Annotated in this window: 100 protein-coding genes and 4 tRNA genes (2 of these 104 running past the window's edge); 55 read left to right on the top strand and 49 right to left on the bottom strand. The window is 71.1% G+C overall.

Annotated features, from left to right (window positions below; translation table 11 throughout):
- From M503_RS0100735 to fdxA, 3 genes are all read left to right on the top strand, one after another.
- A protein-coding gene (locus M503_RS0100735; RefSeq protein ID WP_051414059.1) for an SMP-30/gluconolactonase/LRE family protein crosses the window boundary here: on the top strand, positions 1-500 show its 3' portion. The gene continues 418 nt to the left of window position 1, outside the view; the window shows 500 of its 918 coding nt (coding positions 419-918); its start codon lies beyond the left edge, outside the window; its stop codon occupies positions 498-500.
- Entirely contained in the window at positions 497-1,396 is a 900-nt protein-coding gene (locus M503_RS0100730; RefSeq protein ID WP_028918558.1) for a 2-dehydro-3-deoxygalactonokinase, read from the top strand. Before M503_RS0100735 ends, M503_RS0100730 begins: the two co-directional genes overlap by 4 nt.
- Positions 1,397-1,467: 71 nt before the next feature.
- Positions 1,468-1,791, top strand: coding sequence for a ferredoxin FdxA (gene fdxA, locus M503_RS0100725; protein ID WP_024868157.1), 324 nt, complete (start codon positions 1,468-1,470; stop codon positions 1,789-1,791).
- Positions 1,792-1,885: 94 nt separating this feature from the next.
- Here the strand turns inward: fdxA and M503_RS0100720 are convergent, their stop codons facing one another.
- A complete protein-coding gene (locus tag M503_RS0100720; RefSeq protein WP_028918557.1) occupies positions 1,886-2,404 on the bottom strand; it encodes a hypothetical protein in 519 nt (172 codons plus the stop codon).
- Between the two features lie 23 nt (positions 2,405-2,427).
- Entirely contained in the window at positions 2,428-3,339 is a 912-nt protein-coding gene (gene dapA / locus M503_RS0100715) for a 4-hydroxy-tetrahydrodipicolinate synthase (protein ID WP_028918556.1), read from the bottom strand.
- A gap of 147 nt (positions 3,340-3,486) precedes the next feature.
- On the opposite strand from dapA, the gene M503_RS0100710 reads away from it, so the two are divergent.
- The 11 genes from M503_RS0100710 (at position 3,487) to M503_RS0100660 (ending at position 11,680) form a co-directional block, all read left to right on the top strand.
- Complete coding sequence (locus M503_RS0100710) at positions 3,487-4,062, top strand: glycine cleavage system protein R (RefSeq protein WP_156924692.1); 576 nt, start codon at positions 3,487-3,489, stop codon at positions 4,060-4,062.
- A 15-nt stretch (positions 4,063-4,077) separates the two neighbouring features.
- Positions 4,078-4,200 (top strand): hypothetical protein, encoded by a 123-nt coding sequence (locus M503_RS17875; protein WP_269319381.1) that lies wholly within the window; start codon positions 4,078-4,080, stop codon positions 4,198-4,200.
- A complete protein-coding gene (locus M503_RS0100700) occupies positions 4,197-4,673 on the top strand; it encodes a peroxiredoxin (protein WP_028918555.1) in 477 nt (158 codons plus the stop codon). Before M503_RS17875 ends, M503_RS0100700 begins: the two co-directional genes overlap by 4 nt.
- 124 nt (positions 4,674-4,797) lie before the next feature.
- The gene (locus M503_RS0100695; protein ID WP_024868152.1) at positions 4,798-6,198 is read left to right on the top strand and encodes a PhoH family protein; all 1,401 of its coding nucleotides are present in this window, start codon (positions 4,798-4,800) and stop codon (positions 6,196-6,198) included.
- A 235-nt stretch (positions 6,199-6,433) separates the two neighbouring features.
- Positions 6,434-6,688 (top strand): helix-turn-helix domain-containing protein, encoded by a 255-nt coding sequence (locus M503_RS0100690; RefSeq protein ID WP_024868151.1) that lies wholly within the window; start codon positions 6,434-6,436, stop codon positions 6,686-6,688.
- 2 nt (positions 6,689-6,690) lie between these two features.
- A complete protein-coding gene (locus tag M503_RS15340) occupies positions 6,691-7,410 on the top strand; it encodes a YoaK family protein (RefSeq protein WP_051414058.1) in 720 nt (239 codons plus the stop codon).
- Between the two features lie 15 nt (positions 7,411-7,425).
- Positions 7,426-9,150 carry a SulP family inorganic anion transporter gene (locus M503_RS0100680; RefSeq protein WP_051414056.1) on the top strand — a complete coding sequence of 575 codons (1,725 nt, stop codon included), beginning with the start codon at positions 7,426-7,428 and terminating at the stop codon, positions 9,148-9,150.
- A gap of 4 nt (positions 9,151-9,154) precedes the next feature.
- Positions 9,155-9,976 carry a bifunctional hydroxymethylpyrimidine kinase/phosphomethylpyrimidine kinase gene (gene thiD, locus M503_RS0100675; RefSeq protein ID WP_028918552.1) on the top strand — a complete coding sequence of 274 codons (822 nt, stop codon included), beginning with the start codon at positions 9,155-9,157 and terminating at the stop codon, positions 9,974-9,976.
- Positions 9,973-10,842, top strand: coding sequence for an alpha/beta hydrolase family protein (locus tag M503_RS15335; RefSeq protein ID WP_051414053.1), 870 nt, complete (start codon positions 9,973-9,975; stop codon positions 10,840-10,842). The genes thiD and M503_RS15335 overlap by 4 nt, the downstream gene beginning before the upstream one ends.
- Before the next feature lie 40 nt (positions 10,843-10,882).
- Positions 10,883-10,959 (top strand) — tRNA-Arg (locus M503_RS0100665).
- Positions 10,960-11,164: 205 nt separating this feature from the next.
- On the top strand, positions 11,165-11,680 hold the full coding sequence (locus M503_RS0100660) for a DUF1643 domain-containing protein (RefSeq protein ID WP_028918551.1): 516 nt from the start codon (positions 11,165-11,167) through the stop codon (positions 11,678-11,680).
- Positions 11,681-11,850: 170 nt separating this feature from the next.
- Here the strand turns inward: M503_RS0100660 and M503_RS0100655 are convergent.
- From M503_RS0100655 to lexA, 7 genes are all read right to left on the bottom strand, one after another.
- Positions 11,851-11,943 (bottom strand) — tRNA-Ser (locus tag M503_RS0100655).
- 82 nt (positions 11,944-12,025) lie between these two features.
- On the bottom strand, positions 12,026-12,229 hold the full coding sequence (gene csrA, locus M503_RS0100650; protein ID WP_024868146.1) for a carbon storage regulator CsrA: 204 nt from the start codon (positions 12,227-12,229) through the stop codon (positions 12,026-12,028).
- Positions 12,230-12,389: 160 nt separating this feature from the next.
- On the bottom strand, positions 12,390-15,038 hold the full coding sequence (gene alaS, locus M503_RS0100645) for an alanine--tRNA ligase (RefSeq protein WP_028918550.1): 2,649 nt from the start codon (positions 15,036-15,038) through the stop codon (positions 12,390-12,392).
- Between the two features lie 178 nt (positions 15,039-15,216).
- The gene (gene recX / locus M503_RS0100640) at positions 15,217-15,693 is read right to left on the bottom strand and encodes a recombination regulator RecX (RefSeq protein ID WP_037060056.1); all 477 of its coding nucleotides are present in this window, start codon (positions 15,691-15,693) and stop codon (positions 15,217-15,219) included.
- Positions 15,694-15,724: 31 nt separating this feature from the next.
- The gene (locus M503_RS15330) at positions 15,725-16,102 is read right to left on the bottom strand and encodes a TfoX/Sxy family protein (RefSeq protein WP_037060054.1); all 378 of its coding nucleotides are present in this window, start codon (positions 16,100-16,102) and stop codon (positions 15,725-15,727) included.
- A gap of 135 nt (positions 16,103-16,237) precedes the next feature.
- Complete coding sequence (recA, locus tag M503_RS0100630) at positions 16,238-17,269, bottom strand: recombinase RecA (protein WP_024868142.1); 1,032 nt, start codon at positions 17,267-17,269, stop codon at positions 16,238-16,240.
- 171 nt (positions 17,270-17,440) lie between these two features.
- The gene (lexA, locus tag M503_RS0100625; protein ID WP_028918548.1) at positions 17,441-18,094 is read right to left on the bottom strand and encodes a transcriptional repressor LexA; all 654 of its coding nucleotides are present in this window, start codon (positions 18,092-18,094) and stop codon (positions 17,441-17,443) included.
- Positions 18,095-18,196: 102 nt separating this feature from the next.
- Here lexA and M503_RS17245 point away from each other — a divergent pair, with 102 nt between their 5' ends.
- The 3 genes from M503_RS17245 to M503_RS0100610 are packed head-to-tail and all read left to right on the top strand — an operon-like array spanning position 18,197 to position 19,171.
- Positions 18,197-18,358 carry a hypothetical protein gene (locus M503_RS17245; protein WP_155951933.1) on the top strand — a complete coding sequence of 54 codons (162 nt, stop codon included), beginning with the start codon at positions 18,197-18,199 and terminating at the stop codon, positions 18,356-18,358.
- A 55-nt stretch (positions 18,359-18,413) separates the two neighbouring features.
- Positions 18,414-18,962 (top strand): hypothetical protein, encoded by a 549-nt coding sequence (locus tag M503_RS0100615; RefSeq protein ID WP_028918547.1) that lies wholly within the window; start codon positions 18,414-18,416, stop codon positions 18,960-18,962.
- A complete protein-coding gene (locus tag M503_RS0100610; RefSeq protein ID WP_024868138.1) occupies positions 18,962-19,171 on the top strand; it encodes a helix-turn-helix domain-containing protein in 210 nt (69 codons plus the stop codon). Before M503_RS0100615 ends, M503_RS0100610 begins: the two co-directional genes overlap by 1 nt.
- A gap of 83 nt (positions 19,172-19,254) precedes the next feature.
- On the opposite strand, the gene ubiB is transcribed toward M503_RS0100610, so the two are convergent.
- From ubiB to M503_RS0100585, 5 genes are all read right to left on the bottom strand, one after another.
- The gene (ubiB, locus tag M503_RS0100605) at positions 19,255-20,937 is read right to left on the bottom strand and encodes a 2-polyprenylphenol 6-hydroxylase (RefSeq protein ID WP_028918546.1); all 1,683 of its coding nucleotides are present in this window, start codon (positions 20,935-20,937) and stop codon (positions 19,255-19,257) included.
- Positions 20,938-20,974: 37 nt separating this feature from the next.
- Positions 20,975-21,472, bottom strand: a complete 498-nt coding sequence (locus tag M503_RS0100600) for a CinA family protein (RefSeq protein WP_028918545.1) — start codon at positions 21,470-21,472, stop codon at positions 20,975-20,977.
- A gap of 116 nt (positions 21,473-21,588) precedes the next feature.
- Positions 21,589-24,225 carry a TonB-dependent receptor gene (locus M503_RS0100595; RefSeq protein ID WP_037060053.1) on the bottom strand — a complete coding sequence of 879 codons (2,637 nt, stop codon included), beginning with the start codon at positions 24,223-24,225 and terminating at the stop codon, positions 21,589-21,591.
- Between the two features lie 197 nt (positions 24,226-24,422).
- Positions 24,423-25,433 (bottom strand): cation diffusion facilitator family transporter, encoded by a 1,011-nt coding sequence (locus M503_RS0100590; protein WP_081720893.1) that lies wholly within the window; start codon positions 25,431-25,433, stop codon positions 24,423-24,425.
- A gap of 8 nt (positions 25,434-25,441) precedes the next feature.
- Complete coding sequence (locus M503_RS0100585) at positions 25,442-25,954, bottom strand: hypothetical protein (protein WP_028918542.1); 513 nt, start codon at positions 25,952-25,954, stop codon at positions 25,442-25,444.
- Positions 25,955-26,308: 354 nt separating this feature from the next.
- Here M503_RS0100585 and M503_RS17240 point away from each other — a divergent pair, with 354 nt between their 5' ends.
- From M503_RS17240 to mutS, 3 genes are all read left to right on the top strand, one after another.
- Positions 26,309-29,044 (top strand): protein kinase domain-containing protein, encoded by a 2,736-nt coding sequence (locus tag M503_RS17240; protein ID WP_051414051.1) that lies wholly within the window; start codon positions 26,309-26,311, stop codon positions 29,042-29,044.
- 252 nt (positions 29,045-29,296) lie between these two features.
- Positions 29,297-30,751: a diguanylate cyclase gene (locus M503_RS0100575; protein WP_081720886.1), complete on the top strand. Its 1,455-nt coding sequence runs from the start codon at positions 29,297-29,299 to the stop codon at positions 30,749-30,751.
- 50 nt (positions 30,752-30,801) lie between these two features.
- Entirely contained in the window at positions 30,802-33,399 is a 2,598-nt protein-coding gene (gene mutS, locus M503_RS0100570) for a DNA mismatch repair protein MutS (RefSeq protein ID WP_028918540.1), read from the top strand.
- Between the two features lie 285 nt (positions 33,400-33,684).
- Here mutS and M503_RS0100565 read toward each other — a convergent pair whose 3' ends face one another.
- The 3 genes from M503_RS0100565 to M503_RS0100555 form a co-directional block, all read right to left on the bottom strand.
- Positions 33,685-34,089 (bottom strand): GFA family protein, encoded by a 405-nt coding sequence (locus M503_RS0100565; protein WP_028918539.1) that lies wholly within the window; start codon positions 34,087-34,089, stop codon positions 33,685-33,687.
- Positions 34,090-34,092: 3 nt separating this feature from the next.
- Positions 34,093-34,734 carry a glutathione S-transferase family protein gene (locus M503_RS0100560; RefSeq protein ID WP_028918538.1) on the bottom strand — a complete coding sequence of 214 codons (642 nt, stop codon included), beginning with the start codon at positions 34,732-34,734 and terminating at the stop codon, positions 34,093-34,095.
- A 252-nt stretch (positions 34,735-34,986) separates the two neighbouring features.
- A complete protein-coding gene (locus tag M503_RS0100555; RefSeq protein ID WP_028918537.1) occupies positions 34,987-35,688 on the bottom strand; it encodes a helix-turn-helix transcriptional regulator in 702 nt (233 codons plus the stop codon).
- A gap of 125 nt (positions 35,689-35,813) precedes the next feature.
- On the opposite strand from M503_RS0100555, the gene M503_RS0100550 reads away from it, so the two are divergent.
- From M503_RS0100550 to M503_RS0100540, 3 genes are all read left to right on the top strand, one after another.
- The gene (locus tag M503_RS0100550; RefSeq protein WP_028918536.1) at positions 35,814-36,887 is read left to right on the top strand and encodes a cytochrome-c peroxidase; all 1,074 of its coding nucleotides are present in this window, start codon (positions 35,814-35,816) and stop codon (positions 36,885-36,887) included.
- 395 nt (positions 36,888-37,282) lie between these two features.
- Positions 37,283-39,508, top strand: coding sequence for a catalase/peroxidase HPI (gene katG, locus M503_RS0100545; RefSeq protein WP_028918535.1), 2,226 nt, complete (start codon positions 37,283-37,285; stop codon positions 39,506-39,508).
- A 374-nt stretch (positions 39,509-39,882) separates the two neighbouring features.
- Positions 39,883-40,491 (top strand): DUF937 domain-containing protein, encoded by a 609-nt coding sequence (locus tag M503_RS0100540; RefSeq protein ID WP_024868124.1) that lies wholly within the window; start codon positions 39,883-39,885, stop codon positions 40,489-40,491.
- A 184-nt stretch (positions 40,492-40,675) separates the two neighbouring features.
- Here the strand turns inward: M503_RS0100540 and M503_RS0100535 are convergent, their stop codons facing one another.
- The 6 genes from M503_RS0100535 to rpsP all read right to left on the bottom strand — a co-directional run bounded on the left by M503_RS0100535 (position 40,676) and on the right by rpsP (position 43,925).
- Positions 40,676-41,080: an RNA-binding S4 domain-containing protein gene (locus M503_RS0100535; RefSeq protein WP_024868123.1), complete on the bottom strand. Its 405-nt coding sequence runs from the start codon at positions 41,078-41,080 to the stop codon at positions 40,676-40,678.
- Positions 41,073-41,399 carry a hypothetical protein gene (locus M503_RS0100530; protein WP_155951932.1) on the bottom strand — a complete coding sequence of 109 codons (327 nt, stop codon included), beginning with the start codon at positions 41,397-41,399 and terminating at the stop codon, positions 41,073-41,075. Before M503_RS0100530 ends, M503_RS0100535 begins: the two co-directional genes overlap by 8 nt.
- Before the next feature lie 185 nt (positions 41,400-41,584).
- Positions 41,585-41,980 carry a 50S ribosomal protein L19 gene (gene rplS / locus M503_RS0100525; RefSeq protein WP_024868121.1) on the bottom strand — a complete coding sequence of 132 codons (396 nt, stop codon included), beginning with the start codon at positions 41,978-41,980 and terminating at the stop codon, positions 41,585-41,587.
- Positions 41,981-42,179: 199 nt separating this feature from the next.
- Positions 42,180-42,953 (bottom strand): tRNA (guanosine(37)-N1)-methyltransferase TrmD, encoded by a 774-nt coding sequence (gene trmD, locus M503_RS0100520; protein WP_028918533.1) that lies wholly within the window; start codon positions 42,951-42,953, stop codon positions 42,180-42,182.
- A 130-nt stretch (positions 42,954-43,083) separates the two neighbouring features.
- Positions 43,084-43,623: a ribosome maturation factor RimM gene (gene rimM / locus M503_RS0100515; RefSeq protein ID WP_051414050.1), complete on the bottom strand. Its 540-nt coding sequence runs from the start codon at positions 43,621-43,623 to the stop codon at positions 43,084-43,086.
- Between the two features lie 41 nt (positions 43,624-43,664).
- Entirely contained in the window at positions 43,665-43,925 is a 261-nt protein-coding gene (gene rpsP / locus M503_RS0100510; RefSeq protein ID WP_028916204.1) for a 30S ribosomal protein S16, read from the bottom strand.
- Positions 43,926-44,379: 454 nt separating this feature from the next.
- Here rpsP and M503_RS0100505 point away from each other — a divergent pair, with 454 nt between their 5' ends.
- The 3 genes from M503_RS0100505 to M503_RS0100495 are packed head-to-tail and all read left to right on the top strand — an operon-like array spanning position 44,380 to position 51,795.
- Positions 44,380-45,588 carry an MdtA/MuxA family multidrug efflux RND transporter periplasmic adaptor subunit gene (locus M503_RS0100505; protein ID WP_028918531.1) on the top strand — a complete coding sequence of 403 codons (1,209 nt, stop codon included), beginning with the start codon at positions 44,380-44,382 and terminating at the stop codon, positions 45,586-45,588.
- Entirely contained in the window at positions 45,585-48,689 is a 3,105-nt protein-coding gene (locus tag M503_RS0100500; RefSeq protein ID WP_028918530.1) for a multidrug efflux RND transporter permease subunit, read from the top strand. The genes M503_RS0100505 and M503_RS0100500 overlap by 4 nt, the downstream gene beginning before the upstream one ends.
- Positions 48,673-51,795: an efflux RND transporter permease subunit gene (locus M503_RS0100495; protein ID WP_269319380.1), complete on the top strand. Its 3,123-nt coding sequence runs from the start codon at positions 48,673-48,675 to the stop codon at positions 51,793-51,795. Before M503_RS0100500 ends, M503_RS0100495 begins: the two co-directional genes overlap by 17 nt.
- Before the next feature lie 205 nt (positions 51,796-52,000).
- Here M503_RS0100495 and M503_RS0100490 read toward each other — a convergent pair whose 3' ends face one another.
- Together M503_RS0100490 and ffh are read right to left on the bottom strand one after the other, a co-directional pair.
- Positions 52,001-52,834 carry an aminotransferase class IV gene (locus M503_RS0100490; RefSeq protein WP_028918528.1) on the bottom strand — a complete coding sequence of 278 codons (834 nt, stop codon included), beginning with the start codon at positions 52,832-52,834 and terminating at the stop codon, positions 52,001-52,003.
- Between the two features lie 139 nt (positions 52,835-52,973).
- Entirely contained in the window at positions 52,974-54,359 is a 1,386-nt protein-coding gene (ffh, locus tag M503_RS0100485) for a signal recognition particle protein (protein ID WP_028918527.1), read from the bottom strand.
- A 258-nt stretch (positions 54,360-54,617) separates the two neighbouring features.
- Between ffh and M503_RS0100480 the strand changes: the two genes are divergently transcribed.
- From M503_RS0100480 to M503_RS0100445, 8 genes are all read left to right on the top strand, one after another.
- On the top strand, positions 54,618-55,070 hold the full coding sequence (locus tag M503_RS0100480; protein WP_028916209.1) for a MarR family winged helix-turn-helix transcriptional regulator: 453 nt from the start codon (positions 54,618-54,620) through the stop codon (positions 55,068-55,070).
- Between the two features lie 2 nt (positions 55,071-55,072).
- Positions 55,073-56,554, top strand: coding sequence for an efflux transporter outer membrane subunit (locus M503_RS0100475; protein WP_028918526.1), 1,482 nt, complete (start codon positions 55,073-55,075; stop codon positions 56,552-56,554).
- A gap of 14 nt (positions 56,555-56,568) precedes the next feature.
- Positions 56,569-57,762, top strand: a complete 1,194-nt coding sequence (locus M503_RS0100470) for an efflux RND transporter periplasmic adaptor subunit (RefSeq protein ID WP_028918525.1) — start codon at positions 56,569-56,571, stop codon at positions 57,760-57,762.
- A gap of 19 nt (positions 57,763-57,781) precedes the next feature.
- Positions 57,782-59,374 carry a DHA2 family efflux MFS transporter permease subunit gene (locus M503_RS0100465; RefSeq protein WP_028918524.1) on the top strand — a complete coding sequence of 531 codons (1,593 nt, stop codon included), beginning with the start codon at positions 57,782-57,784 and terminating at the stop codon, positions 59,372-59,374.
- A gap of 177 nt (positions 59,375-59,551) precedes the next feature.
- Positions 59,552-60,340: a cytochrome C assembly family protein gene (locus M503_RS0100460; protein WP_028918523.1), complete on the top strand. Its 789-nt coding sequence runs from the start codon at positions 59,552-59,554 to the stop codon at positions 60,338-60,340.
- Positions 60,341-60,355: 15 nt separating this feature from the next.
- Positions 60,356-62,080 carry a ShlB/FhaC/HecB family hemolysin secretion/activation protein gene (locus M503_RS0100455; protein WP_051414088.1) on the top strand — a complete coding sequence of 575 codons (1,725 nt, stop codon included), beginning with the start codon at positions 60,356-60,358 and terminating at the stop codon, positions 62,078-62,080.
- A gap of 22 nt (positions 62,081-62,102) precedes the next feature.
- Positions 62,103-63,020: a filamentous hemagglutinin N-terminal domain-containing protein gene (locus M503_RS15320; protein WP_051414049.1), complete on the top strand. Its 918-nt coding sequence runs from the start codon at positions 62,103-62,105 to the stop codon at positions 63,018-63,020.
- Positions 63,021-63,218: 198 nt separating this feature from the next.
- Positions 63,219-64,439 (top strand): S41 family peptidase, encoded by a 1,221-nt coding sequence (locus tag M503_RS0100445; protein ID WP_081720885.1) that lies wholly within the window; start codon positions 63,219-63,221, stop codon positions 64,437-64,439.
- 14 nt (positions 64,440-64,453) lie between these two features.
- Here the strand turns inward: M503_RS0100445 and radA are convergent, their stop codons facing one another.
- Complete coding sequence (gene radA / locus M503_RS0100440) at positions 64,454-65,854, bottom strand: DNA repair protein RadA (RefSeq protein ID WP_024868104.1); 1,401 nt, start codon at positions 65,852-65,854, stop codon at positions 64,454-64,456.
- 113 nt (positions 65,855-65,967) lie between these two features.
- Positions 65,968-66,043: transfer RNA gene (locus M503_RS0100435), tRNA-Thr, on the bottom strand.
- A gap of 169 nt (positions 66,044-66,212) precedes the next feature.
- Here M503_RS0100435 and M503_RS0100430 point away from each other — a divergent pair.
- Entirely contained in the window at positions 66,213-68,537 is a 2,325-nt protein-coding gene (locus M503_RS0100430; RefSeq protein WP_028928057.1) for a DUF3772 domain-containing protein, read from the top strand.
- Positions 68,538-68,562: 25 nt separating this feature from the next.
- On the opposite strand, the gene ispH is transcribed toward M503_RS0100430, so the two are convergent.
- From ispH to murJ, 5 genes are all read right to left on the bottom strand, one after another.
- Positions 68,563-69,513, bottom strand: a complete 951-nt coding sequence (ispH, locus tag M503_RS0100425) for a 4-hydroxy-3-methylbut-2-enyl diphosphate reductase (protein WP_028918519.1) — start codon at positions 69,511-69,513, stop codon at positions 68,563-68,565.
- Between the two features lie 52 nt (positions 69,514-69,565).
- Positions 69,566-70,072, bottom strand: a complete 507-nt coding sequence (lspA, locus tag M503_RS0100420) for a signal peptidase II (RefSeq protein WP_028918518.1) — start codon at positions 70,070-70,072, stop codon at positions 69,566-69,568.
- Positions 70,072-72,918 (bottom strand): isoleucine--tRNA ligase, encoded by a 2,847-nt coding sequence (gene ileS / locus M503_RS0100415; RefSeq protein WP_028918517.1) that lies wholly within the window; start codon positions 72,916-72,918, stop codon positions 70,072-70,074. Before ileS ends, lspA begins: the two co-directional genes overlap by 1 nt.
- Positions 72,919-72,922: 4 nt before the next feature.
- Entirely contained in the window at positions 72,923-73,906 is a 984-nt protein-coding gene (locus tag M503_RS15315) for a bifunctional riboflavin kinase/FAD synthetase (RefSeq protein ID WP_051414048.1), read from the bottom strand.
- A gap of 138 nt (positions 73,907-74,044) precedes the next feature.
- Positions 74,045-75,589, bottom strand: a complete 1,545-nt coding sequence (murJ, locus tag M503_RS0100405; RefSeq protein ID WP_428992206.1) for a murein biosynthesis integral membrane protein MurJ — start codon at positions 75,587-75,589, stop codon at positions 74,045-74,047.
- 146 nt (positions 75,590-75,735) lie between these two features.
- Here murJ and rpsT point away from each other — a divergent pair, with 146 nt between their 5' ends.
- Positions 75,736-76,005, top strand: coding sequence for a 30S ribosomal protein S20 (rpsT, locus tag M503_RS0100400; protein WP_024868097.1), 270 nt, complete (start codon positions 75,736-75,738; stop codon positions 76,003-76,005).
- 109 nt (positions 76,006-76,114) lie between these two features.
- Here the strand turns inward: rpsT and cgtA are convergent, their stop codons facing one another.
- The 3 genes from cgtA to rplU form a co-directional block, all read right to left on the bottom strand.
- Positions 76,115-77,173, bottom strand: coding sequence for an Obg family GTPase CgtA (cgtA, locus tag M503_RS0100395; RefSeq protein WP_028918515.1), 1,059 nt, complete (start codon positions 77,171-77,173; stop codon positions 76,115-76,117).
- Positions 77,174-77,340: 167 nt separating this feature from the next.
- Complete coding sequence (rpmA, locus tag M503_RS0100390) at positions 77,341-77,601, bottom strand: 50S ribosomal protein L27 (protein ID WP_024868095.1); 261 nt, start codon at positions 77,599-77,601, stop codon at positions 77,341-77,343.
- A 19-nt stretch (positions 77,602-77,620) separates the two neighbouring features.
- Positions 77,621-77,929, bottom strand: coding sequence for a 50S ribosomal protein L21 (gene rplU, locus M503_RS0100385; RefSeq protein WP_024868094.1), 309 nt, complete (start codon positions 77,927-77,929; stop codon positions 77,621-77,623).
- Positions 77,930-78,469: 540 nt separating this feature from the next.
- Between rplU and uvrA the strand changes: the two genes are divergently transcribed.
- The 3 genes from uvrA to M503_RS17235 all read left to right on the top strand — a co-directional run bounded on the left by uvrA (position 78,470) and on the right by M503_RS17235 (position 82,221).
- On the top strand, positions 78,470-81,394 hold the full coding sequence (gene uvrA, locus M503_RS0100380) for an excinuclease ABC subunit UvrA (RefSeq protein ID WP_051414047.1): 2,925 nt from the start codon (positions 78,470-78,472) through the stop codon (positions 81,392-81,394).
- Positions 81,391-81,816, top strand: a complete 426-nt coding sequence (locus tag M503_RS0100375) for an acyl-CoA thioesterase (protein WP_028918513.1) — start codon at positions 81,391-81,393, stop codon at positions 81,814-81,816. Before uvrA ends, M503_RS0100375 begins: the two co-directional genes overlap by 4 nt.
- Before the next feature lie 240 nt (positions 81,817-82,056).
- Positions 82,057-82,221, top strand: coding sequence for a hypothetical protein (locus M503_RS17235; protein ID WP_155951931.1), 165 nt, complete (start codon positions 82,057-82,059; stop codon positions 82,219-82,221).
- Between the two features lie 40 nt (positions 82,222-82,261).
- Here M503_RS17235 and M503_RS0100365 read toward each other — a convergent pair whose 3' ends face one another.
- Both M503_RS0100365 and M503_RS0100360 read right to left on the bottom strand, forming a co-directional pair.
- Complete coding sequence (locus tag M503_RS0100365) at positions 82,262-83,173, bottom strand: universal stress protein (protein ID WP_037060050.1); 912 nt, start codon at positions 83,171-83,173, stop codon at positions 82,262-82,264.
- Between the two features lie 103 nt (positions 83,174-83,276).
- Complete coding sequence (locus M503_RS0100360; RefSeq protein WP_028918511.1) at positions 83,277-83,747, bottom strand: copper chaperone PCu(A)C; 471 nt, start codon at positions 83,745-83,747, stop codon at positions 83,277-83,279.
- Between the two features lie 43 nt (positions 83,748-83,790).
- On the opposite strand from M503_RS0100360, the gene M503_RS0100355 reads away from it, so the two are divergent.
- Positions 83,791-84,570, top strand: a complete 780-nt coding sequence (locus M503_RS0100355; RefSeq protein ID WP_028918510.1) for an enoyl-CoA hydratase/isomerase family protein — start codon at positions 83,791-83,793, stop codon at positions 84,568-84,570.
- Positions 84,571-84,618: 48 nt separating this feature from the next.
- Here the strand turns inward: M503_RS0100355 and M503_RS0100350 are convergent, their stop codons facing one another.
- The 3 genes from M503_RS0100350 to M503_RS0100340 all read right to left on the bottom strand — a co-directional run bounded on the left by M503_RS0100350 (position 84,619) and on the right by M503_RS0100340 (position 87,129).
- A complete protein-coding gene (locus M503_RS0100350) occupies positions 84,619-85,491 on the bottom strand; it encodes a sulfurtransferase (RefSeq protein ID WP_028918509.1) in 873 nt (290 codons plus the stop codon).
- Positions 85,488-86,261 (bottom strand): CoA pyrophosphatase, encoded by a 774-nt coding sequence (locus M503_RS0100345; protein WP_231472280.1) that lies wholly within the window; start codon positions 86,259-86,261, stop codon positions 85,488-85,490. The genes M503_RS0100350 and M503_RS0100345 overlap by 4 nt, the downstream gene beginning before the upstream one ends.
- A 166-nt stretch (positions 86,262-86,427) precedes the next feature.
- Positions 86,428-87,129: an FKBP-type peptidyl-prolyl cis-trans isomerase N-terminal domain-containing protein gene (locus M503_RS0100340; RefSeq protein ID WP_024868084.1), complete on the bottom strand. Its 702-nt coding sequence runs from the start codon at positions 87,127-87,129 to the stop codon at positions 86,428-86,430.
- 163 nt (positions 87,130-87,292) lie between these two features.
- On the opposite strand from M503_RS0100340, the gene M503_RS0100335 reads away from it, so the two are divergent.
- The 3 genes from M503_RS0100335 (at position 87,293) to nth (ending at position 89,256) form a co-directional block, all read left to right on the top strand.
- Positions 87,293-88,075, top strand: a complete 783-nt coding sequence (locus M503_RS0100335; protein WP_028918508.1) for an enoyl-CoA hydratase/isomerase family protein — start codon at positions 87,293-87,295, stop codon at positions 88,073-88,075.
- A gap of 3 nt (positions 88,076-88,078) precedes the next feature.
- A complete protein-coding gene (locus M503_RS0100330; RefSeq protein ID WP_197017159.1) occupies positions 88,079-88,462 on the top strand; it encodes a hypothetical protein in 384 nt (127 codons plus the stop codon).
- Between the two features lie 146 nt (positions 88,463-88,608).
- Positions 88,609-89,256, top strand: coding sequence for an endonuclease III (nth, locus tag M503_RS0100325; RefSeq protein WP_051414086.1), 648 nt, complete (start codon positions 88,609-88,611; stop codon positions 89,254-89,256).
- Between the two features lie 74 nt (positions 89,257-89,330).
- On the opposite strand, the gene M503_RS0100320 is transcribed toward nth, so the two are convergent.
- The 5 genes from M503_RS0100320 to M503_RS15310 form a co-directional block, all read right to left on the bottom strand.
- Positions 89,331-90,938 carry a M28 family metallopeptidase gene (locus tag M503_RS0100320; RefSeq protein WP_028918505.1) on the bottom strand — a complete coding sequence of 536 codons (1,608 nt, stop codon included), beginning with the start codon at positions 90,936-90,938 and terminating at the stop codon, positions 89,331-89,333.
- Positions 90,939-91,193: 255 nt separating this feature from the next.
- Positions 91,194-94,277, bottom strand: coding sequence for an efflux RND transporter permease subunit (locus tag M503_RS0100315; protein ID WP_028918504.1), 3,084 nt, complete (start codon positions 94,275-94,277; stop codon positions 91,194-91,196).
- Complete coding sequence (locus tag M503_RS0100310; protein ID WP_028918503.1) at positions 94,274-95,362, bottom strand: efflux RND transporter periplasmic adaptor subunit; 1,089 nt, start codon at positions 95,360-95,362, stop codon at positions 94,274-94,276. The genes M503_RS0100315 and M503_RS0100310 overlap by 4 nt, the downstream gene beginning before the upstream one ends.
- Positions 95,363-95,504: 142 nt before the next feature.
- The gene (locus M503_RS0100305) at positions 95,505-96,149 is read right to left on the bottom strand and encodes a TetR/AcrR family transcriptional regulator C-terminal domain-containing protein (RefSeq protein WP_028918502.1); all 645 of its coding nucleotides are present in this window, start codon (positions 96,147-96,149) and stop codon (positions 95,505-95,507) included.
- A gap of 300 nt (positions 96,150-96,449) precedes the next feature.
- The gene (locus M503_RS15310) at positions 96,450-97,745 is read right to left on the bottom strand and encodes an OprO/OprP family phosphate-selective porin (RefSeq protein ID WP_051414046.1); all 1,296 of its coding nucleotides are present in this window, start codon (positions 97,743-97,745) and stop codon (positions 96,450-96,452) included.
- 307 nt (positions 97,746-98,052) lie between these two features.
- Here M503_RS15310 and pstS (M503_RS0100295) point away from each other — a divergent pair, with 307 nt between their 5' ends.
- The 10 genes from pstS (M503_RS0100295) to rnt all read left to right on the top strand — a co-directional run bounded on the left by pstS (M503_RS0100295) (position 98,053) and on the right by rnt (position 106,757).
- Complete coding sequence (gene pstS, locus M503_RS0100295; RefSeq protein ID WP_028918501.1) at positions 98,053-99,075, top strand: phosphate ABC transporter substrate-binding protein PstS; 1,023 nt, start codon at positions 98,053-98,055, stop codon at positions 99,073-99,075.
- Positions 99,076-99,267: 192 nt separating this feature from the next.
- The gene (pstS, locus tag M503_RS0100290; protein WP_028918500.1) at positions 99,268-100,365 is read left to right on the top strand and encodes a phosphate ABC transporter substrate-binding protein PstS; all 1,098 of its coding nucleotides are present in this window, start codon (positions 99,268-99,270) and stop codon (positions 100,363-100,365) included.
- Between the two features lie 91 nt (positions 100,366-100,456).
- On the top strand, positions 100,457-101,428 hold the full coding sequence (pstC, locus tag M503_RS0100285; RefSeq protein WP_028918499.1) for a phosphate ABC transporter permease subunit PstC: 972 nt from the start codon (positions 100,457-100,459) through the stop codon (positions 101,426-101,428).
- Positions 101,428-102,315, top strand: coding sequence for a phosphate ABC transporter permease PstA (gene pstA / locus M503_RS0100280; protein ID WP_028918498.1), 888 nt, complete (start codon positions 101,428-101,430; stop codon positions 102,313-102,315). Before pstC ends, pstA begins: the two co-directional genes overlap by 1 nt.
- Before the next feature lie 19 nt (positions 102,316-102,334).
- Positions 102,335-103,165, top strand: a complete 831-nt coding sequence (gene pstB, locus M503_RS0100275) for a phosphate ABC transporter ATP-binding protein PstB (RefSeq protein WP_028918497.1) — start codon at positions 102,335-102,337, stop codon at positions 103,163-103,165.
- A complete protein-coding gene (gene phoU / locus M503_RS0100270; protein ID WP_028918496.1) occupies positions 103,165-103,881 on the top strand; it encodes a phosphate signaling complex protein PhoU in 717 nt (238 codons plus the stop codon). Before pstB ends, phoU begins: the two co-directional genes overlap by 1 nt.
- 108 nt (positions 103,882-103,989) lie before the next feature.
- Positions 103,990-104,394, top strand: a complete 405-nt coding sequence (locus M503_RS17870; RefSeq protein ID WP_037060044.1) for an HvfA family oxazolone/thioamide-modified RiPP metallophore — start codon at positions 103,990-103,992, stop codon at positions 104,392-104,394.
- Positions 104,395-104,417: 23 nt separating this feature from the next.
- Positions 104,418-105,275 carry an HvfB family MNIO-type RiPP peptide maturase gene (locus tag M503_RS0100260; protein ID WP_028918495.1) on the top strand — a complete coding sequence of 286 codons (858 nt, stop codon included), beginning with the start codon at positions 104,418-104,420 and terminating at the stop codon, positions 105,273-105,275.
- On the top strand, positions 105,268-106,020 hold the full coding sequence (locus M503_RS0100255; RefSeq protein ID WP_028918494.1) for an HvfC family RiPP maturation protein: 753 nt from the start codon (positions 105,268-105,270) through the stop codon (positions 106,018-106,020). Before M503_RS0100260 ends, M503_RS0100255 begins: the two co-directional genes overlap by 8 nt.
- A gap of 140 nt (positions 106,021-106,160) precedes the next feature.
- The gene (gene rnt / locus M503_RS0100250) at positions 106,161-106,757 is read left to right on the top strand and encodes a ribonuclease T (RefSeq protein WP_028916246.1); all 597 of its coding nucleotides are present in this window, start codon (positions 106,161-106,163) and stop codon (positions 106,755-106,757) included.
- A gap of 15 nt (positions 106,758-106,772) precedes the next feature.
- Here rnt and M503_RS0100245 read toward each other — a convergent pair whose 3' ends face one another.
- The 4 genes from M503_RS0100245 to rnr all read right to left on the bottom strand — a co-directional run bounded on the left by M503_RS0100245 (position 106,773) and on the right by rnr (position 113,471).
- Positions 106,773-109,805, bottom strand: a complete 3,033-nt coding sequence (locus M503_RS0100245) for a ligand-binding sensor domain-containing diguanylate cyclase (protein WP_028918493.1) — start codon at positions 109,803-109,805, stop codon at positions 106,773-106,775.
- A gap of 31 nt (positions 109,806-109,836) precedes the next feature.
- Complete coding sequence (rlmB, locus tag M503_RS0100240) at positions 109,837-110,583, bottom strand: 23S rRNA (guanosine(2251)-2'-O)-methyltransferase RlmB (protein ID WP_028918492.1); 747 nt, start codon at positions 110,581-110,583, stop codon at positions 109,837-109,839.
- A gap of 64 nt (positions 110,584-110,647) precedes the next feature.
- Complete coding sequence (locus tag M503_RS0100235; protein ID WP_028918491.1) at positions 110,648-111,136, bottom strand: GFA family protein; 489 nt, start codon at positions 111,134-111,136, stop codon at positions 110,648-110,650.
- A 1-nt stretch (position 111,137) separates the two neighbouring features.
- Positions 111,138-113,471, bottom strand: a complete 2,334-nt coding sequence (gene rnr / locus M503_RS0100230; RefSeq protein ID WP_428992205.1) for a ribonuclease R — start codon at positions 113,469-113,471, stop codon at positions 111,138-111,140.
- Positions 113,472-113,710: 239 nt separating this feature from the next.
- Between rnr and M503_RS0100225 the strand changes: the two genes are divergently transcribed.
- Both M503_RS0100225 and M503_RS0100220 read left to right on the top strand, forming a co-directional pair.
- Positions 113,711-113,795, top strand: a tRNA-Leu gene (locus tag M503_RS0100225).
- Between the two features lie 138 nt (positions 113,796-113,933).
- Positions 113,934-114,012 carry the 5' end (the start) of an SLC13 family permease gene (locus M503_RS0100220; RefSeq protein ID WP_028918489.1) on the top strand. 1,742 nt of this gene lie beyond the right edge of the window, so 79 of the gene's 1,821 nt are visible here — the first part of the coding sequence; the start codon lies at positions 113,934-113,936; its stop codon lies beyond the right edge, outside the window.

Raw genomic sequence — 114,012 nt, 5'->3', positions numbered from 1 at the left:
ACCAGTACTCGGCGCGCCACGGCCTGCGCGTGCTGCCGTTGCCGCGCAGCGCGATCCCGAACTCGATCTGCTTCTCGCCCGACGGCCGCACCCTGTACTGGTGCGATTCCATGCAGCCGCTGATCCTGGCCTGCGACTACGACCCCGACGCCGCGCAGGTCGGCCCTTCGCGCGAGTTCGCCCGTGTCGACCTGGAAGGCGCCTCGCCCGACGGCTCCTGCATCGACGCCGAGGGCGCGCTGTGGAACGCGCAATGGGGCGGCGCGCGCGTGGTCCGTTACCGCGCCGATGGCAGCGTCGACCGCGTCGTGCCGATGCCGGTGCCGCAGCCGTCGTGCTGCGCGATCGGTGGCGAGGCGATGGACATGCTCTACGTGATCACCTCGCCGCAAGGGCTGGACCCCAGCGCGCGCGCGGCGGCGCCGGAATCCGGCAGCCTGTACGCGGTACCGCTCGGGCGCCGCCTGGGCCTGGCGGAAAGCCGGGTGGTGCTGCCGTGATCGCGGTCGACTGGGGCGGCAGCAGCCTGCGTGCGTACCGCCTGGCCGACGATGGACGCGTGCTGGAGCGCCGCCGCAGCGACGAAGGCGCACTGTCCTGCCAGGGCCGCTTCGGCCGCGTGCTCGCCGGCCTGGTCGACGGCTGGGACGATCCGCTGGTGGTGATGGCCGGCATGGTCGGCGCGCGCGGCGGCTGGATCGAAGTCCCGTACGTGCGCTGCCCGGCCGACGTCGGCGCGCTGGCCGCGGGAATGCTGCACCTGGACGGTTCCGCCGAGGCGCCGGGCCTGGCCGGCCGCGCGCTGTGGTGCGTGCCGGGCATGGCCGACCGCACCACCGCCGCCGGCGACGTGATGCGCGGCGAGGAGACCCAGGTCGTCGGCCTGGAGCCGGTGCTGGGCCCGGGCACGCACACGGTCTGCCTGCCGGGCACGCACAGCAAATGGGTGCAGGTGCGCGACGGCGCGATCGTGCGCCTGTCCACCGCGATGACCGGCGAGCTCTACGCGCTGCTGCGCGCGCACAGCATCCTCGGCCGCAGCATGGCCACCGGCGAGCCGCCGCTGGACCAGGCCGCGTTCGACGCCGGCCTGGCCTGCAGCGCCGATCCGGCCGGCGGCCTGCTGCACGACCTGTTCGGCGTGCGTACCGCCTTCCTGTTCAACCGTTTCCCGGCACCCGCCCTGCCCTCGTACCTGTCCGGCCTGCTGGTCGGCCACGAGCTGCAGGCGGCGCTGGCCGGACTGCCCGCGCCGGTGCACCTGGTCGGCAACGCGGCGCTGGTGGAGCGCTACGCGCACGCGCTGCAGGCACGCGGGGTCGAGGTGCTGCGCCATCCGGAAGAGCTCGCGGCGGCGGGCATCCACCGCCTGGCGCGGGCCCGCGGCCTGGCCTGATTGTCCCGGCAGGCACGGCAGGCGGCGGCTGGCTTAGAATATGCAGCCTGTTCCTGCCGCAACACACCGCCATGCCCTTCGTCGTCACCGAGAACTGCATCAAGTGCAAGTACACCGACTGCGTGGAGGTGTGCCCGGTCGACTGTTTCCATGAAGGCCCGAACTTCCTGGTGATCGACCCGGACGAGTGCATCGACTGCACCCTGTGCGAACCGGAATGCCCGGCCAAGGCCATCTATCCGGAAGACGACGTGCCGGCCGGCCAGGAGGCCTTCGTGGCGCTCAACGCCGAACTGTCCCGCGCCTGGCCGGTGATCACCGTGCGCAAGGAACCGTTGCCCGACGCCGCCGAGTGGGACGGCAAGCCGGGCAAGCTGCCGCTGCTGGAACGCTGAACCTGCGCGCGCCCCGTGCGCGACGCCTCCGTTCGACGGATACGAAAAAGGCGCCCCAGCGGGCGCCTTTTCCATTTGCTGCCTGGCGGCTGGATCAGCGCGCCAGCGCCGCCTGCACCGAGGTGATCGCCTTGAGCGCCGCCGGCGAAGTGGCCTGCACGCCGCGCGGATCGACCGCCGACACATAGGCGCCGTTCTGCACCGCGACCACGCGCACGAGGAAGTCGGTGCCTTCGTAGCTGACGTCGTAGGTACCCAGCAGCTGCGCGCGGCTGGAAATGGTCAGGCCTTCGATGCCTTCCAGCGCGGTGCCGACGCGGGCGAACACCTCGTCGCGGGTGCCTTCGACGGTGAAGCCGCTCGGCGAGGCCGCCGGCGCGGCGCCCGGCACCTGCTGCGCGGCCTGGCCAGCGGCCGGCGGCAGCGCCATCGCGCCGGAGGTGTCGGGGAGGTTCAGGTCCGGCGGCACTTCCAGCGGACGCGCTTCGGGGCTGAGCGCGTAGTCGCCCTTCGGCCCCTTGCGGAACCAGGAGCAGCCGCCCAGCGACGCGACCACGGTGAAGGCCAGGAGCACGCCCGCGGAGGCGCGGACAAGGCGGGAATACTGGGACATCGGCATAGCTCTCCGTTGATGGGTCAGGCCGCGAGCGGTTCGCGGCCGTGGTGTGCTTCGAGTTCGCGTACCAGCGCCACGATACGCGCGGCCTGCTCGTGGTGCTGCGCCGACAGCGGCAGCAGCGGCAGGCGCGGGCCATGGCCGTAGCCGAGGCGCTGCAGCAGCGCCTTGACCGGGGTCGGGTTCGGCTCGACGCCGCAGAATGCATGCAGCGGCGCAAGGCGCGCATCCCACGCCAGCGCGGCATTGGCGGCATCGCCGGCGCGGGCCAGGTCGCACAGGTGGCGGTAGGCCGACGGGGCGACGTTGGAGCCGACCGACACCAGGCCGTCCATGCCGGCCAGCATCGAGCGCGCGGCGCTGGCGTCGTCTCCGCCAAGCACGGCGAATCCCGGCGCGCGCAGCGCGACCAGCGCCTCGACCCGCGCCGGATCGGCCACCGCTTCCTTGATGCCGACGATGTTGCCGTGCGCGGCCAGCCCGGCCACGGTTTCCGGCAGCAGGTCCGAACCGGTGCGGCCGGGGACGTTGTAGAGCACCACCGGCAGTCCGCCCTGGTCGGCGACGGCGCGGAAGTGCGCCAGCATGCCGGCCTGGGTCGGGCGCACGTACGGCGGCACCACCACCAGCGCGGCATCGGCGCCGGCGGCCGCGGCGCGGCGGGTCCGGGCGACGGTGTGCGCGGTGCCCTGCTGCCCGGTGCCGGCCAGCACCGGCACCCGTCCGGCGACGGTTTCCACCGCCACCTGCAGCAGGGTGTCGTATTCGTCATCCGAGAGCATCGCCGCCTCGCCCGTGGAACCGGCCACGACCAGGCCCTGGACGCCGGCGGCCAGCTGCCATTCCAGCAGCCGGCGCCAGGCATCGAGGTCGGGCGCGCCGGACACCTCGAACGGGGTCGCAAGCGCGGTGATCAGGCCGGTGGGGTGCAAAGCGTTCCGCTCTGGTTTCGGCGGCTGGCGCGTGGCGCGGGCCGCTTTTCGGGAGCCCGATCATACTTGCGGCCCGAAAGCACGGGCAAGTATGCTGCCCACGAGGCACAGGCCCTCCGCGGCCCGCCATTCAGCCTAAGCAACACAATGCCGGAAGCCGACTTGACCGACACCCCGCCCCGGCCCTCGCCGAACGAGAACCACCTCCTGATCAACGCCTACACGACGCATCCGGAGTCGCCGCTGCTGGCGGTGACGCGGCGCATCGCCGACAGCGGCTGCAACCTCGTCGACGCGCGCCTGGCCACGGTCGGCCGCGACGTGTCGATGACGGCGCTGGCCACCGGTTCGTGGGACGCGGTGGCGAAGCTGGAAACCATGCTCGGCCGCCTCGAACGCGAGGAAGGCCTCAAGCTCAACTGGTACCGCACCGCCGCCAAGCAGGTGCAATCCAACCTGCTGCCCTACATCGTCGAGGTGGTGGCGGCGGACAAGCCGGGCATCCTGTTCCAGCTGGCGGACTTCTTCGACCGCCAGGGCATCACCATCGAGAACCTGCAGAGCACCCGCTACCGCGCCATGCAGACCGGCGCGGAGATGTTCTCGGCGCAGGTGACCATCGGCGTGCCGGCGAACATGCACATCGCCGCGCTGCGCGACGATTTCCTCGAGTTCTGCGACCACCTGAACCTCGACGCCATCATGGACCCGATGAAGTTCTGACCGCAGGAGGCCTCGTTGGAATTCGTCCTGTTCTTCATCGCCCTTGCACTCTTCGCGGCCCAGCAGAAGGAAGTGGCCAGCCTGAAGAAGCGGGTGGACGCCCTGGAGGCGGAACGCCGGGAGGCCGGCAACGCATGAGTACCGCCAGGCTCGACCGCGCCACGCTCAAGCTGCCGCTGGCCCTGTCCGGCGGCCGCACCGCCACCCTCGCCGACTACAAGGGCCGCTGGCTGGTGCTGTACTTCTACCCGAAGGACAGCACGCCCGGCTGCACCACCGAGGGCCTGGACTTCAACGCGCTGCTGCCGCAGTTCGAGGAACTCGGCGCCGATGTGCTGGGCGTGTCGCGCGACTCGGTTAAGTCGCACGACAACTTCTGCGCGAAGCAGGGCTTCCGGTTCCCGCTGGTCAGCGACGCCGACGAGGCGCTGTGCCGCGCCTTCGACGTGATCCACGAGAAGAACATGTACGGGCGCAAGGTGCTGGGCGTGGTCCGCAGCACCTTCCTGATTTCTCCCGACGGGCGCATCGCCCGCGAATGGCGCGGGGTCAAGGTTCCCGGCCATGCCCAGGCCGTGCTCGACGCACTGAAGGCCGAAGCCACGCAGTGACCGCCAACGCCGCCACTTCCCGCCGTCGTCCTGCCCCGCAGGCCGCGACGGCGCGCCCCTGTCCGGCCTCCGTGCGCAACGCGCACGCCGTGCCCGCCGCCGCCCCTCCCACCAGGAAGCCACGATGACCCGAGGCAAGCGCATCTACGTGCTGGATACCAACGTGCTGATGCACGATCCCACCGCGCTGTTCAAGTTCGAGGAGCACGACATCTACCTGCCGATGCAGGTCATCGAGGAACTCGACAACGCCAAGAAAGGCACGTCCGAGGCGAGCCGCAACGCGCGCCAGGTCAGCCGTTTCCTCAACGAGCTGGTCGAAGCCTCCGGCCTGGAGCGGATGGCCGACGGCATCCCGCTGCAGCAGCCCCAGGGCGTGCAGCTGCGCGGGCGGCAGAGCGGCGGCGTGCTGCGCTTCCAGACCGACCACTTCGAGGCCGGCAAGAGCTTCGGCGCGGTGATCCCGGACAACGCCATCCTCGGCGCGATCCTCGCGCTGAAGGAGCAGACCCCGCCGGAGATCCCGGTGGTGTTCGTGTCCAAGGACATCAACCTGCGGATCAAGGCGGCGATCGCGGGCATCGTGTCGGAGGACTACGAGAACGACCGCGCGCTCGACGACTTCAGCCTGCTGTTCACCGGCGCCACCGAGCTGTCGGAAGACTTCTGGAAGCGCCACGGCGACGACCTGCGCTCCTGGTCCGACCGCGGCCGCACCAGCTACGAGGTGGCCTTGCGCGAGGACGAGGACTGGTATCCGAACCAGTTCCTGTACCTGCCCGGCGAGGACGACGTCGAACTGCGCGTCACCCGCGTGGAGGACGGCAAGGCCACCCTGTCGCTGGTCGACGACTTCCGCGGCGGACAGCACGCGGTGTGGGGCATCACCGCGCGCAACCGCGAGCAGAACTTCGCGCTCAACGCGCTGATGGACCCGGAGATCGACTTCGTCACCCTGCTCGGCACCGCCGGCACCGGCAAGACCCTGCTGGCGCTGGCCGCCGGCCTGGCCCAGACCATGGACCAGCAGCGCTACCGCGAGATCATCATGACCCGCGCCACGGTCAGCGTCGGCGAGGACATCGGCTTCCTGCCCGGCACCGAGGAGGAAAAGATGACGCCGTGGATGGGCGCGCTCACCGACAACCTGGAAGTGCTCACCCACAACCAGGAAGGCGGCGCCTGGGGGCGTGCGGCGACCAACGACCTGCTCGCCTCGCGGATCAAGATCCGCTCGATGAACTTCATGCGCGGCCGCACCTTCCTCTCGCGCTACCTGATCCTCGACGAGGCGCAGAACCTCACGCCGAAGCAGATGAAGACGCTGATCACCCGCGCCGGCCCCGGCACCAAGATCGTGTGCCTGGGCAACGTGGAGCAGATCGACACCCCGTACCTGACCGAGACCACCTCGGGCCTGACCTACGCGGTCGACCGCTTCAAGAACTGGCCGCACAGCGCGCACATCACCCTGCGCCGCGGCGAACGCTCGCGCCTGGCCGACTTCGCCTCCGAGGTGCTCTGAGCAGCCCCCCCTCTCCCACCGGGGTGAGGCGGGATGTTTGCGCGCCACGGGCGCGCATGCCGTGGAACGCCCGCGTCCCATGGACGGGGGCGGGGTGCGGAGCGGGGGCCGAGGTGAGGGGGTGACAACCCGGCCGCGCCCCGATGCCCGCTTGGGCACGGCGCATGATGTTCAAAACATCACAAGCCACGCCTCAAACTTGCATACCCATGGCTGGAGGGGGACAATCCCCACCATGCTTACCGCTGCCCAGTTACGCGCCGCCCGCGCCCTGCTCGGCATCGACCAGCGCCAGCTGGCCGCGCTGGCGGGCGTGTCGCTGCCGACGATCCAGCGCATGGAAGCCAGCGAAGGCACCGTGCGCGGCGTCGTGGACACGCTGATGAAGGTGGTCGACGCGCTCGACGCCGCCGGCATCGAACTGATCGGCCCGGGCCAGCCCAGCCGCGGCGAAGGCCGCGGCGTGCGCCTCAAGGAGGCCGGTCGCTGACCATGGGCGTGCAGCTGCCTCGCTGGGTCTGGGTCGGCGCGGTGACGCTGGCGTGCATCGCCGGCATGGTCAACGTGATCGGCTACCTCGGCTTCGAGCACCAGGCGGTCAGCCACCTCACCGGCACCACCAGCCTGCTCGGCGCATCCCTGGCCAGCGGCAACTGGCGTTCAGTCGGCCATCTCTGGGCGGTGCTGATCGCCTTCAGCCTGGGCGCGACGCTCAGCGGCCTCATCATCCAGGACAGCACCCTGCGCCTGGGCCGCCGCTACGGCGTGGTGCTTTCCATCGAAGCGCTGCTGCTGGCCGGCTCGGTACCGATGTTCGAGAACCGGCAGATCCTCGGCGCGCTGCTGGCGTCCACCGCCTGCGGCCTGCAGAACGCGATGGTGACCACGTACAGCGGCGCGATCGTGCGCACCACCCACCTCACCGGCATGTTCACCGACCTGGGCATCGGCCTGGGCCATCTGCTGCGCGGCATGCCCTTGCCGATGCGCCGCCTCACCCTGAGCGGGCTGATCATCAGCGGTTTCCTCGGCGGCGGCATCCTCGGGGCCTGGGCGTTCCGCGCCTGGCATTACAAGGCACTGCTGGTCCCGGCCGCGCTCACCGGCCTGGCCGGCATCGGCTACGTCCTCTACCGCAACTGGACGATGCGCCGGTCGCGCCCGAAGCCGGCCGCGCGGGACCGCGCACGGGAACCGCTGCAACCACGCTGACCTCCGGGGGAGCCGATGGCGAGCACCGACGTACGCCAGTACCTGTCGCAGTTCGTACCCAAGCTCCACACCGCCCTGCGCGAGGGCTACGGCTGGAACGACCTGCGCGCCGACGCGGTGGCCGGCCTCACCGTGGCCATCGTGGCCCTGCCGCTGGCCATGGCCTTGGCGATCGCCAGCGGCACCACGCCGGAGAAAGGCCTGCACACGGCGATCGTCGCCGGCTTCCTGGTCTCGGCGCTGGGCGGTTCGCGGGTGCAGATCGGCGGGCCGACCGCGGCCTTCATCCCCGTGGTCTTCGTGGTGATCGGGAAATTCGGTTTCGGAGGACTGGTGCTGTGCACCCTGCTGGCGGGGCTGATGCTGATCGCCGCCGGCCTGCTGCGCCTGGGCACGTTGATGAAGTACATGCCGCAACCGGTGATCACCGGCTTCACCGCCGGCATCGCGGTCAGCATCTTCTCCAGCCAGGTCAAGGACGCACTGGGCCTGCGCATGGACGCGGTGCCGGCGGAGTTCATCCCGCGCTGGAGCGCCTACCTCGAACACCTGGCCACCACGCAACCGGCGACGGTGGCGCTGACCGTGCTGGGCCTGGCGGTGATCGTCGTGCAGCGCCGCTGGCGGCCGAACTGGCCGGGCTTCCTGCTCGCGCTGCTCGCCTGCACCGCGGCGGCGCTGGCATTCGGAATGCCGGTCGACACCATCGGCTCGCGCTTCGGCGAGCTGCCCTCGGCGCTGCCGGCGTTCGAGATCCCGCGCATCCCGTTCGAGCGCACGATGGAGCTGCTGCCCAGTTCGTTCACCATCGCCTTCCTCGCCGGCGTGGAATCGCTGCTGTCGGCGGTGGTGGCCGATGGCATGACCGGCGGCCGCCACCGCTCCAACGGCGAACTGGTCGCGCAGGGCGTGGCCAACGTCGGCTCGGCGCTGTTCGGCGGGCTGCCGGCCACCGGCGCGATCGCGCGCACGGCCACCAACATCCGCGCCGGCGCGCGCTCGCCGGTGGCGGGCATGCTGCACGCGCTGTTCCTGCTGGTGTTCATGCTGGTGCTGGCACCGCTGATGGGCCACGTGCCGCTGCCGGCGCTGGCCGCGGTGCTGCTGGTGGTGGCCTGGAACATGAGCGAGTACCAGCATTTCCGCCACACCCTGTCGGCGCCGTGGGGCGACCGCATCGTGCTGCTGGCGACCTTCGGCCTGACCGTGTTCTTCGACCTGACCGTGGCGATCCAGGTCGGCCTGGCCATCGCCACGGTGGTCTTCATGTACCGCATGGCCGAGAGCGTGGAGATCAGCGCCGGCATCCGCGCAGCGGACGACGAACTCGCCCCCGACGATCCGCGCCGCGCCGACGAACAGCAGCGCGAGCGCCTGCCGCCGGGCGTGGAGGTGTACCGGATCAGCGGCCCGCTGTTCTTCGGCGCGGCCAACCGCCTGGACAACCTGCTGGACACCTTCGTCGCGCCACCGAAGGTGCTGATCCTGCGCATGGGCCTGGTGCCGATCATCGACGCCTCCGGCGTGCACGCGCTGGGCAACCTGGCGCGGCGCTGCGCGCGCCGCGGCATCGTGCTGGTGGTATCCGGGCTGCAGGCCCAGCCCAACCGGGTGCTGGCGGAGATGGATTTCGGGGCGCTGCACGCGCAGGTGCGCTTCGCCTCCGACTTCGAGCACGCCCTGCGCCTGGCCGCCTCGCTGGCTGCGCACGCGCCGGGTACGCGCGGCGAGGCACAATAGGCCGATGACCCCATCGGCCACCCATACCCGCCCCGCCTCCGTCCTGACCATCGCCGGCTCCGATTCCGGCGGCGGCGCAGGCATCCAGGCGGACCTGAAGACCTTCGCCGCGCACGGCGTGCACGGCCTGTCCGCGCTGGCCGCACTGACCGCGCAGCACACCCGCGGGGTGACCGCGGTGCACGTGCCGCCGGTGGAATTCCTCGACGCGCAGCTCGACGCCTGCTTCGAGGACTTCGATGTGCGCGCGGTGAAGCTGGGCATGCTCGCCAGCGCCGCGGTGATCGAGACCGTCGCCCGCGCGCTGGAGCGCCACCGCCCGGCGCAGGTGGTGCTCGATCCGGTGATGATCGCCACCAGCGGCGCGCGCCTGCTCGAGGAATCCGCGCTGCAGGCGCTGCGCACGCGGTTGCTGCCGCTGGCTACGGTGGTCACGCCGAACCTGCCGGAAGCGGAGCTGCTGCTGGGCTGGAAGATCACGGACCTCGCCGCGATGTCGCAGGCCGCCGCGGCGCTGCGCGCGCTCGGCGCGCCGGCCGTGCTGCTCAAGGGCGGGCACCTGGCCGGCACCGGCGAGGTGGTCGACATCCTTGCCGACGCCGATGGCGAACAGCGCACCGCGCATCCGCGCCTGCTGCTGGAAGCGCACGGCACCGGCTGCACGCTCGCCTCGGCGGTGGCCGCCAACCTGGCGCGCGGGCTGCCGCTGCGTGCGGCCTGCGCGGCCGCGGTCGACTACGTGCATGCCGCGCTGCGCGGCGGCTACCGCCCGGGCAAGGGCGACGTCGTGGTGCTCGACCACTTCGCAACCCTGCCCGGCCGATGACCGTCGCCGCCCCGGAACTGTCCGTCGCCGCCGCCGACGGGCACCGCTGGATCCTCATCGGACGCAGGCCCGATGCGCCGCGCGCGCGACTGCTGTGGCTGCCCGCGCTGGGCGTGGGTGCGCGCCACTACCTGCCCTTCGCCGAGGCGCTGGCCGCGCACGGCATCGCCACCTACCTGCATGAGTGGCGCGGCAACGGCAGCAGCTCGCTGCGTCCATCGCGCGAAGTGGACTGGGGTTACCGCGAAATCCTGGCGCTGGACCTGCCAGCCAGCCTGCAGGCCCTGCGCGCCGACGACGCTTCGCTGCCGCTGGTGATCGGCGGGCACAGCCTCGGCGGCCAGCTGGCCTGCTGTTTCGCCGGGCAGCACCCGGAAGCCTTCGCAGGCCTCTGGCTGATTGCCGCCGGCACGCCGTACTGGCGCACCTTCCCGCCGCCACGCCGCTGGCTGCTGCCGCTGCTGTTCCGCTTCCTGCCCTGGCTGGCACGGCGCCAGGGCGTGCTGCCCGGACGCCGCCTGGGTTTCGGTGGCACCGAGGCGCGCGGCCTGATCGCGGACTGGGCGCGCGTGGGCCTGTGCAACCGCTACGCGGCCGCCGGACTGGAGGCCGACCTGGAAGCGGGAATGCGCCGCGTGCGGGCGCCGGTGACCGGCCTGCTGCCCGCGCACGACTGGCTGGCGCCCCGTGCATCCATGCAGGCCCTGGTCGACAAGCTGCCGGATGCACCGGCGCGCATCCTCGACCTCGACGAGGCCACCGCACCGCTTACCCCGGCCGGGCATTTCGCCTGGATGAAGCAGCCGGAAGAGGTCGCCAGGGCCTTCGCCGCAAGCGACCTGAAAAAATTTTCACCGGAATGTTGACGAACCTGAGTCCGACCAGCATAATTTCGCTCCTCACAGCGCGCCCGTAGCTCAGCTGGATAGAGTACCTGGCTACGAACCAGGCGGTCGGGAGTTCGAATCTCTCCGGGCGCGCCATTTTTTGAAGGACTGCCAACGGCAACGTCGGCAGTCTTTTTTTTCGCCCGGGATCCGCGCGACACCTTGTTGCGCCCCTGCGGAATATCGAGGCCAGCGCGATCCGCGCGCATCGACTGCCGCCGCACCGCGCGCACGCCACGCCTGCTGCATGCACGCAAGCCGTCGGCGATGATCCGCACAACCCGTCGTGCAACGCAGGCAGATGACCGGAACCGTTGGCAGGAGTGCCGAGCTGTCGCCATGCGGCCGCTACCGCTACCAGCTGGTGCGTACCTTCGCCGAGCCGATGCGGCTGCGGACCTGCACCTTCGTCATGCTCAATCCCAGCATCGCCGACGGTGAGGTCGACGATCCCACGATCCGCCGCTGCATGGGCTTCGCCCGGGCCTGGGGTTTCCACCGGCTGGTCGTCGCCAACCTGTTCGCGTGGCGCGCCACCTCGCCGCGCGACCTTTACGCCGCCGACGATCCCGTCGGCCCGGGCAACGACACGTGGATCCTGCAGGCCGCCGCGGCCAGCGAGCGCATCGTCTGCGCGTGGGGCATGCACGGCACCTGGCGCGGACGCGGCGCCGACGTCGCCCGCCTGCTTCGCGATGCCGGCCATCGGATCCACCACCTGGGACTCACCCGCGACGGCGAGCCCCGCCATCCGCTGTACCTGGGCGGCGACGCCCGGCCACGCGAATGGAGGCCGACGAAGGCGGCGCATGCATGACACGCATGCATCGGAAGGCGATGGCCGCGCGCGACGCAAGCAGCCGGAACCCGCACAGCCACAAACATCGCAGGCCGCAGGCCTTGCCCGCCTCCGCGTCCCGTCGCCGGTTCGCGGAAGCACGGCCGGAAAACACGAAAGCCCGCATCGCTGCGGGCTTTCGCATGAACTGGCGGAGTGAGAGGGATTCGAACCCTCGATAGAGCTTTTGACCCTATACTCCCTTAGCAGGGGAGCCCCTTCGGCCTCTCGGGCATCACTCCGGGATCTGGCGCCGCGACGTGTCCGTCGCGGGCCGCGCAAGGATACCGTCTGGGCCGTTTCGCGGCAAACGTTTTTGTCGACTCAGGTGGACTGGTCGGGTTCACCACCGCTGGACGGCGCCTCGCCGCGCTGGATCCGCTGGTAGATCTCCTCGCGGTGCACGGAAACGTCCTTGGGCGCGGTGATGCCGATGCGCACCTGATTGCCCTTCACCCCAAGCACGGTGACGGTGATCGAATCTCCGATCATCAGGGTTTCGCCTACGCGGCGGGTCAGAATCAGCATTGTCTTCTCCATGGCGCCGGCGTGCCTTCGCCGGCTGCGCAGGTCCAGGGTGGGCCATGCGCGTCCAACCAGCAGCGTACGGAAACAACCGGCTGATCGTACTGCCGTCGCCATCGGACCGGCAAGGCCCGATGGTGACGGTCGTTAAGGGGGCGCGCGGTCAGTGCAGGCGTTCGCCTACCCAGGCGGGAACGTCCTGGAGCGCAAGGGCAAGGGCGGGCCCGTCCTCGCCACCACCCTGGGCGAGATCCGGGCGCCCGCCGCCCTTGCCTCCGATACGACCGGCGACATGGGCGAGAAGTTCGCCGGCCTTGACCTTGCCCGTTGCGGATCCGTTCACGCCCGCGACGAGCGCGGCCTTGCCGCCCTGGGCACCGGCGAGCAGCACCACGGTGTCGCCCAGCTGCTGCTTGAGGCGGTCCACCGCCTCGCGCAGGCCCTTGGCGTCCATGCCTTCCAGGCGCGCGGCCAGGACCTTGATCCCGCCCACGTCCACCGCGGACGCGGCCAGGTCGGCGGCGGCACTGCTGGCCGCCTTGGCCTTGAACGATTCGATCTCGCGCTCGAGGCGACGCACGCGCTCGGCCAGCGCACGGGCCTTGTCGGCCACGTCGGCGCGGCTCCCGCCGAGCACCGCGGCGGCCTCGTCGAGGCTGCGGCTCTCGTTGGCCACGTAGTCCAGCGCGCCCTGCCCGGTCAGCGCCTCGATGCGGCGCACGCCGGCGGACACGCCGCCTTCGGACACGATCTTGAACAGGCCGATCTCGCCGGTGCGGCCCACGTGGGTACCGCCACACAGCTCGACCGACTCGCCCATCTTCACCACGCGCACGCGTTCGCCGTACTTCTCGCCGAACAGCGCCATCGCGCCCATGTCCAGCGCCTCCTGGATGCCCATCTGCTGGATCACCACCGGATGGTTGGCGCGGACCTCGTCGTTGACCATGCGCTCGATGCGCTCCAGCTCCTCGGCCGCGACCGGCTGGAAGTGGGAGAAGTCGAAACGCAGGCGGTCCGGCGCGACCAGCGAGCCCTTCTGCGCCACATGGGTGCCGAGCAGGCCGCGCAGCGCGCCATGCAGCAGGTGGGTGGCCGAATGGTTGAGCACGGTGTTGGCGCGGCGCGAGGCGTCGACCGAACCGGAGAGCACGTCGCCGATCTTCAGCGAGCCCTCGGCGACGCGGCCGACGTGGCCATGGAACTGGCCGGCGAACTTCTGCGTGTCGGACACGTCGATGCGCACGCGCGGCGCCTCGAGCGTGCCGGTGTCGCCGACCTGGCCGCCGGACTCGGCGTAGAACGGAGTGCGATCGAGCAGGACGATGACCTCGTCGCCGGCGGCGACCTCGTCGACCGGGCGGCCGTCGCGCAGCAGCGCCACGACCTTCAGGCCGTCGGCCTGCAGCTGGTCGTAGCCGAGGAAGGCGGTCGGCTGCAGCGTGGCGACCAGTTCGGCCGGCAGCTGCACGCCGCCGCCGAACTTGCCGGCGGCGCGCGCGGTCTCGCGCTGCTGCTCCATCGCCGCCTCGAAGCCGGCCATGTCCACGGTCATGTCGCGCTCGCGCGCCATGTCAGCGGTCAGGTCGACCGGGAAGCCGTAGGTGTCGTACAGGCGGAACACGTCGGCGCCGGGGATGACGCCGCCGGTCGCGCGCGCGGCGACCTCGTCGAAGATGCGCATGCCCGAGTCGAGCGTCTCGGCGAAGCGCTCCTCCTCGGCCTTCAGCGCGCGCTCGACCGTGTCGCGCGCGGCCGGCAGCTCCGGATAGGCCTCGCCCATCTGCGCAACCAGCTCGCCGACCAGCTTGTGGAAGAACGGCTGGCGCACGCCCAGCATCCAGCCGTGGCGCAGGGCGCGGCGGATGATCCGGCGCAGCACGTAGCCGCGACCCTCGTTCGACGGCAGCACGCCGTCGACGATCAGGAACGAGCAGGCGCGGATGTGGTCGGCGATCACGCGCAGCGACTTGTTCTCCAGGTCGCCGGTGCCGGTCAGCTCGGCGGCCTTGCGGATCAGCGCCTGGAACAGGTCGATCTCGTAGTTGGTGTGGACGTGCTGCAGGATCGCCGCCAGGCGCTCCAGGCCCATGCCGGTGTCCACGCACGGCGCCGGCAGCGGCACCAGGGTGCCGTCGGGCTGGCGGTCGAACTGCATGAACACCAGGTTCCAGATCTCGATGAAGCGGTCGCCGTCCTCGTCGGGCGAACCCGGAGGACCGCCGGCGATGTGCTCGCCGTGGTCGTAGAAGATCTCGGTGCACGGGCCGCATGGGCCGGTGTCGGCCATCTGCCAGAAGTTGTCCGAAGCGAACGGCGCGCCCTTGTTGTCGCCGATGCGGATGATGCGGTCTTCCGGAATGCCGACCTCGTCGCGCCAGATCGCGTAGGCCTCGTCGTCGGTGTGGTAGACCGTCACCAGCAGGCGCTCGGCCGGCAGCTTCCACACCCCGGTCAGCAGCTCCCACGCCCAGGCGATCGCTTCCTTCTTGAAGTAGTCGCCGAAGGACCAGTTGCCCAGCATCTCGAAGAAGGTGTGGTGGCGCGCGGTGTAGCCGACCGAGTCGAGGTCGTTGTGCTTGCCGCCGGCGCGCAGGCAGCGCTGGACGTCGGCCGCGCGCACGTAGCTGCGCTTCTCCGCGCCCAGGAACACGTCCTTGAACTGGACCATGCCCGAGTTGGTGAACAGCAGGGTCGGGTCGTTGCCCGGCACCAGCGGCGCGGAGGGCACGATGGTGTGGCCCTTGCCCTTGAAGAATTCGAGGAAGTCGCTGCGGATGCGGGCAGTCGTGTACGGGGTGGTGGGGGTCATCTGGCTTTCGCTGGGGACGGGTCCGGCCGGGACGGCACGGCGGCGCGCCCGGAGGGACGGGAAATCAACCTGCAAAGGGTATCAGAGCGGGCCCATCCGCCGGCGGACCGGGGTAAACAGGCATCGGCCGCCTGGAACCCGCATGGCCTTTCCGGCCTCATCGCCCCTGACCGGGCGGTCAGTCGTCCGGGTCCCAGCGGGTGGCCGCGCGGATGCTGTCGCCGTCGAAGCCGCGCCGGGCCAGCAGGTCGGCGGCCTTGCGGCGCTGGGCCAGGTCGGCCGGGCCTTCGGGGCCGAAGCGGCGGCGCACCAGGTCGCGGGCGATTTCGGTCCAGTCGCCCTCGAAACCGTCCAGGGCCGCGGCCGCCACCGCGCCGCCCAGGGCATGGGTGCCCAGCTCGGCGCGGATGTAGAGCGGACCGTAGCCGGCGTTGGCCCGGCTGCGGACCAGGAACTCGGCGAAGCGGGCATCGTCCTGCCAGCCCTCCCCGGCCAGGCGCTCCACCGCGCTGGCGGCTTCCTCGGCATCGACGCCACGGGTGGCCAGCTTGCGGGTGAGCTCCTTGCGCGAATGTTCGCGCCGCACCAGCAGGCCCAGCGCCCGCTGCACCGGGGTCTGCAGCGTACGTGGCTTGCGGCGGGAGGGTTCGGACATCGACTGGAAACGGCGGATCGGGAACGCGGGCCTACTGGTGCGGGCGCGTGGCACGACGGGAGCTCGCACCCGCAGAGGAAGCGGCCCGGGAAGCGGATTTTGCCCTGGGTGGCGGCAGCGCGGCCACGGTGGTGCGCAGCAGGCGCCGCAGCAGCTCCGGGTCGTCGAGCGCATCGTCGACCACGAACCATGGACGCGCGCCCGGATACGGCGGCGCCTCGAGCACCGTCGCCAGCAGTTCGCGGGCTGCCCCGGTGGGCTTGAGGAACAGCATGTTGTCCGCGGCCACCGCCACGAACACTCCGTCCAGATAGAGCCCGAACTCGCCGAACATGCGTCGGGACGCCAGTGCATCGCCCAGCCCGGCCTGCTCGAGCACGTAGTCGACGAAGTGCTGGTCAGTAGCCATCGCAAGTCCGGTCAGGGCGTTCTGCTGGAAGTGTGCGCCGTCCGTGGCGCCTGCCCATCCTGGCTTCCAAGACCGTCCCCCGCCGGCGCGCCACTGACTTCACGCCGGCAGGGGACGGGATACACGGGCCTCGACTCAGTCGTCGTCGCCCTCGCCTTCGTCGCGCGATGCTTCCGCCGGCTGGAACTTCTCGCGCAGCTCGGCTTCGATCTTCGCGGCCACGGCAGGGTTCTCGCGCAGGTACTGGCGGGCGTTGTCCTTGCCCTGGCCGATGCGCTCGCTGCCATAGCCATACCAGGCGCCGGACTTCTCGACCAGCTTGGCCTCCACGCCCATGTCGATCAGCTCGCCTTCGCGGCTGATGCCCTCGCCGTACAGGATCTCGGTGACGATCTGCTTGAACGGAGGCGCCAGCTTGTTCTTGACCACCTTGATCTTGGTCTGGTTGCCGATGATCTCGTCGCCCTTCTTGATCGAGCCGATGCGGCGGATGTCCAGGCGCACCGAGGCGTAGAACTTCAGCGCGTTGCCGCCGGTGGTGGTTTCCGGGCTCTGGCCCGGCATCATCACGCCGATCTTCATGCGCAGCTGGTTGATGAAGATCACCAGGGTATTGGAGCGCTTGATGTTGCCGGTCAGCTTGCGCAGGGCCTGGCTCATCAGGCGGGCCTGCAGGCCGGGGAGCTGGTCGCCCATCTCGCCCTCGATTTCGGCCTTCGGGGTCAGCGCGGCGACCGAGTCGACGACCAGGATGTCGACCGCGCCCGAGCGCACCAGCATGTCGGCGATTTCCAGCGCCTGCTCGCCGGTGTCCGGCTGCGACAGCAGCAGGTCGTCGACGTTGACGCCCAGCTTGGCGGCGTAGACCGGGTCCAGCGCGTGCTCGGCGTCGATGAAGGCGGCGGTGCCGCCCTGCTTCTGGCACTCGGCGATGGCCTGCAGGGTCAGGGTGGTCTTGCCCGAGGATTCCGGCCCGTAGATCTCGACCACGCGGCCCTTCGGCAGGCCACCGATGCCCAGGGCGATGTCCAGCATCAGCGAGCCGGTCGGGATGACCTCGACCGCCTCGATCGCGCGGTCGCCCATGCGCATCACCGAACCCTTGCCGAACTGCTTGTCGATCTGGCTCAGGGCGGCGGCAAGGGCGCGCTTCTTGTTCTCGTCCATCTGGGTTGTCCTCGGGTGTCAGTGGTGTGTTGCGAAGTCTGCGGCGGCCTGGTCGCACAGGCTGCGACGGCCGCCGACGGAATCAAAACTAGTTGCGCCGCCGGGACCCGGCCATCGCCGCGCGCCGCGCCTCGATGTCGGAAAACGCCGCGCTGGTGTGCCCCGCCGCCATCAGCGGTTGGGCCGGACCAGGCCGCAGTACAGGCCTTCGATGGCGAAGTCCTGGTCAGGCAGCACTTCGATCGGCGCGTAGTCCGGATTGCGCGGCAGCAGGCGGATGCGGTCCTTGCCGATCTTCAGCAGCTTGACCGTGATCTCCTCGTCCACCCGCGCCACCACGATCTGCCCCGAACGCGCCTCGCGGGTGCGGTGCACGCCGATCAGGTCGCCGTCGAAGATGCCCTCGTCGCGCATCGAATCGCCCTGCACCTTCAGCAGGTAATCCGGCGCCGGCGAGAACAGCACGCGGTCCAGGACCACGAAACTCTCGGCCATGTCGGCCGGGACGTCGGCGCCGATCGGGGCGCCGGCGGCAACCCGGCCCAGCACCGGCAGGCGCAGGGCGTCGTCATTCGAGGCTGCCGCCAGCGCAAGCTCGGCCTGCGGCGGCACAGGTGCCACCTTCAGGCGGATGCCGCGGGCGCGCCCAGGCAGGCGCTCGATTGCCCCGGCGGCCTCCAGCGCCTCCAGGTGGTACTGCGCCGCACGCACCCCCTTGAAGCCGAAGGCGCGGGCGATCTCGGCCTGCGAAGGCGGCATGCCCTCGGCTTCGATGCGCTCGGCGATCAGGGCCAGGATGGCTTGCTGGGTATCGGTCAGGTCCATGGTTAGTAGTATTACTACTAACCGGCCCGGCGACGCAAGCCGCTTGACTCCCAGGTAAATTGTTTTATGTTTTAGATAAATTCCATTACCCCGGAGTTGCAGATGGAGCAGGTGCGCTCTCTCGAGGACAACGTCCGCGGCCACGGCCGCAACCTCCGTCGGGTGGCCCTGGCCGCCGGCGTCGCCCTGGCCGCCTACCTGCTGTGGGCGGTGGGCATGCTCTCCGGCACCGAGGCCGCCGATGACGTCCGAAGCATCGTCTGACCGGCCCTGGCCGCCATCGCGGGCCAGGAGAATGTCCACCACGGAGGTTTCGAACATGCGCGCCGAAAACAGGATCCGCCGCCACGGCTACCACCTGATGTCGCTGGCTTCGGTCGGCATCTTCTGCGTCGCCCTGTTCGGGCTGTTGCTCATGGGCCTCCCCTGGCTCTCCGACTGGCAGCCCCAGGCGACGACCTGGAGCAGGGTCGCCCATGTCGAGTGGGGCCTGATCCGGGACATGGGCACTACCGGCCGCAGGCTGCTGAGCCTCGCCTTCGCCCTGTGGACGCTGGGCTACCTGCTTCCGCTGGTCGCACTGCGCCGGCTGGGCTCCGCGCTGCACCGCCACGAGGCGCTGAGCCGGCCGGTGGCACGGGCTTTCGCGTGGCTGGCGCACTCGCTGCCGGCGTACGCGCTGCTCGTCCTCGCCCAGGAGCTGCTGGTAGCCGTGGCCTGCGAGATCGAAGGCGTGCGGCAGATCCACGTCGAAGCCGACTTCGGCGGCGTCTACCTGTTCCTGGTGGCGTGCCTGTGCCTGTACAGCGTCGCCCACCTGATGCGCCTGGCCACCGAGGCCGCCGACGACGCGCGGAGCATCGTCTGATGCCGATCGTGGTCAACCTCGACGTGATGCTGGCGCGGCGCAAGATGAAGTCGAAGGAGCTGGCCGACGCCATCGGCATCAGCGAGACCAACCTGTCGCTGTTGAAACAGGGCCACGTCAAGGGCGTGCGCTTCGCCACGCTGGAAGCGATCTGCCGGGTGCTCGACTGCCAGCCCGGGGACCTGCTCGAGTACCGGCCCGAAGACTAGGCCTCCTGCGATCTGCCCCGCTGGCCGGGCCCGCCGCGGGAAGCGGCACCGGACCTGGCCAACCGGGCTGACGGGAGCGCCCCCTAGCCTTTCCCGCTGCGCCAGATCGACAGCAGGATCCACAGCCCGGTCAGGCCAGCGCCGATGAAGCCCATCACCCCCAGCGCCAGCAGCCAGCGGCTGGGCACGCCGCCGCCGGCGCTGTGCATCACGATCGACGAGCCGATCACCAGCGCGGCGGTGACCACGCCCATGGTCAGGCGGTTGGCGGCGCGGTCGACCTGGTCGCCGAAGGCCTTCAGCGAGGTGACCTCCATCTGCATGTGCAGGCGTCCGCGCCGGGTCATGCGCAGCAGCCGGCGCAGTTCGCGCGGCATGTCGCCGGCCAGCTCCAGCGCGTCGAGCACGCCGCGGCGTCCGCGCCTGAGCAGCGCGCGCGGCGACCAGCGCTTCAGCAGCACCTGCTCGACGTAGGGCTTCGCCGCGCCGGCCATGTCGAAGTCCGGGTCCAGCTGCCGGCCCATGCCTTCCAGGGTTAGGAAGGCCTTGATCATCAGCGCCAGGTCCGGCGGCAGGCTCAGCCCGTGCTCGCGCAGGATCGCGGTCACGTCCGACAGCATCAGGCCCATGCGCAGGTCCTTAAGCGGGACCCCGCGGTACTGGTCGACGAAGGCGCCGACGTCGCCCTGCAGCCGCGATTCGTCGACCTCGCCGCTGCCCTCGGCCCAGTCCATCAGCACGTCGGCCACCGCTTCCGGTTCGCGCGCGACCAGGCCGTGGAGAAGCTGCACGATCTGGAAACGGCGCTGGTCGGAGATGCGCCCGACCATGCCGAAATCGATCACGCCGATGCGCCCGCCCGGCATGTAGAAGATGTTCCCCGGGTGCGGATCGGCGTGGAAGAAGCCGTCCTCGAGCACCATCTTCAGCACGATGTCGGCGCCGGTGCGGGCCAGCGCGGCGCGGTCCATGCCGGCCGCGTCGACCGCGGCCAGGTCGGTGCCTGGAATGCCGTCGAGCAGCTGCTGCACGTTGAGCCGCTCGCAGGTCCACTGCCAGTACACCTTCGGCACCACGATGGAATCGTTGCCGGCGAAGTCGGCGGCGATGCGCTCGGCGTTGCGGCCCTCGCCGGCGAAATCCAGCTCGCGGCGCAGCGACAGGCCGAACTCGTGCACGACCTGGGTCGGGCGGTAGCGGCGCAGGTCCGGCGCGCGCGCCTCGACGATCTCGGCCAGGCGCGCCAGCAGGCGCAGGTCGGCCTCGACCAGGTCGCGGATGCCCGGGCGGCGGATCTTCAGCACGACAGGGCTGCCATCGGCCAGCCAGGCGCGATGCGCCTGCGCCAGCGAGGCGGCCGCCAGCGGCGCCTCCTCGATGCGGGCGAACACCTCGGTGGGATCGGCGCCGAGGTCCTCGACCAGCTGCGGACGGATCTGCTCGAACGGCAGCGCCGGCACGGCGTTCTGCAGCTTGCCCAGCTCGGTGGTCCATTCCGGCGGCAGCAGGTCCACGCGCGTGGCCAGCACCTGGCCGAGCTTGACGAAGGTCGGGCCCAGCTCCTCCAGCGCGCGGCGCACGCGCACCGGCGGGGCCATGTGCGCCATCGCCTCCGGGTCGCGCCAGTGCAGGATGCGGCCGGCGCGTTCCAGCGCCCCGGCCATGCCGATGCGCCGGACCATGTCGCCGAAGCCGTAGCCGACCAGGACCGAGGCGATCTGCTGCAGCCGGCCCAGGTCACGGACCGTGCCCAGGGTCTCCCACATCAGGCGCCCTCCCCCGTCCGGCCCGCCGCGCGCAGGTTCATGGCAGCAGTTCCCCGATGCCAAGCAGCGCCTGGCCGACGGTCTGCCGGCGCACCGCCTCGCGGTCGCCGTCGAAATGGAACAGCTGCGCGCGCGCGTAACCGCCGCGCCGCTTCCACGCGATCCACACCGTGCCCACCGGCTTGCCGGGGCCGCCGCCGCCCGGGCCGGCAATGCCGGTCACGGCCACCGCCACGGTGGCGCCGGAATGGACCAGCGCGCCGGAGACCATCTCGATCGCGGTCTCGCGGCTCACCGCGCCGTGTTCCTCCAGGGTCTGCGGATGCACGCCCAGCAGCGCCTGCTTGGCCTCGTAGCTGTATACGACCATGCCGCAGTCGAACCAGTCCGAGGAACCGGCGATGTCGGTGAGGCATTTGGCGATCCAGCCGCCGGTGCAGCTTTCGGCGGTGACCAGGGAATCGCGCGCGGCACGCAGGCGGTCGCCCAGGAGCTGTGCCTGTTCGCGCAGCTGCGCGTCGGTGGGAGTGGACATCGGCATCCGGAAGTGGGGGCTCGCCGCGAGTTTTATCCCAAACCGCCGCGCCTGTCTCCCGGATGGACCAGGGGGCCGCACTCGGCGCCCCCTGGTCGTTGCCTGCGCGGGCGCCCTCAGTAACGCGCGCGGAAGGTCACGCCGTACATCCTCGGCGCACCGAGGAAGGCGTTGTACGTGTTGAGCGGGTCGTTGGGCACGTTGCTGGCCACCTGCAGCGGACCGTCGAAGCCCACCTGCACGTACTCGGCGTCGAACAGGTTGGTCGCCCACAACTCGAACATCCAGCGCTGGTCGCGCGCGCCGAAACCGAGCCGCGCGTTGGCCACGGTGAAGGCGTCCTGCTGCTTCTCCACGTCCAGGTCGGAGCCGGTGTTGTACTCGGACGTGTACTTGGCGCCGAGGTTGAAGCGGCCGACCAGGTCGCTGCCGAAGTCCCACTCGTAGGTCACCGAGGCCGAGCCGGACCACTTCGGCGCGAAGCTCATCTGCGCGCCGGGCAGCTTGTACAGCGCGCCGGTGGGCTCGACGAAGTCCGCCCCCGGGATGTTCCTGCCGTAGCGGGTGTCGGCGTACATCAGGCCGCCCAGGAACAGCAGCCCCGTCACCGGCTGCCACAGCAGCTCGGTGTCCACGCCCTTCGACACCACCTCCGGGATGGCGCGCACCACGAAGCTGGTGCCGAGGAAGCTGTTGAGCTGGAAGTCCTCGTACTTCTGGTAGAACAGCGCGGCGTTGAACAGCAGGTTGCCGTCGGCCCAGGTGGTCTTGGTGCCCAGCTCGTAGCTGTCGACGAACTCGGCCGGGAACGAGGTGTCGTCTGCCGGCAAGATGCCCGCGGTGCCGGTCGAGGTGCCGTCGGCCGACTGCACGCGATCGAGGTTGAAGCCCCCGCCCTTGTAGCCGCGCGCGACCGAGGCGTAACCCATCACCTGCTCGCTCCAGCGGTAGGCCGCCTTGACCGTGCCGGACCATTCCTTCTCCTCGCTGGCCTGGTGCACGCTGCGGCCGTCGTGGAGCACGTTGGTCCACGGCAGGCACATGCGCCCGGCGATCGCCGGCACCGCCACCGGCAGCAACTGGGCCAGGATCGCCTGCTGGGTCGGCCCCGGCAGCGAGGCGAAGCCGTTGATGCGCTGGGCGATTGCCGCGCCGACGCGGCCGGTCGGGTTGGCCAGGGTCGCGGCGCAGCCGGCGCTGCCGTTGGGGTTGCTGTAGGCCGAGTCGAGGGTCTTCTTCTCGCGGGTGTAGCGCAGGCCCAGGGTCAGGTCGAGCGCATCGGTGGCGTGCCAGGTGTTGTTGGTGAACAGCGCCGTGCTCTTGGCGTTCTGCTCGTGGTAGTCCAGCGCGCCCAGCCCGGCGAAGTTGGTCCCGAACGGACGCCCCGACACCTGCGACAACAGCAGTGCCGGGTTGGAGGTGTCCACGGTGAGGCCCATCGGCGCCAGCGCCGCGGCCATCTGCCCGAGCAGCTGCGAGCCGACCAGGGTGGACAGGTACGGCTCGTAGCCGGCGCCGACTCGGTAGCTCTCCCGGCGGGTGAGGTCCTCGTCCGAATAGAACAGGCCGACCATCCAGTCGACCGAGTCGGTGGAGCCGGTCAGGCGCAGCTCCTGGCTGAAGGTCTCGAAGCCGCTGAACGATTCGTTCTCGTCGGCGTTGCGGTAGATCAGGTCGGCGGTGCTGAAGTCGTAGTCCAGGCCGTTGATGGCCTGCCAGTCGCGCCAGGCGGTGATCGAGGTCAGGGTCGCGCCCCCGAGGCCGATCCCGCCCCAGTCGACCTGCACCGAGATGCCCTTGTCCTTGATGTCCTGCTCGGTGCTGCGGTTGCTGTAGGCGACCCGGTCGAACGGATCGTCGCCCGGTGCGGCGATCGCCTTGCCGCCGCCGGCCACCGCGTTGATGATCGCCGAGGTACCGCCGACCGTGGTCTGCACCGCCGTGCAGCAGTTCTCCTCGCGGCTGGTGAAGTCGGTGCTGACCAGGATCTCCAGGTCCTCGGCCGGCTCCAGCAGCAGCTTGGCGCGCAGGGTGTGGAAGTTCTGGTCGTAGTCGTCGGTCTCGCGGCGCGGGCCGTTGCCGGTGCGCACGTCCATCCAGCCGTCGCGGCTGCGCTTGGCGGCGTAGATGTTGAAGGCGCTGTTCTCGCCGATGGCGTCGTTGTACGCGCCGGACACGCCCCAGGCGCCGTAGTTGCCCACGGTGATCTCGCCTTCGGCGCTCTGGGTGAAGCTCGGGCGGCGGGTAACCACGTTGATCACGCCCGCCGAGGTGTTCTTGCCGAACACCGTGCCCTGCGGGCCCTTCAGCACCTCGATCCGTTCCAGCTGGCCGAGGTCGCCGAAGCCGACGCTGTTGCGCGGCCGGTACACGCCGTCGATCACCACGCCCACCGAGGATTCCAGGCCGACGTTGTCGCCGACCGTGCCGATGCCGCGGATGCGCGCGGTGGTGATCGCCTCGCTCTGGGTACTGGTCACGGTCATGCCGGGGACCAGGATCTGCAGGTCCTTGATGTCGCTGATGCCGGTGTCGCGCAGCAGCTGCTCGGAGATCGCGGTGACCGAGATGGGCACGTCCTGCAGCGCTTCCTCGCGCTTCTGCGCGGTGACCGTCAGGCCGGCCAGGGTGACCGGTTCCTCCTTCGCCGGTGCTGCGGCCTCCTGTGCGCCCGCCGGCAAGGCGGCGATGAGGCTCAGCGCGGTGGCGACGGCGATTGCGAGTCCGGTGTGTTGCAGGCTTGCACAGGCCATGATCCCCTCCCCTTCAGGTGATGCATCTGGTGGTGTCGTGCTGCTGCGGAACGGCCCTGGTGGGCCAGGCGGTGTTGCCTCCGAGGTGTGACGGAATACGTGAAACGTAAGGGCGACGTTAAACCGCCCCTGCACCTGGCGCATTTTGCACTGCGGCGATACGCCGGCAAGTGTTTCGGGATGGAGGCCCGGCGACCTCAGCCTGCGGCATGGCCGCAGCCGGGATCACCGCAGCCGTCGTCGCGCCCGGCCTCCATCTGCAGGGTCACGTGGCGGATGCCGTGGCGCTGCTCGAGCAGCCCGGCCAGGCCGCGGCGCACCTCCGAGGCGTCGGTGCCAGCCACCACCACGACGTGCGCGGTCATCGCCGGGGTACGCGAGGCCAGGGCCCAGACGTGCAGGTCATGGATGCCTTCCACGCCCGGGTGCGCGCGCAGGTCGGCGTCGACCGCGGCCAGGTCCAGGCCGTGCGGCACGCCTTCCATGAGCACGTTCAGCGCCTCGCGCACCAGCACCCAGGTGCGCGGCAGCACCCACAGGCCGATCAGCACAGCCAGCACCGGGTCGACCCACAGCCAGCCGGTCCAGCGGATCAGCAGCGCGGCGATCACCACCGCCAGCGAGCCGAGCATGTCGCTCCAGACCTCGAGGTAGGCGCCTTTCACGTTCAGGCTTTCGCCGCTGCCGGCATGGAGCAGGCGCATGGCGATCAGGTTGCACACCAGCCCGACCAGCGCCACTACCAGCATGCCCATGCTGGCGACCAGCAATGGCGCGCGGAAACGCTGCCAGGCTTCCCACAGGATGTAGCCGGCCAGCACGAACAGCAGCATGCCGTTGGCCAGCGCGCCCAGTGCCTCGAAGCGGGCGTAGCCATAGGTGCGGCGCGCATCGGGCGGACGCCGTGACAGCCGCACCGCGACCAGGGCGATGGCCAGGGCCAGGGTGTCGGTAGCCATGTGCGCCGCGTCGGACAGCAGGGCCAGGCTGTTGGTGAACCAGGCGCCGGCGAACTCGACCAGCAGCACCGTGGCGGTCAGGCCAAGCGCCCACCACAGCGGTCGCTCGTGGCGGATCTCCGCGGGGATATGGCTGTGCCCGCCCGGGCCATGGTGGTGGCCATGGGCGTGGCCGTGTCCATGCTCGTGGTCGTGGTGGCCGTGCCCGGCCTCGTGATGGTGGTGGTCGTGGTCGTGATCGTGGGCCATGCCGCGCACTATCGGTTTCCTGCGCAGCGGAGACTATTACAGTCCCGCGGCTCCGGCGCGGGGAACGGCGCCGCGGTACCCGGACCGTTCTGGTAGTACATGCGCCGACCGCGCACCAGGTAGCCCGGGCCGAGCCGGTAGTCCGAGCGCGAGAACGAGCCACCGCCGGGCGACACCGGATGCGAGTGGATGGTCTCGGCGGTCATGTGCGGATGGCTCAGCGGGCAGGCGAAGTTCATCCGGCACCAGTGGCTGCGCTGGCTGGTGAACAGCATCACCGCCAGCTCGCCCCCGCTGGTCTGGCAGATGCTGCCGCAACTCTCGTGGCCGGTCGCCTCCTGCCGGTCTGCCATCCACGCACCGACCCGCAGCAGGAACTGGTCCTTCGACTCCGGCGGAGACTGGCGCAGCGTGGTCACCAGGCTGGCGGTCTCGGCGGCGCTATCGGCAGCCGTGGCAGTCCCGGTCGCCAGCGCGGCGGCCAGGAGCACGATGGCGGCTGCGTGGTGGGGGACACGCATCGGGCCTCCTCGGCTTCGTCGCCGGCCTGGCGCGTGGGCGCCGGCCGGGCGCATCACGGCGCATCGACCAGCGCCTGCCTCGAGTGTACGCCCGCGTGCCTGCGGAAACGCGGGCTGGCGTGCGGAACGACCCTTTCCTGGCAGCAGCGGATTTCATGGCGGCACCGCAGCTGACGGCAGGGTTCAGGACCCGTGGCACACGCACCGGGTCGAAGCTCCGTTGCAACCCTGCTTCCGGGCGCCGCCGCGTTGAGATCGCGGTCAACCATCGGCTAGGCTGTCCCGGACGCAGCAGAACGTCACCGGCTTGCAGGCCCTTGATCCTTCTTCTGCCGCCCACGGGGGAAAGCACGGATGACGGACACGGTCGGAGAGCCGGCGGCGCGGGCATATCTTTGGACCTTCGGCAACGCCGAATTCGACGAGGCGCGGTGGGAACTGCGCGTTGGCGGCCAACCTGTCGAGGTCGAGCGCAAGCCGCTGGAAGTGCTCCAGTACCTCCTGCGCCACGCCGGCGAAGCCGTCACCAAGGAAGAGCTGCTCGCCTCGGTCTGGGCCGGCCGCATCGTGGTCGAAGCGGTGCTGACCAACACCATCGGCAAGCTGCGCCGGGCCATGAACGACGAAGGCCAGGCGGTGATCACCACCCTTGCCCGCGTCGGTTACCGGTTGTCGGTGCCGGTGTCGCGCAAGGCGGTCGAGTTCCTGCCGGAAGCCAGTCGCCTGGCGGTCGGCGACGCGGTGCCGCGCCGTCCCAACTGGAAGCTCGATACCCCGCTGGCCCGCACCGGGGGCAACGAGGTGTGGCTGGCGCGTCATGCCAAGACCGGCGACACCCGCGTGTTCAAGTTCAGCCTCGCAGGCACCGGCCTCGACAGCCTCAAGCGCGAGGTGACCATCGCCCGCCTCCTGCGCGAGGCGCTTGGCGAACGCGACGACTTCGTCCGCGTCCTGGACTGGGATTTCGAGGCCGCGCCCTATTTCGTCGAATCCGGGTACGGCGGCGTCAGCCTGGACCGCTGGCCCGAGGGGCAGGGCATCGCCGCCCTGCCACTGGAGCAGCGCCTGGCGCTGTTCGCCGAAGCGGCCGAAGCGGTGGCCGCCGCGCATGGCGTCGGCGTGCTGCACAAGGACATCAAGCCGGCCAACCTGCTGGTCTACGAAGCCGAAGGCGCCCCGCACCTGCGCGTGGCCGACTTCGGCAGCAGCCGCCTGTTCGACAGCGGCAGCATCGATGCGCTGGGCATCACCCGCCTGGGCCTGACCCACACCCAGGTCATGACCAGCGACACCACCGGCACCCCGCTGTACCTGGCTCCGGAACTGGCCGCGGGCCAGTCGCCGACGGTCAGGAGCGACATCTACGCGCTGGGCGTGACCCTGTACCAGCTGGTCGTCGGCGACTTCCGGCGCCCGCTCTCGCCGGGCTGGGAGCAGGACGTCGAAGACCCACTGCTGCGCAAGGACATCGCCGAGGCCGCCAATGGCGACCCGGCCAGGCGCCCGGCTTCGGCCGCGGAACTCGCCGAACGGATCCGCACGCTGGAGGCGCGCCGCGAGCAGCTGGCGCCGGAACAGGCGGTGCTGGCGCGCGTGGAGGAAGGCGAACGCAGGCTGGCGAAGGCGCGCGCGCGGCGGCCGTGGGCCATCGCCGCCGGCGTGCTGCTGGTGGCCGGCCTGGGCACCACCAGCTGGCTGCTGCAGCGCTCCATCGCCGCCGAACGCAGCACCGTCGAGCAGTACGCGCGCGCCGAACAGCAGGCCAGGCGCGCGGAGGCCGTGGTGCAGTTCCTCAGCAAGGACCTGCTCAGCGCGCTCGCACCGGGCGGCAGCGCCTACGAGAAGGAACCGACCATCAAGGACATGCTCGACCACGCCTCGGCGAGCATCGACGGCAAGTTCAAGGACGATCCCGCCACCCTCGGCAGCGTGCAGAGCGCCCTGGGCGTCTCCTGGCGCTCGCTCGGCGACCGTGGCAAAGGCGAGCGCCACCTGCGCGCCGCCGTGGCCAGCTACGAAAAGGCGTTCGGCCCGGCCGACGAGGTCACCGTCCGCGCGCGCTACGAGCTGGTCGGCATGCTGGCCTACGCGCAGAAGTTCGCCGAAGCCACCGCCTACCTTGAGGAAACCGACGCGCTGGCCGGCGCGCGCCTGGACGACGAAAGCCTGATGTCGCTTCGTGCCGCCTACCTGCGCGGCGTGCTCCACATCCAGCAGCAGAAGGTGAAGGAAGCCGAGCCCGCATTGCGCCGCGCCGACCAGCTGCAACGCCAGGTGCTGGCCGACGACGCGCAGCTGGGCGCCGGCATCCGCGTCAACCTCGCCGACACCTACCTGCGCCTGGACAGGCTGGACGATGCCGAGGCCCTGCTCAGGGAAACGCTGGCCGATCCGCGCTATGCGGCGGAGAAGATCGGCGACATCTACGCCTCGGCCCTGCACATGAACCTGGCGCGCGTGCTGCGCAACCAGGGCCGTTACGCCGAAGCGCTGCCGCTGGCGATGACTGCCCAGCAGGCCTCGGCCCGGGTCATGGGGGACAAGAGCTGGCAGGCGCTGGTGCAGCTGTCGACGGTGGCCAGTATCCAGTCGCGCGGCGGCGACTGCCCGGCCGCGCTGGCCTCCATGCGCACCGTCCATGCCGGCATGGTGGAAAGTTTCGGCGCCGAGGCGCAGGGCACCCTGGTCGAGGCCGGCAACCTGGCCGAGAAGGAAGCCGAGTGCGGCGACCAGGCGGTGGCGATGCGCCTGCTCGAGGACATCGTCGCCCGGCTGCGCAAGGAAGGCGGCGACGCCAACCCGCACGCCCAGGTCTACACCTTCAGCCTCGCGCAGCTGCTGACCCGCCAGGGCCGCCATGCCGAGGCGCTGGCCCGGCTGGCGCCGCTGGATCCGGAGGTCCTCACCGCCGGCGACTCGACGCCCGGCTGGCGCCACCGGCTCGAGGCCCTCCGTGGCGAGAACCTGCTCGGGACCGGCGAGGTCGAGCGCGGACGCAAGCTGCTGGCCGAAGCGGTCAAGGGCCTGGAGGACCTGGAGCTGGACGAAGCCGGCGAGCTCGACCGGCTCCGCGGGTTGCTGCGCGGCTGAGGGCAGCTCGACGCAGGCCGGTCCGTGCCCGCACAGGCCAGGGCACATCATTTTTCCCTTGCACCAGGCATGACCACCGGGCCGTATACCGGGCAGGCCAGGCTCTCCGGTTGCCTCCCATGTGGCCGGCGGCCGCGGCCGGCTACCTGCCGCGAACCCGTGGGCGGCGCAAGCCGGCGCAAGATGCGCCCCCGCTGTCAGACCATGCCGCCGTTCAGCACACGGGCCCCGGCCGGCGGGCGATAATTGGGCATGGACAGTACCGCCACCCTGGCGCCAGCGGCGCAATCCCCCGGGCAGACTCCACCCGACCCCCGCCTGATCGAGGATTGGAAGCGCCGGGTCGCCGGCGTGCCGGCGCCACTGGCGGCGATGCTCCAGGAACTGGTGGACGCCCACGGCCCGGCCCTGGCCGGGCACTTCTACGACGGCTTGCTGGCCGATCCCCGTGCCGCCCGCTTCCTCGATCCCGGCCAGGTCCAGGAACGGCTCAAGCCGTCGCTGCAGCGTTGGGCGCGGCAGCTGGTGCGCGCCGGCGTCGACGACACGGCCGACCTGCAACGGCTGCACGAGCACATCGGCCACGTGCACGCCCGCATCGGCATCCCGGTGGACCTGGTGGGCCGGGGCATGCGCCTGCTCAAGGAGGTGCTCTACGCGGCGATCCGCCAGCGCGCCGGCGACGACGCCCTGGCGCTTGAAGCCTGCGTGCACGCGGGCGGGCTGTTCGACCTGGCGCTGGAAGCGATGACCCGCTCCTACGCCCGCTCGCGCGAAGCCGCCGGCGAGCTGGACGGCTCGTTCCGGCTGTTCTCGCTGATCCAGAACGTGGGCACCGAACGCGAGCGCCAGCGCGCGCTGCTGCTGGCCTGGGAGAACGCCCTGCTCTACGCGCTGACCGCCGAACAGCCCGGCCCGGTGGAAAACCTGCTGGTGTCCCGTTCGGAGTTCGGCCTGTGGTTCCTGCACAAGGGCCTGGCCAGCTTCGGCGAGACCACCGAGACCCGCCAGGTCGGCGAGCTGGCCGAGCGCATCGACTCCGCGCTGCGCGAACGCCTGCCCGCGGCCGCCGATGCCGGCGCACGCCGCGCCCTGCTCGAGGACATCCGCGGCTGGACCGGCGAGATCCGCAACCTGGTCGCGATCCTGTTCGAAGGCATCGGCGACCTGGAATCCGGTCGCGACGCCCTCACCCGCCTGCTCAACCGCCGCTTCCTGCCGACCATCCTGCGCCGCGAGGTCGCGCTGCAGGCCAATACCGGCCGCCAGTTCGCGGTGCTGATGCTGGACCTGGACCACTTCAAGTCGATCAACGACAACCACGGCCACGAGGCCGGCGACCGCGCCCTCCAGCACGTGGCCTCGATCCTGGTCGAGAACACCCGCGGCAGCGACTACCTGTTCCGCTATGGCGGCGAGGAGTTCGTGGTGGTGCTGGGCTCGGTCAGCCAGACCGAGGCAGTGGCCATCGCCCACGCCCTGCGCCGTGCGATCGCCGACGCGCCGCTGGCACTGCCCGGCGGCGACCGCCTGCAGCTGACCGCCAGCATCGGCGTCGCGGTGCAGGACGGCCATCCGGACTACGAGCGCGTGCTCGCCCGCGCCGACGCCGCCATGTACCAGGCCAAGCGCGGCGGCCGCGACCGCGTGGTGGTGGCCGACGGCCCGCTGCCCGACCCGCCCGGCCACCGCGCCCAGCGGGGCTGAGCCGGGCGCGGGGCCGGTACAATCGGCGGCCCCGCAACGCCCCCGAGCCGATGTCCAAGACCGCAGACAAGCCCGCAGCGCCCGAGCACACCCCGCTGATGAAGCAGTTCTTCGCCGCCAAGGCGGAGTACCCGGACCTGCTGCTGTTCTTCCGGATGGGCGACTTCTACGAGCTGTTCTACGACGATGCGCGCAAGGCCGCGCGGCTGCTCGACATCACCCTGACCCAGCGCGGCAGCTCCGGCGGCGCGCCGATCCCGATGGCCGGCGTGCCGGTGCACGCCTACGAGGGCTACCTGGCGCGGCTGGTGGCGCTGGGCGAATCGGTGGCGATCTGCGAGCAGATCGGCGATCCGGCCACGAGCAAGGGCCTGGTCGAACGCAAGGTGGTGCGCATCGTCACCCCGGGCACGGTCACCGACGAGGCGCTGCTGGACGAGCGCCGCGACACCCTGCTGATGGCGGTGGCGCGTGGTCGCAACGGCTATGGCCTGGCCTGGGCGGATCTCTCCGCCGGCCGTTTCCTGGTCAACGAGGTGGAGAACACCGACCAGCTGGAAGCCGAACTGGCGCGCCTGGAACCGGCCGAACTGCTGGTGCCGGACGAGGAAGGCTGGCCGCAGCTGTCCGCCGGAGCACTGCGCCGCCGGCCGCCGTGGCTGTTCGATCCGGACAGCGGCCGCCGCCAGCTGCTGCGCTTCTTCGGCCTGCATGACCTCACCGGTTTCGGCATCGACGACCGTCCGCTCGCCATCGCTGCCGCCGGCGCGCTGCTGGGCTATGTCGAGGAGACGCAGAAGCAGCAGCTGCCGCACCTGACCTCGATCGCGCTGGAAACCTCCGGCGAGGCGATCGCGATGAACGCCGCGACCCGCCGCCACCTGGAACTGGACACCCGCGTCGACGGCCAGACCCGCCACACCCTGCTGGGCGTGCTGGATTCGACCATCACCCCGATGGGCGGGCGCCTGTTGCGCCGCTGGCTGCACCGCCCGCTGCGCGACCGCGGCGTGCTCGGCGGCCGCCACCATGCGGTGGCCACGCTGGTCGGGCAGCGCGCCGACGAGGACCTGCGCGACGGCTTCCGCGGGCTGGGCGACGTCGAACGCATCCTCACCCGCGTCGCGCTGCGTTCGGCGCGGCCGCGCGACCTGTCGACGCTGCGCGACGCGCTCGCCCTGCTGCCGGGCATCCGCCAGGCGCTGGCGCCGCTGGATTCGCCGCGACTGCAGGCGCTGTCCGCCGAGCTGGGCCAGCACGACGAGGTCGCCCACCTGCTGGCCTCGTCCATCGCCCCGCAGCCCCCGCTGAAGCTGGCCGACGGCGGGGTGATCGCCGAAGGCTACGACGCCGAGCTGGACGAGCTGCGTCGCCTGTCGACCAACGCCGACCAGTTCCTCGTCGACCTTGAGGCGCGCGAGCGCGCGGCCACCGGTATCGCGACCCTGAAGGTCGGCTACAACCGCGTCCACGGCTACTACATCGAGATCAGCAAGGGCCAGTCCGACAAGGCGCCGGTGCACTACACCCGGCGCCAGACCCTGACCGGCGCCGAGCGCTACATCACCGAGGAACTGAAGGCGTTCGAGGACAAGGTGCTGTCGGCGCGCGAGCGTGCGCTGGCGCGCGAGAAGTTCCTGTACGACGCGCTGCTGGATTCGCTCAACACCGTGCTGGAGCCGCTCAAGCGCTGCGCCGCCGCGCTCAGCGAGCTGGACGTGCTGGCCTGTTTCGCCGAGCGCGCGCAGGCGCTGGACTGGTCGCGCCCGGAGCTGACCGAAGCGCCCTGCCTGTGCATCGAGCGCGGCCGCCATCCGGTGGTCGAGGCGGTGCGCGAGGAGCCGTTCGAGCCCAACGACCTGGAGCTGTACGGCGATCGCGACGGCCAGGCGCGGCGGATGCTGGTGATCACCGGCCCGAACATGGGCGGCAAGAGCACCTACATGCGCCAGAACGCGCTGATCGTGCTGCTGGCGCACATCGGCAGCTTCGTGCCGGCCAGCCGCGCGGTGATCGGCCCGATCGACCGCATCCTCACCCGCATCGGCGCCGGCGACGACCTGGCGCGCGGCCAGTCCACCTTCATGGTGGAGATGGCCGAGACCGCCTACATCCTGCACCACGCCACCGAGCAGTCGCTGGTGCTGATGGACGAGATCGGCCGCGGCACCTCGACCTACGACGGCCTGGCCCTGGCCGACGCGGTCGCGCGCCACCTGGCCACGGTCAACCGCTGCTGGACCCTGTTCGCCACCCACTACTTCGAACTGACCGCGCTGGCCACGCCGGAGAGCGGCATCGCCAACGTGCACCTGGACGCGGTCGAGCACGGGGATTCGCTGGTGTTCATGCACGCCGTGCGCGAGGGCGCGGCCGACCGCAGCTTCGGCCTGCAGGTGGCGGCGCTGGCCGGCCTGCCGAAGGCGACGCTGCAGCAGGCGCGCCGCCGTCTGGCCGAGCTGGAGCAGCGCGGCCGCGAGACGCACGCCGCCGAGGTGGCTCCACAGGCGCTGGACGCACCGCAGCAGTTCGGCCTGTTCGCCGCCGCGCCCTCAGCCGCGCAGGAAGCGCTGGCCGCGCTGGATCCGGACGAGCTGACGCCGAAGCAGGCGCTGGAAGCGCTGTACCGGCTGAAGTCGCTGCTGTAAGCCGCTGCTCCCCTTCACTTCAGGAGAGGGGCTATCGATCGCGCATGCCCGCGTTGTGGCCCGGACAAGGCCGAAGGCCGCATCCGGGATGCCTGCCGCGTCTGGTCCCGGCACGTCTGACATGCCTGGAAAGCTCCCCGGATGCGCTTCGCTTATCCGGGCTACAGATCCCCCCCTCTCCCCACGGGAGAGGGGATGGGGGAGAGGGTTCGTCGGCCGACGACCTTCGCAAGACTACCGACCCTCTCCCCAACCCCTCACCCACCGGGAGAGGGGCTATGAGGCCTACATCGCGCGGGTGTCGGGCGCCTGCTCCATCCAGTTGTCGTGCAGTCCGTCGGCGTAGTGCACGGGCCCGGAAACGAGCTCGTCGATGCTGGCATCGTCCAGGGTGTTCACCTGCACCGAGATGAAGGCGCCGCCGGCCTGCGGGATGTAGCCATGCCCGTAGACCGTCACGCCGCAGCGGCTGCAGAAGCGGTGGTGGATGTTGCCCTCGCCCCAGTCCTTGGCGTAATCGCCCAGCAGCTCCTCGCCCTGCAGCAGCTCGAAATCCTTCGGTGTCGCGCTCCAGTTGCGGATCTTGCTGCAGTAGGTGCAGTTGCACTTGCCGGTGCCGGCGGCCAAGTCCAGCGTGGCCCGGTAACGCACCGCGCCGCAGTGGCAGCTGCCGTGGCAGGTCCTGTCCATGGTTCAGGCCTCCTGGGCCTCGAGCGGGAACGGATGGGCGGCGGCCAGCTCGTTGTCGCGCGCCTCGGCGGCCCTCGCCGCCGGGCGCGCCGCATGCAGCTGGGCGAACGCGGTGAACGCCTGCTTCTTCTCCAGCATGCCGACCATCATGTAGTAGCCGAGGAAGGCGGCCATCAGCAGGTCGGCGGTGGTGAAGCGGTCGCCGACCAGATGCTGGCGACCGGACACTGCCTGCTCCAGCACGCGCAGCACGTCGGCTTCGCTGCCGTAGCCGGCGGCCAGCGGGTCGGCCAGCGCGCCGGTCTCCTTCGCGGTGAGCAGCGATTCCACCGGGCCGGCGAGGAAGAACAGCCAGCGGTAGTACGCGCCGCGCTCCGGCGAACCGGCCGGCGGCGCGAGGCCCTTTTCCGGCACCAGGTCGGCCAGGTAGGCGCAGATCGCCGCGTTCTCGGTGACGACGAGGTCGCCGTGGCGGATCGCCGGGACCTTGCCCATCGGGTTGACCGCCAGGTACTCCGGCGACTTCATCGTCGTGCCGAAGTCGAGCACGACCTCCTCGTACGGCAGGCCGGTCTCCTCCAGCATCCAGCGGGTGATGCGCGCCCGCGACTGCGGGTTGGTGTAGAAGGTCAGCGTCTTGCCCATCGGTCGTCTCCGTCACTGGAAGGAACCGGAAGTCTGCGGCGGGGCTGCTGACAGCAAGTGTCAGTAGCGTTGCACGCTCGCCTCACCCATCGGATAGGGGTTGCGGTGAGGGTCGGTGGCCGACGGTATCGGACAAACCGTTTGGCAACCGCGAAAGAAGGTCCAGTGGGCGGACGCCCGTCGATGCTTCAGGGGTGCCGGGCGCCCGGCCCTCTCCCCCTGCCCCTCTTCCGGGGGAGAGGGGTAACCGGATCATTGCTCGCGGCTTGCGCGGCGGCCGAGGCACTGCTGTTCCCAACGGCGCAGCAGCTGGTGGCGCTGTTCGGGATACGGGCGGCCGGTGCTCTCGAGCTCCAGCACGCGGTCGGCGCGGAAGTGGCGGAAATCGGCGCGCGTTTCGCACCAGGCGGCGAGCAGGCGCATGTCGTCGAGGAAGGCCATCGCGAACGGCCACACCACCCGCTCGCTGTCGCGGCCTTCGGCATCGCGGTAACGCATGCGCACCGCGTGGCCGTCGCGGATCGCCTGGCGCAGCGCCGGCAGCCACGGCTCCGGGTCGCGCGGGCGCCAGTGCGGCGCGAACAGGCCGCTGGTTTCCACCTGCAGGCGCAGGCGTTCCGGCAGCACGCCGGTGATCCGGTCCAGCGCGCGGTTGGCGGCGGCGGCCAGTTCCGGATCGGCATGCGAGGCCACCCAGCGCGCGCCCAGCACCAGCGCTTCCAGTTCCTCGTCCGGGAACATCATCGGCGGCATCACGAAGCCCGGGCGCATCCGGTAACCGACGCCGGCATCGCCGTCGATCTCCGCGCCCTGCGCGCGCAGCGCGTCGATGTCGCGGTAGACCGTACGCAGGCTCACGCCCAGGCGCGCGGCCAGCTGGGCACCACGCACCGGACCGCGCCGCTGGCGCAGTTCGTCGAGCATCCGCAGCAGGCGCGTGGCGCGGGTCGTCACCGGTTCGATGGGCCTTGCACGACGGGAGCCCAAGCATAGCGGCGGACGCGGGTTTGATCGCAGTCAATGCCGCTGCGGGCGCCCGGGCGGATAACAACGGTGAAGCCCCACCGGAGACCCCTGCGATGCGCCATCGCGCCACCATCCTCGCCACCGCCCTCGTCCTGGCCTGCGCCAGCCTGCACGCCGCCGCGCCGGCGCCGGCCGCGTCCACCTCGCCCGCGCCCGACGCGGCGGCGCTGCGCGAGACCGCCAACGCGCTGTTCGGCCAGATCCCCCGGAAGATCCACAGCGTGCGCGGCCAGCCGGTCACCGCCGCGCAGGTGGAGCTGGGCAAGTCGCTGTGGTTCGAGCCGCGCCTGTCGCGCAGCCACGTGATCAGCTGCAACACCTGCCACAACGTCGCCACCGGCGGCGCCGACAACGTGCCCACCTCGATCGGCCATGGCTGGCAGAAGGGGCCGCGCAACTCGCCGACCGTGCTCAACGCTGTGCTCAACGTCGCCCAGTTCTGGGACGGCCGCGCCGCCGACCTCAAGGAACAGGCCAAGGGCCCGGTGCAGGCCAGCGTCGAGATGAACAACACGCCCGATCGCGTGGAAGCGACGCTGCTCAGCATTCCCGGCTACGTCGACGCGTTCGCCAGGGCCTTCCCCGGCGAACGCGACCCGGTCAACTTCGAGAACATGGCGCGTGCGCTGGAAGCGTTCGAGACCACCCTGGTCACGCCGGACTCGCGCTTCGACCAGTTCCTCGCCGGCAAGGACAGCCTCGACGCCATCGAGCTGCGCGGCCTGTCGCTGTTCGTCGACAAGGGCTGCAGCGGCTGCCACAACGGGCCGAACATCGGCGGCCAGGCCTACTTCCCGTTCGGAGTGGTCGAGAAACCCGGCGCGCAGGTGCTGCCCTCAGGCGACAAGGGCCGCTTCGCGGTGACCCAGACCGCCAGCGACGAATACGTGTTCCGCGCCGCGCCGCTGCGCAACGTCGCGCTCACCGCGCCGTACTTCCACAGTGGCCAGGTATGGGACCTCGGCCAGGCCGTGGCGATCATGGGCAGCAGCCAGCTGGGCCATGAACTCGACGCCGGCGAGGTCGAAGCCATCACCCGCTTCCTGCACACGCTGACCGGGCGGCAGCCGGTGGTCGGCAATCCGGTGCTGCCGCCAAGCACGGCGACCACGCCGCGCCCGGAGTGATCCGCCGCGCTCCGGCGGGAGTAATCTCGACAGCCCCGGGCCGGTCGGCGGGTGGACCGGGGACAGTTCCAGCCAGGGCGCGGGCCAGCAGACCCGCGCCCCTTCGTCTGGCCCACCCACCTGCACCGGCTGCGGCAGACCCGTTCCCTGCGAGGGGCCACCACTGCCCGGGTCCGATAGCCCACACCTATCGTGAAGTTCGCAACTAACAATTTCTATTGATAGTCAGGCACACATAACCTGTCGCTCGACGATTCACCGCGGCTACGGAAGCGGCACCCGCACCCGCCCTTCAACTGCGCCAGCAGCGGTGAAGCAACGCCGGCGGATCGCGCGATCCGCATCGCTTTCATCCGTCGCCTCGCACCGGCGACACAGAACAGAGGGGCAGTCCCATGTCGACCGAAACGAAGTGTCCTTTCCACGCCGGCGCCGCCGGCACCGGCACCACCAATCGCGACTGGTGGCCGAACCAGTTGCGCCTGGACCTGCTGGGCCAGCACTCGGAAAAAACCAATCCGCTCGGCAAGGCCTTCAACTACCGCGAAGAGTTCAGGAAGCTCGACTACGCCGCGCTGAAGAAGGACCTGCTCGACCTGATGACCGATTCGCAGGACTGGTGGCCGGCCGACTTCGGCAGCTACGTGGGCCTGATGATCCGCATGGCGTGGCACAGCGCCGGCACCTACCGCGTCGGCGACGGCCGCGGCGGCGGCGGCCGTGGCCAGCAGCGCTTCGCCCCGCTCAATTCGTGGCCGGACAACGTCAGCCTCGACAAGGCGCGCCGCCTGCTGTGGCCGATCAAGAAGAAGTACGGCCAGAAGATCTCCTGGGCCGACCTGATGATCCTGGCCGGCAACGTCGCGCTGGAGCACGCCGGTTTCCGTACCTTCGGTTTCGGCGCCGGGCGCGAAGACACCTGGGAACCGGACCAGGACGTGTACTGGGGCCGTGAGCGCACCTGGCTCGGCGGCGACGAACGCTATGCGCGCGGTTCCGAAGGCGTGCCCAAGCCCGAGGGCGAGAGCGTGCTGGTCTCCGAGGACGATGCCGACGGCCAGGTCCACAGCCGCAACCTCGAGAACCCGCTGGCCGCGGTGCAGATGGGCCTGATCTACGTGAACCCGGAAGGCCCGGACGGCAACCCCGATCCGCTGCTGGCCGCGCACGACATCCGCGTGACCTTCGGCCGCATGGGCATGGACGACGAGGAGACCGTGGCGCTGATCGCCGGCGGCCACACTCTCGGCAAGACCCACGGCGCCGGCCCGGCCGACCACGTCGGTCCGGATCCGGAAGCGGCGGACCTGGAGATGCAGGGCCTGGGCTGGGCCAACAGCTTCGGCAGCGGCAAGGGCGCCGACACCATCACCTCCGGCCTGGAAGTGACCTGGACCAGCACCCCGGCGCAGTGGAGCAACGACTTCTTCAAGTTCCTGTTCGACTTCGAGTGGGAACTGACCAGGTCGCCGGCCGGCGCACACCAGTGGGTGGCCAAGGACGTCGAGCCCTTCATCCCGGGCCCGGCGCCGGATTCCCCGAAGCGCAAGCCGACCATGCTCACCACCGACCTGGCGCTGCGCTTCGATCCCATCTACGGACCGATCTCGCGCCGCTTCCGCGACGACCCGCAGGCCTTCGCCAACGCCTTCGCCCGCGCCTGGTTCAAGCTGGTCCATCGCGACATGGGTCCGAAGGCGCGTTACCTCGGCCCGGAAGTGCCGGCCGAAGACCTGGTCTGGCAGGACCCGCTGCCGAAGCCGGTGCACAACCCGGGCGCCGCGGACATCGCCGACGCCAGGGCGAAGATCGAGGCGCTGGGCCTGCCGGCCGGCGACCTGGTCACCCTGGCCTGGGCTTCGGCGTCCACCTTCCGTGGTGGCGACAAGCGTGGCGGCGCCAACGGCGCGCGCATCCGCCTGGAGCCGCAGCGCGGCTGGCAGGTCAACCAGCGCGCGATCAAGGCGCTGGAGAAGCTGGAGGAACTGCAGCCCGATACCCGCCTGTCGCTGGCCGACCTGATCGTGCTGGCCGGCGGCGTGGCGATCGAGCAGGCAGCCAAGGCGGCCGGCGTCTACGTCGAGGTGCCGTTCACCCCCGGCCGCGTCGATGCGGCGCAGGAGCAGACCGACGTCGAGTCCTTCCGCCACATGGAGCCGTTCGCCGATGGCTTCCGCAACTACATCAAGGGACCGTCGGAAGTGCCGGCCGAGCACCTGCTGGTCGACAAGGCGCAGCTGCTGACCCTGACCGCGCCGGAGATGACCGCGCTGGTCGGCGGCCTGCGCGCCCTCGACGCCAGCTGGGACGGCAGTCGCCACGGCGTGTTCACCGATCGCCCGGGCGTGTTGAGCACGGACTTCTTCGTCAACCTGCTCGACATGGCGTACGAGTGGAGGCCGGCTTCGCAGGACCGCACGCTTTACGAGGTGCGGGAGCGCAAGGGCGGCGCGGTGAAGTGGACCGCCACCCGCGTGGACCTGGTGTTCGGCTCCAACTCGGTGCTGCGCGCGTTGTCCGAGGTGTACGCCTCGTCCGACGGCCAGGAGAAGTTCGTGAATGACTTCGTCGCCGCCTGGACCAGGGTGATGAATCTGGACCGCTTCGACCTGCTGGACTGATCGACGCGATACCTGCTGCACCACGACGGCCCGGCGCCCAGCGCCGGGCCGTTTGTTTTTTGCGGTGTTGCTCAGCCGCTCTGGAAGCGTGCATGACCGCACGCGCGGCCGATGCGAACGGCAACTGCGGCAGCCATTGCCTGGTCGCGCGTCCCGAGCGGCGCCGTGTTCGCTGCCGTGCTGCGCGCTTCCATGCGGTGCGCTGCGCCGACGCGCCGCGCACTTCGAGGGGGGCATTTCCCCCAGGGATTGACCTGCGCCCGGCGCCGCTGCGGAGCCGACCCGCTCTTCCCGCCAGCGACAGCCCCCGGTTCCGCCGGTGCCCGCAGACAGGCGTATGGTGGCCTTCCCGTCCGCCGGGAAAGGAGACCGCCATGAACACGCAGCCCCTGCTCACCCAGGAACTGTTCGCGCAGTTGCAGGGCGCGCCCATCCAGCAGATCGCTCGCCAGCTCGGCACCGATCCGGCGCAGGCCAGCAATGCCGTGGCCACCGCGTTGCCGCTGCTGCTCGGCGCGCTGGGCCGCAACAGCGCGCAGCCACAGGGCGCCGAGGCGCTGTTCGGCGCGCTGCAGCGCGACCATGCCGGCGGCCCGGATATCGGCAGCCTGCTGGGCGCGGTGCTCGGTGGCGGCAACAGCCGCCAGACCGACGGCGCGGCGATTCTCGGCCATGTCCTCGGCGGCGCGCAGCCGCGCGCGGCGCAGGGCCTGGGCCAGGCCACCGGCCTGGGCAGCAGCCAGGCGATGAAGCTGCTCGCGGTGCTGGCGCCGATCGTGCTGTCGTTCCTGGCCAACCGCAGCCGCGCGCAGGGGCTGGATGCCGGCGGCCTCGGCCAGCTGCTCGGCCAGGAACGCGCGCAGGTGCGCCAGCAGGCCGGCGGCGGCGCGCTGGAATCGCTGCTGGACCGCGATGGCGACGGCGACGTCGACGCCAGCGACCTGCTCAACATCGGCATGGGCCTGTTCGGCGGCCGGCGCTGAGCGCGGCCAATGCGTGGGGCGGGCGTCTGCCTGCCTCCACGCGGTAGCGAGGGCCCGCCGCGCTGCTCTTCCACGGCGCCGGCACAACAGGCGTGGGAGCCGGCCAGGTCCGGCTCTACAAGGCGACGCTGCTCTTCCTTGTAGAGCGGGGCCCGCCCCCGCCGACCACCGCAATGCCCCAGCGCTACGTCGCGTCGATGTCGCCCAGCGCCTGGATCAGGCGGCGGGCGCGCTTGTCGGGTTTGTGCTCGGGGGGGCGGTAGCCGTCGCGCATGGCGGCGCGCTGCAGGCGCTGCTCCTCGCGACGGGTCTTCGATCCGGCGGTTTCCTCGTACAGCGCCTGCGCCACCGGCGCGGGGCCGCGGGTCTCGCTCAGGCCGCGCACCACGATGTCGAAGCGCTCCTCGCCGCGGGTGACCTGCAGCGATTCGCCCACGCGCAGCGAACGCGAGGGCTTGGCGCGCTGGCCGGCGACGTCCACCTTGCCGGTTTCCACCGCCTGCTTGGCCAGGCTGCGCGTGCGGAAGAAACGCGCGGCCCACAGCCACACGTCCAGCCGCACATGTTCCAGGGTTGCTGCTTCAGTCACTGCGTTTGCCGCTGAAATCCGGCTTCACAGGTTCGGACGGACCGGATGACCAGATCGTGACTTCCGCTTCGGCGGCACGCTGGCAATCGCGGGAGACGTGGTAGTCGCGGCGGCGCTCCTCGTAGCGCGCACGCTCCTCCCGGGACAGGTTCGCGGGCGCCGGCGCGCTGTCGCGGTGGGCGCGGTACTGCGCATCGCAGCGGCCGTAGCCCGAATCCAGCGCGGCGTAGCGGTCGCCGGTCGCGCAACCGCCGAGTAGCGCCATCGCCAGCAGCACCGGCACGGCGTACATGCGACCTGCGTTCTTGGGCATCGACATCATCCACTCCTTCCGTGGGGAACGGTTCCAGTGTGCCGCCGCGTTCAAGGCGACGCCAGCACCCGCGCGACCCGCAGGATGTGTCCGACCGCACTTGCGGAAGCGGCCGCGCGCCGCAGCAGGACCCGGAAATGCAAACGGCCGCCCGAGGGCGGCCGTTGCGGATGCACCAGGGTGCGCGGCGATCAGCCGGCGGCCTTCTCGGCCTTGGCCTTGGCGACGGCGGCCAGGTCTTCCTTGATGCGGGCAGCCTTGCCTTCCAGGCCACGCAGGTAGTACAGCTTGCCGGCGCGGACCTTGCCGCGGCGCTTCACCTGGACCGAATCGATGGTGGCGCTGTGGGTCTGGAACACGCGCTCGACGCCGTAGCCGTGCGAGATCTTGCGCACCGTGAACGAGGAGTTCAGGCCGGCGTTCTTGATCGCGATGACCACGCCTTCGTAGGCCTGCACGCGCTCGCGGTTGCCTTCCTTGACCTTGACGTTCACCACGACGGTGTCGCCCTGGCTGAACTTCGGCAGTTCGCGGGTGATCTGGGCGGACTCGAATTCCGCGACGATGGACTTGTTCAGCTTGCTCATGGTGACCGACTCTTCAGTTCGGGTGGGCGTGTCGTCTTCGACAACTTCGGGCTGACGCAGTCGCCGGATTGCGCTGCGCGATTGTTGTTGTGGATTGCCTGCCTCGGCGCCCGTGATGGGCCTGCCGCCCGCAGGAATCCGGCATTGTAACGGGTATTGGCGGTCCGTGGCTAGTCGCCCGACCGGGCGGGGAGCCGCCTCAGCCGTCCGCCGGCTCCGGGTTGCCGCCCGCCCCCTGTGCCAGCGCGGCCAGGCCTTCTTCCAGCAGCTTGCGGTCGGCCTTCGAGAGCTCCCGGCCCTCCAGCAGGTCCGGGCGCCGCTGCCAGGTGCGGACCAGAGCCTGCTGCCGGCGCCAGCGGGCGATCGCGGCATGGTTGCCCGAACGCAGCACGTCCGGGACGGTGCCGTAGGCGTGCTCGACCGGGTGGCTGTAATGCGGGCAGTCCAGCAGGCCGTCCTCGAAGCTGTCCTGCTCGGCCGAGCCGGCGTCGTTCAGCGCGCCGTCCTGCAGGCGCGCCACCGCGTCGATGACCACCGCCGCGGCGAGTTCGCCGCCGGACAGTACGTAGTCGCCGATCGACAGCTCCTCGTCCACTTCGGCCTGGACCAGGCGCTCGTCCACGCCCTCGTAGCGGCCGCACAGCAGCACCAGGCGCGGCATCGCCGCCAGCTCGCGCACCCGCTTCTGGTCCAGGCGCCGCCCCTGCGGGCTCAGGTAGACCACGTGCACCGGCGCCGGATCGGCCTCGCGCACCGCGGCCAGGCAGCGCCGCAGCGGCTCGACCAGCATCACCATGCCTGGGCCGCCGCCGAAGGTGCGGTCGTCGGTCTTGCGGTAGTTGCCGTCGGCGTAGTCGCGCGGATTCCAGCCGTGCAGCCCCAGCAGCCCGCGCTCGCGCGCACGCCCGGTCACGCCGAACGCCGTGCAGCGGTCGACCTCTTCGGGGAACAGGCTGACGACGTCGATGCGCATTGGAAGCCGTGATTGGGGATTCGTGATTCGTGATTAGTAAAAAGCCGGTGGCGCTGACGGGCCGACGTGGCTGGCAAGGCGAGCGTATCGCTCTTTCGAATCACCAATCACGAATCACCAATAACGGCCCCTAGAACTCCGGATCCCAGTCGACCGTGATCGTGCCGGACTCGAAATCCACCGACTTCACGTAGTCCGGCTGCACGAACGGGAGCATGCGCTCGCGGTCGCCGCGGACCACCATCACGTCGTTGGCGCCGGTGGACAGCAGGTGCGAGACCTCGCCCAGGTCCACGCCCTCGAGGGTGACCACGCGCAGGCCTTCCAGGTCGACCCAGTAGTACTCGCCCGGCGCCGGCGGCGGCAGGACCTCGCGCGGGACCAGGATCTCGGTGCCGCGCAAGGCCTCGGCGGCGTCGCGGTCGTCGCAGCCCGGCAGGGTCGCGACCACGTGCTTGCCGGTGTCGCGGCCGCGGGCGCCGCGCAGTTCGCGCTCGGCGCCGTTGGCCGACCGCAGGATCCACGGCTGGTAGCGGAAGATCTGCGCGCGCGGCTCGGTCCAGGACTCGAGCCTGACGTCGCCGCGCACGCCGAAGGCGCCCGTCACCCGGCCCAGCAGGATCAGCCGTTGCGGCTTCTGCGGGTGGGTGGGACGCCCTTCGTCGTTCATGCGTGCGGTGAGGCCGCCGGGGCTGCCGGCGGCCTGCCGGCTCAGGCGGCGGCCGCCTGGGCCTTGGTCGCTTCCTTGTACAGGCTGCGGACCTTCTCGGTCAGCTGGGCGCCGTGGCCGACCCAGTGGTCGACGCGGGCGATGTCCAGCACGATGCGCTGCTCGTTGCCGGCGGCAACCGGGTTGTAGTAACCGACGCGCTCGATGTTGCGGCCGTCGCGGGCGCTGCGCGAGTCGGTGACGACGATGTGGTAGAACGGACGCTTCTTCGCGCCGCCGCGGGTGAGACGGATCTTGACCATGGTGTTTTCGTGTAGCCCAGTCGCCAGGATGGCGAGGTAAGCCGGCAATTCTAGCGGATCAGGTCGGCCAGGAAAACCACCCGCCCTCTCCCTCCCGGCGGGGCTGTCCCCGGCGGCGTCCCCGTGGAGCCCTGTACCGATCGCGGGCAGCTGCGCCCGCCTCATGACCGGGCACCCGTTCCGCGGGGCCCGGCTGTTGCGGAATACGCGCCATTCCAACCCGGCATGCCGGATTAGGCGCATTTCCGGCATGACCCATGACCATAGTCACGCCCTGCGGCGGGACGGGTTCCGTAACATCGACCAGGCATCGTGGCACGCGCCGTGCCGGTCGCCCGCATCGCCGGGCGCGCCGTCCGGCCGGGGAAGCGGCGCCTCCTGCCGGACCACCCGGCAACCACTCCGAACCACTCGCTCCGGTGGGGCCCCTGGCCCGCCGCCCTACGGACACATGATGAAAAAGCTGCCCCGCCTGTTCAAAGCGCTCCTGGTCCTCGGCCTGGTGCTGGCCCTGGTGCTGCTGTGGCGCAGCTGCAGCGGCGGGGACGAGGCGGCGCCGCAGGCCGGCCGCGGCGGCTGGGGCGAGCGCCCGCCGACGCCGGTGCGCGTGGCCACCGCCAGCCGCGGGCCGCTGGACCTGGAGATCAAGGCGCTGGGCACGGTCAGCCCGCTGCGCACGGTGACCGTGCGCCCGCGCGTCGAGGGCGAGCTGGTGCGCATCGCCTTCAACGAGGGCCAGCAGGTCCGCGCCGGCCAGCTCCTGGCGGAGATCGACCCGGCCCCGTTCAAGGTGCGCCTGGCCCAGGTCCAGGGCGAGCAGAAGCAGAACCTGGCCGAGCTGGAGAACACCCGCATCCAGCTGAAGCGCTTCCGCGACCTGGCCGGCGCCAACTTCGTCTCGGCCCAGGAAGTGGCCGACCTGCAGGCGCGCGTGCGCCAGTTCGAGGGCCGCCGCGAGAGCGACCAGGCCGCGGTCGACGAAGCGAAGCTGCAGCTGGACTACACCCGCATCGTCGCGCCGATCGACGGCCGCATCGGCCTGCGCACGGTGGACGTGGGCAACCTGGTGCGCGCCGGCGACCAGGACGGCATCGCCACGCTCACCCAGACCCGCCCGATCAGCGTGGTGTTCGCGCTGCCGGAAAGCGTGCTGCCGACGGTGCAGGCCGCGGTGCGCGGCGGCAAGGCGCTGGCGGTGCAGGCCTGGGACCGCGACGAACGCCAGCCGCTGGCGACCGGCAGGCTCTCCAGCCTGGACAACCGCATCGACGTGCAGACCGGCACGCTGCGCCTGCGCGCGCTGTTCGACAACGACGACGAATCACTGTTCCCCAACCAGTCGGTCAACGTGCGCCTGCGCCTGGGCAGCACCGACGTGGTCTCGATCCCCGACGCGGCAGTGCAGTTCGGCAACCGCGGCACCTACGTGTACGTGGTCGGCGACGACGACACCGCCAGCGTGCGCGAAGTGAAGCTCGGCGCCAGCCACGAGGGCCGCGTCGCGGTGCTCGAGGGCCTGCAGGACGGCGAGCGCGTGGTGCTCGAGGGCCTGGACCGCCTGCGCGAAGGCGGCAAGGTGCAGGTGGTCGACGCCGATGGCGTGCCCACCGACGTGCCTGGAGCCGGCGACGGCGCTGCTGCCAGGGCGGCCGCCGCGCAATGAACCTCTCCCGCCCGTTCATCCTGCGCCCGGTGGCGACCTCGCTGCTGATGCTGGCGCTGCTGCTTTCGGGCCTGTTCGCCTACCGCCTGCTGCCGGTCTCGGCGCTGCCCCAGGTCGACTACCCGATCATCCAGGTGCTCACCCTGTATCCGGGCGCCAGCCCGGCGGTGACCACCAGCGCGGTGACCGCGCCGCTGGAACGGCGCCTGGGCCAGATCCCGGGCCTGAACCAGATGACTTCGACCAGCTCCGGCGGGGCCTCGGTCATCACCCTGCAGTTCTCGCTGGAAGTGGACCTGGGCGTGGCCGAGCAGGAAGTGCAGGCGGCGATCAACGGCGCCTCCAATTTCCTCCCCGGCGACCTGCCGATGCCGCCGGTGTACCGCAAGGTGAACCCGGCCGACACGCCGATCCTCACCCTCGCGGTCACCTCGAGCTCGATGGCGCTGCCAGAGGTCTACGACCTGGTCGACACGCGCATGGCCCAGCGCCTGTCGCAGCTGCCGGGCGTGGGCCTGGTCAGCCTCGCCGGCGGCCAGCGCCCCGCCGTGCGCATCCAGGTCAACCCGCACGCGCTGGCCTCGGCCGGGCTGGGCATGGGCGACATCCGCCGCGCGATCAACGCGGCCAACGTCAACATGCCCAAGGGCAGCTTCGACGGCCCGACCCGCGCGACCATGCTCGACGCCAACGACCAGATGCGTTCGGCGGAGGAATACCGGAACCTGGTGCTGGCCTGGAACAACGGCGCGCCGCTGCGCCTGGGCGACGTGGCCACGGTCGAACAGGGCGCGGAGAACAGCCAGCTGGCGGCCTGGTCCGGCGAGGTGCCGGCGATCCTGGTCAACATCCAGCGCCAGCCCGGCGCCAACGTGATCGAGGTGGTCGACCGCATCCACGCCCTGCTGCCGCAGCTGCGCGCGTCGATGCCGGCGGCGGTGGACGTGAGCGTGCTCAGCGATCGCACCGAGTCGATCCGCGCCTCGATCAAGGGCGTGCAGCATGAGCTGCTGCTGGCGATCGGCCTGGTGGTGCTGGTGACCTTCGTGTTCCTGCGCACCATCCCGGCCACGATCATCCCCTCGATCGCGGTGCCGCTGTCGCTGGTGGCCACCTTCGGGGTGATGCTGCTGGCCGGCTTCTCGCTCAACAACCTGACCCTGATGGCGCTGACCATCGCCACCGGCTTCGTGGTCGACGACGCCATCGTGATGCTGGAGAACATCGCCCGGCACATGGAGGACGGCGAAGGCCCGCTGGAAGCCGCACTCAAGGGCGCGCGCCAGATCGGCTTCACCCTGGTCTCGCTGACCGTGTCGCTGGTGGCGGTGCTGATCCCGCTGCTGTTCATGGGCGACGTGGTCGGCAAGCTGTTCCACGAGTTCGCCATCACCCTGGCGGTGGCGATCGGCATCTCGCTGGTGGTCTCGCTGACCCTGACCCCGATGCTGTGCGCGCGCTTCCTCAAGGGCGGCCACGGCCATGGCGAAGGCGACGGGGCCGGCGCGCAGGGCGACGTCTTCGACCGCGTGGTCGCACTGTACGACCGCGGCCTGCACTGGGTGCTGGCGCGGCAGCCGCTGGTCCTGGGCGCCACCGCCGCCACCCTGGCGCTGACCGTGGCGCTGTACCTCGCCGTGCCCAAGGGTTTCTTCCCGGTGCAGGACGCCGGCCTCATCCAGGGCATCAGCGAGGCGCCGCAGTCGGTCTCGTTCGAAGCCATGGCCAAGCGCCAGCAGGCGCTGGCCGAAGTCATCCTCGCCGACCCGGACGTGGCCACGCTGTCCTCGTTCATCGGCGTGGACGGCAGCAACGCCACGCTCAACAGCGGCCGCTTCCTGATCGAGCTCAAGCCGCACGCCGGGCGCAGCGCCGGCGCGCTGGAGATCATCGCGCGGCTCAAGCAGCGCGCCGCGACCGTGCCCGGCATCGACCTGTACCTGCAGCCGGTGCAGGAGCTGAGCATCGAGGACCGGGTCAGCCGCACCCAGTACCAGTTCGCCCTGACCACGCCGGACCTGGCCGAGCTGTCGCGCTGGACCCAGGCCATGCTCGAGGAACTGCGCCGGCAACCGGCGCTGGCCGACGTGGCCAGCGACCTGCAGGACCAGGGCCTGCAGGCGTGGCTGGACATCGACCGCGACGCCGCCGCGCGCCTGGGCATCCCGGTGTCTTCGATCGCCGACGCGCTCTACGACGCCTTCGGCCAGCGCCAGGTCTCGACCATCTTCACCCACGCCAACCAGTACCGCGTGGTGCTGGAGGCCGACCCACGCTTCCAGCTCGGACCGGAAGCGATCGGCCGCATCCACGTGGCCACCGCCGACGGCCGGCAGACGCCGCTGTCGGGCCTGGCCCGCGTGGAAACCCGGCCGACTGCGCTGCAGGTCAGCCACCTCGGCCAGTTCCCGGCGGTGACCGTGTCGTTCAACCTGGCGCCCGGTGCGTCGCTGGGCGAAGCGGTGGCGGCGATCGAGAAGGCGCGCGAAACCATCGGCATGCCCGCCAGCGTCGAGCTGCGCCTGCAGGGCGCGGCGCAGGCCTTCCGCAACTCGCTGTCCAGCACGCTGTGGCTGATCCTGGCCGCGGTGCTGGTCATGTACATCGTGCTGGGCGTGCTCTACGAGAGCTTCATCCACCCGGTCACGATCCTCTCCACCCTGCCCTCGGCCACGGTCGGCGCGCTGGCCGCGCTGCTGCTGTCCGGGCGCAGCCTCGACCTGATCGCGGTGATTGGCATCATCCTGCTGATCGGTCTGGTGAAGAAGAACGCGATCATGATGATCGACTTCGCCCTGGAGGCCGAGCGCGAGCAGGGCCTGTCGCCGCGCGAGGCGATCCACCGCGCAGCTCTCTTGCGCTTCCGCCCGATCCTGATGACCACGCTGGCGGCGCTGTTCGCGGCGATCCCGATGATGTTCGCCTCCGGCTCCGGCGCCGAGCTGCGCCAGCCGCTGGGCCTGGTGATGGTCGGCGGGCTGGTGGTGAGCCAGGTGCTGACCCTGTTCACCACGCCGGTGGTCTACCTGTTCTTCGACCGCCTCGCCCGCCGCGGCGAGGATCCGGCAGCCGAAGCCGGCACCGATGCCGCGGCCGCCTGAGATGGAACCGGCGTCCTCGCCCAACCTGTCGAAGGTCTTCATCCAGCGGCCGGTGGCGACCGTGCTGCTGGCGGTGGCGGTGGTCCTGTGCGGCCTGCTGGCCCTGCGCCAGCTGCCAGTGGCGCCGCTGCCGCAGGTCGACTACCCGGCCATCCAGGTCAGCGCCAGCCTGCCCGGCGCCAGCCCCGAATCGATGGCCGCCACCGTGGCCACGCCGCTGGAGCGCGCGCTCGGCACCATCCCCGGGATCACCCGGATCACCTCGGGCAGCAACCAGGGCAACACCCGCATCGACCTGCAGTTCTCGCTCGACCGCAACATCGACGAGGCCGCGCGCGAGGTCCAGGCCGCGCTGAACGCGGCGCGTGCGCAGCTGCCTTCGGGCATGCCCGGCATGCCGCAGTACCGCAAGATCAATCCGTCGCAGGCGCCGATCATGACCATTGCGCTGAGCTCGGACACGCTCACCCCGGCGCAGGTCTTCGACGTGGCCTCGACCGTGCTGGCGCAGAAGATCGCGCAGGTGCCGGGCGTGGGCGAGGTCAGCGTCGGCGGCGGCTCGCTGCCGGCGGTGCGCGTCTCGCTCAACCCGGCAGCACTGAACCAGTACGGCATCGCCCTGGAGGAAGTGGCCGGCGCGATCCGCAACGCCAACGCGCTGCGGCCGCTGGGCACGGTGGCCCGGGATGACCGCCAGTGGCAGGTCGAGGCGGCGCTGCAGCTGCGTACCGCCGAGGAATACCGCGACCTGGTCGTGGCCTGGCGCGACGGCCGCGCCGTGCACCTGCGCGACGTGGCCCAGGTCGGCGAAGGCACCGAGAACCGCTACGCCTCCGGCTTCCACAACAGCCGCGCCGCGGTGCTGATGATGGTCAACCGCCAGCCCAGCGCCAACATCATCCGCACGGTCGACGCGATCCACGCGCAGATGGACACGCTGCGGGCGCTGCTGCCGGCCGGCGTGGACATGAAGGTGGTGATGGACCGCTCGCCGGTGATCCGCGCCACCCTGCGCGAGGCCGAGGCCACCCTGGTCCTGGCGGTGGGCCTGGTGGTACTGGTGGTCCTGGCCTTCCTCGGCAGCTGGCGCGCGGCGCTGGTGCCGTCGCTGGCGATCCCGGTGTCGCTGTTCGGCGCGCTGGCGATCATCTGGCTGGCCGGGTTCTCGCTCAACACCCTGTCGCTGATGGCGCTGATCGTGGCCGCGGTGCTGGTGGTGGACGACGCCATCGTGGTGCTGGAGAACATCTCCCGGCACCTGGCCGCCGGCCTGTCGCCGGTGGCGGCGGCGATGCGCGGCGCCGGCGAGGTCGGCGCCACCTTGCTGTCGATGAACATCGCCCTGGCGGTGGTGTTCGTCTCGATCCTGTTCCTGGACGACTTCGTCGAGAAACTCTTCCGCGAGTTCTCGCTGACCCTGGTGGCGGCGATGACGGTGTCGGTGGTGGTCTCGCTGAGCTTCACCCCCGCGCTGTGCTCGCGGATGCTGCGCAGCGCCGGCCCGGACCGCGTGATCCCGCCATGGGAGCGGCTGGGCGAACTGCTGTTCGGCGGACTGCGGCGGCTGTACCTGCGTTCGCTGGACCGCCTGCTCGCCCGCCTGCCGCTGGCCCTGTGCGTGCTCGCGGCGACAGTGGCGCTGAACGCCTTCCTGTTCGCCAAGGTGCCCAAGGGCACGGTGCCGCAGCAGGACACCGGCCAGCTGCGCGGCTTCATCCGCGGCGACGACGGCCTGTCCTTCCAGGTGATGCAGCCGAAGATCCAGGCCTACCGGGAGTTCCTGCTGCAGGACCCGGCGATCGCCGACATCGCCGGCTACATCGGCGGCGGCACTGGCGTGAACAACGGCTTCGTGATGATGCAGATGAAGCCGCTGGCCGAGCGCGGCATCTCCAGCCGCGAGGTCATCGACCGGCTGCGCGAGGGCCTGCCGAAGGTGCCCGGCGGCAACCTGTGGTTCTGGGTCGACCAGGACATCCGCATCGGTGGCGGCAACGACGACGGCAACCTCGACCTGCGGCTGATGGCCGGCGACATCGGGCCGCTGCGCGAGTGGACGCCGAAGGTGCGCGACGCGCTGGCGGCGCTGCCGCAGCTGGTCGACGTGGACTCCAGCGGCGACGAGGGCATGCGCCAGGTGCAGCTGGAAATCGACCGCGAAGCCGCCGCGCGGCTGGGCGTGGACATGCGCATGGTCGGCACCGTGCTCAACAACTCCTTCAGCCAGCGCCAGGTGGCGACGCTGTACGACAGCCTCAACCAGTACCGCGTGGTGATGGAGCTCGACCAGCGCTACACCAGATCGCCGGAGACGCTGGACCAGGTCTACGTGATCGGCGGCAACGGCCAGCGCGTGCCGCTGTCGGCGTTCGCCCGCTGGGACTACGGCATGGCGCCGGACCGCATCCAGCACCGCTCGCAGTTCGTGGCCACGCGGGTCAGCTTCGCCCTTGCGCCCGGGGTCAAGCTCGAGGAAGCCACCGCGGCGATCGACGACGCGATGGCGCGGATCATGCTGCCGACCGGGGTGCAGGCGAAGCTGGGCGACGAGGCCGGCGCCGTGCAGGAGCTGCGCAACCGCCAGCTGTGGCTGATCCTCGGCGCGGTACTGGCGGTGTACCTGGTGCTGGGCGTGCTGTACGAGAGCCTGGTGCAGCCGCTGGCGATCCTCTCGATCCTGCCCTCGGCCGGCATCGGCGCGCTGCTGGCGCTGCTGGTGTTCGACGGCGAGCTCAACCTGATCTCGCTGCTGGGCCTGTTCCTGCTGGTCGGCGTGGTGATGAAGAACACCATCCTGATGGTGGACTTCGCCCTGGCCGCGCAGCGCGAAGGCCAGGCGGCGCGCGAGGCCATCCTGGAGGCGGCGCGGCTGCGCTTCCGCCCGATCCTGATGACCAGCGTGGCGGCGCTGCTGGGCACGCTGCCGCTGATGCTCGGCGCCGGCGAAGGTTGGGAAATGCGGCGTCCGCTGGGCATCGCCATCGTCGGCGGCCTGCTGGTCAGCCAGGTGCTGACGCTCTACACGACGCCGGCGGTGTTCCTCGCCCTGGACCGACTGCGCGCGCGGCTGGCGCGGCGGCTGCGGCCGGCTTCGTCGGTGGCGTGATCCCTCCCTCCCCTCTCCCCCCGGGACCGAGGGGAGCGTTTGCGAACCAGTGGTCCGCGCTCGCCGGAGCGCCCTCGCGCAGGCGCGAGTGCCGGGGCGCGAGCCGGGGGATGAGGGTCGGATGCCGACCGCGCGCAGGGATTTCCACCCTCTCCCCAACCCCTCTCCCGGTGGGAGAGGGGCTTACAGGCTCCGCGCCGCTGCCCTATCCAGGCGACAGGGATTCCCAGGGCGCACATGCCCTGGCAGCGTCGAGCAGCGCATCCAGCCCGGGCGTCTCGCGGTAATCCACCGCATCGATCGCCGCGATGCGCTGCAGCCCGGTGGCATTGACCGCGAAGGCGGCGACGAAGCTGCCAGCTTCCGCCAGCCTCACCGCCCGCACTTCCTGCGGGCAGCCCTGCGCTTGCAGGCCCGCCTGCAGGAGGCGCTCGGAAGTGCCGCGCAACGCGGGTCCCTCCGGCCACACCACGCGCTCGCCATCCCAGAAACCGATGTTCCAGACCGTGCCTTCCACGACGCGGGCGTCGCCGCCTTCGCCGTCCACGAACAGCGCGTCGTCGAAGCCGGCGCGCAGCGCCAGGCGGCGATGCTGGAACAGCGGGAACGTGCCGACATGCTTGAGGTGCGGGAACGGGCGCAAGAAGGCGGTACTGCGCACCCGGATCGCCTTGCCCGTCGGCATCGCCGGTGCGCTGGCAGCCACCAGTACGTCCGGTCGCAAAGAGCGCAGCGGCTGGCGGTGGTCGAACCCGCGCGAGAACACGGTGACGCGCATCGAGCAGTCGCCGCCGGAGGCCGCAGCCGCCTGGGCCATCCAGGCGCGGAGCTGCGCCTCGTCCAGCGGTGCGTCGAACAGTTCGGCGTTGCCCTGGCGCAGGCGCTGCAGGTGCAGGTCCAGGCCCTGCACGCGGCCGCCGCGCACCTGCAGCGAGGTGAAGTGCCCGTAGTTGACCTGCGCCGCAACGCGCAGCGCCGCCGGCTCGGCATCGGCCGGCTGGCCGTTGAGCAGCGCGATGGATGGCGCGGCAGCACTCATGGGGCGAACCGGGCGGCCGCACGGCACCGCGGCAGCGGGATCGACGGCGGGACCGGTACCGGCCGCGGCCGGTGCCATGCGACAACGTCGCGGGCGGAGACCAAGGCGTGCAACCGCGAGGTCATCCGCCGCTCCCGGATCAGCGGAACGGCAGGCCGCCGCGGCCCGCGCCGCCCATCATGCCCTGCAGGCCGCGCATCATGCCCTTCATTCCCTTCATGCCGCCGCGGCCCAGCTTGCCCATCACCTTTTCCATCTGCTGGTACTGCTTGAGCAGCTTGTTGACGTCGGCCGGGGTGGTGCCGGAACCGCGGGCGATGCGGGCGCGGCGCGAGCCGTTGAGCAGGTCGGGGTTGCGGCGCTCCTTCGGCGTCATCGAGCCGATGATCGCCATCATCCGCGGCACCTCGCGGCTCTGCGCGACCTGCTGCTTGAGGTGCTCGGGCACCTGGCCCAGGCCCGGCAGCTTGTCGATCAGGCCGGCGATGCCGCCCATGTTCTGCATCTGCTCGAGCTGGTCGCGCATGTCGTTGAGGTCGAACTTCTTGCCCTTGGCGACCTTGGCGGCCAGCTTCGCCGCCTTCTCCTGGTCGACGTTCTGCTCGACCTGCTCGACCAGCGACAGCACGTCGCCCATGTCGAGGATGCGCGCGGCGACGCGGTCCGGGTGGAACACGTCCAGGCCGTCGAGCTTCTCGCCGGTACCGACGAACTTCACCGGCTTGCCGGTGATGTAGCGCACGCTCAGCGCGGCGCCGCCGCGGGCATCGCCGTCGGTCTTGGTCAGGACCACGCCGGTCAGCGGCAGCGCCTCGGAGAAGGCCTTGGCGGTGTTGGCCGCGTCCTGGCCGGTCATCGAGTCGACCACGAACAGGGTCTCGGCCGGGTTGACCGCGGCGTGCAGCGCCTTGATCTCGGCCATCATCGCCTCGTCGATGGCGAGGCGGCCGGCGGTGTCGACGATCAGCACGTCGGCGAAGGACTTCTTCGCATCGGCAATGGCGGCGCGGACGATGTCCTCCGGCTTCTGCCCGGCGTCGGACGGGAAGAACAGCACGCCGGTCTGCTCGGCCAGGGTCTTCAGCTGCTCGATCGCGGCCGGACGGTAGACGTCGGCGCTGACCACCATCACCTTCTTCTTGCGCTTGTCCTTGAGGTGCTTCGCGAGCTTGCCGACGGTGGTGGTCTTGCCGGCGCCCTGCAGGCCGGCCATCAGGATCACCGCCGGGGCCGGGACGTTCAGGTTCAGGTCGGTGGCCTGCGAGCCCATGACCGCGGTCAGCTCGTCGCGCACGACCTTGATCAGGGCCTGGCCCGGGGTCAGCGACTTCAGCACCTCCTGGCCGACCGCGCGCACCTTGATCCGCTGGATCAGGGCCTGGACCACCGGCAGGGCGACGTCGGCCTCCAGCAGCGCGATGCGCACCTCGCGCACCGCCTCGCTGATGTTGGATTCGGTCAGCCGGCCACGGCCGCGCAGGCGGTCGATGGTGCCGGAGAGGCGCTGGGTCAGGGATTCGAACATGCAGGCGGGCCCGGAGGCGGAAAACGGCTGGCGATTATAGCCCGCGCGCCCTGCTGCCCCCGCCGCCGCCAGCGCCGGCCTGTTCCCCGTCCCGCTGCGCTGCGGCGCCACGCGCTTGCCGGACGCCGGACGCCGGACGCGGGGGGCCGGGGGCCGGGGGCCGGGGGCCGGGGCCAGTTGAACGCCTGCTGAGCCAACCCATTGATGGAGCAATATTTGACATTGCAAATATTGAGCAGGCGAGTATCATCCCCGCGCATGTCCACGCCCTCCCCCATCTGCAGCGGCTCCGCCCTGGGCCTGCTCGTGCGGCAGGTCCGCGATGCCATGCGCACCCGCTGGGAGCGGGAACTGCGCCAGGCCGGCCACGACCTCAACTTCAGCCAGTTCCTTGCCATCAAGAAGCTGGCCGACGGAGTGGCCAACGTCACCGAGCTGGCCCGCATGGCCGAGCTCAGCCCGGGCGCCATGACCCGCCTGCTCGACCGGCTGGAGGAGCGCGGCCTGGTCATGCGTGTCGCCGATCCGGACGACCGCCGCGCCCTGCACATCCGCCTGACCGAGGCCGGGCAGCGCATCGCCCGGGACATCGCCCAGTGCGGCGAGCGGGTCCGCGACATCGCCCTGGAAGGGCTCGACGACGCCCAGCGCGCGCAGTTCATCGGCCTGCTCGAACAGGTCCGCGACAACCTTTCCACCCCGGAAAACTGACGATGTTTCCCTCCCCCCACTCCGGCCGCGTCCGCGCGGCCATCGCGCCCCTGTTCCTCGCGATCGCGCTGGCAGGGTGCGCCAGCACCGGCGGCCTCGAGCCGGTCGCCCAGCCCCGCGACCTGGACAGCCACGCCACCTCGCGCAGCCTGGCCGGCACGCCGCTCAGCGACGCCGCCTTCCCGGCCCTGGACTGGTGGCGCGCCTTCGGCGACCCGCAGCTGGACGCGCTAGTATCCGAAGCCCTCGCCGGCAGCCCCTCGCTGGCCGCGGCCGATGCGCGCCTGCGCAAGGCGCGCGCGCAGGCCAGCCTTGCCGACGCCACGCGCAAGCCCAGCGTCGGCGGCAGCGCGCAGTACGCGGTGGCCCAGCTGCCGGAAAGCCTGGCCGGCGACGAACTGGGCGGCAAGCTGCTGCACAACGCGCTGCTGACCCTCAACTTCGACTGGCCGCTGGACGTGTGGGGCGGCAAGCGCGCCGAGTACGAGGCCGCGCTGGGCCAGGCCCGCGCCAGCCAGGTCGAGGCGCAGGCCGCACGGCTGGGCCTGGCCGCGAACGTCGCGCGCAGCTACATCGCCCTGGCCCAGGCCTTCGAGGCGAAGGACGTGGCGCTGCGCGAACAGGAGCGCAGCGAGCGCCTGCTGCAGCTGGGCCGGCAGCGCGTCGAGGCCGGCATCGACGGCACGCTTGCGCTGCGCAACGCCGAAACCGCGATCGCCACCGCAAAGGCCCAGGCCGAAGCGGCGCAGCAGCAGATCGACGCGCTGCGCAATGCGATCGCCGCCCTGCTCGGGCAGGGTCCCGACCGCGGCCTGGACATCGCCCGCCCGCAGCTGCTGCAGGCACCGGCGCCGGCGCTGCCGGGCGTGCTGCCGAGCGAGCTCCTGGGCCACCGCCCGGACGTGGTCGCCGCGCGCTGGCGCGTGGAAGCGGCCGCGCAGGGCATCAGGTCGGCGAAGGCGCAGTTCCGGCCGAGCGTGGACCTCAGCGGCCTGGTCGGTCTGGCCGCGACCGGCTTCTCCGACCTGTTCGCCAGCGACGCCGCGCTGGGCTTCGGCGGCCCGGCGATCAGCCTGCCGATCTTCGACGGCGGCCGCCTGCGCAGCAACCTCGACGCGCGCGACGCCGACTACGACCTGGCCGTGGCCACCTACAACCAGGGCGTGGTCGACGCCCTGCACGAGGTGACCGACGCGGTGCAGGCGATCCGCTCGCTCGACGCGCAGGAGCGCTCGCTGGCCGAAGCGCACGACGCGGCCAATGCCGCCCTGCAGCTGGCGCAGTCCCGCTACGAAGCCGGCGTCGGCACCCAGCTCGAGGTGCTTTCGGCGCAGCGCCCGCTGCTGCAGATCGAACAGCAGCAGGCCGCGCTGCGCGCGCAGCGCTACCAGGCCACGGTCCAGCTCGACCGCGCCCTCGGCGGCGGCCTCGACCTCGACGCACCCGCGTCCGCGTCGGCCGCCGCCTCCGAATCGCACTCCTGACCTCCCCCACGCCCATGACCACCGAAATCAATCCCCAGGCTTCCGCCCAGCCCGCCGCCGCGGCCCCCAACGGCAAGCGCAAGCGCGCCCTGCAGGTCGTGCTGCTGGTCGTGGTCGCCGCGCTCCTCGCGTGGCTGGCCTACTACTTCCTGCACCTGCGCTGGCACGAGGACACCGACGACGCCTACGTGCAGGGCAACGTCGTCAGCGTGGTGCCGCAGACCACCGGCACCGTGGTCGGCATCGACGCCGACGACGGCGACAAGGTCGAGGCCGGCGACGTGCTGGTGCGGCTGGATCCGAACGACGCCCAGGTCGCCTACGACCAGGCCGTGTCCAACCTCGCCGCCACCGTGCGCCAGGTGCGCGGATTCTTCAGCAGCGCCGATGCCGCGCAGGCCGAACTGCGCGCGCGCCAGGTCGCGGTGGAGCAGGCCCGCGCCGACGTGAAGCGCCGCGAAGGGCTGGTCGCCAGCGGCGCGATCTCGCGCGAGGAACTGGCCCACGCCCGCGACGTGCTCGCCGCCGCCGAGGCCGCGCTGGGCACCGCGCAGGGCAACCTGCAGCGCAGCCGCGCCCTGGTCGACGCCACCACCGTGCAGGAACAGCCGCAGGTGCAGGCCGCCGCCGCGCAGCTGCGCCAGGCCTACCTGGCCCTGCAGCGCACCGCCATCGTCGCCCCGGTCTCCGGCTACGTCGCCAAGCGCCAGGTGCAGCTGGGCCAGCGCGTGCAGCCCGGCGCCACCCTGATGACGGTGGTGCCGCTGGAGCAGATGTGGGTCGAGGCCAACTTCAAGGAAACCCAGTTGCACCACATGCGCATCGGCCAGCCGGTGGAAGTGCGCGCCGACCTGTACGGCGGCAGCGTGCGCTACCAGGGCAAGGTCGCCAGCCTCGGCCTGGGCACCGGCAGCGCCTTCTCGCTGCTGCCGGCGCAGAACGCCTCCGGCAACTGGATCAAGATCGTGCAGCGCGTGCCGGTGCGGATCGAGCTGGATCCGGCGCAGCTGACGGAACATCCGCTGCGCCTGGGCCTGAGCATGCACGTCGACGTGGCCATGCGCGACCAGAGCGGCCCGGTGCTGGCGCAGCCGCGCCAGGCCGACGAGCCGCGCTTCGCCACCGACGTCTACGGCAGCCAGTTGGCCGACGCCAACGCGCTGATCGGGAAGATCATCGAGCAGAACCTGCCGCGCGCGCGCGGCTGACGCGGACGGCGCCTCCCCCATGTCCTCCACCACCGCTGTCCCGTCCGAAGGTCCAGGCACGCCGCCCGCGCGGGCGGCGGCGCCGGCCCAGCCGTTCCGCCCGCCCAACCTCGCCCTGACCACGGTGGGCCTGGCGCTTGCGTCGTTCATGCAGGTGCTGGACACCACCATCGCCAACGTCTCGCTGCCGACCATCTCCGGCAACCTCGGTGCCAGCGCCAACCAGGCGACGTGGGTGATCACTTCGTTCGCGGTGAGCAACGCGATCGCGCTGCCGCTGACCGGCTTCCTCAGCCGCCGCTTCGGCGAGGTGCGCCTGTTCACCTGGGCGACGCTGGCCTTCGTCGTCGCCTCGTTCCTGTGCGGCATCTCGCAGAGCATGGGCATGCTGGTGGTCTCGCGCGCCCTGCAGGGCTTCGTCTGCGGGCCGATGTACCCGGTGACCCAGGCGCTGCTGCTGTCGATCTACCCGGCCGCCAAACGCGGGCAGGCATTGGCCCTGCTGGCGATGGTCACCGTAGTCGCGCCCATCGCCGGCCCGATCCTCGGCGGCTGGATCACCGACAACTACAGCTGGGAGTGGATCTTCTTCATCAACATCCCCATCGGCATCTTCGCCGCGTGGGCGGTGACGCGGCAGATGAAGGGCCGGCCCGAGCGCACCGAGAAGCCGAAGATGGACTACATCGGCCTGGCTACGCTGGTGCTGGGCGTGGGCGCGCTGCAGATCATGCTCGACCTGGGCAACGAGAAGGACTGGTTCCAGTCGACCGAAATCGTGGTCCTGACCATCGTGGCGGTCATCGCGCTGACCGTGTTCGTGATCTGGGAACTGACCGAGAAGGACCCGATCGTCAACCTGCGCCTGTTCCGGCACCGCAACTTCGCCGCCGGCACGGTGGCGATGGTGGTGGCCTACGCGGCGTTCTTCGCCATCGGCCTGATGGTGCCGCTGTGGCTGCAGCGGAACATGGGCTACACCGCGATCTGGGCCGGTTTCGCCACCGCGCCGATCGGCGTGCTGCCGGTGCTGCTGACGCCGCTGGTGGGCAAGTACGCGACCCGCTTCGACCTGCGCCTGCTGGCCAGCTTCGCCTTCGTGGTGATGGCTTTCACCAGCTTCCTGCGCGCCGGCTTCAACCTCGACGTGGACTTCCAGCGGGTGGCGGTCATCCAGCTGATCCAGGGCCTGGGCGTGGCGCTGTTCTTCATGCCGGTGCTGACGATCCTGCTGTCGGACCTGGAACCGCACGAGATCGCCGCCGGCTCCGGCCTGGCCACCTTCGTGCGCACGCTCGGCGGCAGCTTCGCCGCCTCGCTGACCACCTGGGCGTGGAACCAGCGCAGCACCATCCACCACGCGCGGCTGACCGAACACCTGCCCGCGTACGACGACGGCTTGCGCGAGATGGCCGCCCGCCTGGGCCAGGGCGACCTGACGCGCGGGGCGCTGCTGCTCAACCAGGAGATCGGCCAGCAGGCGGCGCAGATCGGCTTCAACGAGATCTTCCACCTGCTGGGGATCATCTTCCTGGTGGTGATCGCGTTCGTCTGGTTCGCCAAGCCGCCGTTCGCCGCCAAGGGACCGCGTCCGGTCGGCGGCGACCACTGAGCTCCGGGACCCGCCCGGGCCCGCGCCTCGCCGCGGCGCATCGCCGCCGGGGCGGCCCGGGAACCCCCTGGCACCGGCCCCGCGCCTGCTTCCGCGGCGCGTGATCCGGATCACGACCGTGAGTGTTCCATGCAGGCGGCATTCCGTTCCGCCGTGCTGCCGTGCGACACTCGCCGGATGACAATCGTTCTCATCGCGATCCTTGCCTACCTGCTGGCCAGCGGCCTGCTGCTGCGCTCCGTGGCCCAGGACGGGTCCGCCGCCGGCTCCTGGCGCTGGCCGGCCCTGGCCGCGGTCGTGCTGCACGCCACCTACCACGTCGTGGTCGCGTGGCGGACCAGCGGCGGGCCGGACATGCATTTCTTCTCGGCGTTGTCGCTGGTCGGCATGGGCATGGCGGCGATGACCGTGCTGTTCGGCGTGCGCGGGCGCACCGCCGCGGTGGGCGTGGTCGTGTTCCCGCTGGCGGCGGCATTGCTCGCCCTGTACCACGGCCATGGCCACGGGCCTTCGCCGGTGCTGGACTGGCGCCTGCAACTGCACGCCTGGCTGGCCCTGCTCGCCTACGCGACCCTGGCCATCGCCGCGCTGCTGGCCGGCATGCTGTGGCTGCAGGAGCGGGCGCTGCGCCGGCGCCAGTTCAACGCCTGGCTGCGCGCGCTGCCGCCGCTGACCCAGCTGGAGACGGTGCTGTTCCGGACGATCACCGTCGGCTTCCTGCTGCTGACCTTCACCCTGCTCACCGGCGTGCTGTTCGTCGAGGACTTCCTGTCCCAGCACCTGGTCCACAAGAGCGTGCTGAGCGTGCTGTCGTGGCTGGTGTTCGGCGGCCTGCTGCTGGGCCGCTGGCGCTACGGCTGGCGCGGCACCAAGGCCGTGCACTGGACCCTGACCGCGATGGCGCTGCTGCTGCTGGCGTTCTTCGGCAGCAAGTTCATGCTCGAGCTGGTGCTCGGCCGAACCTGACGCAGGACCATGCAGGTGCGCGCGAGCGGCCCGTCCCTCCTCTCGCGTCCGGGCCAGCCAGTCGGACGCCGGCTGGCGTCCTGCCTGGCCCTGTTCGTCGTGCCCGTGGGCGGCCTGGCCGCGCCACCGCCGGATGCGGGCCAGGTGCAGCGCCAGGCCGAACGCTCGCTTTCGCATGCGCCCGAGCCGCCACCGGCGGTTGAATCCGCGCACGAGGCGGAAGCGGCCTCCGACGGCCTGGAGTTCGTGGTCCGGCGCTTCGTGCTGGAAGGCGCGACCCTGGTGCCGGAGGCAACCCTGCAGCAGGCGCTGGCGCCGTGGCGCGGGCAGCCGCTGCGCTTCGCCGACCTGCAGGCCGCGCTGCGCCGGATCGTCGCGGTGTACCGCGAGCACGGCTGGTTCGCCCGCACCCAGTTGCCGGAGCAGGACATCACCGAGGGCACGGTGGTGGTGCAGGTGCTGGAAGGCCGGTTCGGCCGCCTGGGCGTGCTGGACGAAGGCAGCCGCGCGAGGGGCGACTTCATCGCGGCGCTGGCCGGCCGCGGCCTGCGCGCGGGCGAACCCTATTCCCTGCACCGCCTGGAACGCGGCCTGCTGCTGGCCAACGACCTGCCGGGCGTATACGTCGACGGCGTGCTGCAGCCTGGCCAGGAACCCGGTACCAGCGACCTGCTGCTGGACGTACGGGACCAGCCACTGCTCGAGGGCAGCCTGGCGGTCGGCAACGACGGCAGCCGCTACACCGGGCGCGGCCAGCCGGTCGGGCACGTGTCGCTGGCCAATCCCAGCGGCTACGGCGACCAGCTCTCCGCCACCGGCATGCGTGGCCGCGACCTGGAATACCTCGGCGGCAGCTACGCGCTGCCGCTGGGCGCCGGCGGGCTGCGCGGCAACCTCGGCTACAGCACGCTGCACTACCGGCTGGGCAAGGAGTTCGAGCTGCTCGAGGCCAGCGGCGCCTCGCGCACGTACCGCGCCGGACTGACCTACCCGCTGCACCGCAGCGTGGACTGGAACCTGGAAACCGAACTGGCCTGGAGCCGGCGTCGCCAGGAAGACGCCAGCTTCGGCGAGGACCTGCGCCGGCGCCACCTGCGCGACCTCACCCTGACCCTGTTCGGTGACGCGGTCCACCGCGGCGGCAATGGCGCCCATACCGCCTGGATCCTCGACCTGGTCGCCGGGCGGGCGCGGCTGGCCCTGCCCGACGACCTGCTCGCCGACGCGTCCGGCCCGGGCGTGCACGGCCCGTATTCGCTGGCCCGGCTGGAACTGCGCCACGACCGCTGGCTGGCGCCGGAGTGGTACCTGCGCGCGCGCTTCAGCGGGCAATGGGCCTTCGACAACCTGGATTCGTCGCAGCAGTTCGTCCTCGGTGGCCCCTCGGGGGTGCGCGGCTATCCGCTCAACGAGGCGCCCGGCGACAGCGGCGCGGCGCTGCAGCTGGAGCTGCACCGGGTACTGGCGACCCGCGGCGGCGGCGAGCTGGACGGCTACGGCTTCGTCGACGGCGGCACCGTGCGCCTGCGCCGGCATCCCTGGGACGGCGACCCGCGCAACCGCTACGAGCTCACCGCCGCCGGCCTCGGCCTGCGCTGGATCCAGGGCGGGCTGACCGCATCGCTGAGCGTGGGCGTGCCGGTGGGCAGCAATCCCGGTACCTTCGACGGCAACAACCAGGATGGCACCGGACGCGCACCGCAGCTATGGTTCAACCTGCGCCAGCGCTTCCCGCGCTGAGCGCATGCGCCAGGACATACCCATGCACACCCGTCCCGCACATGTCCCCTCCTGCCCCCGCCGCACGGCCGGTACCGGCCTGCTGGCGCTGCTGGCGATGCTGCCGGCGCTGGCCATGGCGCAGGACCGCGATGCGCTGCCGGAAGACGGGCGCGTGGTCGCCGGCAAGGCGGAACTGTCGCGCAAGGACCGCACCCTCACCATCTCCCAGCAGAGCCGGCGCGCGATCCTGGAGTGGAGCCGCTTCGACATCGGCGCCGACGCCACGGTGCGCTTCATCCAGCCGTCATCGTCGTCGGTGGCGCTGAACCGGGTGCTGGGCAGCGATCCCTCGCGCATCGCCGGGCGCCTGTCGGCGAACGGCCACGTCTACCTGGTGAACCCGGCCGGCGTGCTGTTCGCGCCCGGCGCGCGGGTCGATGCCGCCCAGCTGGTGACCTCCACCCTGGACATCGCCGATGGCGAGTTCCTCGCCGGGCGCGAGCCGGTCCCCGGCATCGGTTCGCAGTGGCAGCCGCCGTCCGGGGCGAGCATCCCGGCGCTGATGGTGTCCGGCCTGCTGGCCGCGACCACGCCTGCCGATGACGCCGGCATCGCGGACGCCCAGGCCGGGGAAGAGCCGGCATCTCCCGGCGGCCTGCTGACCCTGGACGCCGGCGCCGACGGGCACCTGCGCATCGGCCTCGATGCGGGGCAGATGCAGGCGCTGATCGACGGCGGCGGGTTGCAGCAGGACGGCGAGGATTTCGTCCTGTCGGCCGACGGCGACAACGACGTCACCGCCAGCGCGATCGCCGCCGGGCGCGTGCCGCAGGCGCAGGGCGCCACCGTGCGCGACGGCCGCCTGCTGCTGGTGGCCACGCCCGCGCCGCAGGAGCAGGCCGGGCTTCCCGCCACCGGTGGCGCGGTGCACATGTTCGTCGACGACGCGCAGCGCTGAGCCCGCCGGTCCGGCCTGCCCGGGGCCTTCCGTCGCCCGTCGGCATCGCGCAGGCACGCTCCACGGCCGTCGCCGGCCAGGTCTTTCATTCCGTCCCCACCGGGGTTCCGTCGCGAAGTGCGCCGGCTCGTCGCATGCCCGCTTGCGGGCCATCAGCCGCCTGCCTAGCTTGCGCGTCTTCGAGCCAGGAGACCGGCCATGCAGGCAGCCCACGAACGCAGGAGAAAAGGACGCTGGATCCGTCGGGCCCTGGTGCTCTTCGGCCTGGCCGTGGCCGGTGCCTGCCTCTGGGACGTGGTCACCTACGACCGCGAGGCCTGGCTGGCCGACTACGCGCGCCTGAAGCACGACCTGGCCCACGGCTACGCCAACCTGGACTGGATCCGGGACCACCGTGGCCTGGACCTGGCCGAACTGGACCGGCAGACCACGCACGCGCTGGCCACCGCGCATTCGCGCTTGCGGGCCTCGCTCGCGCTGCGGGCCTTCCTCAGGCGCTTCGACGATCCGCACCTGCGCCTCGAACCGCGGCGCCCGCCGTCGCCGCCCGCCACCAGCGGCAGCACGGCCCCGGTCCGGCCGGTGGCGGCCCCGCCCGCCGCAGTAGTGGATTGCGCGGCGGCAGGCTACGAGGAAGGCGACCACGCCTTCGTCTTCCCCTTCGCGGAGATGCCGGGCTGGCGCCAGCTGCGTGCTGGCGATTTCCCGATTGGCCGCGTCGGCGACACGGGCATCCTGCGCATCGCCCAGTTCGGCGAACGCCGGTACAGGTCCGCCTGCCAGCGCGTGTTCCGCCCGGGCATGGATGCCCATGCGTTGCAGCTGGCAGTGCGCGCCGAACAGCAGCGGCTGCTGGTGGATTCGCTGGAAACCCTGGGTCGCGATGGCGCGCGCCGGCTGCTGGTGGACGTCACCGGCAACGGCGGCGGCACCGAGTGGGTGACCGAGGTGGTCGCGCTGATGACCGGACGCGCGCTCACGCGTGCCGCGTCCCGCCGGGTCGGACCGGAATGCGACCGCGACGCGGTCTGGGCCAACGAACCCGTCTGCCCGGTCCTCGCCCCCGCCGGCGAGGCCGAGGTACTCCAGGGCACCGGCCGCTGGCGCGGGCCGCTGCTCGTCCTGGCCGACCGCGGCACGGCGTCGGCAGCGGAGGATTTCGTGGCCTGGCTGCAGCAGAACCGCGTGGCCGTGGTGATCGGCGAGCGCACGCTCGGCGCCGGCTGCGGCTACACCAACGGCGCCAGGCGCACCCGGCTGGAAGTATTGCCGCTGGAGGTAGCGATGCCCGACTGCGCAAGGTTCCTCGCCGACGGCACCAACGAGCTGGAAGGCATCGCCCCCGACATCGCAATGGATACTCGTGCAGCGGATGCGCCCGCCCGCCTGCTCTCCGTACTGCAGACCCTGCCGCGATGAAGCGATGCCGCGGCCTACTCCGCCGCCGCTTCCAGCGCCTGCGCCAGCCGCTCCACCGCGATCACTTCCAGGCCCTTGAAGCTGCCGGACTTCGGCGCGTTGGCCCTGGGCACGATCGCGCGCCTGAAGCCGTGCGTGGCCGCTTCGCGCAGGCGCTCCTCGCCGTTGGGCACCGGGCGGATCTCGCCGGAGAGGCCGACCTCGCCGAAGGCCACGGTCTTGTCCGCCAGCGCGCGGTCGCGCAGCGAGGACAGCACCGCCAGCAGCACCGGCAGGTCGGCGGCGGTTTCCTGCACGCGGATGCCGCCGACGACATTGACGAACACGTCCTGGTCGCCGACCACCACGCCGCCGTGCCGGTGCAGCACCGCCAGCAGCATCGCCAGGCGGTTCTGCTCCAGGCCCACGGCGACGCGGCGCGGATTGGACAGCGGCGAGGAATCCACCAGCGCCTGCACCTCGACCAGCAGCGGGCGGGTACCTTCGCGGGTCACCATCACGCAGCTGCCCGGCTGGCGGGCGCTGCCTGAGAGGAAGATCGCCGACGGGTTGGGCACTTCCTTCAGGCCCTTGTCGCCCATCGCGAACACGCCCAGCTCGTTGACCGCGCCGAAGCGGTTCTTGAACGCGCGCAGTACGCGGAAGCGGCTGCCGCTCTCGCCCTCGAAGTACAGCACCGCGTCGACCATGTGCTCGAGCACGCGCGGACCGGCGATGCCGCCTTCCTTGGTCACGTGGCCGACCAGGAACACGGCGGTGCCGGTCTCCTTGGCGTAGCGCACCAGCCGCGCCGCGCTCTCGCGCACCTGGCTGACCGAGCCGGGCGCGGCGGTGAGGGTTTCGGTCCACAGGGTCTGCACCGAGTCGGCCACGACCACGCGCGGCTTCGCCTGCGAGGCGTGCTGCAGGATCGATTCGATGCCGGTCTCGGCCAGCGCCTGCAGGTTGTCCAGCGGCAGGTCCAGGCGCACCGCGCGGCCGGCCACCTGGGCCAGCGATTCCTCGCCGGTGACGTACAGCGCCGGCAGCTGCGCGGACATGGTCGCCAGCGCCTGCAGCAGCAGGGTCGACTTGCCGATGCCGGGGTCGCCGCCGACCAGGACCACCGCACCTTCGACCAGTCCACCGCCGAGCACGCGGTCCAGCTCGCCGATGCCGGTGGACACGCGCACCTCGGCCAGCTGGCTGACGTCCTTGAGCGCGGTGACCTTCGGCGGGTCGACCTTGCCGGCCCAGCCGGCGCGGCGCGAGGCGGCGGGACTGGCGGCGGACGCAGCCGGTTCCAGCACCACCTGCGACAGCGAATTCCAGGCGCTGCACTCGCCGCACTGCCCTTGCCACTTGCTGTACTCGGCGCCGCATTCGCCGCAGACATAGGCGATGCGGGCGCTGGACTTGGCGGAAGGCTTGGCCACGGGGCGGGATCCGGTGCGGTTGGGGACGGCCAATGTAGCCGCCGCCCGTCTCCGCTGGCGAGACGCGTGCCGCAAACGACAAGGCCCCGCCGAAGCGGGGCCCGTCGTGAAGCTGGTGCCGGAAACAGGAGTCGAACCTGCGACCTACGCATTACGAATGCGCCGCTCTACCAACTGAGCTATTCCGGCAATGACCGGACGCTGGCGCGGCCGGGCCGGGAATTCTAACGGGTCGCGGCCGGGCAGGCCATAGCGGGCCTGCGAACGCGGATGCCGGGCAGGTGCGAGCCCGGCGGCAGCGACAGAGGCCCCCGGCGGCGGGTGTTAAGTTAGCCGCTCTGCAACGACCTGCCGCCGCATGCGCTTCCCGGCCCGCCTGACCGCCGTCTTCACCGTCCTGCTCGCCCTGCTGCTGGCCATGCCGGCCTTCGCGCAGGCGCCGTCGCTGGACCAGGCCCGGCAACAGCTGGAGAAGATCGGCGCGGCCCTGCCGGAGCAGGACGACGACCCCTCGCTGCAGGCCTCGCGCGAGGCGGTGCTGAAGATCCAGGCGCTGGCCGAGAAGACCATCGCCGAGCGCGGCCCGCAGCTGGACAGCCTGGACGCGCGCCTGGCCGAGCTGGGCGAAGGCCCGGCAGCCACGGGCCAGGAATCCGCCGATGTCACCCGCGAGCGCCGCGAGCTGCAGGAGCAGCGCAACGAGGTCGACGCCGAACTGCGCCAGGCCCGGCTGACCGTGGTCGAGAGCGGCCAGCTGCTGGACCGGATCGCTGCGCAGCGGCAGGCGGCGTTCCACCAGACCCTGTCGCGCCGCACCACCCCGCCGTGGAACCCGCGCTTCTGGAGCGAGCTGGCCGACAGCCGCGGCCGCGACCAGGCGCGCGTGCTCGGCCTGTGGCAGCAGACGCGCGAAACCGTGGCGGGGCACTGGCGCGCCGGCCCGGTGCGTTCGCCGCTGCTGCTGGCCCTGGCCGCGCTGGTCGCGGTGGTGGTCGGCTGGTTCGGCGCGCGCACCGTGCCGAAGCTGGTCGGCCGGCATATCCCGCCCGGACGCCTGCGCCGCTCGGCGCCGGCGGTGGCGCGGCTGCTGCTGTCGACGCTGGCGGCCTGGTGGATCGTGAGCCTGCTGCGCGCGGCGCTGCTGCCGGCCGATGCCCCGGCGGCCGTCGCCCAGCTCGCCCGGCTTGCCGGCGGCCTGCTGGTGTTCGGCACCTTCGTGACCACGCTTGGCGCGGTGCTGCTGGCCGTGCGCAGCCCATCGTGGCGGCTGCCGGCGATCTCCGACGAGGGCGCACGCACGCTGCGGCCGCTGCCCCTGGCGGCGGCGCTGGCGATCGTGCTCGCGACCTTCCCGCAGCGGCTCGGCGCCCTGGTCAACGCCAGCCTGCCGCTGGCGGTGGCGCTGACCGCGCTGGCGGCGCTGGTCTCCACCTTCGTGGTGCTGTGGGCGCTGCTGCGCATCCGCCGCCTGCAGTCGGCGGCCGCGCGCGCCGAGGTGGAAGCCCAGCCCGATGCCGCCGCGCCGAAGCCGCATTTCCGGCCGTGGATGAATTTCGCCACCAGCATCGGCTGGGTGTGCGCGTCGCTGGCCCTGCTCGGCCTGTTGACCGGACACGTGGCCCTGTCCGGCTTCATCGCCCTGCAGCTGGTGTGGACCGGCGTGGTGCTGGCCACCCTGTTCCTTGCGATGCGCTTCGCCGACGACCTGGCCTGTGCCGTGCTCGGCGCCAAGGGCGTGGCCGGGCGCCGGGTCAGCAGCCGCTACGGGCTGGATCCGCTGCTGGTCGAGCGCGCGGCGGTGGTGGCCTCGGCGGTGCTGCGCGTGCTGCTGGCGCTGCTGGGCCTGATCGCGCTGGCAATGCCGTACGGGGCCAGCGGCGAGGACCTGGTCGCGCGCGCCCTCGGCCTGGCCCGCGGCATCACCATCGGCGAACTGGTGCTCAGCCCGGCCAACGTGGTCCGCGCGCTGGCGGTGTTCCTGCTGGCCAGCGCCGCCTTCCACCTGCTCAAGCGCTGGCTGGCGCGGCGCTACCTGCCGACCACGAAGATGGACGAGGGCATGCGCGCCTCGGTCGTCACCCTGTTCGGCTACGGCACGATGGTGCTGGCGCTGGCGATGGCGCTGGCCGCGATCGGCGTGGGCCTGGAGCGGATTGCCTGGATCGCCAGCGCGCTGTCGGTCGGCATCGGCTTCGGCCTGCAGGCGATCGTGCAGAACTTCATCTCCGGCCTGATCCTGCTGGCCGAGCGGCCGGTGAAGGTCGGCGACTGGGTGGTGGTCGGCGACGCCGAGGGCGACATCCGCCGGATCAACGTGCGCGCCACCGAGATCCAGACCGGCGACCGCACCACCGTGCTGGTGCCGAACTCGGAGCTGATCACCAAGACGGTGCGCAACCGCACCTATTCAAACGCCGAGGGCCTGGTGAAGATCGTGCTGCCGATGCCGCTGTCCACCGACGCGGACCTGGTGCGCGAGCTGCTGCTGGAGGCGTTCCGCGAACACCCGGCGATCCTCGACGCGCCGGCGCCGGGCGTGACCCTCGACGGCATCGACAAGGGCCAGATGATCTTCAACGCCACCGGCTTCGTCGCCACCCCGCGCCAGGCCGGCGGGGTGCGCAGCGCGCTGCTGTTCGGGATCCTGCGCCGCCTGCGCCAGCTCGACATCCGGATGGTGTAGGCCTGCGGCCTTGCCGCGGCGAGGCTCAGTCCACCAGCTGCAGGCGCAGTTCCTTGGGCAGGGCGAAGACCATGTCCTCCGGCTCGCCGTCCAGTTCGCTCACCGCAGCGGCGCCCAGCTCGCGCAGCCGCGCGATCACGCCGTCGACCAGCACCTGCGGTGCGGAGGCGCCGGCGGTCAGGCCGATGTGCTGCTTGCCCACGACCCACGCCGGGTCGATCTCGTGGGCACCGTCGATCAGGTGCGACTCCACGCCCTCGCGCCGGGCCAGCTCGGCCAGGCGGTTGGAGTTGGAGCTGTTCGGCGAACCGACCACCAGCACCAGGTCGCAGCGCGCGGCCAGTTCGCGCACGGCGTCCTGGCGGTTCTGCGTGGCGTAGCAGATGTCGTCGTTCTTCGGCCCCTGGATCGCCGGGAAGCGCTGCTGCAGCGCCTCGATGATGCCGCGGGTGTCGTCCACCGAGAGCGTGGTCTGGGTGGTGTAGAACAGGTTGTCCGGCTGGCTGACGACGAGGCTGGCGACGTCGTCGATGTCCTCGACCAGGTAGATCGAGCCGCCGGCGCTGTCGGCCTTCCACTGCCCCATCGTGCCTTCCACCTCGGGGTGGCCGGCGTGACCGATCAGGATCACGTCGCGGCCGGCGCGGCAGTGGCGCGCCACTTCCAGGTGGACCTTGGTCACCAGCGGGCAGGTCGCGTCGAACACCTTCAGCCCGCGGCGGTCGGCCTCGGCGCGCACCGCCTGGGAGACGCCGTGGGCGCTGAAGATCACCGTGTTGCCGTCGGGCACCTCGTCCAGTTCCTCGACGAAGATCGCGCCGCGGGCGCGCAGGTCGTCGACGACGAAGCGGTTGTGCACGACCTCGTGGCGCACGTAGATCGGTGCGCCGAGGGTCTCGATGGCGCGCTTGACGATCTCGATCGCGCGGTCGACGCCGGCGCAGAAACCACGGGGATTGGCGAGGATGACGTCCATGGGGTCTTCGGTTACGGGCCCGGGAAGGCCATGCAATAGCGTGGCACCGCGATCATGAACCGCTCTTGCCCCGGTCGCCATCGAACAGGCCGGACAGGGCGATGCCGATGGCGCCGGCGACGATGGCCGCGTCGGCCACGTTGAACGACGGCCAGTAGTAGTCGCGCCAGTACCACTGGATGAAATCGACCACGTGGCCGTGGACCAGGCGGTCGACCACGTTGCCCAGCGCGCCGCCGATCACCAGCGCGTACGGCACGGCCTGGCGCCAGTGGCCGCGCGGGGTGCGCCACAGCCACCAGCCCAGCAGGCCGCTGATCGCGAAGGCCAAGGCCGTGAAGAACACGGTCTGCCAGCCGCCGGCGTTGGCGAGGAAGCTGAACGCGGCGCCGGTGTTGTAGGTCCGGTACCAGTTCCAGAAACCCTCGACCACCGGCACCGCCGTGTACTCCGGCAGGCTGGACAGCACCCAGGCCTTGCTCCACTGGTCGAGGACGATGACCGCCGCCGACAGCAGCAGCCACACGATCGCGTTGGGACGGGGCCGGGCCGTGGTCATCAGAACCACCGCCGGTCTTCGCCGGCACCGTCGACGTTGCTGGCGCAGCGCCCGCACAGTTCCGGATGCTCCGCCACCGTGCCTACGTCGGCGCGGTGGTGCCAGCAGCGCACGCACTTGGCCTTGGTCGTCGGCGCGGCACTGACGAAGATGTCGTCGGTCTGCGCCGGGACCACGGACACGTCGCCGCTGATGAAGAAGAAGCGCAGTTCCTCGGCCAGCGGCTGCAGGTGGGCGGCGGTGTCGGCGCCGGCGGTGATGGTGATCTCCGCCTCCAGCGCCGCGCCGATCTGGCCGTTGGCGCGCATCGGCTCCAGCACCTTGGCCACCTGCTCGCGCAGGGCCAGCAGGCGGTCGAAATCCCCGCTGCCCAGTTCGGCGCCGGCCGGCAGCGGGGCCAGGCCTTCGTACCAGGTGGCGAACAGCACGTTGCCCAGGCGCTCGCCCTCCGGCGTTGCCTTCGGCAGGTAGCCCCACAGCTCGTCGGCGGTGAAGCTGAGGATCGGCGCGATCCAGCGCACGAAGGCCTCGGCGATGCGGTACATCGCGCCCTGCGCGCTGCGGCGGCCGCGCGAATCCTCGCGCATCGTGTACAGGCGGTCCTTGGTCACGTCCAGGTACAGCGAGCCCAGGTCCACGCTGCAGAAGTTCAGCAGCGCCTGCACGATCGCGGCGAAGTCGTAGCGCCCGTAGGCGTCCTTGATCTTCTCCTGGACTTCCCAGGCGCGATGCACGATCCAGCGGTCGAGGGCGACCATGTCCTCCAGCGCCGGCAGGTCCCGCACCGGCTCGAAGCCGTGCAGGTTGGCCAGCAGGAAGCGCGCGGTGTTGCGGATGCGGCGGTAGGCATCGGCGTTGCGCTTGAGGATCTCCTGCGACAGCGACATCTCGTTGGAGTAGTCGGCCGAGGCGATCCACAGGCGCAGGATGTCCGCGCCAAGGTTCTTCATGATGTCCTGCGGCTCGATGCCGTTGCCGAGCGACTTGGACATCTTGCGGCCGTGCTCGTCCACGGTGAAACCGTGGGTGAGGCACTGCCGGTACGGCGCGGCCTTGTCGATGGCCACGCCGGTCAGCAGCGAGGACTGGAACCAGCCGCGGTGCTGGTCCGAGCCTTCCAGGTACAGGTCGGCCGGCTTGCCCAGGCCGCGCTCCAGCAGCACGCCCTCGTGGGTGACGCCGGAGTCGAACCAGACGTCGAGGATGTCGGTGATCTTCTCGTACTCGGCGGCCTCGTTGCCGAGCAGCTCGGCCGGGTCCAGCGCGTACCACACGTCCACCCCGCCCTGCTCGACGCGGTCGGCGACCTGGCGCATCAGCTCGCTGCTGCGCGGATGCGGCTCGCCGGTCTCGCGGTGCACGAACAGCGCGATCGGCACGCCCCAGGTGCGCTGGCGCGAGATGGTCCAGTCCGGGCGGCCCTCGACCATCGAGGTGATGCGCGCCTGGCCCCATTCCGGATACCACTTCACGCCCTTGATCGCCTGCAGCGCGTCGGCGCGCAGGTTGGCCTGGTCCATCGAGATGAACCACTGCGGGGTGGCGCGGAACGCGATCGGGGTCTTGTGGCGCCAGCAGTGCGGGTAGCTGTGCTCCAGCTTCGACGCGGCCAGCAGCGCGCCGCTGGCGCGGAGCACCTCGATGATGGTGTCGTTGGCCTTCCAGATGTGCAGGCCGGCCAGTTCGACGCCATGCGCGGCCGGGGTCGACGGCAGGTACACGCCGCGCCCGTCGACCGGGTTGAGCTGGGCCGCGGTGTAGCGGTCGATGATGCCGCAGGCCTTGCTGACGACGTAGTCGTCCTGGCCGTGGCCGGGCGCGGTGTGCACCGCACCGGTACCGTCGTCGGCCGACACGTGGCCGCCGAGGATGATCGGGATGTCGCGCTCGTCGTAGAACGGATGGGCGAACTGCAGGTGCTCCAGCGCGGCGCCAGCGGCGCGGCCGTGCACGGTGACGCCGGCCACGCCGTAGCGCGCCAGCGCGCGCTCGGCCAGCGCGTCGGCCAGCACCAGCCAGCGGCGGCGGCCGTCGTGGGCCGGGCCTTCGACCAGCGCGTACTCCAGTTCCGGACCCATCGAGATGGCCAGCGAGGCCGGCAGCGTCCACGGCGTGGTGGTCCAGATCGGCACCGCCACCTCGACGCCTTCCGGCAGCTCGACGCCGAAGGCGCGCGCCACCGCCTGGCCGTCGCGCGCGGCGTAGGCCACGTCGACCGCCGGGGAAACCTTGTCCTGGTACTCGATCTCGGCCTCGGCCAGCGCCGAGCCGCAGTCGAAGCACCAGTGGACCGGCTTGACGCCGCGGGTCAGGTGGCCGTTGTCGACGATCTTGGCCAGCGCGCGGATCTCGTCGGCCTCGAAGCGGAAGTTGAGCGTCCTGTACGGGTTGTCCCAGTCGCCGATCACGCCCAGGCGCTTGAAGTCCTTGCGCTGGATCTCGATCTGCGACTCGGCGTACTCGCGGCACTTCTGCCGGAACTCGGTGGCGTCGAGCTTGACGCCGACCTTGCCGTACTTCTTCTCGATCGCGATCTCGATCGGCAGGCCGTGGCAGTCCCAGCCCGGGATGTACGGCGCGTCGAAGCCGGCCAGGTACTTCGACTTGACGATGATGTCCTTGAGGATCTTGTTGACCGCGTGGCCCAGGTGGATCGCGCCGTTGGCGTACGGCGGGCCGTCGTGCAGGACGAACAGCGGCCGGCCCCTGGCGTGCGCGCGCAGCTGGGCGTACAGGCCTTCCTTCTCCCAGCGCTCGAGCGTGTGCGGCTCGCGCTTGGGCAGGTCGCCGCGCATCGGAAAATCCGTGGCGGGCAGGTGCAGGGTGGCTTTGTAGTCTTGGGTCACGGCTCTACCGTTGCGCAGCGGCTTCGAGATGGGGGTGCGGGGCGTCCGCGGTGGTGGCGGCGAGTATGCGACGGGCCTCGGCCGCGTCGCGGTGCATCTGGGCGGTCAGCGTCGGCAGGTCGGGGAATTTCTCCTCGTCGCGCAGCTTGGCGACGAACTCGACCCGCAGGTGGCGCCCGTAGAGGTCGCCGCTGAAATCGAACAGGTGGGCTTCCAGCAGCGGTTCCACCCCGTCCACGGTCGGACGGGTGCCGAAGCTGGACACCGACGGCCACGGCCGGCCACCGGCCTCTTCCAGGCCATGGACGAGAGTGGCGTAGATCCCGGCCAGCGCCGGGGTCCTGGGGAAACGCAGGTTGGCGGTGGGGAAGCCGAGGGTGCGGCCGAGCTGGCGGCCGCGCACCACCCGCCCGCCGATGGCGTAGGGACGGCCCAGCAGTGCGGCGACATCGTCGAAGCGCCCGGCGACCAGGGCCTCGCGGATGCGGGTGCTGGAGACGCGCTCGCCGCCGGCCTCGACCGGGGCGATTTCCCCGGCGCTGAAGCCCAGTTCGGAACCCATCGCCTGCAGCAGCGCCAGGTCGCCGCCGCGGCGGTTGCCGAAGCGGAATTCCGGGCCGATCCAGACCTCGCGCGCGCCCAGCCGGCCGGCCAGCACGCGGTGCACGAACTCCTCGGCCGGCATCGCCGCCAGCGCGGCGTTGAAGCGCAGCAGGCCCAGGCGGTCCAGGCCCTCGCCCAGCAGCAGCTGGATCCGGTCGCGCGGCAGGGTCAGCCGCGGCGGCGGGTTGCCGCGGCCGAAGTACTCGCGCGGCAGCGGCTCGAAACTGAGGGCGACCGCATCCACGCCCAGCGCCCGCGCCCGCGCCACGGCGTGCCGCAGCAGCGCCCGGTGGCCCAGGTGGAGGCCGTCGAAGGCGCCGATGCAGACCACGCTGCCGCGCGGGCACAAGGACCCGCCATCGACGTCACGGAACAGCCTGCTCATCTATCTCGTCATGACCGGAGGGACAGCCCCGCGGCGCCGGCCAGGCGCCGGCCCGGGGCCGAACGCCGAAGTATAGCCGGCATGGGCCTTGCGGCGGCCTGGCCGGGGCGGTTTTCGCCGCCCGCGGACGGGGAACGGTCAGTGCCGCAGGTGGCGCAGGCGCAGGCCCAGGGCCAGCAGCACCAGGCCGTAGGCGGCCGCGCCGGCGGCGATCGCCACCAGCAGCCAGACCACGCGCGGCACCGCGCCGTCGATCGCGGTCCAGTCGCCGATCCAGGCCCGGGCGGCCAGCACCACCGCCGCCATCGCCATGCAGGCCGCGCCCATGCGCAGGGCGAACACGCCCCAGCCCGGCTGTGGCCGGTACAGGCCGGACTTGCGCAGCACATGCCAGAGGATCGCGGCGTTGACGATGCCGGCCAGCGCGGTGGCCAGGGCGATGCCGGCGTGGCCGCCCTCGGTACCGGCGCGCCACAGCGGGGTGACGATGGCCACGGTCAGCACCACGTTGGCCACGACCGTCCAGATCGCCGCGCGCATCGGCGTGCGCGTGTCCTGGCGCGAGAAGAACGCCGGGGCCAGCACCTTGCTGAGCATGAAGGCCGGCACGCCCACGCTCATCGCCGACAGGCTGTACGCCGCCATGCGCGTGTCGAAGGCGGTGAAGTGCCCATAGTTGTAGACCGTGGCGGTGATCGGCTCGGCCAGCAGCAGCAGGCCCAGCCCGGCGGGCACGCCGGCAAGCATGGCCATGCGCAGGCCCCAGTCCAGCGAGGCGTTGTAGCCCTCCGCGTCCTCGGCCGCGTGCCGGCGCGACAGGTGCGGCAGGATCACCGTACCCAGGGCCACGCCGAACAGGCCCAGCGGGAACTCGACCAGCCGATCGGAGTAGTACAGCCAGTCGATGCTGCCGGCCGCCAGCAGCGAAGCGAACACGGTGCCGACGATCAGGTTCACCTGCGCCACCGAGGACGAGAACAGGGTCGGCAGCATCAGCTTCGCGACCTTGCGCACGTCCGGGTGGGAGAAGCCGGGCCGTAGCCGCGGCCGCAGCCCCATCCGCCCCAGCGCTCCCCACAGCAGGGCCAGCTGCAGCGCGCCGGCCACCAGCACGCCCCAGGCCAGGCCGCGCGGCGGCACGTCGAAGCGCGGCGCCAGCCACAGCATCGCCGCGATCATGGTCAGGTTGTGCAGGACCGGGGTGAACGCCGGCAGGCCGAACCGGCCGGCGCTGTTGAGCACCGACGCGGCCAGCGACATCATCGAGATGAACAGCAGGTACGGGAAGGTGATCCGCAGCATCTGCGCGGTCTGGGCCAGCAGCTCGGGCTCCTCGGCCCAGCCCGGCGCGAACAGCCGCGCGATCAGCGGCGCGGCCAGCATGCCGGCGGCGCAGACCACCATCACCACCGCGCACAGCGCGCCGGCCATGTGGTCGATGAAGGACTTCAGCGCGGCCTTGTCGCCGCGCTCCTTGATCTCGTTGAGCACCGGCACGAAGGCCATCGCCATCGAGCCCTCGGCGAACACCCGGCGCAGGTAGTTCGGGATGCGGTAGGCGACTATGAAGGCGCTCATCGCCCCGCCGGTGCCGAACAGGGTCGCCTGCAGCATGTCCCGGGCGAAACCGGCGAGGCGCGACAGCAGGGTCATCGCGCTGAACACCGCGGTCGAACGCAGCAGCCGCGGACCGCTCATCGGAAAGCCTCCGGCCGCCCGGCGCGGGCCGCCCGGGGCCTGTTGACCCAAGTGCTTGAATCCGCCATAATTTCGCGTTCGCTGTACTCCACCATTCTGTTTTCGCACCCGTTTTCCAGGAATCCACTGCCGTGGCCAACATCAAGTCCGCCAAAAAGCGCGCCAAGCAGACCGTCGTGCGCAATGCGCGCAACGCCGCCCAGCGTTCGCAGCTCCGTACCGCCGTCAAGAAGGTCCTCAAGGCCCTGGACGCCAACGACGCCGCAGGCGCCGAGGCGGCCTTCGCTACCGCCCAGCCGATCCTGGACCGTTTCAGCGCCCGCGGCCTGATCCACAAGAACAAGGCTGCCCGCCACAAGGCCCGCCTGAACGCCCGCATCAAGGCGCTCAAGGCCGCCTGATCCGGCTTGCGCGGGCTTCGCGGCCCGCGCTCCCGCCGCCCGGCCACCGGCCAGGCGCGCAATGAAAAACCCGGCCCCGGCCGGGTTTTTTGTCGTCTGCCGCACCTGCTCAGCGCGCGGCATCGTCTTCCGCTTCCGCCTCGGCGATGCGCAGCCGGTCCAGGAAGGTCATCACTTCGAGCATGATCGGCCAGGTGCCCTCGCGGCCCAGCGCCGAGACCAGGAACCAGGGCTGCTCCCAGCCCAGCTCGGCCACGATCTGTGCGGCCGCCGCCCTGGCCTCGTCCTCGAACATCAGGTCGGCCTTGTTCAGCACCAGCCAGCGCGGCTTGGCCAGCAGCTCCGGATCGTGTTTGCCCAGCTCGCGCTCGATCGCGCGTACCTGCTCGACCGGGCTGACGCCCTCCACCCCGCCCTCCATCGGCGAGATGTCCACGAGGTGCAGCAGCAGGCGGGTGCGCTGCAGGTGGCGCAGGAACTGCGCGCCCAGGCCGGCACCGTCGGCCGCGCCCTCGATCAGGCCGGGGATGTCGGCGATGACGAAGCTGCGGTGCGCTTCGACGCTGACCACGCCCAGGTTCGGGTAAAGCGTGGTGAACGGATAGTCCGCCACCTTCGGCGTGGCCGCGGAAACGGCGCGGATGAAGGTGCTCTTGCCGGCATTCGGGAAGCCCAGCAGGCCGACGTCGGCCAGCAGCTTCAGCTCCAGCCGCAGGGTGCGGTGCTCGCCCGCTTCGCCCGGCGTGGCCTGGCGCGGCGCGCGGTTGACCGAACTCTTGAAGTGCATGTTGCCCAGGCCGCCCTTGCCGCCGCGGGCCACCAGCAGGCGGTCGCCGTGCCGGGTGAGGTCGCCGATGACCTCGTCGGTCTCGACGTTGGTCACCACCGTGCCGACCGGGACGGTGATGATCCGGTCCTCGCCGCCCTTGCCGTACATCTGCCGGCCCATGCCGTTTTCGCCGCGCTGGGCGCGGAAGATGCGTTCGTGGCGGAAGTCGACCAGGGTGTTGAGGTTCTCGTCGGCCACCAGCCAGACGCTGCCGCCGTTGCCGCCGTCGCCGCCGTCCGGCCCGCCCAGCGGGATGAACTTCTCGCGGCGGAAACCGACGCAGCCGTTGCCGCCGTTGCCGGCGATCACCTCGATTTCAGCTTCGTCGACGAGCTTCATGGGGAACAGGACCTGGAATGGGGAATGCGGCGCCGGCACAGTCTACCGGCGCGACGGCGCGGCGAGACCGGCCGGCGGGATGGGGTTCGCGGGCGCCGGAAACGGAAAGCCCCGCCGGAGCGGGGCTTTCGCGTCGATCCGGCCACGCCCGCGGGCGCGGCGCGCGATCAGACCTCGGCGACGACGCTGACGGTGCGGCGCTTGGCCGGACCCTTGGTCGAGAACTCGACCTTGCCGTCGACCAGCGCGAACAGGGTGTGGTCGCGACCCAGGCCGACGCCGGCGCCCGGATGGAACTGGGTGCCGCGCTGGCGGACGATGATGTTGCCGGCTTCGACGGCCTGGCCGCCGAAGATCTTGACGCCCAGGTACTTCGGGTTGGAATCGCGGCCGTTGCGCGAGGAGCCTACGCCCTTTTTGTGTGCCATGACGGATTCTCCTTACTGATTAGCCGGCGATGCCGGTGATTTCGATTTCGGTGTAGTGCTGGCGGTGGCCCTGCCGCTTCATGTGGTGCTTGCGGCGGCGGAACTTGATGATGCGGACCTTGTCGGCGCGGCCGTGGCCGACGACCTTGGCGGTCACGCTGGCGCCCTTGAGCGCGTCACCGACCTTGATCCCGTCGCTGTCGCCCAGCAGCAGGATGTTGTCGAACTTGATCTCGGAGCCGGCTTCGGCCTCGAGCTTCTCGACGCGGAGCGTTTCGCCCTGCGCCACGCGGTATTGCTTACCGCCGGTTACCAGAACTGCGTACATGACCAGGCATTCCTCTGTAGTTATTGTGGTCGCTGCCGCCATCGAGGGCGGTCAGAAGCGGGATTATAAGGATTTCAGCCGGTTAGGCGCAACCACCCCCACCGGCCGGGACTGGCCGCCCCGCGGGGGCTGCCGCCTTCGGGGACAGGGTCCGGAACGCCCGCCTGGCAGTCCGGAAGGCCTGCTCCGCGAGCAGACCATGCGCCGACCGGCCGAACCGCATGGAATCCGCCGGTACCCACCGGCAAACCGGGCCCGGGTCGGCGGCCGGCATGCCGGGGGAACCGCGGCAGGGCCGGCGAGCCTGCAGGCTCACCAGCGCATCGACGCCAGGACCTTCCCGGAAGGATGGCCGCTCGCCACCGGAGTGCGCCCGTCAGTCGACGCAGTACGGGTCGCCGCCACAGCTGAACCATTGCATCCGCCCCTGCGCCACGGGCTGGCAATTCCGCCGATTGCCCCCAAATAGGCAGCCCGGTAGGCTGATCGATTGGTCGTCCTGCGCGGCCTCTCCCCCCAGCCACAACGGACCCCTGCCCGATGGCGATGGACACGATCCGCATCCGCGGCGCCCGTACCCACAACCTCAAGAACATCGATCTCGACCTCCCGCGCGACAAGCTGATCGTGATCACGGGCCTGTCGGGATCCGGCAAGTCGTCGCTGGCGTTCGACACCATCTACGCCGAGGGCCAGCGCCGCTACGTCGAGTCGCTGTCGGCCTACGCGCGGCAGTTCCTCAGCGTGATGGAGAAGCCGGACGTCGACCACATCGACGGCCTGTCGCCGGCCATCTCGATCGAGCAGAAGTCGACCTCGCACAACCCGCGCTCGACCGTCGGCACGATCACCGAGATCTACGACTACCTGCGCCTGCTCTACGCCCGCGTCGGCATCCCGCGCTGCCCGGACCACGGCTACCCGCTGGAGGCGCAGACCGTCGGCCAGATGGTCGACCAGGTGCTGGCGCTGGACCCGGAGCAGCGCTGGATGCTGCTGGCGCCGGTGGTGCGCGAGCGCAAGGGCGAGCACGCCCAGGTGTTCGAGCAGCTGCGCGCGCAAGGCTACGTGCGCGTGCGGGTCAACGGCGAGCTGCACGAGATCGACGCGGTGCCACCGCTGGCGCTGCGCCAGAAGCACACCATCGAGGCGGTGATCGACCGCTTCCGCCCGCGCGAGGACATCAAGCAGCGCCTGGCCGAATCCTTCGAGACCGCGCTCAAGCTCGGCGACGGCATGGCCATGGTCATGTCGCTGGACGATCCGTCGGCGCCGGCGCAGCTGTTCTCCTCCAAGTACTCCTGCCCGGTCTGCGACTACTCGCTGCCGGACCTGGAGCCGCGCCTGTTCTCGTTCAACGCGCCGATGGGCGCCTGTCCGTCCTGCGACGGCCTCGGCGTGGCCGAGTTCTTCGATCCGGCGCGCGTGGTCGCGCACCCGGAGCTGTCGCTGGCCGCCGGCGCGGTGCGCGGCTGGGACCGCCGCAACGCCTACTACTTCCAGCTGGTCAATTCGCTGGCCCGCCACTACCGCTTCGACGTGGATACGCCCTGGCAGAACCTGCCGGAGGATGCGCGCCAGGCGGTGCTGTACGGCAGCGGCGACGAGCTGGTCACCTTCACCTACCTCACCGAGAGCGGCGGCCGCACCCAGCGCAAGCACCGCTTCGAGGGGATCATCAACAACCTCGAGCGCCGCTACAAGGAAACCGAGTCGCCGGCGGTGCGCGAGGAGCTGGCCAAGTACATCAGCGAGCGTCCGTGCCCGGACTGCGGCGGCGCGCGCCTGAACCGCGCCGCGCGCAACGTGTTCGTCGCCGACCGCGCCCTGCCCTCGCTGGTGGTGCTGCCGATCGACGAGGCGCTGGCGTTCTTCAGCAGCCTCAAGCTGACCGGCTGGCGCGGCGAGATCGCCGCCAAGATCGTCAAGGAGATCAACGAGCGGCTGGGCTTCCTGGTCGACGTCGGCCTGGACTACCTGACGCTCGAGCGCAAGGCCGACACCCTGTCCGGCGGCGAGGCCCAGCGCATCCGCCTGGCCAGCCAGATCGGCGCCGGCCTGGTCGGCGTGATGTACGTGCTCGACGAGCCGTCGATCGGCCTGCACCAGCGCGACAACGAGCGCCTGCTCGGCACCCTCACCCGCCTGCGCGACCTGGGCAACACCGTGATCGTGGTCGAGCACGACGAGGACGCGATCCGCTCGGCCGACCACATCCTCGACATCGGTCCCGGCGCCGGCGTGCACGGCGGCGAGATCGTCGGCGAAGGCAGCCTGCAGGACATCCTCAAGTCGCCGCGCTCGATCACCGGCCAGTACCTGTCGGGCAAGCGCCAGATCGAGGTGCCGGCAAAGCGGCACAAGCCCAACCCGAAGATGACCCTGCACCTGCGCGGGGCCAGCGGCAACAACCTCAAGGACGTGGACCTGGAGATCCCGGCCGGGCTGATGACCTGCGTCACCGGCGTGTCCGGCTCGGGCAAGTCGACCCTGGTCAACGACACCCTGTTCGCGCTGGCTGCCAACGAGATCAACGGCGCCTCGCACCCGGTGGCGCCGTACCGCGAGATCGATGGCCTGGACCTGTTCGACAAGGTCGTGGACATCGACCAGTCGCCGATCGGCCGCACCCCGCGTTCGAACCCGGCCACCTACACCGGCCTGTTCACCCCGCTGCGCGAGCTGTTCGCGCAGGTGCCGGAAGCGCGCGCGCGCGGCTACTCGCCGGGACGCTTCAGCTTCAACGTACGCGGCGGCCGCTGCGAGGCCTGCCAGGGCGACGGACTGATCAAGGTCGAGATGCACTTCCTGCCGGACGTGTACGTCCCCTGCGACGTCTGCGGCGGCAAGCGCTACAACCGCGAGACCCTGGACATCCTGTACAAGGGCCACAGCATCCACGACGTACTGGAGATGACCGTCGAGGACGCGTTGAAGCTGTTCGAGCCGGTGCCGTCGATCGCGCGCAAGCTCGAGACCCTGGTCGACGTGGGCCTGAGCTACGTCAAGCTCGGCCAGAGCGCGACCACCCTGTCCGGCGGCGAGGCGCAGCGCGTGAAGCTGTCCAAGGAGCTGTCGCGCCGCGACACCGGCCGCACCCTGTACATCCTCGACGAGCCGACCACCGGCCTGCACTTCCACGACATCGAGCACCTGCTCGGCGTGCTGCACCGCCTGCGCGACGAGGGCAACACGATCGTGGTGATCGAGCACAACCTCGACGTGATCAAGACCGCCGACTGGGTCGTGGACCTGGGCCCGGAAGGCGGGCACCGCGGCGGCCAGATCATCGCCACCGGCACGCCGGAGGAGATCGCCGCCAACCCGGCCTCGCACACCGGCCGCTTCCTCGCGAAGCTGCTGCCGTCGACCACGGCCAAGGGCACCAAGCCCGCGGCCACGCCGCGCGCGCCGGTGCTGCCGCCGCGCAAGAACGCCAAGAGCAAGAAGAAGGCATCCGCATGACCGACACCCCCGCCAACGGCGAGACGCGCAAGCTGCTCGCGCGCATCCCGATCAGCGTCCGCTGGCGCGACATGGACAGCATGGGCCACGTCAACAACGCCAAGTACGTCGCCTACCTGGAAGAGGCGCGCGTGCGCTGGCTGCTCACCGTGCCGGGCGTGTCGATGCGCGACCGCATCGCCCCGGTGGTCGCCGCCAACAACATCAACTACCGCCGCCCGCTGACCTGGCCGCACGACGTGATGGTCGAGCTGTACGTCGACCGCCTCGGCAGCAGCAGCGTCACCATCGGCCATCGCATCGTCGACCAGGCCGACGACAGCGTGCTCTATTCCGACGGCAACGTCGTGGTCGTGTGGATGGACACCCAGACCGGCAAGAGCGCGCCGCTGCCGGAACCGATCCGCGCCGCGTCGACCTGAGTCCCGGCTTCGCGCCGGCACGCCGGGCGAAGCGGAGGCATCGCCAACTCGTACAGAAGCGCTTGCACCCCGGTGCAAGCGCGCAGCCTGCCTGTGTCCCGGCGAAGCCGGGCAAGCGATACCCGCACCGTGGCGCTGCCACCTCCTCTTGCGGCTCCCCCGGGAAGGAGGCAGAAGAAGCGCTGGACGCAGGAGCCCACGTTGCTACCTGCATCGGCCGTTCTTCATCGGAGGCGCACCATGAACCGCGAACCCATGCCGGTCGACACGCGGCGGGCGTTACGGACGGAGCGGCCTGGCTGGCCGAAAGCCCTCCCTTGGATCGCCGCGATCACGATCCTGGCCTTCGCCGGATGGCACTTCGGAGTCGGCTTCATCCGCGGCATCGCCGAATCCATGCCGTAGCCATCCTGCCGCCCGGACGGGCGGCAGGTTGTCCGGCACCTCAGCCGCCGGATACAGCCGCTCGCGGATCGCGCACGACCAGGGTGTCCACCGGCGAATCCTCGACCAGGCGCCGGGCCACGCTGCCGAGCACGACGTCGAACATCGCACTGCGGCCGTGCGAGGCGACCACGGCAAGGTCGACCGGGAACTGTTCGGCGTACAGGCGCATCAGCAGCGCCGGGTCGCCGCGCTCCACCACCAGGCTGACCGAGCTGGCGCCGCCGGGCGGGCGGCAGCGTTCGACGAAGGCGCGGGCTTCGGCCAAAGCGTCCTCGCGGGCCATGGCGAGCATGTCGTCGCGGCCGGTATCCATCAACCCCGCCATCGGCACCTCGTAGCCGTGCAGGAGGCTGATCGCAGTCTCCGGGAACAGCTGCGTAGCGGTGCGGAAGGCGTTCTCCGACGAAGGCGACCAGTCGCTGGCCACCACCATGCGCCGGTACGGCGCGTGGGTGCGGTTGCGCACCACCAGTACCGGCAACGGCGAACGCCGCGCCAGCTGGTCCACGGTGGATCCCAAGATCATCCGGCCGAGCCACTCCTGCCGCGCCACGCCGGTCACGACCAAGCCACAGCCTTCCTCGCGGGCGACTTCGAGCAGGCGGTCGGCGACCTGGTCGCTGCGCTCGACCCGCAGCTTGACCTGCACGCCACGCGCGGAGGCGGCCTCCAGCAGGTGCTTTTCGGCGACATGCACCGGATCGGTGCCGCGGTACCACGACGGTGGATCGCGCACCACGAGGGCATGGGCTTCGACCGCGCGCTCCGCGACCACGTTGGCGACGACCAGGCGCGCGCCCCAGGCCTGGGCCAGGTGCACCGCACGATCCAGCGCGCGGTCGCTGCGCGCGTCGAGGTCGCTCGCCAGCAGGATGGATCGCGGACCGCCGCCTGTACTCGCCACGTTCATGCCTCCTCCATTCCGCGCCGCGTTGCCGGTTGCAGGCCTGGCAGCGCACTGTCATCGAACCGGATCGCCTTGCGGGAATCCCCTTGCCGCGGGCGCGCGGGCCTCAGTCGCCGCGCGGCGGCGCCGACGGGCGCACGACCAGCGTGGCCGGCACTTCGCCACCGCCTTCGAGCAGCAGCACCAGCGGTACGCGCTCGCCCTCGGTGAACGCCGGCGCGTCCGGCTGCATCAGCATCAGGTGCAGGCCGCCGGGCTGCAGGACCGCTTCGGCGCCCGGCGCCAGCGGCAGCCGCTCCAGCTCACGCATGCGGCTGACGCCGTCGACCACGCGGGTCTCGTGCAGCGATACCTCGCCGAAGCGCGGGCTGCGCGCGCCGACCACGGCCTGCGCGTCGCGGCACTTGCTGGTGATGCGTCCGAAGCCGGCAAGCATCGGCCGGGGCGCGGGCGGAAGGCGGATCCAGCCGTCCTCCACGCTCACGCAGGACGCGGCAGGCGCCGGGGTGGCGGCTTGCGCCGCAGGTTGGCCGAACGGCAGCAAGGCCAGGGCCAGCAGGAACGTACGGGTAAGCATGCCCCTATCATAGCCGCTTCCATCACAGCCTCCCGATCGCCCGATGACCTACGTGCAGAGCTTCGACCATGGCCGCATCCGCGAACTGCGCCTGGCCCGCCCGCCGGTGAACGCGCTCGACCCGGCGCTGTGCCGCGCGCTGATCGCCGCGCTGGACGCCGCCGTGGCCGAGGACATGGACGCGGTGGTGCTGTCCGGCGCGCCGGGCATCTTCTCCGCCGGCCTCGACGTGCCGCACCTGATGTCGCTGGGCGAGGACCGCCACGCGCTGCGCGCGGCCTGGGGCGCGTTCTTCGGTGCGGCGCGCACGCTGGCCGGGCTGCGCATCCCGGTGGTGGCGGCGATCACCGGCCACGCGCCGGCCGGCGGCTGCGTGCTGTCGCTGTGCTGCGACTACCGGGTGATGGCGCGTTCGCCGGATCCGGCCAGGCCGTTCGCGATCGGCATGAACGAGACCCAGGTCGGCCTGCACGTCCCCGACGGCGCGCAGCAGCTGATGCGCCGCGTGGTCGGCCAGCATCGCGCCGAACGCCTGCTGGTCGCCGGCGCCATGGTCCCGGACGAGGAAGCGCTGCGCATCGGCCTGGTCGACGAACTGGTCGAGGTCGAACAGGTGGTGCCGCGCGCGATCGCCTGGCTGGAACCGCTGCTGCGCCTGCCGCGTTCGCCGATGCTGCAGACCCGCGCCCTCGCCCGCGCCGACCTGGTGGCGGCGCTGGCGCCGGAAAACCTGCACCTGGACCGCTTCGCCGACGACTGGTACGAGCCTGACACCCAGGCCGGCCTGCGCGCACTGCTGGCCAGGCTCGGCAAGTCGGCGTAAGGCGCTGCGCGATGCGGCAGGGACGCCCGGTCCCTGCCCGCCGGAAACTCAGGCGCCGGTCGCCACCGGGCGCGAGGGATCGGCGATCCAGCCGCTCCAGGAGCCGGCGTAGACCTTCGCGCCAGCGAGCCCGGCGTGTTCCATCGCCAGCAGCAGATGGCAGGCGGTGACGCCGGAACCGCACATCAGCACGGCCTCGCCCGGCGCGCGTCCGTGCAGCAGAGGTTCCAGTTCCGCGCGCAGCTCGGCCGGCGGACGGAAGCGCCCGTCGCGCAGGTTCAGCGCGAACGGACGGTTGAGCGCACCGGGCACGTGGCCGGCGACCGGATCGATCGGCTCGACTTCGCCACGGAAACGCTCGCCGCCGCGGGCATCGAGCAGCCAGCCCGGCGCTTCGCCCAGGCGGGCGAGCACGTCTTCGGCTGCGGCAATCCGCGAGCGGTCGAAGCCGGACGATGGATACGGCGGCAACGGCGATGGCGCGGCGGCTTCGGCCGTCACCGGCAGGCCCGCGGCCTGCCACGCCGCGAAACCGCCATCGAGCACCGCCACGTTCGCGTGCCCCAGCAACTTCAGCAGCCACCAGGCGCGGGCGGCGGCCATGCTGCCGTCGCCGGCGTCGTAGACGACCACCTCGTGGTCCGGGCCGATGCCCCACTCGCCGACGCGTCTGGCGAAATCGCCGGCGTCCGGCAGCGGATGGCGGCCCTGGCCGGCCACGGCGTGGTCGGAGAGATCGCGGTCGAGGTCGGCATGCACCGCACCGGGCAGGTGCGAGGCTTCCCAGGCGGCACGACCGGCGGCCGGGTCGGTGAGCACCGCGCGCGCATCGACCAGGCGCAGTCCCGGATCGCCGAGCGCCGCCGCCAGCTGTTCCACGGTTACCAGGGTCCGCCAGGGACCGTGCGTGCCGTCGCTCATGCGCCTTCCTCCAGCCGTCGCCGCAGGTTGTACAGGATCGCCGCCGTCGCGCCCCAGATGCGCTGGTCCGGCCAGTCGTACTCGAGCACGCTGCGCCGGCGGCCGCTGTATTCGATCTCCACCTGGCGCAGGTTCGAGGACGCCATCAGGTAGTCGAACGGCACCTCGAACACTTCCGCCACCTCGTCCGGATGCGGGCGCGCTACGTAGGCCGGGTCGACCGCCGCCACCACCGGAGTGACGCGGAACCCGCTGATGGTCAGGAACGGATCGAGGTAGCCCAGCGGCACCACCTGCTCCGGTTCCAGCGCGATCTCCTCGTGGCTTTCGCGCAGCGCCGCGCCGAGCACGCCGGCGTCGTCCGGTTCGACCCGGCCGCCGGGGAAACTCACCTGGCCGCCGTGGTGGCGCAGCGCGTCGGTGCGGCGGGTCAGCAGCACCTGGGTGCCGCGGTCCGCGCGCGGCACCAGGCCCACCAGCACCGCGGCCTCGGCCAGCGCGGAAGCCGGCGGCAGCAGGTCGTCCAGTTCGCGGCGGTTCCAGCCGTCGCCCGCCGGCGGATGCCGCAGCGGATACAGCGCGGTGCGCAGGCGTTCGCGCCGCGGCAGCAGTTCGAGGAACGGATGGCGCTCGCGCCCGCGGTCGGGAAGCACGGTGTCCATCAGCAGGCGCCGCTCGCCGTCGTGCATGCGCGACCACGCGGCGATCTCCTCGCCGGTGCGCAGGCAGCCGCCGCACAGCCCGTCCTCGCCGATGCGGCAGATCCGCACGCACGGAGTGGCCGGCGACGGCCTGTCGATCTGGATGGGTGGGAAGTCGAACGGAAGCACGGACGCACGCACATGGTTCGGGCAAGCCTAGCGCGGAACGCGCCCGGCAGAAACGATTGCGCCGGCCACTGGGCCGGCGCAATCGGGACAAGGCTGGATCGGTGGCTTACTTGACCGAGACCAGCTTGATCTCGAACACCACGGCCACGTTCGGCGGGAACGGGGTGCGCGGGTCGGCGCCGTAGGCCTTGTCCGGCGGCAGCGCCACTTCCCACTTGGCGCCGGTCGGCATCTGCAGCAGCACCTCGCGCATCGCGGCCATCTCGACCTCGCTGACCTTGATGCTGGGGATGTCCTGCGCCGGGCGCGCCTGCTCCGGGCGCTGGCCGAACGGGAACGGACCGGCGACCTGCAGGGCCACGGTGCTGGCCTGGGTCGGCTTGGCGCCGCTGCCGGCCTCGATCACCTTGTAGGCGACGCCGCTGGGCAGGGTCTTGACGCCCGCCTGGCCCTTGAAGCCGGCGATGAACTGGTCGGACTTGGTCTTGTTCTCGGCCGCGACCTTGTCGTACTGGGCCTTGGCCTGCTGGGCACGGGCCTGCTCGCGCTTCTGGAACGCTTCCAGCGCCGGCTTGAGCTGCTCGGCGGTGATGGCCGGCTGCTTCTTCGCCAGCGCATCCTGCAGGCCCTTGACCACGGAGTTCACGTCGAGCTGCTCGCCGCGATCCTGCAGTTCTGCCAGGTTGTTGCCGTAGTCGTAGCCGAAGTAGTAGCTCAGCTTGCCCTTCTCGGACGTGGTGTCCTGGGCGAGGGCACTGCCAGCCAGGGCCAGGGCGGCAACGGCGACAGCGATCGGACGCAACTTCATCTAGATCTTCTCCGGAAGGGTGGCGCCGGGACGGGGGCCCGGCAGTATCGGACGCGCTAGGATAGCGGCCGCACAGGCGGCCCGCCACACAGCGGGCAAGGCCTTCGGACCGGCGGTCGGGCCACAAGTTCCCGGTCGCCCCAGCTTCACACAGGAGCCCTGCATGACGGCCAGCCCCGTCCTCAGCCGCGACGCCGATGGCGTCCGCACCATCACCGTCGACCGCCCGGAAAAGCTGAACGCCCTGAACCGGGCGACGCTGGAGGCGCTGGACGCCGCGTTCGCGGCGGCTGCGGCCGATCCCGGGGTGCGCGTGGTGGTGTTGACCGGCAGCGGCGCCAAGGCCTTCGTTGCCGGCGCCGACATCGCCGAGATGAACGGGCTGACCGCGATCGAGGGCCGCGAGTTCTCCCTGCTGGGGCAGAAACTCATGCGCCGCATCGAAACCCTGCCCAAGCCGGTCATCGCAATGGTGAACGGATACGCACTGGGCGGTGGCATGGAACTGGCGATGGCCTGCCACCTGCGCATCGCCGCCGACAGCGCAAAACTGGGCCAGCCGGAAGTGAACCTGGGCCTGATCCCCGGCTTCGGCGGCACCCAGCGCCTGCTGCGCCTGGCCGGCCGCGCCGCGGCGCTCGAGCTGTGCCTGGTCGGCGCGCCGGTCGATGCGGCGCGTGCCCTGCAGCTGGGCCTGGTCAATCGCGTCGTGCCGGCCGCCGAGCTCGAGGCGGAAACGATGAAGCTGGCCGCGCAGCTGGCCGCGTCCGCGCCGCTGGCGCTGCGCGGCGTGCTCGACGCGGTCGTGCACGGCGGCGAATGCGGGCTGGAGGAAGGCCTGCAGTTCGAGAGCGCGCAGTTCGCCCTGCTGTTCGCCAGCGAGGACATGCGCGAAGGCACCGGCGCCTTTCTCGAGAAGCGCAAGCCCCAGTTCCGCAACCGCTGAGCCATGATGCCGCCTTCCCCGCCCAGCGATGGCGCGTTGCGCGAACGCCTGCTGGCGGCGCTGGCCGCCGGCGACGTCGATGCGGCGCTGCAGGCCGGGCTGATGGACTACGCCGCCAGCGATGTGGAAGACGCGCCGATCCACGCCGCGCAGCAGCGCCTGCGCACGGCCTGGGCGGCGCGCGAACGTTATCGCGCGCGCGCCGGACGGCTGGAACGACGGGCGCTGGAACGCGCCGCGCGTCGCGCCCAGGCCGCGGCGCCTGCGCTTCCCGAAGCGCCGGTTGCGGAGGCGCCGGTTGCCGCGCGTCCTGTGCCGTCCCTGCCGCCGGCGGCGGCGGCCGCGCTGGCCCGGGCGAAGGCACGCGCCGCGGGGCGTACGTCCTGATGGCCCCGACCGCAACGCGCCGCGGCACGGCGAAAAAGGCGTCCGGGGCAAAGCCGGCGAAGAAGACCGTGGCGAAGGCGGTAGCCAAGGCCGTCGCCAAGGCCCGCCCCGCGGCGAAGACCGCCGCGACCCGCCGTCCGCGGCTGATGGACGCGGCCTCGATCCGGGAAATGTTCGAGCGCCTGCGCGAGCTCAACCCGCATCCGACCACCGAACTCGAATACTCGACGCCGTTCGAACTGCTGGTGGCGGTGATCCTGTCCGCGCAGGCCACCGACGTGGGCGTCAACAAGGCCACCCGCCGCCTCTACCCGGTCGCCAACACCCCGCAGGCGATCCTCGACCTGGGCGAGGACGGGCTGAAGCAGTACATCTCCACCATCGGCCTGTTCAACGCCAAGGCGAAGAACGTCATCGCCACCTGCCGGATCCTGGTCGAGCAGCACGGCGGCGAAGTGCCGCGCGACCGCGCCGCGCTGGAAGCGCTGCCGGGGGTGGGCCGCAAGACCGCCAACGTCGTGCTCAACACCGCCTTCGGCGAACCGACCATGGCGGTGGACACGCACATCTTCCGCGTCTCCAACCGCACCGGCCTGGCGCCGGGCAAGGACGTGCGCGCGGTCGAGGATTCGCTGCTGCGCCGCGTGCCGGCGGAATTCCTGCAGGACGCGCACCACTGGCTGATCCTGCACGGCCGCTACGTGTGCAAGGCGCGCAGGCCGGACTGCCCCCGGTGCGTGATCCGCGACCTGTGCCTGTTCCCGGACAAGACCCCGGGCACGGTGGAGGCCTGAAACGGAAGGAGGCCGCTCGCGCGGCCTCCCCCACTCCGGTTATCCCGAGGGCAACCGGGCCCCACCAACACCGCTTACTGCTCGTCGCGGTCGCGGAACGGCTTGCGCGGGAAACGCTCCTCGCGATTGGCCGCATGCCAGGCGAACGAGGCGATGATCGCCGCCGCCTGCTTGAGGTCGTCCGGCACCACGTGGTCGTAGGTGTCCAGGTGGGTGTGGTGGACGCGGCTCATGTAGTCGGCCGGGTCCTGCACGAACTGGAAGCCCGGCAGGCCGACGCGGTCGAAGGCGATGTGGTCGGTGCTGCCGGTGTTGCGCACGGTCACGACCTCCGCGCCCAGGTCGCGGAACGGCTCCAGCCAGGCCTTGAACAGCGGCACCGCGGCGTGGTTCTCCTGCGCGTAGATGCCGCGGATGCGGCCGGTGCCGTTGTCGAAGTTGAAGTAGGTGGAGAAGCGCTCGTAGCCGGCCTTGCGCTGCAGCGGACCGGTGCCGCGCTGGAACGCGCGCGGCAGCGCCTTCTGTTCCGGATCGGCCGGCTCCGGCCAGTCGGCCAGGTATCTGGCCACGTAGCCGGAGGAACCGTGCAGGCCCTGCTCCTCGCCGCCCCATAGCGCCAGGCGGATGGTGCGCTTCGGCTTCGCGCCGATCGCCTTGAGGATACGCATGGCCTCCATCATCACCACCACGCCGGCGCCGTTGTCGCTGGCGCCGGTGCCGGTATGCCAGGAATCCAGGTGCGCACCGATGACGACCATCTCGCCGGCCTTCGACGAGCCCGTCAGGTCGGCGAACACGTTGGTCGCGGCCAGGTCTTCCTCGCTGGTGAAATCGGCATCGACGTCCAGGCGCAGGCGCACATCCTGCTTGCGCTCCACGGCGCGCACCAACTGGTTGTAGTGCTCGGCGGCGACGACCAGGTCGGTCACGCCCACCGGCTCGCCGGCCTTGCGCGCGCCACCGGCGGTGACGCGCAGGATGCCGTTGTCGCGCGAGCTCAGCGACAGCGTCGCCAGCACGCCCTCCTCCTCGAGGAAGGCGTTGAGTTCGCGGGCGAAGGCCTGGCGCTTGCGGTATTCGGCAAGGCGCTTTTCCTGCTCCTCCGGGCCGTTTTCGGCCGGGATCGGGAAGGTCTGCAGCTCGCCCAGGCCCTGCTCGTCATGGCGGCGGAAATCCGGCTTGTCCGACGGCTTGTATTCGCGCGCGTCCTCCAGCAGCACGATCTTCCCGCGCAGCGTGCCCCGGGCCTTCTCCAGGTCCTCGCTGGTCTTGAGCGTGGCCTTGGCTACCTCGCCCTCGACCGGGCCGCGGGTGCCGGGGGTCCAGGCCTTCGGCGCCGCATGGATCGGCATCTGTCGCGGCGCCAGCATCTCCACCCGCGAGCTGCGGTATTCCCAGCCGCGGCCGAACGCCGGATCGAACACTTCCTCGTGCACGTTGGCGAGGCCGTAGCCGTGCAGCTTGCCGCGCGCCCACGCGGTCGAGCGCGCATAGGCCGGCGAAACGGTCAGGCGCGGCCCGACGGTCTCGGTCAGTTCCCTGAGGTTGGCCGCCACCTGCGACCGGGCGAAGGCTTCCTGCCGGATCCGGGACACCATGTCCAGGTCGACCTTCTCCTCCGCCCCTGCGTCTGCCATCCCCACGGCGGACAGCAGTCCCGCCAGCACCACGCCACGCAACACACCTGCCACTCGGTTTCCCCTTTCAGAACATGGCAACCCCATGCCGGCCGGGATGGCCGGATGGAAGCGCCCACGAGAAGGCCGCCTGCGTTCCCGCGCATCCGCGGGAAGCCACGGCGGCCAGGCCCCTATCCTAAGCGTTGCCGCGTGTCCTGCGTGCACGACCTTGGGGTGCACCTGGATCCCGGGCACTCCAGAGGCCCCTCGCCGGCACGGCAGGCGCCGCCCTGCAGTGCCTGCCGGGCACCGTCCCGGTCAGCCCGCCGCTTCCGCCTCGCGTGGCGGGTGGCTGGAACGGTGGCGGAAGCGCCGCGCGAACCACTCGCCGAGGTCGTCCAGCACCGTGTAGGCGGCAGGGATCACGATCAGGCTCAGCATGGTCGACGTGATCAGGCCACCGATCACCGCGATCGCCATCGGCGCGCGGAAGCTGGAATCGCCGGACAGCCCCAGCGCGATCGGCATCATGCCGGCGCCCATCGCCAAGGTGGTCATGATGATCGGGCGTGCACGCTTGCGGCAGGCGTCGACCAGCGCATCATGCTGGCTCATGCCCTGCTCGTCCTCGGCGATCACCGCGTAGTCCACCAGCAGGATCGAGTTCTTGGTGGCGATGCCGATCAGCATCAGCAGGCCGATGAGGGCCGGCAGCGACAGCATGTTCTGGGTCAGCAGCAGCGCGCCGAATGCACCGCCGGCGCACAGCGGCACCGCCACCAGGATGGTCAGCGGCATCAGCGCGTGGTTGAACAGCAGCAGCAGGACCATGTAGATGCAGACGATGCCGGCCACCATCGCCAGCAGGAAGCCGACGAACAGCTCGACGAACACCTCCGCGTCGCCGGCGTTGAGGAAACCCACGCCCGGCGGCAGGTTCTGCACGCTGGGCAGGCCCTGCACCGCCTCCATCACCTCGCCGAGCGGGCGCCCGCTCAGCTCGGCGGTCAGGGTGACGTTGCGCTGGCGCTGGTAGCGCGAGATCTGCGAGGGGCCGCTGCCCATGCCGATGTCGGCCACCGCCGCCAGCGGCACCGGGCCGTTGCGTCCGCTGACCCGCAGCTGGCCGATCAGCGCCGGGTTCTCGAGCACGGGCTCGGCGAAACCGACCCGGATCGGGATCTGCCGGTCCGGCAGGTTGAGCTTGGCCATGCGCTGCACGTAGTCGCCGGCCGTGGCGATGCGCGCGGCCTCGGCGATGTCGGCGGTGGACACGCCCAGGTCGGCGGCGCGCGCCGGGTCCGGGACGATCTGGATTTCCGGGCGCAGCAGCGAAGCCGAGGAGGTCACGCTGCCCAGGCCTGGGATGGTGCGCAGGTCGCGCTCCAGGGCGAGGGCGGCCTCGTTGAGCTGGCGCGGATCGTCGCCGGACAGCACCAGCTGCATCACGTTGCCCGGTTCGGAACTGATGTAGCTCACGCGCACGCCCGGCAGGTCGGACAGGCGCCGGCGCACTTCCCGTTCCAGCGTGGTCTGGTCGCGATCGCGGTCGTCGGCCGGACCCCAGTCCAGCACCAGGGTCGCCTTGCGCGCTTCGCCGACGCTGGAGGCGCCGGGATCGCCCAAGTCGAGCACGCTGCCGACCGTGGTGTAGACCTGCCTGAGTTCCGGCATGTCCGACAGCATGGCGCGGGCGCGCTCGGCTACCTCTACGGTCTGCTCCAGGCGCGTGCCCGGCGGCAGTTCCAGGCTGAGGTTGCTGCGGCCCAGGTCCGAGGTCGGGATGAAGGTGGTGGGGATCAGCGGCACCAGCGCCAGCGAGGCGAAGAACAGGCCGGTAGCGATCCACAGCGTGCGCGCGCGATGGCGCAGGGCGGCATCGACCCAGCCCAGGTACCAGCGCATCAGCCGCGACTCGCGTTCCTCGTGGTCGTGCGGCTTGAGCAGGTAGGCGGCCATCATCGGGGTGAGCAGGCGCGCCACCAGCAGCGAGAACAGCACGGCGGTGGCCGCGGTCCAGCCGAACTCGCGGAAGAACTTGCCGGCGATGCCGGGCATGAACGCCACCGGCACGAACACCGCCGCCAGGGTCAGCGAGGTGGTGATCACCGCGTTGCCGATCTCGCCGGCGGCCTCGCGTGCGGCCTCGACCGGCTTCTTGCCCATGCGCAGGTGGCGGACGATGTTCTCGATCTCGACGATCGCGTCGTCGACCAGGATGCCGACCACCACCGCCAGCGCCAGCAGGGTGATCATGTTGAGGCTGAAGCCCAGCCAGTGCATGACCGCGAAGGTGGGAATGATCGACAGCGGCAGCGCCACCGCCGACACCCAGGTCGCGCGCCAGTCGCGCAGGAACAGCCACACCACCAGCAGGGCCAGCAGCGCGCCCTCCCACAGCATCGTCATCGACGAATCGTAGGAGCGGTGGGTCTCGTCGATGGCGGTGGTGACCAGGCGGAAGTCGATGCCCGGGTGTGCGGCCTTGAGCTGCTCCAGCGCGGCCTGTACGCCGGCTTCCACTTCCACCTCGCTGGATCCGCGGGTGCGCGACATCGAGAACGCCACCACCGGCGCGCCGTCCAGCAGCGCGGCCTCGGTGGGATCGGCGGCGGCGTCGCGGACCCGGGCCAGCGCGGACAGCCGCACCGCGCGGCCATCGGGCAGGCTGATGCTGTACTCCTCCAGCGCGCGCGCGTCGGCCACGGTGCCGATGGTGCGGATCACCTGCTCGCTGCCGGCCTGCAGCGCGCGGCCGCCGGCGCGCTCGACCTGGATCTTCGCCAGCTGCGCGGACACGTCGCCGGCGGTGACGCCGAAGGCCTGCAGCGCGTCCGGGTCCAGGTCCACGCGCACCTGGCGGTCGACGCCGCCGACGCGGGTGACCTCGGCCACGCCGGGCACGCCGTACATGGCGCGGGTGACCTCGCGGTCGACGAACCAGCTGGCCTCGTCGGCGGTCATCCGCGGCGCGACCAGGGCGTAGGTCATCAGCGCGCCGCCGATGTCGACCTTGGAGATCACCGGCTCCTGGATGTCCTGCGGCAGGTCGGTGCGGATCCGGGTCACGGCGTCGCGGGTGTCGTCCAGCGCGGTGGTCAGGTCGGTTTCCAGCTGGAACTCGACCATGGTGGTGCTCACGCCCTCGTTGACCGTGGACATGATCCGCTTGATGTTGGGGATGGTCGCGACCGAGTCCTCGACCCGGCGGGTGACCTCCGCTTCCAGCTGCGACGGCGCGGCGCCGGGCTGCATCACCGTGACCGTGACCATCGGGAAGGCGATGTCCGGGAAGCGCGCCACCGCCAGCTTGTGGAAGCCCCACAGCCCGGCCACGCAAAGCACGAAGAACACCATCACCGCCGGCAGCGGCCGGCGGATCGCCCAGGCGGAAATGTTCATGGCGCGCCGGCCCCCATGTCCGCGACCACGCGCACGCGATCGCCCTCGCCGAGGAAACCGGCGCCCTTCACCACCACCTCGCGGCCGGGTTCGAGGCCTTCGACGATCTCGATGCGCCCGCCCTCGGCCAGGCCGGTGCGCACGCGCTGGCGCTGCACCGACTGGTCCTCGCCCAGCACGAACACGTAGCTGTGGCCGTCGCGCTGCACCACCGCCTCGCTGGGCAGCATCAGCACCTGGCCGTTGCCGGTGACGATGCGCCCTTCGAGGTACACGCCCGCCTTCAGCGGGCCGGGCTCGGGCAGGTCGATGTAGAGCGTGCCGGTGCGCGACTGCGCGTCCACTCCAGGGCTGACCGCGCGCACTCGACCGCTGACGGTGCGGCCCTGGTAGGCCAGCTCCACCGGATTGCCGACCCCGACCAGGGCCAGCTGCTGCTCGGGCAGTTCGGCGCGCCATTCCAGGCGGCCGTCGCGGATCAGGCGCAGCAGCTCGGTGCCGGCGGCGACCACCTGGCCCGGCTGCACCAGGCGCCTGGAGATGATGCCGTCGGCCGGCGCGCGCAGCTCGGCGTAGTCGCGGCGCAGCTGCGCGGCGTCGCGGCCGGCACGCGCGGTGGCGACCTGGGCTTCGGCCTGCACGCGGGCCGCGCGCAGTTCGTCCAGCTGGCTGGCGCTGATCAGGCGCTCGGCGGCGAGGGTCTCGGCGCGACGATAGTTGGCCTGCGCCAGGACCAGCGCCGCCTCGGCCTGCTGCAGCGAGGCGCGCGCCTGGGCCAGGTCGCTGTCGAGCGCGCGGTGGTCCAGCGTCAGCAGCACCTGGCCGGCGCGCACCTGCTCGCCGACGTCGACGTTCAGCGCGGTCACCCGCAGGCCGTTGAGCTCGACGCCCAGCTGCATTTCCTCGTAGGCGGCCACCGGCCCGGACACGCGCACGCTGCGCGCGACCTGCTGCGGCTGCGGCGCGGCCACCGTGACCGCGGGCGGCTGTGCCGCTTCCTGCGCCTCATCCTTGCCGCGGCAGGCGGCCAACAACGTCAGCGATGCCATTGCCAGCAGTGGCCAGCGCAGGATCCTTGCTTGCATGGGAGCTCCATTCACGGTCGATGGGCCGCGCCGCGAAGGCACGTCCGGTTGGGGGGGAACGGTGGGGGGCACCGGGTTGGAGCGGATCAGATGCGGTGCAGGCGCCGCGCGAGGTCCGGCGGGCGCCAGGGCACGAAGCGGCTCATCGGCGCGCCTCCTGCCTGGCGCTGTCCAGGCGCGCCTGCACGCCGTCCAGCAGCAGGTCCAGGCCCGCGGCGAAACGCGCGTCGAAGTCGGGCCGCAGCAGGCCGTCGCGGGCCGCGCGCAGGCTCGGATAGTCGTGCTCGACGGCTTCGACGAAGGCCGTTTTCAGCAGCTCCACCTGCGCCGGATCGGTCGGCAGTGCCTGCTCCTCGATCACGAAGCCGAGCACGTAATGCATCACCTGCATCCCGGCGATGGCGGCGTCCTCGGGCGCGACCCCGGCCTCGCCGAACGCGCGGGCCAGGGCATCGGCGGTGCGCAGCACGTTGCGGCTGACGGCGAAGGTGCCGGCGTAGACCCGCGCGCCGTCGCGCCGCGACTTGAACGCCTGGCGCAGCTCGGCACCGACCCGGTGCACGGCTTCGCGCCAGGGCAGGCCGTCCGGGAGGTCGCGGGCGACGTCCTCGAGCAGGGCATCGGACATCGCGTCGAGCAGGTCGCGCTTGTCGCGGAAGTGCCAGTACAGCGAGGGCGCGCGCACGCCCACGCCGCAGGCGAGCTTGCGCAGGGTCATGCCGTCGAGCCCCTCCTCGTCCAGGAGGCGGAAGGCGCTTTCGATGATCCGGTCGCGTTGCAGGGCCATGGGCGGCGACTCCCTAACACCATTAGGGGCGAATCTAACGGCGTTAGATTCGAACTGCAAGCCCCCCCTGCCCGGCCCAGTAACCTCCCCCGGAAAAACAGACGCCCCGCCGAAGCGGGGCGTCGTGGCCGGTGCGACCGCGATGCCTACCAGCTGAACTGGGTGCGCAGCGCGTACTGGCCGGTCCCGTCGCCGGTGAACCTGTTGTCGCCGCGGGTCTAGTTGAACATGAAGCGCAGGTTCGGGTTCACCTAGTAGTTTCCGGGCTACACATTCCGAGGGGCGACGACCCCGCGGCGCTTACCAGCTGAACTGGGTGCGCAGCGCGTACTGGCCGGTCTCGTCGCCGGTGACCTCGTTCTCGCCCTGGGTGTAGTTGAACATGAAGCGCAGGTTCGGGTTGACGTAATAGTTCACGCCCAGGATCACGCTGGTCGCCTCGCGATTGGCGATGTCCTTGTTCTCGATGGTGTCGTAGCGCGCGGTCAGCTCCCACAGGCCCTTGTCGACCTTGGGCGAACCGAACACGCCGGTGGCCGCCTTGTAGCCCTTGTGGCCGCCGTTGAGCAGCCAGCTGCCCTGCACGTACCAGGTGGCCACGTCCTGGTCGCGGCCCAGCGGCTGGCCGAAGGTGGCGTTGACGTACTCGCCCTGGAAGAACAGCGGGCCGAACGCGCCGGCCGCTTCCAGGCCGTAGGCGGTGACGGTGTTGCGGCTGGCGCCGGTGGTGGTGGCGATGGCCTGGGCCGGGCCGCGGCGGCCGGCGTAGTTGGCGGTCGCGGTCAGGTCGGCCGAGCCCTGGTTGTTGTCTTCCTGGCTGACCCAGCCGCCGAAGTGCAGGGTGCTGTTGTCGTTGTTGATCGGGGCGAAGGTGACGCGACCCGAGGCGCCCATGCCCTCGTTGCGGCTGCCCGAGGCGCCACGCAGGTTGAACACGGTGAAGCCGGCCGTGTAGTTGTCGCCGGCGCGCAGGTAGCCCACGCCCTGCTGGAACTGGCGGCCGCTGAACAGGCCGGTGGCCGAGGCGAACGGGCGCTCCATCATCAGGATCTCGTTGGAGCTGGTCAGCTCCTCCATCGAGCGGTACGGCTTGAAGTGGCCGATGGTGACCTTGCCGCCGGCGAAGGCGGTGGCGATGTAGGCGTCGCGCAGGCCGTCCAGGTTGCTGCCGGCGGAGAAGTCCTGCTCGACCTTGTAGTCCCAGCCCAGGGCCTTGCCGGCCAGGGTCAGGCGCGCGCGTCGGAACTCGCTGGTGCCGGTGGTGGCGGCCAGGTCGCGGTCGAAGGCGTAGGCGTCGAAGTGGATGCGGCCGCCGAGCGAGGCCTCGAACTTCTTGTCCGGCGAGGTGATCTTGATCCCGCCCTTGGTCTCCACCTTCGGGGTGGTCGCGGCGATGTTCTCGATGCTCTGCTGGGTGCCGACGTTGATGTCCGACTGGGCGTCGGTGCGGGTTTCCAGCTCGGCGACCTTGGCCTGCAGGGCGGCCAGCTGCGCCTTCAGCTCGGCCAGTTCGGCCGGGTCGGCGGCGGCGGCCTCGAACGAAGCGGTGGTGCCCAGGGCCGCGACCAGCGCGACGGCAAGAAGGGAATGACGCATGGAGGACTCTCCGGTGGGTGGTGGTTCTGGTGGGAACGGGCGCCGGCCGGAGACGCGCGGCCTGGAAGCGTGAAGCGCCCGTTAAACGCCGCGCAGCTTGCGACGCGCACCTGACAGCGGCGCGACACCCGCATGACAGAACCGTGACTCGACCCGCGCGCGCCCGTCGCGCCGCGCCCGGCGGCCCTGTCACCGGGCTGTCATGCGCGCTACGCGCTGCTGTCATCGTCCGGTTATGCAATGGCCGCCGTTGGATGCAGGGGATTGCGCGTCCACCACCACCCACCCGCTCTTACGGAGTTCTCCCGTGAACGTCACGTTCAAGACCCGCGTCGTCGCCGCCGTGCTCGCGGCCGCCTCCTCGATCTCCCTCGCCCATGCCAACGACGTGACCGGCGCGGGCGCCTCCTTCATCTATCCGGTCATGTCCAAGTGGTCGGCCGACTACAAGAACGCCACCGGCAAGCAGGTGAACTACCAGTCGATCGGCTCGGGCGGCGGCATCGCCCAGATCAAGGCGGGCACGGTGGACTTCGGTTCCTCCGACGCCCCGCTCAAGCCGGAAGAGCTGGCCAAGTACGGCCTGGCCCAGTTCCCGTCGGTGATCGGCGGCGTGGTGCCGATCGTCAACGTGCAGGGGATCGCTCCCGGCGCTTTGAAGCTGGACGGCCCGACCCTGGCCAGCATCTTCCTGGGCAAGGTCTCCAAGTGGAACGACCCGGCCATCGTCGCCATGAACCCGGGCCTGGCCCTGCCGGACGCCAAGATCACCGTGGTCCATCGCTCCGACGGCTCGGGCACCACCTTCAACTTCGTCAACTACCTGTCCAAGGTCAGCGCCGAGTGGAAAAACAGCGTCGGCGAGGGCACCTCGGTGCAGTGGCCGGCCGGCATCGGCGGCAAGGGCAACGAGGGCGTGGCCGCCTACGTGAAGCAGATCAAGGGCGGCATCGGCTACGTCGAGCTGTCCTACGCGCTGCAGAACCGCCTGGCCCACGCCTCGCTGAAGAACGCCGCCGGCCGCTTCGTGCAGCCGTCCGACGAGACCTTCGCCGCCGCCGCGGCCAGCGCCAACTGGGGCGCGAGCAAGGACTTCTACCTGGTGATGACCAACGCCCCGGGCGAGAACGCCTGGCCGATCACCGCCACCAACTTCATCCTGATGTACAAGCAGCCGAAGAACGCCGCCGGCGCCCGCAACGCCAAGGCCTTCTTCCAGTGGATCTACGCCAACGGCGACGCCCAGGCCCGCCAGCTGGACTACGTGCCTCTGCCGGACGCCCTGGTCCGCCAGATCGAGACCTACTGGTCGCAGAACCTGAAGTACTGAGCGGCGGGCTCTCTCCCCCTTGCCGCTCACCGGGGCGCGGACCGCGAGGTCCGCGCCCTTTCTTCTTGGCGTTCCCGGCCGTGCAGCCCGGCCATCCGTCCGCCACCGCCGGCCGGGTCATCAAGCTGTAACAAAAACATCATTTCATGTGCGCACCCGCCGGAAAGCCCGGCCTGACAGACCCAAGCGCCCATGAAGCCCTCCCCGGTCCGCCTCCTCGCCCTGTCCCTGGCCGCCGCCGTAGCCCTGTCCGCCTGCAAGCCGGCCGGCGACGCCGCCCAGCCCACCGCGGGCGAGGCCCCGCAGGCCGCCAGCGGCGCGCCCGCCGCCGGCGACAGGGTCGCCGCCGAGATCTCCGGCGCCGGCGCCTCCTTCATCTACCCGCTGGTGTCGAAGTGGTCGGCCGACTACAACGCCGCCACCGGCAACAAGGTCAACTACCAGTCGATCGGTTCCGGCGGCGGCATCGCCCAGATCAAGGCCGGCACCGTCGATTTCGGCTCCACCGACAAGCCGCTGCCCTCCGAGGAGCTGGCCGCCTCGGGCCTGGGCCAGTTTCCCTCGGCGATCGGCGGCGTGGTCCCGGTGTTCAACCTGCAGGGCATCGAGCCGGGCCAGCTGCGCCTGACCGGCCCGCTGCTGGCCGACATCTTCCTCGGCAGGATCGCCACCTGGAACGACCCGGCGATCGCCGCGGCCAACCCGGGCGTGAACCTGCCTTCCGAGAAGATCACCGTGGTCCACCGCTCCGACGGCTCGGGCACCACCTTCAACTTCTCCAACTACCTGTCCAAGGTCAGCGCCGACTGGAAGGCCAAGGTCGGCGAAGGCACCTCGCTGCAGTGGCCGGGCGGCGTCGGCGGCAAGGGCAACGAGGGCGTGGCCGCGTATGTGAAGCAGATCAAGGGCGGCATCGGCTACGTCGAGCTGGCCTACGCCCTGCAGAACGGCATGCCCTACGCCGCCCTGCAGAACGCGGCCGGGCAGTGGGTGCAGCCGAACGCGGAAAGCTTCGCCGCCGCCGCGGCCAGCGCCGACTGGGCCGGGGCCAAGGACTTCAACCTGGTGATCACCGATGCCCCGGGCGAGGCCGCCTGGCCGATCACCGCCACCAACTTCATGCTGGTGCCCAAGCAGGCCAAGGACCCGGCGCGCAGCCAGGCCACCCTGGCGTTCTTCAAGTGGGCCTTCGAGCAGGGCCAGGCGCAGGCCGACGAGCTGCACTACGTGCCGCTGCCGCCGGCGCTGGTGCAGCAGATCGAGGCGTACTGGGCGGCCGAGTTCAATTGAAGCGGTTTCTCCGCGGAGCCGGCGGCCCGCCTCCCCTCCCAACGGGCCGCCGCCCTCCGCACCCCACGCGCACCCCGCAGCCGAAGACGCGATGAACACCACCACCCTAGCTGCACTTCCCGCCGCCGGCGGGCGCGATGTCCGCGACGCCCGCGCCGACCGCCTGTTCCGCTACGCGCTCACCGCCTGCGTCGTGTTCGTGCTGGTCGCCCTGGCCGGCGCGGCGCTGTCGATGCTGTGGGGCGGCCGCCACGCCCTGCAGGTGCAGGGCCTGAGCTTCTTCTACACCGCCGAGTGGAACCCGGTGGAGAACAAGTTCGGCGCCCTGGCGCCGATCTACGGCACCCTGGTCACCGCCCTGATCGCGATGCTGATCGCGGTGCCGGTCAGCTTCGGCATCGCTTTCTTCCTCACCGAGGTCGCCCCGCGCTGGCTGCGCGGCCCGGTCGGTACCGCGATCGAGCTGCTGGCCGGCATCCCCTCGATCATCTACGGCATGTGGGGCCTGTTTGTGCTGGTGCCGGTGATGACCGAGTACGTCACCCCGTTCCTCAACGAGAACCTGGGCGAGTGGCCGCTGATCGGTCCGCTGTTCCAGGGCCCGCCGCTGGGCATCGGCATGCTCACCGCCGGCTTCGTGCTGGCGATCATGGTCGTGCCCTTCATCTCCTCGGTGATGCGCGAGGTGTTCCTGACCGTGCCGACCCGGCTGAAGGAATCGGCCTACGCGCTGGGCTCGACCAAGTGGGAAGTGAGCTGGGACATCGTCCTGCCCTACACCCGCTCGGCGGTGATCGGCGGCATCTTCCTCGGCCTGGGCCGCGCCCTCGGCGAGACCATGGCGGTGGCCTTCGTGATCGGCAACGCGGTGCGGCTGTCGCCCTCGCTGCTGGAGCCGGGCACCACCATCGCCGCGCTGATCGCCAACGACTTCGGCGAGGCCACCGAGACCTACCGCTCGGCCCTGCTTCTGCTGGGCTTCGTGCTGTTCATCGTGACCTTCATCGTGCTCGCCATCGCCCGCTTCATGCTGATGCAGCTGTCCCGCCGGGAGGGCAACTGATGTCCGCCGTCGCCGCTCCGTCCTCGTCCGCCTCCTCGTCCGGCCTGTACGCCCGGCGCCGGGTCACCAACGTCCTGGCCATCGCTATGGCCTGCGCCACCGCGCTGTTCGGCCTGTTCTTCCTCGGCTGGATCCTGTGGACCCTGGTGGCCAAGGGCATCGCCGGGATCGACTGGAACCTGTTCACCAAGATGACCCCGCCGCCGATGCAGGAAGGCGGCCTGGCCAACGCCTTCTTCGGCAGCGCGGTGATGTGCGCGCTGGCGATCGCGATCGGCACCCCGCTGGGGATCGCCGCCGGCACCTGGCTGGCCGAGTACGGCAACGCGCGCAAGGCCGGCACGGTGGTGCGCTTCGTCAACGACATCCTGCTGTCGGCGCCGTCGATCGTGCTGGGCCTGTTCGTCTACACCCTGTACGTGATGCAGACCGGCGGCAACTTCTCCGCCTTCGCCGGCGCCCTGGCCCTGGCCTTCATCGTCCTGCCGGTGGTGGTGCGCACCACCGACGAGATGCTGCGGCTGGTGCCGGTGCAGATGCGCGAGGCGGCGCTGTCGCTGGGCATCCCGCAGTGGAAGGTGATCGTGCAGGTGCTGTACCGCAGCGCCAGCGCCGGCATCGTCACCGGCATCCTGCTGGCCCTGGCCCGGATTTCCGGCGAGACCGCGCCGCTGCTGTTCACCGCCTTCGGCAACCAGTTCTGGAGCACCAAGGTGTTCCAGCCGATGGCCTCGGTGCCGGTGGTGATGAACCAGTTCGCCGGCAGCCCCTACGAATCCTGGCAGGTGCTGGCCTGGGCCGGCGCCCTGGTGCTGACCGTGTTCGTGCTGCTGGTCAGCCTGACCGCCCGCGCCCTGCTCCTGCGCAACAAGATCACCCATGACTGACCTCTCCCGGAACCCGGCCATGAACGACCTGCACTCCGCCGCGCCCATGCAGCGCATCGCCGTCACGGCCCACGCCGACGCCGGCATCGCCCCGGCCCCGGTCAAGCTGGCCGCGCGCGGCCTGGACTTCTACTACGGCCAGTACCACGCGCTGAAGAACATCGACCTGGAGATCCCCGAGAAGCGGGTGACCGCGCTGATCGGCCCCTCCGGCTGCGGCAAGTCCACCCTGCTGCGGATCTTCAACCGGATCTACGCGCTGTACCCGAAGCTGGAGGCGCGCGGCGAGGTCCTGCTGGACGGCGAGAACATCCTCTCGCCCAAGTACCCGATGAACCGCCTGCGCTCCAAGGTCGGCATGGTGTTCCAGAAGCCGGTGCCGTTCCCGATGACGATCTTCGAGAACGTGGCCTACGGCATCCGCCACCACGAGAAGCTGTCCAGGTCGCAGATGGCCGAGCGGGTCGAGCACGCCCTGCGCCAGGGCGCGCTGTGGGACGAGGTCAAGGACAAGCTGGGGCAGAGCGCCCTGGGCCTATCGGGCGGCCAGCAACAGAGGCTGTGCATCGCCCGCGCGGTGGCGCTGAAGCCGGACGTGCTGCTGCTGGACGAGCCGACCTCGGCCCTGGACCCGATCTCCACCAGCCGCATCGAGCAGCTGGTCGAGGAGCTCAAGCGCGACTACACCATCGTCATCGTCACCCACAACATGCAGCAGGCCGCGCGGGTGAGCGACTACACCGCCTTCATGTACCTGGGCGACCTGATCGAGCACGACCGCACCCAGGCGATCTTCTCCAGCCCCTCGAAGCAGCAGACCGAGGACTACATCACCGGGAGGTTCGGCTGATGAACACCAGCATTCCCCGCGAACACATCGTCAAGAGCTACGACGAGGAACAGCGCCAGCTGGTCGAGGACATCGTGCGCATGGGCCTGACCGCGGTGGCCCAGCTGGAGGCCGCGCTGGACGTGGTCGACCGCCGCGACGACAGCGCAGCGCGCCGGATCGTGGCCAACGACGAGTCGATCGACGCCGCCGAGCGCCGGATCAGCCACGACGTGATGCTGCTGGCCCTGCGCGGGCCGATGGCGCGCGACCTGCGCGAGATCCTGGCCGGCCTGCGCATCCCTGCCGACATCGAGCGCATCGGCGACTACGCCGCCAACGTGGCCAAGCGCAGCATCGCCCTCAACGCCGCCCCGCCGATGCCGCACGTGTCCGGCCTGCGCGCGCTCGGCAGCCTGGCCGCCGGCCAGGTCCGCCAGGCGCTGGAGGCCTACCGCGAGGGCGACGGCGACCTGGCCCTGCGCGTGCGCGACAACGACGCCCAGCTGGACCGCCAGTACACCGCGCTGTTCCGCGAGCTGCTGACCTACATGATGGAGGACCCGCGCAACATCACCCCATGCACGCACCTGCTGTTCATGGCCAAGAACCTGGAGCGGATCGGCGACCACGCCACCAACATCGCCGAGAACGTGTGGTTCCTGCTGCACGGCGAACAGCCCCTGCCGCCGCGCGAGAAGCGCGACGACACCAGCGCCCCCGCCGCCCTTCCGTGAGCGGGTCGTCAACGCGCGCATAACCTCCGGGGCGGGCGCCGGCGGTAGACTAGCCGCCCCACGACGGCCCGGCGCACCGACCTGCGCCTCCCTTCCGGAGTTACCGCCATGACCAAGCAGAAACCCGCCGCGTTCGCCCTGGGTACCGCCCTCGCCGGCCTCACCCTTGCCGGTTCGACCTTCGCCATGGAGCCGCTGGCCCAGGGCTACATGCTCGCCGCCAGCGATACCGCCAAGGCGCAGGAAGGCAAGTGCGGCATGGGCAAGGCCGATGCCGATGGCGACGGCCGCATTTCCCAGGCCGAGTTCGCCGCCGCGCATCCCGACAAGGCCGAGCACTTCTCGAAGATGGACACCAACCAGGACGGGTTCGTCGACGAGGCCGAGCACAAGGCCCACCACGCCGCCAAGGCCGGCGAAGGCAAGTGCGGCGACAAGGCCGAGAAGAAGGCCGGCGAAGGCAAGTGCGGCGAGGGCAAGTGTGGCGAAGGCAAGTGCGGCGGTGCGGCCTGACCCGCTGACCCGCGGCTGACGCCATGGCATTGCCCGAGGCCAGCGCCGGACTGGGCCTGCGGCGCGCACTGCTCGACGAGCTGCGCGCCGCGCCGGCCGGCGCCTTCGATTTCCTCGAGTGCGCGCCGGACAACTGGATCGGCGTGGGGGGACGGCTGGGCGAATCGCTGGAGGCGCTGTCGTCCCGCCATCCGATCACCTGCCACGGGCTGTCGCTGTCGCTGGGCGGACGCGAGCCGCTGGACGAGACCTTCCTGGCCAGGACCCGGCGTTTCCTCGACCGCCACGGCGTGGAGCTGTACAGCGAGCACCTGAGCTACTGCAGCGACGACGGCCACCTCTACGACCTGATGCCGATCCCGTTCACCGCCGAGGCGGTGCGCTACGTGGCCGCACGCATCCGCCAGGTGCAGGACACCCTGGGCCGGCGCATCGCGGTGGAGAACATCTCCTATTACGCCAGCCACCCGCTGCCGCCCGGACAGGCGCTGGACGAAGCCGGCTTCGTCAACGCCGTGCTGCAGGAAGCCGACTGCGACCTGCTGCTGGACGTCAACAACGTCTACGTCAACGCGATCAACCACGGCTACGACCCGCTCGACTTCCTCGCGCGCATGCCGGGCGGGCGGATCGCCTCGTACCACATCGCCGGCCATTACGACGAGGCCGAGGACCTGAAGATCGACACCCACGGCGCGCCGGTGAAGGACGACGTGTGGGCCCTGCTCGGCCACGCCTACCGCCTGCATGGCGTGCGCCCGACCCTGCTCGAGCGCGACTTCAACCTGCCGCCGCTCGAGGTGCTGCTGGGCGAGGTCGAGCGCATCCGCCAGGTCCAGCGCGAAGCCCTGGAGGCGTCGGCGGGCGCGGTCCATGCCTGACTTCCTCGAACTGCAGTCGGCCTTCGCCGCGTACCTGCGCGACCCGGAGACCAACCCCGCGCCGGCCGGCATCGAGCCGCGCCGGCTGGCGGTGTACCGCGACCTGTTCTTCAACAACATCTCCGGGCTGCTGGCGAACAACTTCCCGGTGATCCGCCGCACCCTGGGCGACGATGACTGGACGGCGCTGGTGCGCCGCTTCTACGCGGAGCATCGCAGCCGCACGCCGCTGTTCCCGGAGATCGCGCGCGAGTTCATCCGCTTCCTCGAGGACCGCGCCGGGGACGGCGCCGGCGATCCGCCGTGGCTGCCGGAACTGGCCCACTACGAGTGGGTCGAGCTGGCGGTGCAGATCGACGACCACGCCCTGCCGCCGCACGATCCGCACGGCGACCTGCTCGACGGCGTACCGGTGGTTTCGCCGTACGTGCGTGCGCTGGCCTACCGCTGGCCGGTGCACACGATCGGCCCGGAACACCGGCCCAGCGAAGCGCCGGCCGCGCCGACCCTGGTGCTGGTGCGCCGCGCCACCGACGGCCAGGCGAAGTTCGCGGCGATCTCGCCGCTGGTCCACCGCCTGCTGGAACAGCTGCTGGAAGGCGGCCGCAGCGGTCGGGAACGCCTGGCCGCGCTGGCGGCGGAAGCGGGCGTGCCCGGCGACGAGGGCTTCATCACCGAAGGCGCCGCCATGCTCGAGCGCATGCGCGAGGAAGGCACCCTGCTCGGTACCCGTCCGGCCCATTAGCGTCCATCAGCCGTTTTTCCCGCCGCAGCGGGGAAATCCCGGGGGTCCTGGGGGCCCGCTCTGCTACCCTTCCCCGCATGAGCGAAGCCGACCTGGAAAACCTCCCCGACACCGAACCTCCGGCTGCGCCGCCGGGGGCGATGGCGCGCCGCTTCCGCGGCTACCTGCCGGTGGTGGTGGACGTGGAGACCGGCGGCTTCGACTGGAACCGGCACGCCCTGCTGGAAATGGCCGCGGTGCCGATCGAACTGGACGCACAGGGCCTGTTCGTGCCGGGGCAGACGGTCAGCGCGCACTTCATCCCGGCGCCTGGCACCGAGATCGATCCGAAGTCGCTGGAAGTCACCGGCATCGACCTGGACCATCCGTTCCGCCTGGCCAAGCCCGAGCGCGACGCGCTGGGCCACGTGTTCAACCAGGTACGCGCCGCGGTGCGCCGGCACGGCTGCCAGCGCGCGATCCTGGTCGGGCACAACGCCCATTTCGACCTGAACTTCGTCAACGCCGCGGTAGCGCGCAGCGGGCACAAGCGCAACCCGTTCCACCCCTTCAGCGTGTTCGACACGGTGACCCTGGCCGGGATCGCCTACGGCCAGACCGTGCTGGCCCGCGCGATGCAGGCGGCCGGCTTCGAGTGGAGCGCCGAGGACGCGCATTCGGCGGTCTACGACGCCGAGCAGACCGCGAAGCTGTTCTGCCGCATCGCCAACGCCTGGCCCTCGCCACTGCCGGGCTGAGCCGCGACGGCGGGATCAGCCCACGCGCAGGCGGTCGCGACCGGAGTTCTTGGCCTGGTAGAGCGCGGCGTCGGTGCGCTCGAACAGCGTGGCCGGCGTATCGCCCGGCTCGCACTGGGTCAGGCCCGCGCTGAAGGTCACCTGCAGTCCCTTCACCCCGGCCCAGCTGGCGCGCTCGCGGAAGCTGGCCTGGATGCGGGTGCACACCACCAGCGCTTCCTCCAGCGTGGTATCCGGCAGCACCAGGGCGAACTCCTCGCCGCCGAGCCGGGCGACCAGGTCCGAAGCGCGGCTCTCGGCCTCCAGCAGCTGCGCGGTCTCGCGCAGCACCGCATCGCCGACGGCATGCGACCAGTTGTCGTTGATCCGCTTGAAGTGATCCAGGTCCAGCAGCGCCAGGCACAGCGCGTGCCCGCCGCGGCGGACCAGGGCCAGGTCGCGGGCCAGCACCTCGTCGAAGTGGCGGCGGTTGGGCAGGCCGGTGAGCGCGTCCTCGCGCGCCTGGCGGCTGTAGGCCTCGGCCTGCTGGCGCAGGCGCTCGAGCAGTTCGGTGCGCTCGTGGTCCACCGCTACCAGCCGCTCGGCCTGCGCCTGCAGGTCGGCGGTGCGCTCGGCGACCAGCGCCTCCAGCTGCAGGTTGCGCCGCTCGAACCGGCTCATGCGCCGGCGGTACAGCGCGAACAGGCCCAACAGCACCAGCAGCGTGGCCAGCACGCGCAGGTCGGTGCGCTGCCACCACAGCGGACGCACGCTGAAAGTCCACCGCGCCGGCTGCGCGGTCCACTCCCCGTCCGGATGCGCGGCGGCGACTTCCAGCGTGTACTCGCCGGGCGGCAGGCCGACGAACTCCACGCTGCGCTGGTCGCCGCGCTGGATCCAGCCGTCGTCGAGGCCGAGCAGCCGCGTGCGGTACCTGATGCGCTCCGGGAACAGGTAGCTCAGGCCGGCGTAGGTGATGCTGATGCGGCCGCCGCCGTGCAGCGCCTGCGCCGCGGTCCAGTCCAGCGCCTGGCCGTCGTGCCTCACCGACTCGATCACCACCGGCGGCGACGGCCGGTCGAGGTAGCGCGGCAGCCGTGCCGGATCGGCCATGGCCACGCCACCGGCGGTGGCCACCCACATCGTGCCGTCGCCGCGCAGAATCGCCGGCGGCGAAGAGCTGCCGTTGCCCTGCGCGTTCGGCAGGCCATCGCTCTCGGTGTGCCGGCGCACGCGTTCCAGCGTCCGGCGCCGGCCGTCCGCGACCGCCTGCAGTTCCGCCATCGCCACCCGGATCACGCCGCGGTTGCTGCTGATCCAGGCTTCGCCATGGCGGTCCGGCACCAGCTGGAACACCGCGTCGACCGGCAGGCCCTGCTCGAAGCCGACCCGTGCGACCTGGCCGTCGCGATAGCGGTACAGGCCGCGGTCGGTGGAGATCCACACCGCCCCATCCACTTCGCGGAAACCGAACACCGTGCGCGCGCCGCCGCCGGCCGCGTCCAGGTCGATGCGCTCCACCCGGTCGCCGCGCAGCACGCTGGCGCCTTCCACCGAACCGATCCACAGGTCTTCGCCGATCCCGGCCAGCGCCGTGACCAGTCCCTGCGGCATGCCCGGCAGCGGCGGCGGCGCGTGCACGCCGGCATCGTCGATGCGCATCACCCCGCGGCGGCTGCTGACCCAGACCGTGCCGTCGGCGGTGACCGCGATCGCGCGGACGTGGCCGCTGGGCACGCCGTCGCCGGCCCCGTAGTGGCGCAGCAGGCGGCCGCCGCGCAGCCGGTAGACGCCGTCGGCGTAACTGCCCACCCACAGGTCGCCGCCGTGGTCCTCGGCCAGGCTCAGCACCGATGGCTGGTCGGTACCGCCGCCCGGCAGCGGCACGTGGCGAAAGCGCCCGTCGCGGCCCTGCCGGTCGAGGCCGCCGCCGGTGCCGACCCACAGCACGCCGTCGCGGTCCTCGAGCACCGCGCGCACGTAGTCGCTGGCCAGGCCGTCGCGACCGGTGTACCCGGTGAACAATGTCTCGCGCAGGCGGAACAGGCCGCCGTTGGCGCCGACCCAGATACTGCCCTCGGCGTCCTCCAGCAGGGTGCTGACGCGGCCGCGCGGCAGCACTTCGCCCGGACGCAGCCATTCGGTGCCATGCGGACCGAGGCGGGCCAGGCCCTGGTTCTCTGTGCCGACCCACAGCGCGCCGGTACTGTCGGCCAGCATCGCGGTGATGTGGCCGGCGCCAGGCAGGGGCCGCACCTCGGCGACGCGACCGTCGACGAAGCGCAGCACCCGCTCCTCGGCCACCACCCACAACTGCCCGTCCGGGGCGAGATAGGGCCAGGCCAGTCCAGGCGGCACGCCGGCGCTGGAACCGAAGCGCTGCCAGGCGCCGTGCTCGTTGCGCACCAGCAGCCCGTCGAGGGTGCCGATCCAGAGCCTGCCTTCCGCGTCGATCGCCATGCGCGGGAAGCTGGCGCGCAGCGGCACGCCGTCCGGCGGCGGGAAGTAGGCGAAGCTGTCGTCGGGCTGCACGCAGCCCAGGCCGTGGCCTTCGAACAGCAGCCACAGCCGGCCCTGCCCGTCCATCGCCATGTCGTGGACCAGCGCCTGCGGCCACTCGGGGGTGCGCTCGAGGAAGTGCCAGCGGCCGTCGCGTTCAAGCCGGCCGACGTTGCCGCGCGAATCGCTCAGCCACAGCCGCCCGGCCGGATCGACGTACAGCGCGCCGACGCCGTTGTCGCGCAGGCCCGGTTCGCTGCCGCGGTCGAACAGGGCGAAGCCCACGCCGTTGTAGCGCGCCACGCCTTCCCAGGTCGCCATCCACAGGTAGCCGTCCGGGGTCTGCGCCAGGTCGCGCACCGAGTTGTGCGGCAGGCCGTTGCGCGTGCTCCACGCATCGATGGCGTAGTCGCGCAGCGCCGGCACCTGTGCCACGACACCGGCTGCGTCGATGGACGAAGAGGCGGCGAAAGCCGCGGGCGCCACCGCCAGGAGCACGGCCAGCACGCAAGCGATGGCGCGTGGCCATCGCCACCGCCTCCGCCGCGCCGCCGGTTCCAGTCCCCCCATCCCCACGCTCCCCCTGTGCGTGCTAGTCCGCTCAGCTGCGCTGTCGGACGGCCTCGAACAGGCAGATGCCGGCTGCCACCGAGACGTTGAGGCTCTCGATGTCGCCCGGCATGGGGATGCGCACCAGTGCGTCGCAGTTCTCGCGGGTGAGCCGGCGCAGGCCTTCGGCCTCGCCGCCCAGGACCAGGGCGACGTTGCCTTTGAGGTCCAGCGAATACAGCGGGCTGTCGACCTCGCCGGCCAGGCCGTAGATCCACACGCCCAGCTTCTGCAGGTCGCGCAGGGTCCGCGAGAGGTTGGTCACCGAGACCACCGGCAGGCGGTCGGCGGCACCGGCCGAGGTCTTGCGCACGGTGGCGTTGACCGGCGCGGACTTGTCCTTGGGAATGACCACGGCGGTGGCGCCGGCGGCCGCGGCGCTGCGCAGGCAGGCGCCGAGGTTGTGCGGGTCCTGCACGCCATCCAGCACCAGCAGCAGCGCGCGGCCCTCGGCGGCCTCGACCAGCCCGGCCAGCTCGTGCTCGTCCCAGGTCTTCGCCGCGGCATAGCGCGCGGCCACGCCCTGGTGGCGGACGTTGCCGCCGATGCCGTCGAGGGCCTGGGTGGCGACCTTGCGCACCTCGATGCCGCGGCGCCGCGCCTGCTCCTCGATCTCGACCAGGCGGGGGTTGCGCGCGCCGGAGTCGACCAGCACCTCGCGCACGTGCTCGGCGTCGTGTTCCACGGCCGAAGCGACCGCGTTGACGCCCACGACCCACTGGTTCTGCTTGCTGCTCATGCTGCCGACCGCCGTAAGGAAGCGCGCATTATCGCACCCCCGGGGGCCGCCCAGCGGGCCGCCTTCACGCCGCCGGGGGTGGCGGCCAGTCGGCGGTGTCGTGGTCCGGGTGCTGCCGGGAGACGATCCGGGCCAGGAACTCCGCCGCGGCCTCGTCCTCCTCGGTGCGCCGCGCCGGCAGGCCGGGCAGCGTGTCCATGAACGGCAGCCTCGCCTCCACCCCGTACTGGATCGACGGTGGCACGAGCGCCGGCTCGTCGAACGCGCCGGCGGCCAGGGCGATGCCGTCCGGCGCCTCGTAGGTCAGCGGAGTACCGCAGTCGGCGCAGAAGCCGCGCCGCACCAGGTTGGAGGACTGGAAGCGCTTCGGCTCGCCGCGGGTCCACTCCAGTTGCAGCCCGCGGGTGGAGACCAGCGGCGCGTAATAGGCTCCGAACGCCTTCTGGCACATCCGGCAGTGGCAGATCAAGGCGTCCCACAGCTTGCCGGTGACGCGGAAGCGCACCGCGCCACACTGGCAGCCTCCTGTACAGGTCGGTGGCTGCGTACCCATCTCAGTACTTCTGCTTCTTGCGGCGCGCCGGCTGCCCGCGCGGCGGCAGCGGCGGCAGGCCGGTGTCGGCGTCGGGCGCTTCGACCAGGCGGAAGTCGATCTTGCGGTCCTCCATGCTCGCCTTGAGCACGACGATGCGCACCCGGTCGCCGAGCCTGAATTCCATGCCGCGGCGCTCGCCGGTGAGCATCTTCCGCATCGGGTCGAAGTGGTAGTAGTCGTGCGGCAGCTGGGTGACGTGGACCAGGCCGTTGACCTTGGACTGGTCCAGTTCGACGAACAGGCCAAAGCTGGTCACGCCGCTGATCACGCCGTCGAACTGGCCGCCGACGTGCTGCTCCATCCACGCCGCGCGGTAGCGTTCGTCGACCTCGCGCTCGGCCTCGTCGGCGCGGCGCTCGCGCTCGGAGCACTGCAGGGCCAGGGCGGCCATGTCGCGCGCCGTGTACTGGTAGCTCTCGGCCTTCTTCCGCGCCAGCCCGTGCTTGATCGCGCGGTGCACCAGCAGGTCCGGGTAGCGGCGGATCGGCGAGGTGAAGTGGGCGTAGGCCTCCAGCGCCAGGCCGAAGTGGCCGGCGTTGTCGGGCGAATAGATCGCCAGGCTCTGGCTGCGCAGCAGCACCGATTCGAGCAGGGTCGCGTCGGCGCGGTCGCGCACCTTCTTCAGCAGGCGGGTGAAGTCGCCCGGCTCCACCTTGCTCCACGCCGGCATGCTCAGCTTGAACTCCTTGAGGAATTCCAGCAGGTCGGCGTACTTGGACTCCGGCGGCTTCTCGTGGATGCGGAACGGCGCCGGGATCTGGGTCTTCAGCAGGAAGCGGGCCGCCTCGACGTTGGCCGCGATCATGCATTCCTCGATCAGCTTGTGCGCGTCGTTGCGCACCAGCATGCCGGCCTGGGTGACCTCGCCGCGGTTGTCGAGGACGAAGCGGACCTCGCTGCTCTCGAACTCGATCGCGCCGCGGCGCGCGCGCGCCTTGGCCAGCACCTGGTAGAGCTGGTGCAGGCGCTGCACCTGCGGCAGCAGGCCGCCGATCTGGGCCTTGGCCTCCTCGTCGTCCTCGCCCACCGCCTTCCACACCTGGGTGTAGGTCAAGCGCGCGTGCGAATTCATCACCGCCTCGTAGAACTTCGAGCGGACGACCTCGCCCTCGTGGTCCACCTGCATGTCGCAGACGAAGCACATGCGGTCGACCTTGGGCATCAGCGAGCAGATGCCGTTGGACAGGGTCTCCGGCAGCATCGGCACGACGAAGCCGGGGAAGTACACCGAGGTGGCGCGCTTCTGCGCCTCGTCGTCCAGCGGCGTGCCGGGACGCACGTAATGGGAAACGTCGGCGATCGCCACTACCAGGCGGAAGCCCTGGCGGTTGGGTTCGCAGTAGACCGCGTCGTCGAAGTCCTTGGCGTCCTCGCCGTCGATGGTGACCAGCGGCATGGCGCGCAGGTCGACGCGGTCGCCGATCATCGACGGTTCCACCACCAGCGGCACCGCGGTGGCCTCGTCCAGCACCTCCGGCGGGAACTCGTGCGGCAGGTTGTGGCCGTGGATCGCGGTCTCGACCACCAGCGACGGGGTCAGGCTGTCGCCCAGCACCGCCACCACCTTGCCGATCGGCGGGCGCCGGGTATCCGGCGGCTGCACCAGCTCGCACACCACCAGCTGGCCTTCGCGCGCGCCGCCGGTGGCGTCCGGCGGAACCTGCACGTTGCGCTGCATGCGGCGGTCGTCGGGAACCACGAAGCTGATGCCCGCCTCGGTGCCGAAGCGACCGATCAGGCGGTGCACGCCGCGCTCGAGGACGCGGGCGATGCTGCCCTCGCGGCGGCCACGTCGGTCGATGCCGGTGACGTTGGCCAGCGCGCGGTCGCCGTGCATGACCTTGCGCATTTCATAGGGCGGCAGGAACAGGTCGTCGCCGCCGCCGGCATCGGGACGCAGGAAGCCGAAGCCTTCGGGGTTGGCGATGACCACGCCGGGAATCAGGTTGGTGTGCTCGACCGGGGCGAAGCCGCCGCGGCGGTTCTGCACCAGCTGGCCGTCGCGGACCATCGCACCCAGGCGCTTGCCCAGCGCGTCGAAGCGGTCCGGGTCGGTGAGGCCGAGGATGCGTGCCAGCTCTTCGGCGGTCTGCGGGCCGTCGGCCGCTTCCAGGGTGGCGAGGATGGCCTCGCGGCTGGCGATGGGATTGTCGTAGCGCTGCGCCTCGCGGGCGGCGAATGGATCGGCGACCGCGGGGCCCGCGGCTTGCCGGCTCGGCGTTCGCGCCGGCGCGGCGGACGTCGCGCCCCTGCCGGGCCTGGCCTGGCGCACTGCCGGTGCGGGCTCCGGCATCCATGGGGGCAACTTGCCGGCCTGGCGCTTGCCGCCGCCCTTGCCTCCCGCGCTGCTTCCTGCACCCTTCCCTGCGCCGGCGCCACCGGCTCCCTTGCGGCTGCCGCCGCGACTTCCAGTCTTGTTCATGGCGCGATCCTACACCCAGCCTGCTGTACCGCCCGTGGGGACTTCCGGTGCCAGCCGTACACGAAACGTTGACAACGCCCGGGCACGCACGCAGAATGCGCGGCTCACCTGCCCAGGTGGCGGAATTGGTAGACGCACTAGTTTCAGGTACTAGCGGGTAAAACCGTGGAGGTTCGAGTCCTCTCCTGGGCACCAACGGCGCAGCGGCCTCACGGCCACCGATGAACCTCGCCCCGGCGAGGTTTTTTCGTATCAGGGCCCGCGGACGTGGGCATCACCAGGCCCCCGGCGCCGCTCTGGCACGATCCGGGTCAGCGCAGGGGATGCATAGGCATGGACCCACAACAGATCGTCTTCCTGCTGATCCTCGGCGGCGCCCTGGCGCTGTTCGTCAGCGGGCGCATGCGCGTGG

The organism is Pseudoxanthomonas suwonensis J47, assembly GCF_000513955.1.
In the GTDB taxonomy this organism is placed as follows: domain Bacteria; phylum Pseudomonadota; class Gammaproteobacteria; order Xanthomonadales; family Xanthomonadaceae; genus Pseudoxanthomonas; species Pseudoxanthomonas suwonensis_C.
Note: the sequence above shows the minus strand (reverse complement) of the source record. Positions and strands in the feature narration are given on the sequence as shown.

Coding starts and splice junctions, on each gene's coding strand:
- M503_RS0100310 (WP_028918503.1), bottom strand. CDS start 95,362: ATGCAAGCAAGGATCCTGCGCTGGCCACTGCTGGCAATGGCATCGCTG.
- csrA (WP_024868146.1), bottom strand. CDS start 12,229: ATGCTGATTCTGACCCGCCGCGTAGGCGAAACCCTGATGATCGGAGAT.
- M503_RS0100560 (WP_028918538.1), bottom strand. CDS start 34,734: ATGGGCAAGACGCTGACCTTCTACACCAACCCGCAGTCGCGGGCGCGC.
- nth (WP_051414086.1), top strand. CDS start 88,609: ATGGACGCGGCCTCGATCCGGGAAATGTTCGAGCGCCTGCGCGAGCTC.
- M503_RS0100595 (WP_037060053.1), bottom strand. CDS start 24,225: ATGGCCTGTGCAAGCCTGCAACACACCGGACTCGCAATCGCCGTCGCC.
- pstS (WP_028918500.1), top strand. CDS start 99,268: ATGAAGCCCTCCCCGGTCCGCCTCCTCGCCCTGTCCCTGGCCGCCGCC.
- M503_RS0100550 (WP_028918536.1), top strand. CDS start 35,814: ATGCGCCATCGCGCCACCATCCTCGCCACCGCCCTCGTCCTGGCCTGC.
- M503_RS0100235 (WP_028918491.1), bottom strand. CDS start 111,136: ATGGGTACGCAGCCACCGACCTGTACAGGAGGCTGCCAGTGTGGCGCG.
- recX (WP_037060056.1), bottom strand. CDS start 15,693: ATGTCCGAACCCTCCCGCCGCAAGCCACGTACGCTGCAGACCCCGGTG.
- thiD (WP_028918552.1), top strand. CDS start 9,155: ATGACCCCATCGGCCACCCATACCCGCCCCGCCTCCGTCCTGACCATC.
- M503_RS0100585 (WP_028918542.1), bottom strand. CDS start 25,954: ATGCGTGTCCCCCACCACGCAGCCGCCATCGTGCTCCTGGCCGCCGCG.
- M503_RS0100600 (WP_028918545.1), bottom strand. CDS start 21,472: ATGTCCACTCCCACCGACGCGCAGCTGCGCGAACAGGCACAGCTCCTG.
- ispH (WP_028918519.1), bottom strand. CDS start 69,513: ATGGACGTCATCCTCGCCAATCCCCGTGGTTTCTGCGCCGGCGTCGAC.
- M503_RS0100335 (WP_028918508.1), top strand. CDS start 87,293: ATGACGGCCAGCCCCGTCCTCAGCCGCGACGCCGATGGCGTCCGCACC.
- ubiB (WP_028918546.1), bottom strand. CDS start 20,937: ATGTGGGAGACCCTGGGCACGGTCCGTGACCTGGGCCGGCTGCAGCAG.
- M503_RS0100465 (WP_028918524.1), top strand. CDS start 57,782: ATGTCCTCCACCACCGCTGTCCCGTCCGAAGGTCCAGGCACGCCGCCC.
- rimM (WP_051414050.1), bottom strand. CDS start 43,623: ATGAACGACGAAGGGCGTCCCACCCACCCGCAGAAGCCGCAACGGCTG.
- M503_RS0100695 (WP_024868152.1), top strand. CDS start 4,798: ATGACCCGAGGCAAGCGCATCTACGTGCTGGATACCAACGTGCTGATG.
- M503_RS0100505 (WP_028918531.1), top strand. CDS start 44,380: ATGAAAAAGCTGCCCCGCCTGTTCAAAGCGCTCCTGGTCCTCGGCCTG.
- M503_RS0100330 (WP_197017159.1), top strand. CDS start 88,079: ATGATGCCGCCTTCCCCGCCCAGCGATGGCGCGTTGCGCGAACGCCTG.
- alaS (WP_028918550.1), bottom strand. CDS start 15,038: ATGACCCCCACCACCCCGTACACGACTGCCCGCATCCGCAGCGACTTC.
- M503_RS0100255 (WP_028918494.1), top strand. CDS start 105,268: ATGCCTGACTTCCTCGAACTGCAGTCGGCCTTCGCCGCGTACCTGCGC.
- ffh (WP_028918527.1), bottom strand. CDS start 54,359: ATGTTCGAATCCCTGACCCAGCGCCTCTCCGGCACCATCGACCGCCTG.
- lexA (WP_028918548.1), bottom strand. CDS start 18,094: ATGGACCTGACCGATACCCAGCAAGCCATCCTGGCCCTGATCGCCGAG.
- M503_RS0100360 (WP_028918511.1), bottom strand. CDS start 83,747: ATGCTTACCCGTACGTTCCTGCTGGCCCTGGCCTTGCTGCCGTTCGGC.
- M503_RS15330 (WP_037060054.1), bottom strand. CDS start 16,102: ATGGCTACTGACCAGCACTTCGTCGACTACGTGCTCGAGCAGGCCGGG.
- M503_RS0100500 (WP_028918530.1), top strand. CDS start 45,585: ATGAACCTCTCCCGCCCGTTCATCCTGCGCCCGGTGGCGACCTCGCTG.
- lspA (WP_028918518.1), bottom strand. CDS start 70,072: ATGACCACGGCCCGGCCCCGTCCCAACGCGATCGTGTGGCTGCTGCTG.
- M503_RS0100260 (WP_028918495.1), top strand. CDS start 104,418: ATGGCATTGCCCGAGGCCAGCGCCGGACTGGGCCTGCGGCGCGCACTG.
- M503_RS0100375 (WP_028918513.1), top strand. CDS start 81,391: ATGACCGACACCCCCGCCAACGGCGAGACGCGCAAGCTGCTCGCGCGC.
- M503_RS15310 (WP_051414046.1), bottom strand. CDS start 97,745: ATGCGTCATTCCCTTCTTGCCGTCGCGCTGGTCGCGGCCCTGGGCACC.
- M503_RS0100530 (WP_155951932.1), bottom strand. CDS start 41,399: ATGTCGATGCCCAAGAACGCAGGTCGCATGTACGCCGTGCCGGTGCTG.
- M503_RS0100575 (WP_081720886.1), top strand. CDS start 29,297: ATGGACAGTACCGCCACCCTGGCGCCAGCGGCGCAATCCCCCGGGCAG.
- M503_RS0100540 (WP_024868124.1), top strand. CDS start 39,883: ATGAACACGCAGCCCCTGCTCACCCAGGAACTGTTCGCGCAGTTGCAG.
- mutS (WP_028918540.1), top strand. CDS start 30,802: ATGTCCAAGACCGCAGACAAGCCCGCAGCGCCCGAGCACACCCCGCTG.
- M503_RS0100430 (WP_028928057.1), top strand. CDS start 66,213: ATGCGCTTCCCGGCCCGCCTGACCGCCGTCTTCACCGTCCTGCTCGCC.
- rpmA (WP_024868095.1), bottom strand. CDS start 77,601: ATGGCACACAAAAAGGGCGTAGGCTCCTCGCGCAACGGCCGCGATTCC.
- fdxA (WP_024868157.1), top strand. CDS start 1,468: ATGCCCTTCGTCGTCACCGAGAACTGCATCAAGTGCAAGTACACCGAC.
- M503_RS0100660 (WP_028918551.1), top strand. CDS start 11,165: ATGACCGGAACCGTTGGCAGGAGTGCCGAGCTGTCGCCATGCGGCCGC.
- M503_RS0100590 (WP_081720893.1), bottom strand. CDS start 25,433: ATGGCCCACGATCACGACCACGACCACCACCATCACGAGGCCGGGCAC.
- M503_RS0100690 (WP_024868151.1), top strand. CDS start 6,434: ATGCTTACCGCTGCCCAGTTACGCGCCGCCCGCGCCCTGCTCGGCATC.
- rlmB (WP_028918492.1), bottom strand. CDS start 110,583: ATGAGCAGCAAGCAGAACCAGTGGGTCGTGGGCGTCAACGCGGTCGCT.
- M503_RS0100480 (WP_028916209.1), top strand. CDS start 54,618: ATGTCCACGCCCTCCCCCATCTGCAGCGGCTCCGCCCTGGGCCTGCTC.
- M503_RS0100490 (WP_028918528.1), bottom strand. CDS start 52,834: ATGAGTGCTGCCGCGCCATCCATCGCGCTGCTCAACGGCCAGCCGGCC.
- trmD (WP_028918533.1), bottom strand. CDS start 42,953: ATGCGCATCGACGTCGTCAGCCTGTTCCCCGAAGAGGTCGACCGCTGC.
- M503_RS0100305 (WP_028918502.1), bottom strand. CDS start 96,149: ATGGCCCTGCAACGCGACCGGATCATCGAAAGCGCCTTCCGCCTCCTG.
- M503_RS0100495 (WP_269319380.1), top strand. CDS start 48,673: ATGCCGCGGCCGCCTGAGATGGAACCGGCGTCCTCGCCCAACCTGTCG.
- rpsP (WP_028916204.1), bottom strand. CDS start 43,925: ATGGTCAAGATCCGTCTCACCCGCGGCGGCGCGAAGAAGCGTCCGTTC.
- pstB (WP_028918497.1), top strand. CDS start 102,335: ATGAACGACCTGCACTCCGCCGCGCCCATGCAGCGCATCGCCGTCACG.
- M503_RS0100365 (WP_037060050.1), bottom strand. CDS start 83,173: ATGAACGTGGCGAGTACAGGCGGCGGTCCGCGATCCATCCTGCTGGCG.
- M503_RS0100565 (WP_028918539.1), bottom strand. CDS start 34,089: ATGGACAGGACCTGCCACGGCAGCTGCCACTGCGGCGCGGTGCGTTAC.
- M503_RS17245 (WP_155951933.1), top strand. CDS start 18,197: ATGGAGCAGGTGCGCTCTCTCGAGGACAACGTCCGCGGCCACGGCCGC.
- M503_RS0100610 (WP_024868138.1), top strand. CDS start 18,962: ATGCCGATCGTGGTCAACCTCGACGTGATGCTGGCGCGGCGCAAGATG.
- M503_RS0100700 (WP_028918555.1), top strand. CDS start 4,197: ATGAGTACCGCCAGGCTCGACCGCGCCACGCTCAAGCTGCCGCTGGCC.
- M503_RS17870 (WP_037060044.1), top strand. CDS start 103,990: ATGACCAAGCAGAAACCCGCCGCGTTCGCCCTGGGTACCGCCCTCGCC.
- M503_RS0100475 (WP_028918526.1), top strand. CDS start 55,073: ATGTTTCCCTCCCCCCACTCCGGCCGCGTCCGCGCGGCCATCGCGCCC.
- M503_RS17235 (WP_155951931.1), top strand. CDS start 82,057: ATGAACCGCGAACCCATGCCGGTCGACACGCGGCGGGCGTTACGGACG.
- pstA (WP_028918498.1), top strand. CDS start 101,428: ATGTCCGCCGTCGCCGCTCCGTCCTCGTCCGCCTCCTCGTCCGGCCTG.
- M503_RS15335 (WP_051414053.1), top strand. CDS start 9,973: ATGACCGTCGCCGCCCCGGAACTGTCCGTCGCCGCCGCCGACGGGCAC.
- M503_RS0100315 (WP_028918504.1), bottom strand. CDS start 94,277: ATGAACATTTCCGCCTGGGCGATCCGCCGGCCGCTGCCGGCGGTGATG.
- pstC (WP_028918499.1), top strand. CDS start 100,457: ATGAACACCACCACCCTAGCTGCACTTCCCGCCGCCGGCGGGCGCGAT.
- M503_RS0100615 (WP_028918547.1), top strand. CDS start 18,414: ATGCGCGCCGAAAACAGGATCCGCCGCCACGGCTACCACCTGATGTCG.
- uvrA (WP_051414047.1), top strand. CDS start 78,470: ATGGCGATGGACACGATCCGCATCCGCGGCGCCCGTACCCACAACCTC.
- M503_RS0100680 (WP_051414056.1), top strand. CDS start 7,426: ATGGCGAGCACCGACGTACGCCAGTACCTGTCGCAGTTCGTACCCAAG.
- rnr (WP_428992205.1), bottom strand. CDS start 113,471: ATGCCGGAGCCCGCACCGGCAGTGCGCCAGGCCAGGCCCGGCAGGGGC.
- M503_RS0100445 (WP_081720885.1), top strand. CDS start 63,219: ATGCAGGCAGCCCACGAACGCAGGAGAAAAGGACGCTGGATCCGTCGG.
- M503_RS15340 (WP_051414058.1), top strand. CDS start 6,691: ATGGGCGTGCAGCTGCCTCGCTGGGTCTGGGTCGGCGCGGTGACGCTG.
- recA (WP_024868142.1), bottom strand. CDS start 17,269: ATGGACGAGAACAAGAAGCGCGCCCTTGCCGCCGCCCTGAGCCAGATC.
- rplS (WP_024868121.1), bottom strand. CDS start 41,980: ATGAGCAAGCTGAACAAGTCCATCGTCGCGGAATTCGAGTCCGCCCAG.
- katG (WP_028918535.1), top strand. CDS start 37,283: ATGTCGACCGAAACGAAGTGTCCTTTCCACGCCGGCGCCGCCGGCACC.
- rnt (WP_028916246.1), top strand. CDS start 106,161: ATGGCGCGCCGCTTCCGCGGCTACCTGCCGGTGGTGGTGGACGTGGAG.
- M503_RS17240 (WP_051414051.1), top strand. CDS start 26,309: ATGACGGACACGGTCGGAGAGCCGGCGGCGCGGGCATATCTTTGGACC.
- M503_RS0100350 (WP_028918509.1), bottom strand. CDS start 85,491: ATGAGCGACGGCACGCACGGTCCCTGGCGGACCCTGGTAACCGTGGAA.
- M503_RS0100355 (WP_028918510.1), top strand. CDS start 83,791: ATGACCTACGTGCAGAGCTTCGACCATGGCCGCATCCGCGAACTGCGC.
- M503_RS15315 (WP_051414048.1), bottom strand. CDS start 73,906: ATGAGCAGGCTGTTCCGTGACGTCGATGGCGGGTCCTTGTGCCCGCGC.
- cgtA (WP_028918515.1), bottom strand. CDS start 77,173: ATGAAGCTCGTCGACGAAGCTGAAATCGAGGTGATCGCCGGCAACGGC.
- M503_RS0100720 (WP_028918557.1), bottom strand. CDS start 2,404: ATGTCCCAGTATTCCCGCCTTGTCCGCGCCTCCGCGGGCGTGCTCCTG.
- M503_RS0100340 (WP_024868084.1), bottom strand. CDS start 87,129: ATGAAGTTGCGTCCGATCGCTGTCGCCGTTGCCGCCCTGGCCCTGGCT.
- M503_RS0100245 (WP_028918493.1), bottom strand. CDS start 109,805: ATGGGGGGACTGGAACCGGCGGCGCGGCGGAGGCGGTGGCGATGGCCA.
- M503_RS0100460 (WP_028918523.1), top strand. CDS start 59,552: ATGACAATCGTTCTCATCGCGATCCTTGCCTACCTGCTGGCCAGCGGC.
- rplU (WP_024868094.1), bottom strand. CDS start 77,929: ATGTACGCAGTTCTGGTAACCGGCGGTAAGCAATACCGCGTGGCGCAG.
- M503_RS15320 (WP_051414049.1), top strand. CDS start 62,103: ATGCACACCCGTCCCGCACATGTCCCCTCCTGCCCCCGCCGCACGGCC.
- phoU (WP_028918496.1), top strand. CDS start 103,165: ATGAACACCAGCATTCCCCGCGAACACATCGTCAAGAGCTACGACGAG.
- M503_RS0100470 (WP_028918525.1), top strand. CDS start 56,569: ATGACCACCGAAATCAATCCCCAGGCTTCCGCCCAGCCCGCCGCCGCG.
- M503_RS0100710 (WP_156924692.1), top strand. CDS start 3,487: ATGCCGGAAGCCGACTTGACCGACACCCCGCCCCGGCCCTCGCCGAAC.